The organism is Geovibrio ferrireducens, from assembly GCF_026226615.1.
Taxonomy (GTDB): Bacteria; Chrysiogenota; Deferribacteres; order Deferribacterales; family Geovibrionaceae; genus Geovibrio; species Geovibrio ferrireducens.
In genome coordinates, this window is the sequence record NZ_JAJAPB010000011.1 from 1 (window position 1) to 90,396 (window position 90,396).

79 protein-coding genes and 1 tRNA gene are annotated in these 90,396 nt (G+C 45.9%); 39 read left to right on the forward strand and 41 right to left on the reverse strand.

Annotated features, from left to right (window positions below; all coding sequences use genetic code 11):
- Positions 1 to 90: 90 nt before the first annotated feature.
- The 9 genes from OSQ85_RS10910 to OSQ85_RS10950 all read right to left on the reverse strand — a co-directional run bounded on the left by OSQ85_RS10910 (position 91) and on the right by OSQ85_RS10950 (position 11,070).
- Positions 91 to 2,469, reverse strand: coding sequence for an HD domain-containing phosphohydrolase (locus OSQ85_RS10910; RefSeq protein WP_265823064.1), 2,379 nt, complete (start codon positions 2,467 to 2,469; stop codon positions 91 to 93).
- 94 nt (positions 2,470 to 2,563) lie between these two features.
- Positions 2,564 to 3,715, reverse strand: coding sequence for a sensor histidine kinase (locus OSQ85_RS10915; RefSeq protein ID WP_265823065.1), 1,152 nt, complete (start codon positions 3,713 to 3,715; stop codon positions 2,564 to 2,566).
- A 48-nt stretch (positions 3,716 to 3,763) separates the two neighbouring features.
- The gene (locus OSQ85_RS10920; protein ID WP_265823067.1) at positions 3,764 to 4,762 is read right to left on the reverse strand and encodes an ATP-binding cassette domain-containing protein; all 999 of its coding nucleotides are present in this window, start codon (positions 4,760 to 4,762) and stop codon (positions 3,764 to 3,766) included.
- A 2-nt stretch (positions 4,763 to 4,764) separates the two neighbouring features.
- A complete protein-coding gene (locus OSQ85_RS10925; protein WP_407649361.1) occupies positions 4,765 to 5,454 on the reverse strand; it encodes a GTP-binding protein in 690 nt (229 codons plus the stop codon).
- Positions 5,455 to 5,462: 8 nt separating this feature from the next.
- On the reverse strand, positions 5,463 to 6,650 hold the full coding sequence (locus OSQ85_RS10930) for an ABC transporter substrate-binding protein (RefSeq protein WP_265823070.1): 1,188 nt from the start codon (positions 6,648 to 6,650) through the stop codon (positions 5,463 to 5,465).
- A gap of 141 nt (positions 6,651 to 6,791) precedes the next feature.
- On the reverse strand, positions 6,792 to 8,525 hold the full coding sequence (locus tag OSQ85_RS10935; RefSeq protein ID WP_265823071.1) for a TRAP transporter permease: 1,734 nt from the start codon (positions 8,523 to 8,525) through the stop codon (positions 6,792 to 6,794).
- Positions 8,526 to 8,653: 128 nt separating this feature from the next.
- Positions 8,654 to 9,616, reverse strand: coding sequence for a TAXI family TRAP transporter solute-binding subunit (locus OSQ85_RS10940; protein ID WP_265823073.1), 963 nt, complete (start codon positions 9,614 to 9,616; stop codon positions 8,654 to 8,656).
- A gap of 192 nt (positions 9,617 to 9,808) precedes the next feature.
- A complete protein-coding gene (locus tag OSQ85_RS10945; RefSeq protein WP_265823074.1) occupies positions 9,809 to 10,252 on the reverse strand; it encodes a universal stress protein in 444 nt (147 codons plus the stop codon).
- 71 nt (positions 10,253 to 10,323) lie between these two features.
- On the reverse strand, positions 10,324 to 11,070 hold the full coding sequence (locus OSQ85_RS10950) for a pseudouridine synthase (protein ID WP_265823076.1): 747 nt from the start codon (positions 11,068 to 11,070) through the stop codon (positions 10,324 to 10,326).
- 29 nt (positions 11,071 to 11,099) lie between these two features.
- Between OSQ85_RS10950 and OSQ85_RS10955 the strand changes: the two genes are divergently transcribed.
- From OSQ85_RS10955 to OSQ85_RS10970, 4 genes are read left to right on the forward strand one after another with little or no spacing between them, the layout of a single operon-like run.
- Positions 11,100 to 11,885 (forward strand): 50S ribosomal protein L11 methyltransferase, encoded by a 786-nt coding sequence (locus OSQ85_RS10955; RefSeq protein WP_265823078.1) that lies wholly within the window; start codon positions 11,100 to 11,102, stop codon positions 11,883 to 11,885.
- Positions 11,873 to 12,634 carry a metallophosphoesterase family protein gene (locus OSQ85_RS10960; protein ID WP_265823079.1) on the forward strand — a complete coding sequence of 254 codons (762 nt, stop codon included), beginning with the start codon at positions 11,873 to 11,875 and terminating at the stop codon, positions 12,632 to 12,634. The genes OSQ85_RS10955 and OSQ85_RS10960 overlap by 13 nt, the downstream gene beginning before the upstream one ends.
- A complete protein-coding gene (locus OSQ85_RS10965) occupies positions 12,634 to 13,317 on the forward strand; it encodes an RsmE family RNA methyltransferase (protein WP_265823081.1) in 684 nt (227 codons plus the stop codon). The genes OSQ85_RS10960 and OSQ85_RS10965 overlap by 1 nt, the downstream gene beginning before the upstream one ends.
- A complete protein-coding gene (locus OSQ85_RS10970) occupies positions 13,314 to 13,793 on the forward strand; it encodes a nucleoside deaminase (RefSeq protein ID WP_265823082.1) in 480 nt (159 codons plus the stop codon). The genes OSQ85_RS10965 and OSQ85_RS10970 overlap by 4 nt, the downstream gene beginning before the upstream one ends.
- A 2-nt stretch (positions 13,794 to 13,795) precedes the next feature.
- Here the strand turns inward: OSQ85_RS10970 and OSQ85_RS10975 are convergent, their stop codons facing one another.
- The 9 genes from OSQ85_RS10975 to OSQ85_RS11015 form a co-directional block, all read right to left on the reverse strand.
- Positions 13,796 to 14,683: a DMT family transporter gene (locus tag OSQ85_RS10975; protein ID WP_265823084.1), complete on the reverse strand. Its 888-nt coding sequence runs from the start codon at positions 14,681 to 14,683 to the stop codon at positions 13,796 to 13,798.
- A gap of 133 nt (positions 14,684 to 14,816) precedes the next feature.
- Positions 14,817 to 16,772, reverse strand: coding sequence for a replication restart helicase PriA (priA, locus tag OSQ85_RS10980; protein WP_265823086.1), 1,956 nt, complete (start codon positions 16,770 to 16,772; stop codon positions 14,817 to 14,819).
- A complete protein-coding gene (locus tag OSQ85_RS10985) occupies positions 16,769 to 18,334 on the reverse strand; it encodes a long-chain-fatty-acid--CoA ligase (protein ID WP_265823088.1) in 1,566 nt (521 codons plus the stop codon). The genes priA and OSQ85_RS10985 overlap by 4 nt, the downstream gene beginning before the upstream one ends.
- Entirely contained in the window at positions 18,324 to 18,917 is a 594-nt protein-coding gene (locus OSQ85_RS10990; RefSeq protein ID WP_265823089.1) for a Maf family protein, read from the reverse strand. The genes OSQ85_RS10985 and OSQ85_RS10990 overlap by 11 nt, the downstream gene beginning before the upstream one ends.
- Positions 18,914 to 19,387 (reverse strand): Gx transporter family protein, encoded by a 474-nt coding sequence (locus tag OSQ85_RS10995; RefSeq protein ID WP_265823090.1) that lies wholly within the window; start codon positions 19,385 to 19,387, stop codon positions 18,914 to 18,916. Before OSQ85_RS10995 ends, OSQ85_RS10990 begins: the two co-directional genes overlap by 4 nt.
- 28 nt (positions 19,388 to 19,415) lie before the next feature.
- A complete protein-coding gene (locus OSQ85_RS11000; RefSeq protein ID WP_265823091.1) occupies positions 19,416 to 19,778 on the reverse strand; it encodes a NusG domain II-containing protein in 363 nt (120 codons plus the stop codon).
- A complete protein-coding gene (locus tag OSQ85_RS11005; RefSeq protein WP_265823092.1) occupies positions 19,768 to 20,703 on the reverse strand; it encodes an FAD:protein FMN transferase in 936 nt (311 codons plus the stop codon). Before OSQ85_RS11005 ends, OSQ85_RS11000 begins: the two co-directional genes overlap by 11 nt.
- Complete coding sequence (gene amrS / locus OSQ85_RS11010; RefSeq protein ID WP_265823093.1) at positions 20,673 to 21,578, reverse strand: AmmeMemoRadiSam system radical SAM enzyme; 906 nt, start codon at positions 21,576 to 21,578, stop codon at positions 20,673 to 20,675. The genes OSQ85_RS11005 and amrS overlap by 31 nt, the downstream gene beginning before the upstream one ends.
- Before the next feature lie 75 nt (positions 21,579 to 21,653).
- Positions 21,654 to 22,604, reverse strand: coding sequence for a polyprenyl synthetase family protein (locus OSQ85_RS11015; protein WP_265823095.1), 951 nt, complete (start codon positions 22,602 to 22,604; stop codon positions 21,654 to 21,656).
- A gap of 182 nt (positions 22,605 to 22,786) precedes the next feature.
- On the opposite strand from OSQ85_RS11015, the gene OSQ85_RS11020 reads away from it, so the two are divergent.
- From OSQ85_RS11020 to OSQ85_RS11030, 3 genes are read left to right on the forward strand one after another with little or no spacing between them, the layout of a single operon-like run.
- Entirely contained in the window at positions 22,787 to 23,470 is a 684-nt protein-coding gene (locus tag OSQ85_RS11020; protein ID WP_265823096.1) for a hypothetical protein, read from the forward strand.
- A gap of 1 nt (position 23,471) precedes the next feature.
- On the forward strand, positions 23,472 to 23,849 hold the full coding sequence (locus OSQ85_RS11025) for a Rid family detoxifying hydrolase (RefSeq protein ID WP_265823097.1): 378 nt from the start codon (positions 23,472 to 23,474) through the stop codon (positions 23,847 to 23,849).
- Complete coding sequence (locus OSQ85_RS11030) at positions 23,827 to 24,627, forward strand: endo alpha-1,4 polygalactosaminidase (RefSeq protein WP_265823098.1); 801 nt, start codon at positions 23,827 to 23,829, stop codon at positions 24,625 to 24,627. The genes OSQ85_RS11025 and OSQ85_RS11030 overlap by 23 nt, the downstream gene beginning before the upstream one ends.
- Before the next feature lie 69 nt (positions 24,628 to 24,696).
- Here OSQ85_RS11030 and hflC read toward each other — a convergent pair whose 3' ends face one another.
- Both hflC and hflK read right to left on the reverse strand, forming a co-directional pair.
- Positions 24,697 to 25,554, reverse strand: coding sequence for a protease modulator HflC (hflC, locus tag OSQ85_RS11035; RefSeq protein WP_265823099.1), 858 nt, complete (start codon positions 25,552 to 25,554; stop codon positions 24,697 to 24,699).
- Entirely contained in the window at positions 25,551 to 26,549 is a 999-nt protein-coding gene (hflK, locus tag OSQ85_RS11040) for an FtsH protease activity modulator HflK (protein ID WP_265823101.1), read from the reverse strand. The genes hflC and hflK overlap by 4 nt, the downstream gene beginning before the upstream one ends.
- Positions 26,550 to 26,868: 319 nt before the next feature.
- Here hflK and fusA point away from each other — a divergent pair, with 319 nt between their 5' ends.
- From fusA to OSQ85_RS11060, 4 genes are read left to right on the forward strand one after another with little or no spacing between them, the layout of a single operon-like run.
- Complete coding sequence (gene fusA / locus OSQ85_RS11045; protein ID WP_265823103.1) at positions 26,869 to 28,932, forward strand: elongation factor G; 2,064 nt, start codon at positions 26,869 to 26,871, stop codon at positions 28,930 to 28,932.
- A 16-nt stretch (positions 28,933 to 28,948) separates the two neighbouring features.
- Positions 28,949 to 30,136 (forward strand): hypothetical protein, encoded by a 1,188-nt coding sequence (locus tag OSQ85_RS11050; protein WP_265823104.1) that lies wholly within the window; start codon positions 28,949 to 28,951, stop codon positions 30,134 to 30,136.
- Between the two features lie 46 nt (positions 30,137 to 30,182).
- Positions 30,183 to 30,458: an integration host factor subunit alpha gene (locus OSQ85_RS11055; protein WP_265823105.1), complete on the forward strand. Its 276-nt coding sequence runs from the start codon at positions 30,183 to 30,185 to the stop codon at positions 30,456 to 30,458.
- Entirely contained in the window at positions 30,451 to 30,789 is a 339-nt protein-coding gene (locus tag OSQ85_RS11060; protein ID WP_265823106.1) for a MerR family transcriptional regulator, read from the forward strand. The genes OSQ85_RS11055 and OSQ85_RS11060 overlap by 8 nt, the downstream gene beginning before the upstream one ends.
- Before the next feature lie 37 nt (positions 30,790 to 30,826).
- On the opposite strand, the gene OSQ85_RS11065 is transcribed toward OSQ85_RS11060, so the two are convergent.
- The gene (locus OSQ85_RS11065; protein ID WP_265823107.1) at positions 30,827 to 31,660 is read right to left on the reverse strand and encodes a FecR domain-containing protein; all 834 of its coding nucleotides are present in this window, start codon (positions 31,658 to 31,660) and stop codon (positions 30,827 to 30,829) included.
- A gap of 161 nt (positions 31,661 to 31,821) precedes the next feature.
- Between OSQ85_RS11065 and OSQ85_RS11070 the strand changes: the two genes are divergently transcribed.
- From OSQ85_RS11070 to OSQ85_RS11090, 5 genes are all read left to right on the forward strand, one after another.
- Positions 31,822 to 32,388, forward strand: coding sequence for an LPP20 family lipoprotein (locus OSQ85_RS11070; protein ID WP_265823108.1), 567 nt, complete (start codon positions 31,822 to 31,824; stop codon positions 32,386 to 32,388).
- A 140-nt stretch (positions 32,389 to 32,528) separates the two neighbouring features.
- A complete protein-coding gene (locus OSQ85_RS11075; protein ID WP_265823110.1) occupies positions 32,529 to 32,906 on the forward strand; it encodes a hypothetical protein in 378 nt (125 codons plus the stop codon).
- A complete protein-coding gene (locus OSQ85_RS11080; protein ID WP_265823111.1) occupies positions 32,906 to 34,114 on the forward strand; it encodes a transglycosylase SLT domain-containing protein in 1,209 nt (402 codons plus the stop codon). Before OSQ85_RS11075 ends, OSQ85_RS11080 begins: the two co-directional genes overlap by 1 nt.
- A 17-nt stretch (positions 34,115 to 34,131) precedes the next feature.
- Positions 34,132 to 34,782 carry an LPP20 family lipoprotein gene (locus tag OSQ85_RS11085; protein WP_265823112.1) on the forward strand — a complete coding sequence of 217 codons (651 nt, stop codon included), beginning with the start codon at positions 34,132 to 34,134 and terminating at the stop codon, positions 34,780 to 34,782.
- Positions 34,783 to 34,966: 184 nt separating this feature from the next.
- Positions 34,967 to 35,299 carry an STAS domain-containing protein gene (locus OSQ85_RS11090; protein ID WP_265823113.1) on the forward strand — a complete coding sequence of 111 codons (333 nt, stop codon included), beginning with the start codon at positions 34,967 to 34,969 and terminating at the stop codon, positions 35,297 to 35,299.
- A 100-nt stretch (positions 35,300 to 35,399) separates the two neighbouring features.
- Here the strand turns inward: OSQ85_RS11090 and cybH are convergent, their stop codons facing one another.
- Positions 35,400 to 36,098, reverse strand: coding sequence for a Ni/Fe-hydrogenase, b-type cytochrome subunit (gene cybH, locus OSQ85_RS11095; protein ID WP_265823114.1), 699 nt, complete (start codon positions 36,096 to 36,098; stop codon positions 35,400 to 35,402).
- A gap of 155 nt (positions 36,099 to 36,253) precedes the next feature.
- On the reverse strand, positions 36,254 to 36,829 hold the full coding sequence (locus OSQ85_RS11100) for an HD domain-containing protein (protein ID WP_265823115.1): 576 nt from the start codon (positions 36,827 to 36,829) through the stop codon (positions 36,254 to 36,256).
- 119 nt (positions 36,830 to 36,948) lie between these two features.
- On the opposite strand from OSQ85_RS11100, the gene OSQ85_RS11105 reads away from it, so the two are divergent.
- The 4 genes from OSQ85_RS11105 to OSQ85_RS11120 all read left to right on the forward strand — a co-directional run bounded on the left by OSQ85_RS11105 (position 36,949) and on the right by OSQ85_RS11120 (position 39,815).
- Positions 36,949 to 37,134 (forward strand): hypothetical protein, encoded by a 186-nt coding sequence (locus OSQ85_RS11105; protein WP_265823117.1) that lies wholly within the window; start codon positions 36,949 to 36,951, stop codon positions 37,132 to 37,134.
- 9 nt (positions 37,135 to 37,143) lie between these two features.
- Positions 37,144 to 38,481, forward strand: coding sequence for an NAD-dependent malic enzyme (locus tag OSQ85_RS11110; protein WP_265823118.1), 1,338 nt, complete (start codon positions 37,144 to 37,146; stop codon positions 38,479 to 38,481).
- A gap of 6 nt (positions 38,482 to 38,487) precedes the next feature.
- A complete protein-coding gene (locus OSQ85_RS11115; RefSeq protein ID WP_265823119.1) occupies positions 38,488 to 38,739 on the forward strand; it encodes a hypothetical protein in 252 nt (83 codons plus the stop codon).
- Positions 38,740 to 38,825: 86 nt separating this feature from the next.
- Entirely contained in the window at positions 38,826 to 39,815 is a 990-nt protein-coding gene (locus OSQ85_RS11120) for a glycosyltransferase family 9 protein (RefSeq protein ID WP_265823120.1), read from the forward strand.
- A 35-nt stretch (positions 39,816 to 39,850) separates the two neighbouring features.
- Here the strand turns inward: OSQ85_RS11120 and OSQ85_RS11125 are convergent, their stop codons facing one another.
- Positions 39,851 to 41,620 (reverse strand): methyl-accepting chemotaxis protein, encoded by a 1,770-nt coding sequence (locus OSQ85_RS11125; protein ID WP_265823121.1) that lies wholly within the window; start codon positions 41,618 to 41,620, stop codon positions 39,851 to 39,853.
- 601 nt (positions 41,621 to 42,221) lie between these two features.
- On the opposite strand from OSQ85_RS11125, the gene OSQ85_RS11130 reads away from it, so the two are divergent.
- The 6 genes from OSQ85_RS11130 to OSQ85_RS11155 are packed head-to-tail and all read left to right on the forward strand — an operon-like array spanning position 42,222 to position 50,808.
- A complete protein-coding gene (locus tag OSQ85_RS11130; protein WP_265823123.1) occupies positions 42,222 to 44,084 on the forward strand; it encodes a TolC family outer membrane protein in 1,863 nt (620 codons plus the stop codon).
- A 14-nt stretch (positions 44,085 to 44,098) separates the two neighbouring features.
- Entirely contained in the window at positions 44,099 to 44,761 is a 663-nt protein-coding gene (locus tag OSQ85_RS11135; protein WP_265823124.1) for a transglutaminase-like cysteine peptidase, read from the forward strand.
- Between the two features lie 5 nt (positions 44,762 to 44,766).
- Complete coding sequence (locus OSQ85_RS11140; protein ID WP_265823126.1) at positions 44,767 to 46,710, forward strand: bifunctional diguanylate cyclase/phosphodiesterase; 1,944 nt, start codon at positions 44,767 to 44,769, stop codon at positions 46,708 to 46,710.
- A complete protein-coding gene (locus OSQ85_RS11145) occupies positions 46,707 to 48,854 on the forward strand; it encodes a type I secretion system permease/ATPase (RefSeq protein ID WP_265823128.1) in 2,148 nt (715 codons plus the stop codon). Before OSQ85_RS11140 ends, OSQ85_RS11145 begins: the two co-directional genes overlap by 4 nt.
- Positions 48,851 to 50,218: an HlyD family type I secretion periplasmic adaptor subunit gene (locus OSQ85_RS11150; protein WP_265823129.1), complete on the forward strand. Its 1,368-nt coding sequence runs from the start codon at positions 48,851 to 48,853 to the stop codon at positions 50,216 to 50,218. Before OSQ85_RS11145 ends, OSQ85_RS11150 begins: the two co-directional genes overlap by 4 nt.
- A complete protein-coding gene (locus tag OSQ85_RS11155) occupies positions 50,215 to 50,808 on the forward strand; it encodes a response regulator transcription factor (RefSeq protein WP_265823131.1) in 594 nt (197 codons plus the stop codon). Before OSQ85_RS11150 ends, OSQ85_RS11155 begins: the two co-directional genes overlap by 4 nt.
- A 431-nt stretch (positions 50,809 to 51,239) precedes the next feature.
- Here the strand turns inward: OSQ85_RS11155 and OSQ85_RS11160 are convergent, their stop codons facing one another.
- The 5 genes from OSQ85_RS11160 to OSQ85_RS11180 all read right to left on the reverse strand — a co-directional run bounded on the left by OSQ85_RS11160 (position 51,240) and on the right by OSQ85_RS11180 (position 64,294).
- Positions 51,240 to 58,682, reverse strand: a complete 7,443-nt coding sequence (locus OSQ85_RS11160) for a retention module-containing protein (RefSeq protein WP_265823133.1) — start codon at positions 58,680 to 58,682, stop codon at positions 51,240 to 51,242.
- 228 nt (positions 58,683 to 58,910) lie between these two features.
- The gene (locus tag OSQ85_RS11165; RefSeq protein WP_265823135.1) at positions 58,911 to 60,521 is read right to left on the reverse strand and encodes a class I SAM-dependent methyltransferase; all 1,611 of its coding nucleotides are present in this window, start codon (positions 60,519 to 60,521) and stop codon (positions 58,911 to 58,913) included.
- On the reverse strand, positions 60,508 to 63,489 hold the full coding sequence (locus OSQ85_RS11170; protein ID WP_265823136.1) for an Eco57I restriction-modification methylase domain-containing protein: 2,982 nt from the start codon (positions 63,487 to 63,489) through the stop codon (positions 60,508 to 60,510). Before OSQ85_RS11170 ends, OSQ85_RS11165 begins: the two co-directional genes overlap by 14 nt.
- Before the next feature lie 195 nt (positions 63,490 to 63,684).
- Positions 63,685 to 63,758: transfer RNA gene (locus OSQ85_RS11175), tRNA-Arg, on the reverse strand.
- Positions 63,749 to 64,294 (reverse strand): 50S ribosomal protein L11 methyltransferase, encoded by a 546-nt coding sequence (locus OSQ85_RS11180; protein ID WP_265823137.1) that lies wholly within the window; start codon positions 64,292 to 64,294, stop codon positions 63,749 to 63,751. Before OSQ85_RS11180 ends, OSQ85_RS11175 begins: the two co-directional genes overlap by 10 nt.
- A gap of 169 nt (positions 64,295 to 64,463) precedes the next feature.
- On the opposite strand from OSQ85_RS11180, the gene OSQ85_RS11185 reads away from it, so the two are divergent.
- The 6 genes from OSQ85_RS11185 to bioB all read left to right on the forward strand — a co-directional run bounded on the left by OSQ85_RS11185 (position 64,464) and on the right by bioB (position 69,529).
- Entirely contained in the window at positions 64,464 to 65,483 is a 1,020-nt protein-coding gene (locus OSQ85_RS11185) for an aspartate-semialdehyde dehydrogenase (protein ID WP_265823138.1), read from the forward strand.
- A gap of 96 nt (positions 65,484 to 65,579) precedes the next feature.
- Positions 65,580 to 66,422 (forward strand): agmatinase, encoded by an 843-nt coding sequence (gene speB / locus OSQ85_RS11190; RefSeq protein WP_265823139.1) that lies wholly within the window; start codon positions 65,580 to 65,582, stop codon positions 66,420 to 66,422.
- A 97-nt stretch (positions 66,423 to 66,519) separates the two neighbouring features.
- Complete coding sequence (locus OSQ85_RS11195) at positions 66,520 to 66,792, forward strand: HU family DNA-binding protein (RefSeq protein ID WP_265823141.1); 273 nt, start codon at positions 66,520 to 66,522, stop codon at positions 66,790 to 66,792.
- 174 nt (positions 66,793 to 66,966) lie between these two features.
- The gene (locus OSQ85_RS11200; RefSeq protein WP_265823142.1) at positions 66,967 to 68,298 is read left to right on the forward strand and encodes an AAA family ATPase; all 1,332 of its coding nucleotides are present in this window, start codon (positions 66,967 to 66,969) and stop codon (positions 68,296 to 68,298) included.
- Positions 68,291 to 68,560 (forward strand): coiled-coil domain-containing protein, encoded by a 270-nt coding sequence (locus OSQ85_RS11205; protein WP_265823144.1) that lies wholly within the window; start codon positions 68,291 to 68,293, stop codon positions 68,558 to 68,560. Before OSQ85_RS11200 ends, OSQ85_RS11205 begins: the two co-directional genes overlap by 8 nt.
- Positions 68,561 to 68,566: 6 nt before the next feature.
- The gene (gene bioB, locus OSQ85_RS11210; RefSeq protein ID WP_265823145.1) at positions 68,567 to 69,529 is read left to right on the forward strand and encodes a biotin synthase BioB; all 963 of its coding nucleotides are present in this window, start codon (positions 68,567 to 68,569) and stop codon (positions 69,527 to 69,529) included.
- Here bioB and OSQ85_RS11215 read toward each other — a convergent pair.
- Positions 69,524 to 69,904 (reverse strand): gamma-glutamylcyclotransferase family protein, encoded by a 381-nt coding sequence (locus OSQ85_RS11215; RefSeq protein WP_265823147.1) that lies wholly within the window; start codon positions 69,902 to 69,904, stop codon positions 69,524 to 69,526. The two genes, bioB and OSQ85_RS11215, sit on opposite strands and share 6 nt — an antisense overlap.
- 137 nt (positions 69,905 to 70,041) lie before the next feature.
- Here OSQ85_RS11215 and OSQ85_RS11220 point away from each other — a divergent pair, with 137 nt between their 5' ends.
- From OSQ85_RS11220 to OSQ85_RS11230, 3 genes are all read left to right on the forward strand, one after another.
- Positions 70,042 to 71,457 (forward strand): PhoH family protein, encoded by a 1,416-nt coding sequence (locus OSQ85_RS11220; protein ID WP_265823148.1) that lies wholly within the window; start codon positions 70,042 to 70,044, stop codon positions 71,455 to 71,457.
- 307 nt (positions 71,458 to 71,764) lie between these two features.
- The gene (locus tag OSQ85_RS11225; RefSeq protein ID WP_265823149.1) at positions 71,765 to 72,349 is read left to right on the forward strand and encodes a toxin-antitoxin system YwqK family antitoxin; all 585 of its coding nucleotides are present in this window, start codon (positions 71,765 to 71,767) and stop codon (positions 72,347 to 72,349) included.
- Between the two features lie 457 nt (positions 72,350 to 72,806).
- Positions 72,807 to 73,259, forward strand: a complete 453-nt coding sequence (locus OSQ85_RS11230; protein ID WP_265823151.1) for a GNAT family N-acetyltransferase — start codon at positions 72,807 to 72,809, stop codon at positions 73,257 to 73,259.
- A 185-nt stretch (positions 73,260 to 73,444) separates the two neighbouring features.
- Here the strand turns inward: OSQ85_RS11230 and OSQ85_RS11235 are convergent, their stop codons facing one another.
- Positions 73,445 to 74,023 carry a nitroreductase family protein gene (locus OSQ85_RS11235; RefSeq protein ID WP_265823153.1) on the reverse strand — a complete coding sequence of 193 codons (579 nt, stop codon included), beginning with the start codon at positions 74,021 to 74,023 and terminating at the stop codon, positions 73,445 to 73,447.
- A 169-nt stretch (positions 74,024 to 74,192) separates the two neighbouring features.
- Complete coding sequence (gene mobB, locus OSQ85_RS11240; RefSeq protein ID WP_265823154.1) at positions 74,193 to 74,858, reverse strand: molybdopterin-guanine dinucleotide biosynthesis protein B; 666 nt, start codon at positions 74,856 to 74,858, stop codon at positions 74,193 to 74,195.
- Positions 74,859 to 74,978: 120 nt separating this feature from the next.
- On the opposite strand from mobB, the gene OSQ85_RS11245 reads away from it, so the two are divergent.
- Positions 74,979 to 76,841 carry an ABC-F family ATP-binding cassette domain-containing protein gene (locus OSQ85_RS11245; protein WP_265823156.1) on the forward strand — a complete coding sequence of 621 codons (1,863 nt, stop codon included), beginning with the start codon at positions 74,979 to 74,981 and terminating at the stop codon, positions 76,839 to 76,841.
- Between the two features lie 125 nt (positions 76,842 to 76,966).
- On the opposite strand, the gene abc-f is transcribed toward OSQ85_RS11245, so the two are convergent.
- The 9 genes from abc-f to pyrR form a co-directional block, all read right to left on the reverse strand.
- Entirely contained in the window at positions 76,967 to 78,805 is a 1,839-nt protein-coding gene (abc-f, locus tag OSQ85_RS11250) for a ribosomal protection-like ABC-F family protein (RefSeq protein ID WP_265823158.1), read from the reverse strand.
- A gap of 94 nt (positions 78,806 to 78,899) precedes the next feature.
- Positions 78,900 to 81,827, reverse strand: coding sequence for an alkaline phosphatase (locus OSQ85_RS11255; RefSeq protein WP_265823160.1), 2,928 nt, complete (start codon positions 81,825 to 81,827; stop codon positions 78,900 to 78,902).
- 326 nt (positions 81,828 to 82,153) lie between these two features.
- A complete protein-coding gene (locus tag OSQ85_RS11260; protein WP_265823162.1) occupies positions 82,154 to 83,251 on the reverse strand; it encodes an OmpA family protein in 1,098 nt (365 codons plus the stop codon).
- Positions 83,252 to 83,316: 65 nt separating this feature from the next.
- Positions 83,317 to 84,276 (reverse strand): nucleoside recognition domain-containing protein, encoded by a 960-nt coding sequence (locus tag OSQ85_RS11265; protein ID WP_265823163.1) that lies wholly within the window; start codon positions 84,274 to 84,276, stop codon positions 83,317 to 83,319.
- A gap of 49 nt (positions 84,277 to 84,325) precedes the next feature.
- Positions 84,326 to 84,490 carry a hypothetical protein gene (locus OSQ85_RS11270; RefSeq protein WP_265823165.1) on the reverse strand — a complete coding sequence of 55 codons (165 nt, stop codon included), beginning with the start codon at positions 84,488 to 84,490 and terminating at the stop codon, positions 84,326 to 84,328.
- A gap of 104 nt (positions 84,491 to 84,594) precedes the next feature.
- Positions 84,595 to 85,017, reverse strand: coding sequence for a cupin domain-containing protein (locus OSQ85_RS11275; RefSeq protein ID WP_265823167.1), 423 nt, complete (start codon positions 85,015 to 85,017; stop codon positions 84,595 to 84,597).
- Between the two features lie 51 nt (positions 85,018 to 85,068).
- Positions 85,069 to 86,340: a dihydroorotase gene (locus tag OSQ85_RS11280; protein WP_265823169.1), complete on the reverse strand. Its 1,272-nt coding sequence runs from the start codon at positions 86,338 to 86,340 to the stop codon at positions 85,069 to 85,071.
- On the reverse strand, positions 86,337 to 87,269 hold the full coding sequence (locus OSQ85_RS11285; protein WP_265823171.1) for an aspartate carbamoyltransferase catalytic subunit: 933 nt from the start codon (positions 87,267 to 87,269) through the stop codon (positions 86,337 to 86,339). Before OSQ85_RS11285 ends, OSQ85_RS11280 begins: the two co-directional genes overlap by 4 nt.
- Before the next feature lie 26 nt (positions 87,270 to 87,295).
- Positions 87,296 to 87,838 carry a bifunctional pyr operon transcriptional regulator/uracil phosphoribosyltransferase PyrR gene (pyrR, locus tag OSQ85_RS11290; protein ID WP_265823172.1) on the reverse strand — a complete coding sequence of 181 codons (543 nt, stop codon included), beginning with the start codon at positions 87,836 to 87,838 and terminating at the stop codon, positions 87,296 to 87,298.
- A 276-nt stretch (positions 87,839 to 88,114) separates the two neighbouring features.
- Between pyrR and OSQ85_RS11295 the strand changes: the two genes are divergently transcribed.
- From OSQ85_RS11295 to OSQ85_RS11305, 3 genes are read left to right on the forward strand one after another with little or no spacing between them, the layout of a single operon-like run.
- Complete coding sequence (locus tag OSQ85_RS11295; protein WP_265823174.1) at positions 88,115 to 88,504, forward strand: hypothetical protein; 390 nt, start codon at positions 88,115 to 88,117, stop codon at positions 88,502 to 88,504.
- The gene (locus OSQ85_RS11300) at positions 88,504 to 88,953 is read left to right on the forward strand and encodes an N-acetyltransferase (RefSeq protein WP_265823176.1); all 450 of its coding nucleotides are present in this window, start codon (positions 88,504 to 88,506) and stop codon (positions 88,951 to 88,953) included. The genes OSQ85_RS11295 and OSQ85_RS11300 overlap by 1 nt, the downstream gene beginning before the upstream one ends.
- Complete coding sequence (locus OSQ85_RS11305) at positions 88,953 to 90,260, forward strand: TldD/PmbA family protein (RefSeq protein ID WP_265823177.1); 1,308 nt, start codon at positions 88,953 to 88,955, stop codon at positions 90,258 to 90,260. The genes OSQ85_RS11300 and OSQ85_RS11305 overlap by 1 nt, the downstream gene beginning before the upstream one ends.
- The last annotated feature ends 136 nt before the right edge of the window (positions 90,261 to 90,396 follow it).

Below are 90,396 nucleotides of genomic sequence, written 5' to 3' on the forward strand. Positions count from 1 at the left end.
GAGGGCTTTTTTTATCAGGGACAATAAAACTGAGACTGCCGCGTCGCTTTGCTCCTCGCAGTGACGTAAGATACTGTCATTGCGGATGAATCAGGATTTTGCCTGCTGTATCAGTCTTTCTATGTCTATATTATCCATCTGGCTTTTCTGTAAATACTTCTCGGCATATTCCATATAAACGCCGCTTCTGAGAAAAAGCTCAAACAACTCTGAATCAATATGGCTGTCTTTCGCCATGAAGCTCATTATTTTCAGCGCCTCTGACAGAGGTTTGGCATTTTTGTAAGGTCTGTCACAGGCGGTGAGAGCCTCATAAATATCTGCTATCGCCATAATCCGGGCAGGTACTGACAGTTCTCCGCCTTTAAGCCTTCTGGGGTAGCCTGTGCCTTTGAGAGTTTCATGGTGAGTACCTGCGTATTCGGGAACACGCCTGAGATTCTCGGTGAACGGAATGCTCTCCAGCATTTTTATTGTCATTATGATATGCTCGTTGATCTTGAATCTTTCTTCGTTGTTCAGCGTTCCCCTGCTTATCAGCAGGTTATAAAGCTCACCGCTGTTATTGAAGTTTTCCGGGACATCCACCCTGAATTTCAGCCTTTCATACTCAGCCGCGTCAATGAGCCGCTCATGCCTGATTATATGCTCCGGTTTATCGGAAAGGAGCTTTTCCGTGCAGGGCAGGGCAGTCTCCGGTATTTCTTTTACACGGAGCTTCTCAGCATTGCTCAGTCCCTGTCTGTCGCTGAAATGCCTTATCCATGTTGTTTCAGCTATTGCCTTGAGTCTTTCCGATTTTGCTTCGTCCATAAATTCGCCGCCTATGTTGCATTCGGCCACAAAGGCGAAATCATCTCTAAGCTGCTGATGTTTTTCAATAAGCTCCGATTCCAGAACTGTTTTCATTTCAGAATTATTTGCGAGTTTCCCGTAATATTCTATGACCGCATCGCGGTAGAGGATTTCAAATCTGGCTCTGACTTCGTGTATTCTGTTGTATATGGTTTCCAGCTTAGTAGCTTTGTCCACCACATACTCCGGTGTTACGACCTTGCCGCAGTCGTGAAGCCATGCGGCGATCTTGAACTCCCTCCATTCCTCCTCGTTCTTGAGGGAAAAGGATTTCATGCTGCCTTCGCTGCTGTCATTCGCCGCTTTTATAAGCATTTCGGCAATTACGGGCACTCTTTCACAGTGACCTCCGGTATATGGCGACTTAGCATCTATTGCCCCGGCAATTATCTTTATGAACGAATCCGTGAGCTTTTTCTGGTCAGCTTCGTACTGCTTAATTGAGTTTGCCATGTTCAGGAGAGATATTGACAGCTTATAAAACTCCTCTATGCGGGTGTAGATTATTTCTGTGCTGCTGTAATTCTGCTCTGCAATGTCAGCGGTCATTTTTTTAAGCCTGTCAATCGGATTGATGAACATTCTTCTGATAATGTACGATACAGGGAAATAGATTATACCCATTATTATGACAGAAATGGCGATTGTTATAAGTAGCGTCTGATTGATGTTTTCGATTATGGACTCTTTGTTGACCATTGAGGCCAGAAACCATTTGTTCCCTATGCTTCCGGGAACCGGGGTTATGACATAAACATATTCTTTATCGTTTTTTTCAGCCGTTGTACCTGTTATTCTTCCATTTACCGCTGACTCAAACACAGCGGAAAGCCCCTCAGAGCCGAGGTCGCCAATCTTACGAAGGGTGTCATGTTTGTTTTTATAGTCAAACGAGGCCGCTATTATTTCCTGTTCGCTGCTGAAAAGAAACAGTCTTCCGTTTATCAGACCTGTTTTGGTTTTAAGCAGTTCAGACAGGGTGTCCAGTGTGTAGTCAGCTCCGCAGACGTATATTACATCTCCCTTTTCATCCAGCGCGGCAGCCGATATTGTTATGCCCGGTTTACCTGTGGATGCAAAGAAATAAGGTTCGGACCAGTGAATCTTTTTTGTTCCGGAAGCCCCTAGAAACCAGTTTCTGGTTCTGGGATCATAGTCTGCGGCTGAGGTTCTGAAAGAGGTGCTCAGGAAATCATTATTTTTATATTGGTAAGTATCTGCTCCTGCTTTTTTGTTCAGGATCCGCAGAGCAAGTTCAGGATCCCGTCTGATTTGAATAAAATTTCCTTCATGATCCGCAATATAAATACTGGAGAGGTTTTTATCGGCTCTGAGCTGCTCCCACATTATGCGGGTAAAAATATCCGTATTTTCAAGGATTTTGGGATTTTCTGTAATATTTGCCAGAACAGAAAGTTTGTCTCCCGTGTTGCGCAGGCTTCCGCTGAGTGAGTCTGTGATATTTTTATTGACTTCAATTATTTTTGATTCAGTGAGCTTATAGGCATGATCCATCCCTCTGAAATAGAAGTTACTGATAAGAAAGAAAGTTAGGACGAGGGTCATGGCGCTGAACAGGGATAGGATGCTTACCGTGAATGTATACTTCTTCATCTTCGCCGCCCCGAAATATTATTTGTTTATAATCCACAATACCATATTACGGTTTAAATAGCTTAACGGCGGGAAAATATTAGCTGTTTAAAGATCAGAAGGGTGAATAGGAGAGGGGCAGTTCCGCAAAAAAGGTAGTTCCGCTTTCTCTGCATGTTTCAAAGCGAACCTTTCCTTTGAGATAGTTTTCGGTAAGAAGTTTTATGCTGTAAGTGCCAAGACCGCGTCCTTTGCCTTTTGTGGAAAAGGAACGCTGGAAAACCTGAAGCTGAACATCCTTTGGCATGAAGCCGTTATTATGGACAAAGAAAACCGCTCTGCCGTCCTCTTTGTAGCAGCCGACAACAACCTGCTCACCTTCAAGGCTGGCCTCAAGGGCATTCTTAAGCATATTTCCCAGAACTCTGCGAAGAATGGTTTTATCTGATTCAAAAATTACGTGTCCTGCGTTTTCAGCCACAGCAACAGATTTATTAAAAGCCGCACTGTGGTTGGAGTATATCATCACTGCTTCGTTGACTATTGCCAGACTGTCAGCGCTTTCGATATTTGTCACCAGCTCTTTCGATTCAGCCAGGTTCAGAAGCCTGTGGGACTGAACCTCCTCCACAAGGGCTTTTGATGTGCCGTAGAGGATTTTATGGTACTCGGTGCAGTCAGCCGGGGGAGGTGAGTCCTTGAGAATATCGCTCATTGTGTGGATCACTCCTGCCAGGTTTGATATATCGTGGTAAAAGATTCTTTCCAGAATCACTTTGCGTTTTTCATCAGCAATATTCTTTGCTATGAAAAGGATATACTCAGAACCGTTAACAGATATGATTCTTGTGGTGATGAGAAGATCAAACGCGTCACCGTGTTCGGTGATTATTCTGCATTCCTTTATTTCATCAGCAAGCAGGTTCGCTCCGAGAATTGCACCCACGGCGCCGCATTGTGAGCAGTATTCAGTTGTTCCGCAGGAGGGGCATCCGTCAACAAAGGCGTGTCTGCATGCCAGAGCCTCTCCGGGGCGCATTCCGAGAAGTCTTTCCTGAACGGGAAGCCCCAGAAAACTCAGCAGGAGCTTATTTGCGAAGATAATCTGCCTGTTTTCGTCCAGAACCGCAACGGTATCCGGCAGGGAATCCAGTATCTGCGCTATGTAGGGAGCATTCCTGATCTCCCTTGACTTTCTGACTATTTCGTCATGGGGAGTCCTTTGCGCAGGTGCAAAAAAAGTATGCAGATTATCGTTTTCTTCCAAATAGTTCCTCATTTACAGACAATACTGAAAAGTTATATCATCTGCAATCTAAATTATTGTATCGTCAATATTATTCAGTCTTCCGCCTGTTCTGAGGATGTTTCTCATGGCCAGAAGCTTTTCATCCAGCTTTCGCAGTGCCTCAAGGCTGCTGCGCTCTTCCGTGGTGGTTTCTATTATTTCGTGAATGCCGCCGTTCTTGATCACTATCCTTTTTGAGCCCATGAGAGCAAGGATAGGGTCATGTGTGGCCATGAGGACAAGCTTTTCCTCTTTCACCAGCAGTTCCAGAGCTTTCTTTCTGTCTATCCCTGCGTTTTCTATCTCATCCACAAGGACAACGGGGGACTTGCTCAGAAAGGCAGTGTCCGCAATCATCAGCGCGCGTGACTGTCCGCCGCTGAGTGAGGTTACAGGAGTATCGGGCTTAAACTTTTCCCCCGCAAGCATATTGGCCTGCTCGATTATAAGCGCTGTTTTCTCAGCGGGGTTCTCCACAAGCCTGCTTTCAGCGTGCATCATAACAAACTCTTCCGCTGTTAAGTCCATTACAAAGTTCATGTTCTGCGAAAGCTGAGCAACAAGCTTATGCTCCAGAGAATAGCGCATTGACAGATCCGGTTTTTCACCGTTTATCAGAATACGCCTCCCGGTGGGTGTGTCTCCGTCCGCCAGCCATTCAATATCAGCAAGAAGGCGGCTTTTGCCCGAACCGGTAGGCCCGACTATGCAGATTATATCACCTTTGTGAATGGTTAGCTGAACATTTTCGAGGTTCCCGCTTTTGTCCTGCCCGCCGACTATGGTGAGGCTGTCTACATTCATCCCTTTATCGTTCATCATGGATTCAAAGTCTGCCGAGAACGCTTCCAGAGAGGCAAAAAAAGTTTCGGGGTCTATGCCCAGATCCTCAAGCTTTTCCTCCGGCACGTTTTTTATGTATTCCGCCGGAGTGGTGTCCATGTTCTCTATCTTAAGACCGAAGCTTTCGAAAAAGTCGGTCATGTATGTCTGTTCGGAAAATTTTCTGTCTGCGGCTTTCTTCATTTTTATTCCTCCATATCCATTTTACGCACATTGCCCATCTGATAGCTGTCGCCGATTCTCCTCTCGCCGAGGCAGTATGAGCAGAGGGCGGAAGGCATGGAGAACCTGAGCATGCGCCCTTTGAGTGTTTCTATCTCCTCACCGCCGCTGAAAAGGCGTGAGAGCTCGTAGGCTCCCTGTCCGGTGATTCCGTTTACGTTCATTATGGTTGCTGCGGGGTTCGCTATCTTTACCCTTGAGGCGAAGACCTCTCTTTCCGCCTGAGACACAATGTCCCCCTTGGTGATGATCACTATATCAGCCGATTTCAGCATGGGGCCTATCTTCTTTGGTGTGTTCACCCCGCTGAGGTTGTCAATGACGCACACGGCAGTGATGTCCTTTATGTGCGGGGAGCATCTGTTGCAGAGACCTGCGCTTTCGCTTATGAGTATGTCAAGCCCCTTGTCACTGCCCCAGCGGACGCACTCCTCAACATTGCTCACAAAAAAATGGTCAGGGCAAAGCGCGCCGGAGAGACCCTTTTTAACGGGCACTCCTTTCTTCTCATAAAGTTTGTCATCGTCAGTGGTGAGGCAGTCAAACTTCACCACGCCTGTTTTAAACCCTCTGGAGGCGAGGGCATCTATCGTTTTCAGAATTACCGATGTCTTGCCCGATGAAGGCGGGCCGGAAACTGTTATAAATCTCATCATCAACCTCAGGAATTTTTGAATACGTTCATTGTTTCTTCTATTACCTGATCAATATCATTATTTTCTATAAAATCCCAGCCGATCCACTTAAACGGAGCGTAATCGGGCAGAACATTCTGCACATCAGGATGTGTGGACGGGAAGAGCCCTTTCTGGGTGAGGATTTCACCGACAGCTTTGCCCGCAACAGCCTGAGCAAGCGGACGGACGCCTTCCTTATCCCTTGCCAGCATGAAAACAGGGCTCACAATTGCTCCGTCCTCCGGGAAGTACACCTTAACGGTTTTAAGTCCGGCGAGCATTTTTGTGAAGAAGTAGGGCATTATGGTGATGTACGGTTTGCCTGCTACTTTTTTCCCTGCGTTTTTAACCATCTCAGCCGGGTGCATGGACTTGATAAGGCATTTGCCAAGCTTCCGCACTCCCTCCATGCCGTGCTCCTTGTAAATGTTCAGGAGGATGGCGTTAAAGAGGTCGAAATCGCCTACAGGGAGCGCCACCTTGTTTTCGTATTCCGGACGGAGGAGATCAGCCCATGTTTTAGGCTCAGGCAGGTCTCCCTGCTCCTCAAGGTTCAGCATAAACACCGCAGGAACGAGAGACACTATGGAGAGTATATCTCTGGGGTCTTCCAGCTTAAGGTCTGTGAATCTGGGGTTTATTCCAGTTTCAACCAGGTTTCTGAAGCTGCCGTCTGCCTGAAGCTTATCGCGGAAGCTTCTGCTGAAAAAAAGCTCAAACCCTGCTGAGAGGTATATATCCGCCAGTGAGTCGGTTGATTCAGCGTTTCTGATTTCAGCGTTCATCCAGTCCGCACCCACAGAGGCTGCCTCCAGCTTGTAAGTAACGGAAACGCCTTCGCTCTCTGCGTATGCATCTATCTTTTCAAGTATGGGAAGGCGCACAGGGCAGGGGAGAAGCCCTTTCATGCTCACTGCTCCTTCTGTTTTTGTTTTTTTAAGGGTAACATCCGCAGCGGCTTCGTTGGAGTTCACCTTGTCCTCAAGGAGCGCCACGAAGGTATCTACATCGAATTTCTTGTTTTTCAGTGCGGTTTCCAGCTTGAGGAACTTGCCGAGCGTGTTGAGCTTGGCATCGTCCTTAAACTGCTCAAAACCGTTTGATATGAAAATGTCTCTGGTTTCAGGGTGGTTGTCGATAATCTCTTTAACTGTCATCTGTGAAAAGCTCATGTTTTACCTCTGCGATTTATATTTATAACCCGTTTATCCGTCTTTGTGAGTTTAAATATAAAGAATGGAGAGAAAAATGAATTGACAGATGTCAAATAAAACAAAAAAAGACCGGAGTTTTACCTCCGGTCATGAAAAATCTTATACTGCTTTAGCAGGTGCAAACCTGTTTCTGATTGAGTAGAACCATGCGAAGCTGAGGAAATATGAATACATCCATGTACCTATCGCAATCATTATAAAGGCTTTGATTATGTCCGCTGATGAACCGTTAAGGGTAAAGGCAGGTACATAACCGAACAGGAACGGCGCAAGGTAGAGGAATTTTGCGAACTTGAATGAGTTAAACGCAGTTTTCCACATATGCGCCTCCGCTATTGCTGCTCCTGCGAATGCGGCGATGCACACCGGCGGTGTTATGTTTGAGTCCTGGCTGAGCCAGTAAACAATCATGTGCGCCGCTATTGGGTTTACGCCGAGGTGGGTAAGCGCGGGTACTGCAACAACCGCTGTAATAAGGTATGCAGCCGTAACGGGTACGCCCATTCCGAGGATGAGTGATGCAAGTGCTATCAGGAGGATGGTGAGCCAGAGCTTTCCTTCCGCAAGACCGATAACTATGTCAGCGAAGGTGAGTATAAGCCCGCTGAATGTAAGCATGGCGATGATTATACCTATTACACCCACGGTAGCCCCGATCTTAAGGCTGCTTTCCGCCCCTTTTCTGGCTGCGTCAATCATTCCTGCAAGGTCTATCCTCGTCTCTTTCTTAAACCAGCTTATAACAAGGCAGGTGAGTATGCCCACAACGGCGGAAAGACCGGCGTCATAGCCTATAATCATCAGCACTGTAATAACAGCCAGAGGGAGTATATAGTACCAGCCTTCCTTGAAGATCTTCATTGCTGATTCTTCGGATTTTTCACCGCGGATGTTATGAATCTTCGCTTCATAATGCACCATAACGAAAACGCTGAAAAAGTACATCATAGCGGGGAAGATAGCTATAAGCATTATTTTGGAGTAGGGGATGCCCGTAAGTTCCGCCATGATGAAGCCGCCGGCGCCCATGATCGGGGGCATGAACATGCCGCCTATTGAGGCTGCGGGTTCAACTGCGCCTGCCACATGAGGTTTGAAGCCGACTTTCTTCATCAGAGGGATGGTAAAGGCTCCGGTTGACACTGTGTTTGCTATCGCACTACCTGATATAGAGCCGAAAAGCGCACTGGCGATAACAGCAACCTTTGCGGGGCCGCCTGTTCTGTGACCGACCAGAACAACGGGAAGATCTATGAAGAATTTCTGCGCACCGGATTTTTCAAGGAATGCTCCGAAGATAACGAACAGAAGCACGTATGTGGCAAGAACATCCGCCATAATTCCGAACACACCGTCATTTTTATAGAAACAGGTATTAGCTATTTCCATGAACGAACCGCCCGGATGCATGAGAAGCTCAGGTGCGTATGGTCCGAAAACACCATATGTAAGAAGGACAGCACCGATTATAACGAAAACTGTTCCCACCGCCCTGCGGGCAACCTCGATTCCTATGAGTACGCCTATCATGGCTATGATTCCGTCTGTCTGGGTTTCCGCGCCTGTTCTGTAGTTCAGGGCTTCAAAGTTAGCCATGAAATATATGACAGTAATAGCTGACAGAGCTAAAAGAATATAATCCACAATGCGGAAGAATATGCTTTTTGATTTGTAGACAAGGAAAACAAGTATGTATGTAACAAAGACATACACACCTTTATGATACTGGGTGGCTGCGGGCACTACAAGCGCCGAATATGAATAGAAAAGAACAAGGAAGAGCGCCATCCCGTCAAAGATATATTTTTCAATTTTTGAAAGCTTATCGTACACTTAAGTCCTCCGACAAAACCAGATTAACCCTAATAAAAGCGGCAGGTATGCCCTGCCGCATATTGATTTCTGCTGTTTTAATAAGGGTGCTGCCGGAAGAAAAAACTTCCGGGCAGCGGTTTTTCTTCTTACTTAAGAACGCCTTTTTCTTTCCAGTATTTAGCTGCGCCGGGGTGAACAGGAGTGGCTATACCTGTAAGGCCGCCTTCTATGCTCATTTCCTGAGCTGATTTGTGGATTTCTATAAGGTGTTTGAAGCCTTCGGGGCTGTAAACTGCCTTAGTCATTTCATAGACCACGTCAGCGGGTACGTCTTTGTTAACTACCCATATAGCGCCGTCCTGAATTGTTTCCACAGGCTGAGTCTGGCCTTTGTAAGTGTTTGCAGGTATAACAACTTTGGAGTAGAAGGGATATTCTGCTATGAGGCCGCCTTTCTGAGCATCGCTCCAGAGGCTCATTATTTTAACATCTGTCTGGAGAGCAGCTTCTATAACTGAAGAGTTGGGGAAGCCGGCGAATACCCAGAAGCCGTCAAGCTGGTTGTTGCCGAAGGCTGATGCTGCGTTTCTGTAGCCGATGAACTGAGGCTTCATTTTGTCCCATACCTTAAGCTGAGTGAAGTAACGCTCAGCGTTGGAAGCCGCGCCTGAACCGGCATCGCCCACGCCCACTCTTTTACCTGCGAGGTCAGCAGTTGAGTTAATTTTGGCATCTGCTCTGACTATCATGTGTGCGGGTGCGCCGTAGAAATAGCCAATGGCCATTACGTTTTCATACTTTCTGGTATCGCCTGTGAGTTCTCCTTTTCTTGCAAGGAAAACATCACCGGCATAAGCAACGCCCATGCTCGCTCTGCCGGAGTCAACAAGCCTAACGTTCTCAACTGAACCGTTGGACGCACTGGCAAGTATTCTGATGTCCGGTGTTTTGATAAGCTGTGCTATACCGTTGGCATAGTACATGAATGTTCCGCCTGAGGGGCCGCCTGAAAATTTGTACATTGCTGCGGACGCAGCAGCGGGAAGAGCTATCAGCGCCGTGCAGAGCGCAGCAATAGCAAAAGCTGTTTTGAAAAGTCCTGACTTCATAAAACTTCCTCCATCTTTAATTATGAAAAAATACCATTAAAAGGTACTAATTACAACGGTTTTGTTCTTTTTATAATCGGGTTTCTTTTTGTAACTTATTTAAATATTGAGTCTTTTTTTGCTTTCAATGCAAATTCACTGTCACTGTTATTGCAGAAATTGTTAAACAAATATTAAGTCAGAGAAACTGTATCAGCGGGAAATTAGCACGGAGCAGTGGGCTCTTCTTGCAACTTTTTCAGTGATGCTGCCGAAGAAGAAGCCGTCCAAAGCACTCTTGCCTTTGGAAGATATTACTATCAGATCGCAAGCCATGGAGTCGGCTGTTTTGATGATTTCATCATAAGGGTTGCCGTGGCAGATACGCACGGTCGGTTTAACTATGCTTCCTTTGAAAACATCATTTTTTATTTTTTCTATTTCATGATCAATATGTTCGTCAAGGTGCTTGTTAATTTCATCTATCTTGGAGTCATCAAGGAAAAAGAGGGGGAGGTTTTCTGCTTCTTTGGCTTTGACATGGATTATGACAAGTTCGGAGTTGCACAGCTCTGCGATTTCCTTAGCCTGATTAACAGCAACTCTGGATGCGGAGGAAAAATCTGTCGGAACCAGTATTCTCTTCGGCTTAAACATAAAATATCTCCTGTCAGCTTTATTGTATTCAGAATATTATTCTATTTTGATTCTTTTGAGGTGAAGAGATTTTAAATATGGTTTGAAAAATAATCAAGAAAATTGTCTGACCTTTTGGAAGTTTCTTCAATTTTGTTAACCGATGTGTATTCACAGTGAAGCATCAGGCGCGGAAATTCTGCACCTCCGTAAAGCTTGTCGCCAATAATCGGGAAACCGGAATGCGCCAGATAAGCTCTTAGCTGGTGTCTGTTAGCCTGCTTAAGTTCAGCCTGAACAACAGAGCAGTCTCGCATCAGCATTCTTCTGGAAAAACGTGCAGGATTAAGACCTTTATTATCAAGCACTTTAACCTTCTTTCTCTTTGCCGCATCAATGGCATTATCCATGTAAAGCTTCTCAGGAAACACTCCCTGAACCACTGCAATATACACCTTTTTCAGTTCTGTGATTTCCGTTTCTTTCTCCACGGCGGCAATGATTCCGTCTGTTTCAAAGTCCAGTCTGGATATGAGCCTGTGTGTTTCAGGGACAAGATCGCTTATTGCAGTCTCATCATCCGGCGTATGACGTTCACTATGAATAAAAGGCGGTTTATAATAGAAAATAACGCCGTTCTTTACTGATATAATAAAAGAATCTGCATCAATAATGCGCCCGGTGTTTTTTACCTCAAGAAGCGGATTTTCATCTCCGTTTAATTCAATATCTTTACGGAGAGTTTTCCCGTTCAGAACAACCCTGCCTTCGGTTATATATTTCTTTGCGTTTCTGCGTGAAATACCGTATATCTCACTTAATCTTGCGGACAGTCTCATGGGCTGTATTTTATCATAACGGAGCAGAAATGAAAGAATATAGATATTTTATACGCAGCGAGGAGCTTGAAGAAGCTCTTCTTGATATGGAACTTACTGTTATAGAAGATGATTTTAAGAATGAGGAAGTTGTTTTCATAGTATATTCACAGGATGATCTCAGCAGTGTTTTCAATGACTTCGGTATGGAGTTCACCGTAAAGGATGTCAGTGAAACAGGCTGGGAGGATAAATGGAAGGAATTTTTACAGCCCGGCTGGCTCACAGATAATGTTTACTACTGCTTTGATACCGAAACATCAGCGCCGCACGGCAGGGTAGTACGCATTATTCCCGCTCTCGCCTTCGGAACCGGAACACACGCCACGACACAGGCTGCGGCAAGGCTTCTGGAAGGTGTGGCAGAAGGCAGGAGAGTCGCAGATGTGGGCTGCGGAAGTGCGATACTCGCCATAACTGCCTCAGTCTGCGGTGCGGAGAAAGTATATGCGTTTGATATTGATGACCTTGCCATGGGCAATGCCCGTGAAAACATTGAGCTTAACCGCTGCACAAATATCAGCGCATGGACCGGCGGCATAGAAAGCCTGAAAGAGCATGCGGATGTGATCGTGGCAAACATAATCACAAAGGTGCTCAAAAGCATACATGCGGATGTGGCGGCCCGAAAACCGGAGTATATAGTTTACTCAGGTATACTACAGGAAGAGTATGACGAATTTATGAACAGTATAGATACTGATGGCTATGAAATTGATGCAGCTTGTGAGGTTAAGGAATGGAAAGGAGTGCGTCTTAAAAGATGCTCGGTGTAATAGGAGATATTCACGGCTGCGTAAGAACCCTTGATGCGCTTCTGGAAAGGCTTTTCGGTGAGTACGACATACACAGGCTTATTTTCCTCGGCGACATAGTGGACAGGGGCAGATACTCAAAAGAGGTCTGCGATCTTATCATCGACCTGAAAAAACATTATGATGTCACTCTCCTTCTGGGCAACCACGAGGATGTTATGCTGGATTACTTCCGCTCCTCACTGCGTTACGGCCCTAAGCAGTTTATGAAGCTGGGCGGGGATAAAACCATAAGCTCCTTCACGGGCGGAAGGTTTGATAAGGAGCTGGCGCAGGGTAAGGACGTTTCCCTTGCCGCATACAGGTATTTTGAGCCTTACATGGACTTTTTCAGTTCCGCACAGATATGCGACAGCATGGATTACGGCTTCTTTAAGCTCCACTTCTCCCACGCCGGTATCGGCGACGGCTCCGGCAACGGGGATGACGAGTCATTCAGCCCTCAGTTCAGGTTCGCCTGGTCAAGGAATACAGACAGGCGCAAAACCACATACTTCGGCTACTCCATGGTGCACGGGCACACCCCCGTGGTTAAGATAGACCCGCAGATTAACCCTAATAGGCCTTACGTCAACCGTAACAAAAAAGGGGAGATCTGCTCCGTTAACCTTGATACCGGCTGTGTGTACGGTTATTTTCTCAGTTCAATGATTATAGACGACAACGGGGATTTCGAGTTTGAATCCATGAAGTATAAGGATAAAGGCTGATGAAAAGGATCTGGCTTGACGAGGTTTCAGGCTCATCCTGCGAACTGCGGGACGATGCGCATCATTATATAAAAACCGTTCTGAGAAGCAGGGAAGGGGATGAGTTCGGCATCCTCACTCCGGAAAGGCTCTGCACTGCCAGAGTTGCGCAGATAAACAATAAATTCACCCTGCTGGACATCCTCACGGAGCGCCCAGTGGTCAGGCCGGATTACAGGCTTTCTGTTTATCAGTGCGTACTCAAGCGGGAATATATGGATTTTGCCGTTGAGAAATACGCAGAACTTGGCGTTACGGAGATTATACCCGTAATCAGCGCCCGCAGTATGAAGGATGTGAAAGATAAATCCTTCGGCAGGTATCACGACATAGCGGTTAAGGCGGTTCTCCAGAGCGAAAACGAGCATGTGCCTGTGATTCACCCTCCTGTTCATCTGGAGGATATTTCGGCTGACAATACGGAAAAGCTCCTCTTTTATGAGCGCAAAGAAGGTAAGGAACCGTTGAAGGTGCAGTCCCGCGATGTCGCCATGATAATAGGCTGTGAAGGCGGCTTTGAGGATGAAGAGGTCGAAACACTGACAACAAAGGGTTTCCGTGTTGTTTCACCGTTTACTCCGGTACTCAAGGCTGAAACGGCAGCGGTTGTCTTCACAGGGTTAGTCAGGATGGAGCTTGAATGACGGAGTTTCAGTTTACTGATGACGACATAAGGTTCATGCGGCTTGCCATGGAACAGGCTGAGGAAGCCCGCGCGGAAGGAGAGGTTCCCATCGGCGCGGTGGTGGTTAAAGACGGTGAGGTAATAGGCAGGGGCAGAAACGCCAAGGCCGTTGCCAAAACTGCCACAAGCCATGCGGAGATAATCGCCATAGAGGATGCGTCAAGAAACACGGGTGACTGGCGGCTGGATGAATGCAGCCTGTACGTAACCGTTGAACCTTGCCTCATGTGCGCGGGGACAATCATCCACTCCCGCATACGCAATGTTGTTTTCGGCGTACCTGAACCCAAGTTCGGCGGAGTGATCAGCCTTGCAAACACCTTTGATATTCAGGGGCTTAACCACAGGGTAAGCTACAAACACGGGCTGTTTCAGGACGAGATACGGGAAATGCTGAAAAGCTTTTTCAGGGAACTCAGAAGCAGACAGCAGTAGTTTCAGAACTGAGTTACCGCCTTTCTTTTTATAAACAAACTGCTCCACATTGGCAGAATAATCCCCAGCATTATCATAATCATACCTATTATCTGCATGGCGGCTGTCTTCTCTCCGAGGAAAATATGCGCGAGAACCACAGTGAGTGCGGGTTCTATGGATGAGGCTATGGAGGTCATGGACGAGCCTATCTCTTTTAATGCTTTATATAAAAATATGGTTGCCAGAAACGAAGGGATTATTCCCAGCATAAGCGCAAGGCTGAGTTTGTAGGGTGTGAGGCTGAATGAACCCTCCGGAAGACCGAATGATAGGATGACGGATGCTGTTGCCATCAGGTAAAAGCTCAGGGCAAAAGGGTCTGTTTTTTCCAGAATATTATGTGTGATCAGCATGTATGAGGAAAATGTCAGCATAGCCATCATAGCCAGAAGAAGTCCGGTGAGGCTCATGTTTGAGCTGAAAGCTTCGAACAGTATCAGTGCCGAGCCCGCAAAGGCCACGGCAGCCGCTATGAGATGCAGGCGGTTGAGGGATTTTTTCAGCACCAGCCATGATATAAGCACCACGGCAGTGGGGTAGAAATAAAGCACAAGCTCAGCCGTAACAACAGGTATATATTTGATGGACAAGATAAAGAAGAAGCTCTGCGGCAGAAACATGGTTCCGCCTATGAGGACTATTTTAACCAGTGTCCGCCGCTCAATGATGAAAGCGTTTTTTCTTCCGGTGGAAATGAGGAAAGCCGCTGTGGTAAGCGCGCCGAAAGCAAAGCGGTAAAAGAGCATCTGCGCGGAGGACATGCCCGAATCGAAGCCGAATTTGGCTATGATAACAAGCGTGGAGAAGCACAGAGCCGATAACAGGGAATAAACAATGCCCCTAAGCACGGGAGTTCCCGCTTGCTGAATGTAATACTGACCGTTTCAAAATAATCCTTCTTGATATGTGAAAATATGTTCCGCATTTGCGGAGTAGAATCAATTAGTATATTTGCAAGTCTTTGTCAACGGGGAAGAAGGGCTACATAAAGAAGTATGGATCGCGGTCAACCTTCATTATGACTGCTGTTTTGCCGAGTTTATTGAACGCTGACACGGCGGTATGGATTGCCCGCTTGAGCAGGGCGGTGTCACTGCTTTTCATAAGGATGGAATACCTGTACTTATTGCGTATTTTATAAACCGGAGCCTGTGTGGGCTTTTTGATGTCTATCCCCGCCGGGAGGGAGCTCAGAGCCTGTTTCACGCTGTGGGCGGCATCATAGACAGTTTCCTCTCTGGAGTGGCTGAAAATAAGCCTGCAAAGCTTGCCCGCAGGGGGATAGCCGAAGGGCTCACGGCGCGTCATCTCAAATTCGTAGAAATCATCCGGCCTGTTTATTGCCATGTCAAATATATCCATCTCCGGCGAATAGGTCTGGATAATTACCTTGCCGGGCTTTTCGCATCTTCCCGAACGGCCGGAAAGCTGCACCAGAAGCTGAAAAGCACGCTCATGCGCCCTGAAATCGGGCAGGGAAAACATGTTGTCCAGATTCAGCACGGCGGATAAGGTTACATCGGGGAAATGGAGCCCCTTGGCGACAAGCTGTGTGCCCACAAGCACCTTGAATTTGCCGTCACGGAAATCGTCCAGCATTTTGCTGAGTTTTCCCTGAGATGTCACACTGTCGGTGTCAAGCTTGAGAACAGGGATTCCCAGAAGCTGTTCCAGAACCTCTGCCACACGCTCTGTTCCTGCGCCGTAGTCTCTGGTCTGTGTACTGCCGCAGTGTGTGCAGTGAGGAACTTTGTATTCCGATGCGCAGTAGTGGCATTTGGTTACGTTTCTTGATTTGTACCATGTGAGTGCAACGGAGCAGTTGGGGCAGTGGACAGTTTTGCCGCATTTTTCGCAGTAAAGTGTATGGGAATAGCCCTTGCGGTTTATGAGCAGTATCGCCTGTTCTCCACGCTGAACAGTGGCGGAAAGCTCGTCATAGAGCCTTTCGGATATTATGTGGTCTATTGGGTCGCAGGCTTTCATATCAACTATCTGCATCAGCGGCATACAGGCGGCATGGCGTGTTGTGAGTCTGTGGAGCTTATACTTGCCTGTTTTTGCATTATACATGCTCTCAAGAGAAGGGGTTGCGCTGCCGAGAATAACAGTTGCGCCCAGAATGCTTCCGTAAAGCACTGCCATATCCCGAAGCTGATAGGCCGGTGCTTCCTCCTGCTTGTAGCTCTGCTCATGCTCTTCATCCACGATGATCAGCCCGATATTCTCCGCAGGAACAAACAGGGCGCTTCTTGCACCTATGAGCACAGGCGCCTCGCCCTTTGCGAAGCTCCAGAATGCCTCCCTGCGTTTTTTCGGCGTGTGTCTGCTGTGGTATGAGGGAACCTCAAAACCAAGCCTTTTTGATATGCGCTCCACCATCTGCGGAGTCAGTGAGATTTCAGGAACAAGATAAAGCACCTTTTGTCCGGCGGCTATGACATCCTTTGCGAGCTCAACATATATCTCGGTTTTTCCGCTCCCTGTGACACCGTGTATGAGATGAACCGAGAACTTCCCGCGGTCAGCGGATATGCTTTCATAAATGCCTTGCTGATCTGCATTGAGCTTAAGGTCTTCTGCTGTGTTCAGTTTTTTAACGGGAACGGGGCAGGGCTCTGACTCCACAACTGTTTTCGATATGGTGCCTGCCAGAGTGAGGCCGGGCGGATTCACGTAGTAGTCCGCCATGGCATCTATCAGTCTGAGAAAATGGTCGGTAAAAACGGATGATTCCTCAAAGGTTTCAGCTACTTCACGATATTTTACACCTTCTCTGAGTTCCTTCGCCTCACCCAGAACAATTCCGGGGAGCACTCTGGAGGCCAGAGGAACTCTGACCCTTTGTCCCCGTATGAGCGGCGTATGGGATATGTAAGTATAAACGCCGCCTGCGGGAACCGGCAGAAGAATATCGTAATATGTCAAAGCTTTCAATCCTCCGGGTGATGCCCCGTGTGGAAGTGGCCGGAAAGAACCTCTCTCTTAAGCTCACGCTTGAGAACCTTGCCGGTGGCAGTCAGAGGGAGATCCTGCCTTATGTAGATATGACGGGGTATTTTATAGTTTGCGAGTTTTTCGCGGAGATACTTTTTAATATCTTTAATATCCAGATTAGCGCCTTCCTTCGGTTTGATGTAGGCATCAGGCACTTCGCCGCTGGCTTCATCAGGCAGACCTATAACGGCAGCCGCTTCCACGCCTTCGTATTTGTGAAGAACTTCCTCAATCTCTCTGGGGTAAACGTTCATGCCTTTGACGAGGATAAGATCCTTTTTGCGGTCAACAATATAGATAAACCCTTCCTTGTCAACTTTAGCAAGATCCCCTGTGAAGAGCCATCCGTTGCGGATAGTGGTTTCTGTGAGGCCGGGCATATTCCAGTAACCCTTCATTACGTTGGGGCCTTTTACAATGAGCTCGCCCACTGTGCCGACAGGAACTTCCATCTCGCTTTCATCAACTACCTTCACCTGCACGCCGTCAAGGGCGGGGCCGACTGAAAGGGGTTTCTGTTTATTAAGCAGGTTAACGGAAACAACGGGCGATGCCTCTGAAAGGCCGTAGCCCTCAACAATTGTTTTGCCGAACTTGTTTTTGAACTGCCTGAGTGTTTCCTCCGGCAGGGGCGCGCCTCCGCTTACATGGAGCCTGATGGGGTATATAAACTTAATGAACCATGCGGGCATTTTTGACTTAAGCAGAGCGGTATAAACCTGCGGAACGCCGAGGAAGAAGGTGGGGCGTTTGAAAACAAGTATATTCTTGAAGCTTTTCTTTTTAAGGTCGTTGACTCCTTCCAGAATGATGACGGAGGAACCGCTGAATGTAGGCAGTATAAGACACGTCATCATAGCATATGAATGGAAGGAGGGGAGGAAAAGCAGGAACTTCTCTTTAGAGCGCACATCAAATCTGGAAGCGCATGCCGCAGCGTTCGCTATAAGGTTTCTGTGGGTGAGCTCAGCCCCCTTGGGGTGGCCTGTTGTGCCGGAGGAGTAAATGAGAAGGGCTGAGTCCATCTCTGTGACATCAGGCTTAACATCCTTATCCGAAAGGTTTTCTGAAACAATATAAAGGTTTTCCGAACGGAACGCAGTCTGCTGGTATGCCATAACTGCTTTGAGGTTTTTAACCTCTTTTTCTATCTTGTTTGCAACTTCGTGAAATTCAGATGATGTGACAAATATTTTTGCGCCGCTGTCCTTGAGGATATAGGCTACTTCGTCTCTCTTGAGGAATGTGTTAACGGGAACAACCATGGCTCCGCATTTGAATGCGGCAAACAAAGTGAAGACGAACTCAGGGGAGTTCTCAAGCATTATAGCTACTCTGTCCCCTTTTTCTATCCCTTTAAGCTGTAAGGCGGAGGCAATCTTGTTTGTAAGCCTGTTTGCTTCGCCGTAGGTTATTTTTGCTTCCTGAAAATGAATATAAACTTTTTTCGGCTGGATTTTTGCCCTGTCAATAAGCATCTGGGCAAGATTGTTAAAATTCATGCAGTCCCCCCGGTTTTATGCCTGATTTAATTAAATGCTGAAAGAGTCTGCTTACGGGCAGACCGACAACGTTGTCATAGTCCCCGTCTATTTTTTCAGTCATCAGGCAGCCCTTTCCCTGAATCGCGTATGAGCCTGCCTTGTCAAAAGGTTCCTCTGTTTCTATATACCAGTTGATGAACTCATCACCGTATTTGCGGAAGTAAACGTCTGTTGTTTCATAAAATCTTTCGCACAGGCTTTCGCGCTTGTTCACGAGGGCAACGCCTGTGATAACCTGATGCTTTTTGCCGCTGAGCGCGCGGAGAGTGTTTCTTGCATCGTCAGCGTCTTTCGGTTTGCCGTATATCACGCCGTCCAGCACAACTATTGTGTCAGCGCCGATGATGTAGGCTTCGTCATAGATATTTGCCACGTTGTAGGCTTTCATAGCGGCAAGGCGCATTGCCTGATGACCGAAGTCGGGGTCATCCGTGAAGTCTTCTTTGATGTCTGACGTTACATACTGAAAATTAAAGCCGATGCGGGTCATAAGCTCTCTTCGCCTTGGTGAGCCGCTGGCAAGTATTATTTTCTGAATCATATTTTTCTGCTCCGTTCCTGCGATTTTTTCAGGTATCCGTCTATCATAAGCGCCGCATAACCTGTGAAAACTCCGCATGCAACGGAGATCGCGGCGAAATAGGGGAGAAGCCCGTAAATCGCAGGGCTCTGAATGTAGAATGTATTAGCCATAAAGAACTGAACGGCGATATGCACCAGCCCGCCCAGCGCTCCCATACTGACCGAAGTTATGAATCTACCGCATAATTTAAAATATGTCAGCATGAAAAATGTTGACGCTAAAGTTGCTGGTAATCCTATGGAAATCTTGACAATAAAGTTGCCTGTTACCAGCGGAACTATGATTGCTTTGAGAAATGCCACGGCAAAAGCAGCCTTGAAATCAAGCATGGTTATGGCCAGCATAATCCCTATATTGGCAAGACCCAGTCTGAGCCCCGGCAGAGGAAGGCCGATGAAGTTTTCCGCTATGCCGAAAACAATGGACAAAGCGGTGAACACCCCTATAAGGGCTGTTCTATCTTGATATGGCGTCAAGTCCGGTATTATCGTTTTCGCATCTGACATAAACAGCAACCTTGTTGGGAATACATACGGCAGCCTCTCCGCAGGAGGAAACCCAGCCTGTGAGCACACATATCTGGTTTGGGCAGTCCGATTCCTTTATTCTCGCTTTTCCGTCTTTGACTTCCACAACCATCTCATGCCCTGTTTCCTCCTTGAGATCATAAAGCTGATCTCGGAAGGAGAGCTCCTTTTCACCTTTTGCAGTAACCAGAATCAGTGCAGGAACTCCGGACGGGACAAACAGATTTTTTATGAAAAATACAGAGCAGAACAGTAAGGCAATTACAACTATATCCGCAGCTTTAATTTTCAAAGCTTTCCCATCCGCAGAGTTTTACAACACGGTCATCGTGAGTGTATATAAGAACAGGGGTTCCGGTGCGTTTGCAGGCTTCCGCCGCATCAGCTTCCGGCAGCAGGAAAAACACTGTGGAAAGTCCGTCTGCGGTTTCGCAGTTGTCGGCTATTACGCTTACGCTTCTGTACAGGCTTGCGGGCTCCATGGTGACCATATCAAATATATGGTTGTAGCGTATGCCGTTTTTCATGAAAAAACGTTCATAGTCGCCGCTGGTGGCTACAGCCTTGTCAGAGATTGATATGGTGGAGATAACCTTATTGGAATCATCAGGGTGGCGGATTCCCACTCTCCAGCGGGATTTGTTCTTTTTGCCGAATGCGTAAAGATCCCCCCCGGCGTTTATTATGCCTGACAGGGCTCCGTTCTGCTTCATCACTTCCACAGCCTTATCAACTATCATCCCTTTTGAGAAGGCTCCGGTGGAAATCCTGAGCCTTTCATCCTCTTTAACCAGCTTGCCGTCCACAAAAAGCAGAGGCATGTTTTTAATAGCGTCTGTTGCGGCTGCGTATCTTTCGGGGGACGGAAGGTCATACGGCCCTTCGGGGAAACCGTAAAGCCCTGTGAGGCTGAGTGCTCTTATATCGAACCTATCTTTGGAAATAGCTTTGTAATCGTATGATTTTTTGAAGAGTATTTCCCACAGCGGGCTTATTTCAAAGGCGGAGCCTGCGGGGGCGCTGTTGTATTTTTCCTCGAAGGATTTAACCTGCTCCTCATACTCGTTTATGGTGCGTATGACCTGTTTCAGGCTCGAATCCTTTTTGTGGGTAATCTCCACAAGGGTTCCCATTGCATAAAACTGCCTTTTTTCAAACTTGTCTGTGCAGGCAGCCGTAAAAAGTATCACACACAAAAATAAAGCTGTTTTCCGCATCCGGGACACCTGTTAGTTTTAAGGAAAGATTTTACTTCGTAACCGCTTCGTCTTACAAGAACAGTTTTGCAGTGCGGGCATAAGCTGCTGTTATTTTCATTTTTTATGTTTCCCGCATAAACGTATCTCAGGTGCTTTTCTGCTGTTTTCTTCATTCTGATAACAGTTTCGGGCTCCGTAGGGCGGATTGTGGATTTATAGGCCGGGAAGTAGGCCGAAATATGCAGCGGAATATCCGGGCTTACTGAGGCAAGCCAGCGGCACATGGACTCAAAGTCCTGCTCATCATCATTTTTACCGGGGATTAAAAGGTTGGTGACTTCAACAGAAACGCCGGATTCATAAAGAGCGGTGATCGTTCTTTTCACGGGTTCAAGGCTGCCCAGTGTTTCTTTATAGAACTTCTCAGTGAAGCCTTTCAGGTCGATGTTGGCGGCATCAATGAGAGGTATAAGCTCCGCGAGGGGGGCTTCGTTTATATAACCGTTGGAAACAATCACGTTTTTCAGTCCTTGTTTTTTGAACTCGGCAGCGCAGTCGTAAACAAATTCATACCATATGGTTGGTTCATTGTAAGTAAAGGCAATGCCTGTGCTGCCTGTCTGCACCGCTTCAGCGGCCAGTTCTGCCGGTGTGGTCTGTTTTCTTGGGGTTTCAGCGGTGCTTATGTGCCAGTTCTGGCAGAAATCACACCGGAAATTACACCCGTTTGTACCAATGCTCAATATAGAGCTTCCGGGATGAAAGTGGTACAGAGGTTTTTTTTCAACAGGGTCAACGCCTAATGCGGCCAGCTCGCCGTATGCCGTCTGAAAAAGTCTGCCGTTTATGTTTTTGCGTATGAGGCATATGCCGCTTTTACCGTTGCTTATCAAACACTCATGCGGGCAGAGAACGCACCTGACTGAACTGTTCTCCCGCGGCTCGTAAAAACGCGCCTCTTTCAGCATCTATTTTTCCCGTTTGATCATATAGTCCGCAAGGCTTTCAAGGGCTTCTCTGTATTTGTTTTCAGGGAAAAGTTTCAGGCTCTCCTTGGCTTTTGCGGAATAGCTGTCCAGTATTTCCTCTGACTTTCTTTTAACATCGTACTTTTTCATAAGTTCTATAATATAGGCGAGATTTTCATCATCCGAGTTTTCATTAACAATTATTTCACGTACCTTAACTTTCTCATCCTCTGATGCGTTTTCCAGAAGAACGATCACGGGCAGGGTTATTTTCCCCTCCTTAAGGTCTGTGCCGGGTTTTTTGCCTGTTTTGGCTTCATCACCCAGATAGTCTAGTATATCATCGCTCATCTGGAAGGCTATTCCCAGATTTTTGCCGAAGTCACGCAGGGCTGTGCGTTTGTCCTTATCCTGCCCGCCGAGGAGGGCGCCTATTTCACAGCATGAGGAGAAGAGAACGGCAGTTTTGCTGTTTATGATCTTGAGGTAGTCGTCTATGGTGATTCTGATGTCGGCAGTTTTGATAAGCTGGAAGACTTCCCCCTCGCTCATGGTTCTGGCAGCCACGGCAAGAGTCATCTGTATTTCGGGGTTTCCGTCCTTCACCAGATTCATGAACGCTCTGGAATAGAGAAAGTCACCGCAGAGAACTGTTATGTCGTTTCCGAAGACGGTATTTGCGCTTTTGCGGCCCCTTCTGTACATTGCGCCGTCTATAACATCGTCATGGAGCAGGGTTGCGGTGTGTATATACTCCACAACACCGCTGAGTGCCGCTGTTCTGGGGCCGTCATACCCGCAGAGGAGCGAAGAGAGGATTAAAAAAACCGGGCGAAGTCTTTTGCCGCCGCTTTCAAAAACATATGCCGCAACTTCGTTCACCATCTGGACGTCTGAATCAAGATTCAAAAGCAGTTCTTTCTCAACTTCTTCCCTTTGTTTTTCAATCATTGATAATATATCGTTAACATGCATCAGACGTGTATATCCTCTCTATTGATATTTTTGCTAATAAAAGATATTTTAACCGGAAGAAACCCGCCGCGCACAAAGCGGGAGCAGGGGTTTCAACGGGTTAAGGATATACGAAACATACGGCGGTGTAAAGAAAAAAGGTTTTTGGAGATAGTCATTTGAGTTATGCAGGGATGGAAGATATTCACCTTACTTATTATAAACTTCTGGACGGAATAGACACCTCGGTCAATCTAGGGGTGTCCGGTGTTGTGGATCTTTCGTTCAATGATTTTGTAACAGCCCGTTACCTTGTTGATAACAAAGGTTTCAGAAGCGTTTCCGCTCTCACTGATCTGAAGATGATAAACTACGAAGGCATAAATCCTGTACGCATTGACAGGAACCTTTCGTTTACCTTAAGAAAACTTAAAACGGATCTGGTTATTTCACTCGGCGGCACATTCCGCTTTCAGCCGGTGCACGATGCGGCATACGCTGTCCACGGCTGCCTGAACGTTGGCGGTTCTGTGATTCTTGCTGTTTACCCAACTGTTTACGACAGACAGGGAAGGGATATGCTGGCCGCTTTCAGTGCGGCAACGGGAATCCCCGTGCGTGACAAGCTGGGGAGATGGTACTCCACGCTGTTCAACACAATGAGCAATCTGTTTGTGAATATCCGCACGGAAGAGGTTCTTTCAGACACCACCAGTGCGGAGGTTATGTCTGTTTTCTCCACAGACAGCTTCTACAGGTATCTTTTCAGGGATAATACTGAGTATGACAAGTTTTTTTCCCTTGCAGGTGACGGGGAAGGATATATTCTTTCATGGAAAATAATAAAAGGATTAAAGGTGTAGCATGAAAACAGTTACCACAGACAACGCGCCCGCTGCCATCGGCCCCTACTCTCAGGCCACCTCCGCCGGGAATATGCTTTTTGTATCCGGCCAGATTCCCCTAGATCCGAAAACCGGGGCTGTAGTTGGCGAAACAGTTGAGGCTCAGGCGGAAAAAGCTATTCACAACCTTATTGCAATAGTGCGTGATGCGGGTTTCCTCGTCACTGATATTGCCAAGGTTACGGTATATATAAGGGATATGGGCAAATTTGCTGAGTTTAATGAAGTTTACGCCCGCGAGCTCTCCGGTCACAGACCTGCAAGGGCAGTTGTAGAGGTTTCAGCGTTGCCTAAAGGGGTTTTGGTGGAGCTTGATGCGATTTGTGTTAAGGAATAGTTTTCTTATTTTTCTGGCTGTTCTGCTCTCCTACTGCTTCTGGAAGAAAGATGCAAAAGAGTCTATGCCTGAGCGCTGGCAGCCTTCACCCGGCCAAAGCTGGCATATCCAGCTTCAGGGTGAGCTTGTTAAATATGACGATGCGGCGGTCTACGAGATAGATTTGTTCAACACGGATGCTTCAATGATTCAGCTTCTGCATTCGGAGGGCAAAAAGGTTATATGCTATTTCAGTGCGGGAACGGTTGAGGACTGGCGGCCTGATGCGGCGGCTTTCCCTCCTGAACTCACAGGAAATCCCCTGCCTGACTGGGAAGGGCAGAGATGGCTTGATGTGCGGAGCGTTAAGAAGCTTGCACCGCTGATGGAAGCGCGCCTTGATCTGGCAGTGACGAAAGGCTGTGATGCTGTGGATGCTGACAGAGTGGGCGGATACAGAGAGAACACCGGCTTTGAAATAACTTATGACGACCAGCTTGTGTTTAACCGTTTTCTGGCCGAAGCCGCACACAGGCGTGGGCTTGCAATCGGATTGCGGAACAATTTTGTTCAGGTTGCCGATCTTGCGGATATTTTTGATTTTGCTGTTTCTGAGCAATGCTTTGAAACAAATGAGTGCGATCTGCTCTATCCGTTCATACAGAAAGGCAAACCTGTATTCGGCGTTGAGTATGTCTTTCCTGTTGAAGTCTTCTGCGATGCGGCAAACAATGTGGGTTACGACTTTGTACTTTCAAATAAAGAACTGGACGGAACATTCCGCGTTCCGTGCAGATAATTAAAAAGCCCTTCGTCCGTTATAGGGAGCGAAGGGCTCTGATTCTTCACATCATCTGCTTTTAATCGGTTATTCGCCTTTCTGGAGCAGCCTCAGCATTTTATTATTTGTTGTGAGGAAAAATCCTGTGCTGTTGTCATTAAGGACATTCCTGTACACTTCAAGAGACTTATAAAACTCATAGAACTGCGGGTCCTTGTTATACGCGCTTGCATAGATGTTAATGACCTCAGCATCGGTTTTACCTTTTATCTCCTCAACCTTGCGGTAAGCTTCTGCGATTATTATTGCTCTTTCCTTCTCAGTGGTAGCCTTAATAATCTGTGACTCCTCCATACCCTCTGAGCGGTACTGTTTGGCTATCCTGTTACGCTCAGCCTTCATACGCTCATATACTGCCTTTTCGTTCTGCGTGGGCAGATCAGCGCGCTTGATGCGGACATCATGGATGTCTATTCCGTATTCAAGGGCTTTTTCTCTGGAAAGAGTGGTGACATTAGCCATTATGACGCCTCTGTTGGTTTTTATAACGTCAATGAGGTCATGCTTGCCGAGTTCATTTCTCATTTCGGAGTAAATGATGTCATCCAGCCTGTGAAAAGCGCTCCTGTAGTCCCTTACCGTGAGGTAGAACTTAAGCGGGTCTGCTATTCTCCAGCGGCAGTAATTGTCTATCACAAGGGCTTTCTTGTCCTTTGTCAGTATTTCGGATGAGCTTGCGTCATACTCAATAAGCTTTTTGGACATAAAAATGGCCTTCTGTATGAAGGGCATTTTGAAATAGAGCCCCGGTGTGGAGTGGCTGTTTACAGGCTTTCCAAGCTGGGTTATGACAACATGCTCGGTCACATCCACAATGATGAACAGAGACTTAAACGCGACAAAAGCCGCTATTAAAATTACCGGTATCAGAAGTTCCTTTTTCATTTCGCCAGACCTCCTTTGATAGCGTCAAGCCCAAGGAGGGGCGATATGTTCTCTATGCTGTCATCGAATATATATTTCTGGTTGCCCTTAAAGACTTCCGCCATGGTATCAAAATACATCCTCTTTTTTGTGACAGAGGGCGACTTGGAGTAGCTGGCAAGAATCTGGTTAAACCTTGAGGTATCACCGAGAGCCTGTTCAACTTTTTCCTTTCTGTAGGCTTCTGCTTCCTGAATCATTGATTCCGCCTGACCTCTGGCTCTGGGGATAAGCTCATTTCTGTAGGCTTCCGCCTCGTTTATGAACCTGTTTTTATCCTCTCTCGCGCTTGCAACATCCTTGAATGAATCCACAACCTCAACCGGGGGCTCAACATCCTGAAGCTGAACAGCAACAATGGTTACGCCTGTTTTGTAGTAATCAAGCATGTCCTGAAGAATCTTCTGTGTTTCGTTCTGGATTCTGCCTTTGCCTACTGTGAGGATGTCGTCTATCATCTCTCTGCCCGCAACCTCTCTGATTGCTGATTCGGCAGCGTCTTTGATAGTTATCTCAACATTGTTCACGTTGTACAGATAGCTTTCAATATCAGTTATCCTGTACTGGAGGCTGAGTGCGATGCTGACAATGTTCTCATCCCCCGTGAGCATAAGTGATTCCTTGGGAATCTCCTGATACCCGCCGCGCGTACCTGTCTTGAAACCGATCTCAATTCTGTGAACCTGAGTGACCACTGCCTTGTCAACAGTTTCAAAGGGATACGGCATGTGATAATGGGGACCAGCACTGACTATGCGGTTAATAACACCGAAGCGTTTGATAACCGCCTGCTCATCCGCAGCGACAATGAAAAAACCGCTGGCGAAATAGACCGCCACAATAATGAGGCCGATAAACGACGCTCCGGGCAGCTTGATGTCGGGCTTTTTGATCTTGAAGTCAAACTTCTCGTCGCCCCAGGGGCTCCCGCCCGTGCCGTTGCCTTGTGAGTTCATTAATATCTCCTTTTGTTTAATACACTACTAAATGATTTTGAAAGTTTCAGCGATGAAATGTTCTCAAAAATAAGCCTGATAATTACCTGAAATGCAATTTATCTATGATTGCATAATATAACAAACAGATAAATAAAAAAAATCCGCTTCAAAGCATTGAATTTCCCTCAAACTCTGATAAACTTAGTCAGGATAGGGATTAATTGCCTGTCCCTGCTGTTTTATTGAGTTTTTGACAGCCTCTTTGCTCATAAGTTAATTTTACCCGCAGGCGGCGTCTGCGGTTTTAATCTTATAAACAAGCAGTTCGGAGGTAGAAATGGAGATTGGCAGAATAAGAAATGTGGCATTCATCTCCCACGGAGGTGCGGGCAAAACCAGTCTGGCGGAAGCTATTCTCTTCAATGCGGGCGCAGTAAACCGTATCGGCAGTGTCGAAAACGGAACCAGCTTTATGGACTTTGATCCTGTTGAGATAAAGAGAAAATTGTCAATCCACTCCAAAGTATCCTCCATAGAATGGAACAAGCACCTTATAAACATTGTGGACACTCCCGGTTACTCAAACTTCCTTCATGAAACCAAGGCGGCAGTGACTGCCGTCGGCGGTGCTGTGGTTATCGCAAGTGCTATTACCGGCGTTAAAGCGGAAACCCAGAGAGTCTGGCAGTATGCTGATGACAACGATCTGGCTAAAATTGTCTTCGTAAATAAAATGGATAAGGACAGGGCGGACTTTTTCCGTGCTCTGGGCGATATAGAAAAATCTTTCAATGTTGTTCCTCTCCCCATTTTCATACCCATAGGCAAAGAGAATGATTTTAAAGGTATTATCGACCTTGTAAAAATGAAAGCATACATTTATCCGGCGGAACCCACCGCACAGTACAAGGTGGAGGATATTCCCGCCGAGTACGCGGCAGAGGCTGAAAAATACAGAGGCAAGCTCCTTGAGGCTGTCAGCGAAACTGACGATGAACTCATCGAGAAATTCCTTGAAGGTGAAGAACTTACGGAAGAAGAAATAGAAAAGGGGCTGCGCGAAGGCACAATCCGCAAGCAGTTTATCCCGGTGCTCTGCGGCTCTGCCGTTAAGAACATAGGCAGCAAGCTCCTTCTGGAAGCCATAATAAAATATCTTCCCTCACCCCTTGAGAGGGAGTATAAAATAGCTAAAAATATTGAGAGCGGCGAAGATTTTATAGCGGTTCCGGATGAGGCGGAGTTATCAGCGTTCGTATTTAAAACTTTCATCGATCCTTTCGCAGGAAAGCTCTCTCTCATAAGGATTTTCTCCGGCGAGATGAAGAGCGATTCCGAGGTCTTCAACACCAATAAGGAGGAGAAGGAGCGCATAGCCCAGCTTTATCTTCTTCAGGGCAAAAACCACATTAAGATTGACAAAGCCGTTGCAGGTCAGATAGTTATGGTGAATAAACTTAAATACACCGACACTTTTGACACCCTTTGCGGCGGCAAAAAGAAAGTGGTCTTCCCCAAACCGGAGCTCAATGAGCCTGTGCTGGCTTATTCCATTGTTCCCAAGTCCAAAGATGATGAAGACAAGGTTTCATCCGGTCTTCACCGTCTGATGGAAGAGGATATGGGAATCCGTGTGGAGCGCAGTGAACAGACAGGGCAGCAGCTTCTTAAGGGAATGGGGCAGATGCACATAGAAGTTGTAGCCGAAAGGCTCCAGAACAAGTTCGGCGTTCAGGTTGAACTTAAAACACCGAAGGTTCCCTATATGGAAACCATACGCGGCAAAGCCAAAGGTCAGGGCAAGTATAAAAAACAGAGCGGCGGCAGAGGCCAGTACGGCGATGTCTGGATAGAGATAGAGCCTATGCCCAGAGGCAGCGGTTTTGAGTTTGCAAACAACATAGTCGGCGGTGCTGTTCCGAGAAACTATATACCCGCAGTTGAAAAAGGTATATATGAAGCATCCAGAGAAGGGATTCTTGCCGATTTCCCGCTGGTTGATTTCAGGGTCAGTCTGTATGACGGATCATACCATTCGGTGGATTCATCAGAGATGGCGTTTAAGATAGCAGGCTCAATGGCATTTAAAAAAGTTGCTGCCGAATGCAAACCAGTTCTTCTGGAACCGATTATGAACCTTGACGTTTTCGTTCCAGATGATACAACAGGTACTGTGATCGGCGACCTTAACTCCAGAAGAGGGCGCATAGCAAACGTTGAACCTCAGGCAAACGGACAGCATATCCGCGCCGAAGTGCCTATGGCTGAGGTTCTGGCATATGCGCCGGATCTCAGAAGCATGACAGGCGGACACGGCATGTTCACCATGGAGTTCTGCCGTTATGAAGAGGTTCCCACTCACCTGATGGAGAAAATTATCGAGGAGCAGAAAGGGGCATAAGCTCCGCAAATATTTGATGAGCGGAATTAATTTACTTAAATATCATGATAAAAGCTTTTCAGACATTCACCGTCTGATGCACGGAGAGATAGAGGACGAGCTGTTCACGCAGCTTGTCCTTGTTCCCGCGCAGAATAAAACAAGGCCGAAGCCCCGCCGGCTGTTAAGTCCGGTATATGCGGCCGCCCTCCTGCTCACTCTGAGTGCCGGAGCTGTTTCTTATTTTTATTACAATACAGGCACAGCACCTGCCGACCTCATAAGGCCTGCTGCGGAGAAACCCACCGCAGACGGGGCAGTTCCTCCTCCAAAAACCAGACTTGAAAGGGAAGGATATACTAAAATAGGCGAAATAGTCTTTCTGGACGAAAATGCCGAGGAAACCACTGTTGTCATAGAATCCGAGTATGTTCCGGAACCTGAGCCGGAACAGGGCGCAGTATCTGAACCGCCTGCTGTTGCGGTAAAATCTCTTGATGTTACCACCGAACCCCTGCCGAGAAAGACAGCTATCGCAAGGGGAACCTATGTAGCAGTGGGCAGAGAGGAAAGCCGTGCTGTCGGTGCTGGCCCCATTGCGGAAACTAAAAAGGAAGAACCCAAACCCGCCGCGGCTCCTGCTCCGAAACCTGAGCCGGTGAAGACTCAGCCTGCTCCAAAACCGGCAGAGCAGCCCAAACCTGCGGAAGTGAGGAAGGCTCCTGAACCTCAGAAACCTGCGGCAGCTCAGAAAGAACCCGCCGGACAGCCGGAAGCGCCTAAACCTGCACCTGCAAAGATTGCCGCTTTGCAGGTGTCTATCCCTGAAAAAATATACAGCATCGAATTTGAAAATGTTAATTCTGCAAAAAGATACACTATCCTTGCCAATGCGGAGAGAGCCGGTCTTAAGGGTACGGAAAAGCTTGTTTCATCCTCGGAAACCACCGCATGGAGAGTTTACAGGCTTGTGCCCGGTTCAAAAACTCAGATCGCAGGACGCGGTGTGGAGTTTGTTGCCGATTTGTCAGATAAAGAGCAGGCTATTGAGTTTGTGCAAAAAAATAATATTCCCGCTGCAATTAAACAGGTAAAAATTGAAAATAGTGTATATAATATAACAGTTTGCTGTACGACTGCCGAAAAAGCACGCAATTTCGTTTCCTATAATAAGGCAAATGCGGAAAATACGCGGCTCGTACCTTCGACAGATAAAAGTAATTGACTGTAAATAAAAGGCTATTATAATTTTGTCTATAAGGGAGGCTGTTATGACAAAAGCTGACATCGTCGAAACCGTACACGAAAAGCTTGGACTTACCAAGAAGGACATTTCCAAAGTAGTGGATGAAGTTTTTGATGCAATCAGGGGCAATATCCTTGATAAGAACAACGTCAAAATTTCCGGCTTCGGCAACTTTGAAGTAAAAAAGAGAGGCAGAAGAATCGGCAGAAACCCTAAAACAGGCGTGGAAACTGTTATCGAACCCCGCACTGTTGTGGTTTTCAGACCCAGCCAGATATTCAAAGACGAGGTAAATGACTGATAAGCTTTACTACAAAATAGGCGAAGTCTGCGAGATAACGGAGCTCAAATCCTCCGTGCTGCGTTTTTGGGAGAAGGAATTTAAACAGCTCCGTCCTGTTAAATCAGGAGGCGGACAGCGTTTTTATACCAAAAAACACCTTGACCTGATCTTTTCCCTGAAACGTATGCTTTATGAAGAAAAGCTTACCATTGAAGGTGTGCGCAGAAAGCTTAATAAGGTTTTGAACGAACCGATGAAGGCACAGGCGCAGGTTTCACAGACTCCTGTTTCCCCGGAAGATATTAAAAAAGAGCTTTTGGATATCCTTGATATCCTTAAAGATAAGTAGCGGCAGCCTTTACCCGATTAGGCTGCCGTATTCATTTTCACTGTCCGGCTTTGTTATTCTGTCTGTCCGGTTTAGGCTGCGGTCTGGGCGGCGCAGGGGGTCTGACAGCTTCTTTCTTCTGTGTCTGTCCCTGAACATTTATGCGTGAGGAAAAGAGGTCAAGCTCTCTGAAAGCGCTGTTCACATCATCACCGAATTCTATGTTCCTTACTTCATTTCCGTCTATTGATACGGCTGTTCCGCCTTTTATGCTGAACTCTTTTACGTATTCCACGAACTCCTCATTCTGCTCTCTCAGGTATTTCTCGTAGTCGCTCATGGTTTCATTGACGAAGTTGTTATATTCCTCCTGAACCTGCTCCACATACCTTTTGAACTCGCCTTCCACAGAAGTGAATTCAAGCTCGCCTTCTTTGAGGTAAACCTTGGCAGGCGCGGTTCCTATTCCGTCTGCATTAGGCTCAACCTCAACAAGAAAAGTCGTGCCCTTAACACCGATTACCGTGGTCTGAAGGCCTATCTGAACCCCTTGGGCCTCGTTTGTTTTGGTTATTTTGAAAACAACCTTACCCTCAGCGGGGGAGTATTTCTTAAAATCGTCTATAGTCAGCATTGATTTTTCCAGCACAACCACCTTTGACTGGTCTCTGAAATTTATAAATGCCTTGCTTTTGCCGGAGGTTTTTATTCTGTCACCTTTGAAAAGTTTGTGGTTATTCTTTCTGAACGTTTCTCCGCGTACTTCGTTCTCTTTGTAGATATTGACTTTTCCTTCGGCTGAGGCTATCTCTCCCAGAGAGACTTTATCAACTGAAAAAGCTGTGGCTGTGATCACGGTAAAAACTGCTGCAAGGAATAGGATCTTTTTCATGATATTTCTCCGCATATATATGAATCGCTGATAATTTATATTACCTTATATTTTGGTTATCCAGTGAATTTTCCCTTTTTTCATACGGAGAGGGAATGTATTATTTTTTAAAAGTGGTACAATGATACAGAAAGAACGTTAATAACCCTATAGGAGGATTTATGAAAAGAATAATTTTGGCGGTTATGTTTGTTGCTCTTGTTACTGTCGGCTGCGGAGGAAAAAGTGCTGAAGCGCCGAAAGTTATCGATCCCTGCTTTAACGGTGCTCCCGCGTGGGTTCTCAGCCCTGAGCTTGAGGGCGGTCTTGCCGCTTCCGGTTCAGCTAAGGTCGGCCCCGCCGGAATGCAGTTCGCTAAAACTGAGGCTATGGCCTCAGGCAGAGACGAGCTTGCGAGAATCATAAGCCTTAAAGTGCAGAACATGGTTAAGAACTTCACTCAGGTAACAGGTGTGGGCGATGCTCAGACAGTTGACAAAGTTTCTTCTCAGGTTTCCAAACAGGTTGCCAACGAAACTCTCAACGGCTCCAGACAGAAAAACATCTGGCAGTCTCCTTGCGGAGATCTCTGGATACTTGTTGTCCTTGACCCTGCTGTAGTTAAGGAACAGGCTAAACAGGCTGTTCAGTCAAGCTACAAAAACGATCAGGCTCTGTGGCAGCAGTTCCAGGCTAAAAAAGCCTACGAAGAGCTTGATAAAGAAATTGCAAAAGAATTCGGCCAGTAAAATATCAGGGGGCGTTTTTACGCCCCCATTGTTTTAAACCCTGTATCATGCCCGCTCTTTAAGATCTTTAAAGAGGGAATCCCCGCTGTAAGGACACTTTTATGAAACAAACCTCTAAATTCATTGTCTTAATCATATTAATGAGCTTTATATACGCCTGTGCACCGCAGACAGCTACCGCGCCTGTTCTGGTGCAGAAGCCTGAATGGCTGTGGAAACCGTCTGACGGCGGCAGGATAGGAGGCGTTGGTATAGCCAAAGAGCATATCCGCGGCCTTGATGCACAGCGCAAGCTGGCAGTTTCCAGAGCCATAGACTCCATAGCGGCACAGCTTGGCGTTCAGGTGCAGAATATTACTGTGCTGGAATCACATGCGTCTTCTTCCGGCGCTGCCTCAACAACAATCGATTCCTACAGCATACACACTGTGCAGGGAAATACGGTTAAGGCTGCCGTGAGGGAGTTCTGGACAGACCCTCAGACCAGCGAACTTTATGTATGGATGGTGCTTGAATAATGAAAAAACTTTTTTACCTCGCCGCTGTTATGCTTTTTGCCTCCTTTGCCTTTGCAGAAGGGTTTGATGACTTTAAAGAGAGTATGGACAGTGGTTTCAGTGACGAGAAAAAAAGCTTTGACACTTATAAGGAAGAGCTTGAGAAAGAATTTGCAGAATACAAACGCATAATTAATGAAGAGTATGCAGCCTACAGGAAAGACATTCTCACTCAGTGGAACGAAGCCGAGATGAGCACGCCCACAAAATGGGTGGAATACACTGACGGGCTGAAAAAAAAGAAGGTGGTTGACTTTGAAAACGGAACATACCGTCTTGAGGTGATAGGCAGGGATTACTCTGCCGTGGAAAAAGAGCTTGATGCCCTCATGAAGGATATGCTTGGAGTGGATAAGGCAACGGCGTTTCAGCGGGATGTTCCTGCAAAAAAAACCGATGAAAAAGCCCGCGAAAAGCTGAAAAATATAGCTACCGGAAATGTGGGGAATGAAAGTGTGATCGGCAGCGCTATCACCGGCAAGGAAAACCCCGCAAAAAAAGATATAGATCTGGCGGCAGAAAAACTTAAAGAGAATGCGGAGGTGAAGACAGAACCTTCAAAGACGGGTGAAACTGTTTTTATAATGCAGGGCAAGCTTCCTCCTGAAACATACAGAAATAAGGCGGAGCAGCTTAATCCTTCCGTCCAGAAATACTCAAAGGAGTTTAAAATACAGCCTTCGCTGGTTTTCTCCGTGATACAGACTGAAAGCGCATTTAACCCGGTTGCTCAGTCACATATTCCTGCATACGGACTTATGCAGATTGTGCCGACATCCGCCGGAAAAGATGTGGCACAGCTTCTCATGGGCAAACCGCTGATACTTACTCCTTCATATCTTTTTAATACCGACAATAATATAAGAGCAGGCACAGCATATCTGCACATACTGTATTACAGATACCTTAAGGCGGTGAACCACCCGGAAAGCAGATTCTACTGCTCAATTGCGGCTTATAATACAGGCGCAGGGAACGTTGCTTCCGCTTTTAACGGGCGTAATGCAGGGAAAAACAGGTACAATGTTACAACGGCAGCAGGAATTATAAACGGCATGGCTCCTGCCGCTGTTTATGACTATCTCAGGGCTAAGCTGGAATATGACGAAGCCAGAAGATACATTGTAAAGGTTACGGACGTATTGCCTTCGTACAGATACTTTGACTGAAAAATCAGGGGGTTGTAATGCTTAAAACCATAGCCGCTGTTGCGGTTTCACTGACATTTGCCGGATGCATGGCTTCCAAGACCGAAGCTCCGAAGCCGGCCGTGCATAATACAAAACAGGTTCAGCAGAATAGGGCTGATGATGCTTTTAAAGAGCTTGATAAAGAGGTCAGCGGTCAGGGTACAGGGCTTGAAGGCATGGAAAAACCGCCTGTTCCTGCTCCCGCACCTGCGACTGAAAAGGCTCCGGAGATGCCCAAACCGGAATATGCAAACAGACCTGTGGACAAGGATAATCTGGGCCCCGTGACGAAATACCCGGTGCAGAACGGCTTTCCAGTATGGTTTGCAACGCCTAATATGGACGGTTACATAGGCGCTGTCGGTATAGCAAAGCAGCAGGCCAGAGGCGGTATAGCAGCTCAGCGCAGAGTGGCAAAAGCACTTGCGCAGAATGACCTTGCCAGAAGCATAAAAGTTATTGTCAGTTCCGAAGTGAATATAGAAAAGCTGAATGTGGATACACAGACGCTTAAATATTATCAGAGTAAAGTTTCCACCCTTTCCCGTCATCAGGCAGAGGAAGTATTAAGCGATTTTGAAATACGCGATGAATGGCTTGACCCGAAAACAAAAGAACTCTACGTCTGGCTTGTGTTAAGAAAATAAGTTGTTCTCAGGCAAATAATGGTGTAATCATACTCTGTTATTTGCCTTTTTTATATTTTGCTGTTAATGTTTTCAGCTCCGTTTACGATAATAAAGGAGGGGCAGGTGTTAACCTGTTCCGTTATTGCATGTTTAATGATATTATATTTACAGAAGTATGCTTTCAGTTTCACGAGGGGGTATGATGAAGATACACACTGAAGATTACGGCCAGTTTAAAGTTCTGAAAGTCGCCGGAAAGGTCGACATACTCACTTCATCTGAGATCAGGGCTAAGCTTGCCGAAGTTGCCAGAGCAAAGATAAATGTGCTTGTGGTGGATCTTGATAAAGTTGTGTACATGGATTCATCCGGGCTTGCCACTTTCCTTGAAGGGCTTAAAAGCATGAAGGAGTACGGCGGCGTTCTGCGTCTGGTAAATGTTCCCGAAAGAATAGACAAGGTTCTCAAGCTCATGAAGCTTGATCAGGTTTTTGAAGTTTACGAATCTGTTGACGAAGCTGCCAGAGGAAAATAATAACCTGCTTCTTGATAAAACGTTTAAACAGTTTGCTTATAAAAAAAGCCGCTCCGTAAGAAGCGGCTTTTGTTTTTTGTTATGAGTGACTGAGGTTGTTTTAGTCGTCTGAAACGTCTGTTTTCCATCCGGAGAAGATAGAGCTTATATCCCCTGCACGGGTTCTGAAATCCACAAGAGCGGCGGCATACAGATGCACCACAAGGAAAGTTGCTATAAGAAACACTACAAAGTAGTGCATCATTCTGATGTACTGAACGTTGCCTATGAGGCTGAACCAGCTAAGCATGCCGTGGAGGGTTCCGTTCGGGTCATTGAGAGACCAGAGGTAGAAACCGCTGAGTATCTGGAAGAAGAATACAAGGAAAATCGCCAGATATGCATACTGTGCCATAGGGTTGTGGGTTATTATGTGTTTCGGGTGTTTTTCCAGAAAGGTATAGTATTTCAGGTACTGGATTATAAGTTCCCTGTCCTTTTTGTTAAAAGGATTGTAGAAGGTGCGCCAGTTGGCGTATTGATTGCCTACTATTACATAAGCCACCCTGAGCAGGACGCTGAAAGTGAACACCATGCCGGCAACATAATGGATAAACCGCATCTGTCCCATGACGTATGGTTCGGTAAGTGAGTTGTCATAGGTGAAGAATGGGAAATGGATGTAAAGCCCTGTGCTGATGAGGATCGTTATACAGATTACATTAAGCCAGTGACTGAACCTGACAGGCATCTGCCAGACGTAGATGAAACCTTTTGCCGGGCACAGATGCCGCATTTCTGCGGTGAGTTTGGGAGTCATAGCAACCTCCGGGAAAGTCTTATGAACTAATGATACAACTCTTCATCATCCGTGTCCAGTCGAATAAGTGTTTTATTATGAAAATCAGCTCATTTATCAGTTGCTTTTTATGCCGCTGGCTCACTGATGCGGGTGAAAAGCAGAGTCTGTTTTATTTATGCGCGTTTTTCAAGATCAGGCAGAATATCCCTCAGAAAAATCTTAACGCTTATAAGGTCAGAGCCTTCAAGTTTGCGGAGTATTTCATAGTATTTTTCCTCAAACGGTGATTTGTTGCCGAGGTTTTTTTCATAAAGGCATTCAAGAACAGCGTCTATATTATCTGCGTATTTCAGGATTCTGCCTTCGATTGAGGAGTCCTTACCGTCAAAGAGTATATCCCTGAAAACACCTCTGTACGGCTCACTGAAAGAGCTCAGAAGCATGTCCTCAGCGATGAGAACCTCTATCTCCTCCACCATGTGCTTCATCTTTTCTGTTCTGTGTTTCACATGGCTGAGAATATCCCCTGTAAAAGCTTCGGAAACGTCGTGGTTAAGGGCTTTTTTGTAAAGTCTGCCCCAGTCTATCCTGTTTCCGGCGTTCTCCTCCATGATACCGAGAAGCTGCGCTATCTGCGCCACAGAGAAGGAATGCTCCGCCACGGAAGCCCGTCTGTGCATGAAGTCACTGGCCCAGCGGCCTATATTGTTCAGTTTTTTGACTGATAAAAGATAATCTGCTATGCTCATTATTCACCCTGAAATTCTCTCGGCGCTATCATACCTGTACAGGTATGATCATGCAATCAATTCTCTTTACAGAGGATATGACATGGCATATCCTTTATTAAAAATTGATGCGGAAGATAATGAGTGAAAAAGAGATAAAGTGCCTTACCTGCGTTCATCTGAGAAAAATTAAGATGGCCGAACTGAAAGGCTCATGGAAAATGCGCTGTGCTGTCACCGGGCGTTTCATGAAGGACGCTAAAACAAGGTGCAGGGATTATGAATCGGAAACGTGGGAACGTTTTGTCGATGAGGAAACCAAATAGGAGGAACCAATGCTTTTTGAATATTCGAACAAAACCATAAAATCGATCAGAGTGAAAATAAGCGATAAACCCGGCTATCTCGGCAGACTGACCTCCCTTGTGGGCAGTATGGACGGTATGTTCGGCGAGATAAAGTCTGTCCACATAGGTAAAGGCTACAAAATACGCGATCTGGATGTCTATACCGACGGTGAGGAGCAGCTTAAGGCAATCCTCAAAGAGGTGGAAAAACTTGAAGGCATAGAGATAATAGCAGTTAAGGATATAGTTGAAGAATACCATCAGGGGGGCAAGGTGAAGGTTGTGCCCACTGTTTCTGTGGAGACCATCGACGACCTTAAAATAGTCTATACACCGGGCGTTGCATCCATATGCAAACAGATAGCCGCCGATAAGTCGCTGGCTGACAGGTTCACAACCATCCCCAATAATGTGGCCATTGTCACCAACGGAACGGCTATCCTCGGTCTCGGCGATATTGGCGCTGTTGCGGGAATGCCTGTTATGGAAGGCAAGGCGCTTCTTTTCAGCCGTCTTGCGGATATAAACGGAGTGCCGATTCTTATCGAATCTCATGATTCGGAAGTTATTATAGAAACAGTAAAAAACATTGCGCCCACTTTCGGGGCGATCAAACTTGAGGATATAAAGGCGCCGGAGTGCTTCGAAATCGAGGAAAGGCTCCAGAATATGCTTAATATTCCTGTTATGCATGACGACCAGCACGGAACGGCGGTTGTTGTTCTGGCGGCTCTTCTGAATATTGCCAAGTACACCTTCCTTAACCTTCATCAGTCCAGTGTCGGCTTCATAGGCCTCGGCGCGGCCGGAACTGGTATCTTCAAGCTGCTTAAGGCTTACGGGGTGACCAAGCTTATAGGAACGGATCTCAATGCACAGGCAAAAGAACTGTTCAGGGAGCTTGGCGGCACGCCTACGGATCTTGCGGGGGTAATGAAAAACTCTAAAATCGTAATAGCTACCACCGGCTGCCCTGATCTCATTAAGCCTGAGATGATACAGCCAGGACAGGTGGTTCTGGCGCTTTCTAACCCTAATCCTGAGATAGACCCGGAGCTTGCTGTTAAATCCGGCGCGATATTCGCTGCCGACGGAAAGTCGGTTAATAATGCGCTGGCATTTCCCGGCCTGTTCAAAGGGGCGCTCTCATCCAAAGCAAAAACCATCAATGACCGGATGAAGATTGCCGCTGCAAAGACCATTGCCTCTTTTGCTCTGGACGGTGACCTTGTGCCCAACATTCTGGACAGAAAAGTGCATGATGCCGTGGCTCTTGCCGTTGAGCAGGAAGCATTCAAATCCGGAGCCGCAGTAAACCCGGAGTAGGGGAATATGAAAAAGAACATAACAGCCGTCATTGCGGCTGCTTTTCTCCTCTCAGGGTGTTCCATGACCCGTGAGTTCGGGGACAGCTTTAAGCGGGAATATAATAAAGCCAAACCCGAAGCAAAGCAGCAATGGAAAGAAACAAAAGAGGGGGCTAAGGAACTGCCCTCCGAGGCTAAGGACGCTGCTGTCAAATTCAAGGACGGAACAGTGGATGTCTATGAAGGAGTAAAGGAAGACCTTAAGAAAATTCATTGAGCAGAAAGGTTCCTTTAATCTTGAGTTTCCGCTGATTAGTGTTTATTATTTTTTCGGTTCATTACGTTTTTTTATAGGGTGAGGGGATGCCTGAGAATATTTTATTGGTATGGATAGGTAAAATAGGGGATTTTGTTGTTTCCACAGCTTTTATAAGAGCTTTGCGCAAAAAATATCCGGATGCTCATATAACCATTGTTCTGAGTGACTTTGTTGCGGAACTGGCGGGTACAGTACCGGAGCTTGATAAAATAATTGTCTTTCCCAAAAAGAAAATAGCAAGAAATCTCCTCCCTTTCATAAGAACATATTTCGGAAGAAAGTGGGATCTTTGTATAGACCTCAATCCCAGCCGCTCCACCTCTGCCGGCTGGCTCACACGGCTTTCCGGAGCACAGAGACGGGTTTCATCATACAATGAAAACTGTGAGAAATTTTATACAGAAATGATAAATGTGGGTGTAAATAAGGACCATATGCTCGATATTTACAGGCAGTTTGCCGAATATTTTGATGCAGGTGCAGAGTTTGACTACAAGCTTTCCATAGCCTTTTCTGATGCGGATATGAAAGCAGCAGAAGAGATAATGGCGAAAATGGGAATAAACAAGGACGATAAATTTGCCGTTGTTCATCCGGGCAACTTCACAAAACCCCGCTCATGCTGGGCTGCGGATAAATTTGCCGCACTCACGGCTTATATTGCAGAACATTCTGAATTCAGACCTGTTTTCATATCAGGCCCCGGTGAGAATGAAAAAGTAGAGGCAATAATCTCTGCATCTGGTGTTATCTGTCCTATGGCTCCGAATATGCCTCTGTCTGTTCTTGCTGCGTTTTTGAGCCATGCTTCCATGTTCATAGGCAACTCGACAGGAACGCTGCATATTGCTGAGGCAGTGGGAGTGCCCACACTGAGCTTTAACAGGGCTTATTCCTATGATGTCTGGCGCCCGATTTCCCCCGGATCCGTTGCAATAAGAGGACCTGAAAAAGAGATAGGCAGCCTCCCTTACGAAACGGGTCTGGAAGGGCTTAAGAAACTTTTTGAGCTTAACGGTTTCAGCTTCAGATAAAAAAAGGGCGGAGAACCTCCGCCCGATTAAACAGTCTATTTCTTGATTTCTTCCGGCATTATACCGCTTATAAGCGCTCCCCAGTGTTTGCCTTTAATGTAAATAGGCATGGAGATGTCGTTAAATACTTCGCCAGTGTCCCTTATAACAGTCTGGAGAAGTATGGGCTTCTGGTTTTGTGCCCGCTTTTTCTCAGCCAGTGAACCGAAGTAAATTTTCATATGGCGGCTGAATTTCAGGTCAGTATCTTTGTTTCCCGTAAGTTCCCTTGAAAACTCCGAATGGTGCACAGGAAGATAGCCTTTTCTGGTTACAGGCACAGAGTAGATAAGCTGGGGCATCCTGCGGAGGATGCTGTCGAGCTTGCTCTGAATCTCGCTTTTAAAGGCGTTTCTGTATGAAATATCGTATTTCTGCGGGAAAGTGTTCTTGATGGCTGAACAGTTTTCATCAAATACATTGATGCCTTTTTCAGCAAGCTTTTCAAGGCTTGTCTGAATCTCATTCCTGAAAACCGAAAGCTCAGCGGCAATTTTTTCAAACTCGCCCCTTCCGGTCTTGAATGTGGCCATGATTTCCTGAAGCTCTTCCGCTTCATCGCGCAGAGTATTTGTGCTGCTTCTGGTTTCTGTCATCATATGTGCAACCTGATTGCTCAGTTCCCTTATGCTGACTATATTTTCATGCACTTCGCTGTTTGTTACGGAAAGTTCCTCAATGGCGGATGCGATGGTCATAAGCTGTGCGTTGTTTCTTTCGAAGTCATTTACCATTGTAACAAATTTAGTGGCTGATTCGGTAACAACATTCTTAGTGTTTTCAGTGTAACTGACAATAACCTCTGTTTCTTTTTCGGTGTTCTTGACCAGAGTGATCATGTCACTGACATTATGCTCAATTTCATCGGTGGCATCTTTGACCCTTTCCGCGAGCTTGCGCACCTCATCAGCAACCACGGCAAAGCCTCTGCCGTGTTCACCTGCTCTGGCGGCTTCTATAGCGGCGTTAAGGGCAAGCAGGTTTGTCTGTTCCGATATATCCTTAATCAGTGAGATGATTTGCTTAATATTTGCCGAGTTGTTGGAAAGGGCATCAACTGTATTTCCGAAGGTTCCCAGCATGGAGCCGACCTGCGATATTTCACCGCTGGCTTCCTCAAGCCGCACAGAAATATCCTTTGCGCTTTCAAGGTTTGTGGTTGTGGATGATGATATTTCCTGTGAGTTTATGGCGATCTCGTTAATTGCTGTTGTGGACTGTTCGCTTGCTGTGTAGATAAGCTCTGCCATTTCGTTCTGTTTGTTAATGCTGCCTGTGGCAAAGTCAACAGCCTTACTGACCCTTTCACCGCCTATTGCGACCTCAATGCCTATGTTCCTCGAAATACATATGTTTCTGCGAAGGTGATCCATAAAGGAGTCATAGCTTTCAGCCATTTGTCTGAATTCGTCATAACTCATTTTCGGCAGTGAGCAGGAAATGTCGCTGGAGTTTGTATCTGTACTTTCAAAAACATGGATCATGGCTTTTACCGGTCGGATAAACAGGTGGCGCATGAATAATATAATGAACGTACCTGCTCCGATGCTGAGACAGAGCATTACAGCTATAATAAGCAGTGAGCCGTTAAGAAAGGATTCCATTTCCGGTATGCCTGCATGGGCTGAGAATGACTTTTCCCTCATATATAAAGTTGTTACGGTAATTAAATTCAGAAGAATCAGAAAGCCGACATTACCGATAATTTTTTTGGATATTGAATCAAAGAAGTGTTTCTCAAGATATTCATAGATCTTCATAAACATAAAAAACCACCTGACAATAAATCTTACAGACATTAAAGGTTATACAAGGTTGTGCTGTCAAGATATTCTTTTAAATATCACGACTTTACATCTTTTACATATGCTCACTCATTTATTAAACGTCATCAGATCTATTAATGATTTAAAGCAGCATTACCGATAGTCATTTTCGTAAATTTAATCGGCAGCACTGATAATTTAATTAATTCTTATGCTGCAATACAGTGTTAAATATAATTACATAGTTCTCTTTTTCCGAAAACAATTATTTTTAGCCATTGTCAGAAAATTATTTTAGGGCGCAAAAAAATTGTACAAAAGTACAATATAGCTTTAGTTTCTTATAAACAAGAAGAAAACACATGTTTACACACTTTGTTCTATCTTATTGATATTAATTTCTGTTTGATTCCTTGCGCAAGAGTGGTATTATCTAATTGTCATTATTGCGTACACCAATAACAGGAGTGTTAGTATGTGCTTATTGAATAGCTTAAGGAGAAAACTTCTCTTAGTTACGGCTCTGTTTTCTCTGTTATGCACGGCAGGATTTGTATCCTCTGCATACGCGGATGAAAACCTGTCACCCATGCAGTCCGACATGGCTCAGACTGCTCAGTTCATGCCTCTTCAGGAGGTACTGAAAGATATTGTTAAAACAAACCCGGAAGTTCTTGAAGCTCTGAAAAGGTACCAGACGGTCAAATCAGAACTCGGAATGGCCAAAAGCGGCTACAGACCTAACATAAGCGCTGAAGCCAGCATCGGGCCGGAAGTCACAAAAGGCTACGACACCAATTATGAAAGTGAAGACCTTATCGCAAGAAGAGCAGGAATATATGCGCGCCAGAACCTCTTTAACGGAATGCACACTTCAAATTATGTTAAAGAGACTGAATCACGCGTAAAAGCAGCAGCTTATGATGTCCTCAATACTGCGAACAGGGTTTTTCTGGAAGCAGCGGAAGCTTATCTGGAAGTTCTGAAAACTGCAGAACTGGTTGAACTGGCCAGACAGAATGTTATTACGCAGGCTCAGATACTTAAACAGATAAAAGAAAAAACTGATTCCGGCTTCGGAAGGGCATCTGATCTTTCCAACTCAGAATCACGCTTCGCACTCTCCAGAAGCAACTTCATCTCTCAGCAGCAGGATCTTAATCAGGCAATAGTGAAATTCCACAGGCAGTTCGGCCGCATCCTCAGACCGGAAGTGTTCATAGTGCCCGAACCTGAGGGAACCCTTCCTTCCACAAAAGAAGAAGCTGTTGATATGGCTCTTCATGTGCATCCTGCCCTCCGTGTTGCAAACTATAACATAGAGGTAAGGAAGTACACTCTCTCCAAAGACAAATCAGCCTATTGGCCTTCACTTGACCTCGAACTTCAGGCTGAACACAGCAACGATGTCGGCGGTGATGACGGCTGGACAAACAACGCAGGAGCTTTCCTGAAACTCAGCTACACTTTATATGACGGCGGCATAAGAAAAGCACGCAAAGCCGGCAACTATGAATCAATGCTTAAAGAGTATCAGAGAAGCTACATCGAACGCAGAAATGTCAATGAGACAGTCGGCCTTGCATGGAACATTTTTATCGCTGAGCAGACAAAGAAACTGTTCCTCACCGAACACGTTGACATGAGCGAAAAAACCCTTGTTGAGTTTAAAGAGGAATATCACCTCGGCAGAAGAACTCTTCTTGAGCTGCTTGATATTGAAACAGAATATTTCACTGCGCAGAACTCATTTGTTCAGTCAAAATTCTCTTTCCTGACATCATACTACAGGCTTGCTCAGGCAACAGGCATGCTTCTCAACGAGTTTGAAACCGGTCTCTTCGAAAAAGTGGATCTCAAAGACTACAAAGACGAATTTGACTACGCTCTTTACAAAAAACTCGGCGAAGACAGAGATAAGGATACAGTGAAGGACACTGCTGACCAGTGCGACAACTCACTGCTTAATTCTGACACTCTGCCTTGGGGCTGCTTTGATAAGAGAGGTCTTGAAGTAGGCTATAATGTTCCTGAAAAAATAGAGCCTTATATCCTCCCGAAAGAGCAAAGACCCGCAGTCAAAGAACAGAGAGTTCTTGCCATAGACGAATCGAAAAAGGAACAGTCCTTCCATCTGGACATAATCAATTTCAACTTCGACTCAGCAGAACTCACACCTGAAGCGCGCGAGTATCTTAAAACCATAGCCGGACAGCTTAAAGCGCTTAAAGACTACAAACTTGAAATAGTCGGCCACACCGATATTTCCGGTACAAGAAGATATAACCAGCAACTTTCCGAAAAAAGGGCAGAAACAGTGGTGAATGAACTTGCGGCTCTGGGTGTTGATAAAAATATCATGACATCCTACGGCAAAGGAAGCGCATCACCTATCGTCAGCAACCAGACCCTTGAAGGAAGACAGAAAAACAGACGTATAGAGTTTAAGCTTATCAGAAACTGATGTTATACTGAGTAATGATAAACTTTAAACGAATAATGCTTATAGTATCCGCAGCAGTGACAGTTTATGTCGCTGCTGCGGTTTCATCTGAGATGTTTTATGTTCCGGAGGATGTCCGAAGCACCTTTAAAAGCCGTTATGGTGATCAGGCTGATAAAAGGCTTGCCGGGCTTCTCAGTCTTATGAATGAGATTGCGTCCGCCGACGAGGAAACAAAAATTATTGAGGTCAATAAGTTTTTCAATCAGGTTGAATACCGTTCTGACGCGCTGGTGTGGGGTAAGAGCGATTATTGGGCAAGCAGGCTGGAGTTTATAGGGAAGGGGATGGGTGACTGTGAGGATTATGCCGTGGCAAAGTTCCTTACTCTCATTCAACTTGGTGTTCCTCAGGAGAAACTTTTTCTCACGTACGTTAAAGCCATAGGTTATGCCGAGGTTGCTCACATGGTTGTATCATATTACCCGCAAAAAGGCGCTGTTCCGCTTGTTCTTGATAATTACAACAAGCAGATTCTGCCCGCAACTAAAAGAAACGATCTGGTTCCCGTTTACAGCTTCACTGCTAATGATCTCTACATACAGAAACAGCAGGGGCTCGGAAAAAGGGTTAATCCCTCCTCGTCCAAAAACCTGCAAAAGCTGAAAGAAATCGACCTTGAAATATATAAGAGGTAACTAAAATGACTCTATTCCGACAGTTACAGATTTTTGTGACAGTAATGCTGCTGGCGGTTCTGGGTATTGTTCTGCAAATTAATTTCAGCGATACCAAGGAATACGTGCGCAATCAGTTATACACAAATGCAAAAAACACGGCTAACTCCCTTTCTCTCTCAATGAGCCCTTTTATGGATGATCTTTCCATAATGGAGACAATGATAAACGCCATGTTCGACGGCGGTTACTACGAGGAGATAACCCTGATAAAACAGGACGGAACCGTGGCTTATTCAAAGAGTGAGAACATAGCTGTGGAGGGTGTTCCGCAGGCTTTTATAAATATGGTCAGGCTTGAGGCTCCTGTGGCTGAGGCCGCAGTATCAGGCGGCTGGAGCATATACGGAACGCTTAAGGTCAAAGTGCATCTGGGGCATTCATACTTGCGCCTGTGGGAAACATTCAAACAGCTTTGCCTGTGGTTTGTTGTTCTGGGCGGTCTTGCCTCGCTCGTAAGTTATTTCATTCTTAAACTTATTCTCGCTTCTCTCAATGCCATAAAAGCTCAGGCAGAGGCAGTGGGGAACAATGAATTCATAATAAACGAGCGTGTGCCTAAAACCCCTGAGCTCAGGCAGGTTGTTCTTGCCATAAATGCAATGGTTCAGAAGGTGCAGGGTATTTACAACCGTGAGGTTGAAACACTCCAGAAATATCAGGAACTGCAATACAAAGATGCCCAGACAGGTCTTTATAACCGTAAATATTTCATAAAACAGTTCAGCAACTTCGTTTCATCCAATGATGAGCGTTCAAAAGGTGAGGTCATACTCTTCTCATTTGAAGGGCTTGAAAAAGTGCATCAGATGTCAGGATTTCAGGTTGTTCAGCAGCTTTACGACTTTGCCTCTGCCACAATGAAGGAGTGCACGGTAAACAAGCTTTACTCCTTTGTCTCCTGCCTCAATTCAAATGACTTCGTGATAACACTGCCTTCGTCCGATGTTGAGGAGAGTACTCTCTGCACTAAAATAATCTATTCCAAAATAAAAGATTTTGTTGATGCAAACAAAGAGTTCAGCGGGCATACGGACTTTGCCGCAGGCATAGTCAGCTACAACGAAACAGACAGTATAAGCAGTGTTCTCACTAAGGCCGACTATGCGCTTTCTGCCGCAAAAAATGCCGCAGAACCGCATCTGGATCATTTCCGGGATGACGGAACAAAGCTGATTCTCGGTAAACTGGAATGGAAGAAGATGATAGAATCCGCCCTCAGCGAACAGAGGTTTATGCTCACATCACAGCCTGTTGTCTCTGAAATAGGGGAGCTCCACAGGGAGATATTCATCAATATGATCGACCTTCAGGGGCAGATACAGAGGGCAGGGTATTTTATGCCTATGGTTATCAAGCTCTCTCTTGCCAATGATGTGGATCAGTACGTGCTGAGGCACGCCACCGATTTTCTTGATAAAAATCAGGGAATTACCCTCGCTGTCAATGTTTCCAACGACTTCCTCAAGGACAGGGAATCCTTCACGTGGTTCAGAAAGTTCCTTTCCTCCGTCAGACACCTTAACAGCAGACTTGTGTTTGAAATACCGGATGAGGCGATAGGCAAAAGCTTTGACATATGCCTTGATTTCTCCGGTCTGCTGAAAGGTACAGGGTTCAAATTCGGCATAGACAGGTTCGTTATGAATGAAACCTCAGTCAAATATCTTCATCTGCTTAAACCGGACTATATCAAGGTTGAGCAGGACTATCTGCTTGATATTGAAAATAACGGTGATGCGGGTATCGCGCTCAATGCTTTCCTCACGATTACCGAAAGTCTGGGTATAAAACTCATTGCAACCAAAATAGAAAACGAGGAACAGAAAGCAGTGCTTGAAGCAAGACAGATAAAATACTTTCAAGGAAGGGGAATTGCGGATATTTCCCCATTGGGCGATAAGAAATGAGCAGGAAAATATCATCCGATTCACTGATGAACTGCCTGGTTCTGCTGACCAAGCTGAACAACAGGCCTGCCACTATGGAAGCCCTGGCTTACGGCTTGCCTTTTGACCCGAAGAAGGAGAAGCAGTCTCTTTTTGATGTTGAGAAATCGAAGGCAAATTTTTCCCGTGCGGCTGCCAACGCAGGCTTTAAATCCACTCTTGTGAAAAGACGGATTGAAGATCTGCCTGCGGTTGTTCTCCCTGCCATTCTTCTGCTTGAGAACGGGAACGCATGTGTTATCACGGCTATTGATCATACAGGGAAAAGAGCGGAGATCGTCATCCCTGATATTGATGAAACGCCTATGGAAACAGATTTTGAGAAGCTCAATGACGAATATCTCGGTTTTGCCTTTCTCCTGAAAAAGAATTATGAAGGCTACAGGCCGGAGGACTCCGCCTCATCCGAAGGGGATCGGGATAACTGGTTTTTCGGTACACTCTGGAAATTCAGGGATATATACTGGAATGTTCTGCTGGCAACCCTTCTGATAAACATATTTGTCATAGCGGGCCCCATGTTCACAATGAACGTGTACGACAGAATTATCCCCCATAACGCTGTGGATACTCTGTGGGTTCTGGCCATCGGCATATCAACAGTCTATATCTTCGATCTTATTCTTAAATATCTCAGAACCCAGTTTCTGGAAGTGGCTGCCAAAAAGAGCGATGTAATTCTCTCTTCCATACTTTTTGAGCAGTCCCTCAACCTGAAAATGAAGAACAAACCCAGAACCGTAGGTTCTTTTGCCAACAACCTCAGAGAGTTTGACGGAATCAGAGGATTTTTTACATCCGGCGCTGTAGTGGCGTTCATCGAGCTTCCGTTTGTTGTTATCTTTCTCTTGGTTATCTATTACATAAGCCAGCTTTTGGTTCTTGTTCCCCTTACAACCATACTGCTGATACTTCTCTACAGTTTTTTTATGCGCAATCCCATCAAACGCCTCGCCGACAGCACACACGAAGCATCAGCCCGCAAAAGCGGTATTCTGGTGGAGGCTCTGTCCAATCTGGAGACAATCAAAGCGTTTAACGCCAACAGTTCAATCCAGTGGCACTGGGAGGAGAGCACGGGGGATATAGCCGCCAAAGGGCTCAAATCCAGAGTGCTTTCAAGCTCGCTGAGCACAGTTGCCGCATTCCTGACGCAGCTGAGCAGTGTTGCGGTGGTTATTGCCGGGGTTTATCTCATTAAAGAGGGTGAACTCACCATGGGCGGGCTTATCGCAACGGTTATACTCTCCTCCAGAACCATAGCGCCCATGTCTCAGGTGGCTTCGCTGCTCACCGGTTATGAGCAGATGAAAACAGGCTTAAGCGCGCTTAATGACCTTATGAAAAAAGAGATAGAGCGCCCGGACAGAAAGCTTTTCCTCAGACGTCCGGTGTTTAAGGGAGCTATCGAGTTCAAAGATGTGACTTTCCGCTATCCTGATGAAACAAAGAATGCCCTCACTGGGGTCAGCTTCAAGATCAACCCCATGGAAAGAGTGGGGATAATAGGGCAGGTAGGTTCGGGGAAATCCACATTGGCAAAAATACTCATGGGGTTTTATGACCCGGATGAGGGCAGTGTTTTTGTGGACGGTATAGACATTAAACAGATAGACCCGGCGGATCTGCGGCATAATTTCAGCTATGTTCCGCAGGATGTGTCTCTTCTTTCCGGCTCAGTGAGAGAGAACATCACATTTAAGGCTCCTCATTCGGAGGATTCTGAAATTATACGCGCAGCAAATATAGGCTGCGTGACTAATTTTACTGACCGCCACCCCATGGGGCTTGATGTAAATGTGGGTGAAAGAGGGGGAAACCTCTCCGGCGGACAGAGACAGTCTGTTGCAGTGGCGCGCGCTTTCCTTGTGAACAGCCCCATAATCCTCATGGATGAGCCTACCAACTCAATGGACTACACGACCGAAATGAGGGTCATTGCCAACCTTAAAGAGGCGACAAAGGATAAAACCACAATAGTCATCACCCATAAACCCAGCATTCTGGAAATTGTTGACCGGATTATTGTTTTCGATAACGGAAGCATAGTCATTGACGGTAAGAAAGAAGACGTGCTGGCAAAACTCGGAGGCAACCGAAAATGATAAACGGCAAAAATTCCTCCGGCCATAAAAACGGAAACGGTAAAAAAAGCGTTCTTAACAGTGACATTGAGTTTATGAACAGCCTTAATGCCGCTGTGCTCCAGAAAAGCCCTATAAAAATGTCGCTGATACTTTACGTAATCACCGCACTTATAATAGTGCTTTTCACATGGGCATATTTCACAGAGCTTGATGAGCTCACAAGAGGCATAGGCAAGGTTATTCCTTCCCGGCAGGTTCAGGTGATTCAGAACCTTGAAGGCGGGATAGTAAAGGAACTCAGAGTTAAGGAAGGCCAGTTTGTTAAAACCGGAGAGGTACTTGTTGTTATAGATGACACAGGTGCCGGAAGCTCATATCAGGAAGGACGGGCAAAACTCGGCGAGCTTAAGGCAAGAGCAGTAAGGCTCAAAGCCGAAGCCGGCATAGCCGGGTTTGTAATAGATGAGGAAGCCAAAACAAACTACCCGCAGCTTATCATGGAGGAGCAGAGGCTCTATGAAACGAACACAGCCCGCAGGAACAGCGAGAAGGAAGTGTTTGTCCAGAGGTTTAAGCAGCGGCAGGTGGAATTGGCGAATGCGCGCCAGAGGCTTAAAAACCTCCATACCAGCAAAGGTATGATACAGAGGGAAATAGAGCTGATGGACCCGCTTTTCAAAAAAGGTCTGGTTTCGGAGCTTGAGTTTATTCAGCTCAGGCAGAAAGAGCTTGATAACCGCAAGGAGATTGACGAGACAGTGAAAAACATCGAATCCCTTGAACATCAGGTTATTGAGGCGAGAAACGCCATAGGCGAAATTGAAGGACGGCAGAAAAGTGAGGCGCAGACTGAGCTTAACAAGGTCATAGCTGAAATTGAGCAGATCTCAAACTCTCAGGTGGCTATTGAGGACAGAGTGAGGCGTACCATGGTGCGCTCCCCTGTGGACGGTACTGTGAAACAGCTTTTCATCAACACTGTGGGTGGTATTGCCAAACCGGGTATGGACATTATAGAGATAGTGCCCAATGACGACAAACTGCTTGTGGAAGCGAAAATCAAGCCTTCCGACATAGCATTTGTTTACCCCGGACAGAATGCAGTTATCAAGCTCACAGCGTATGATTTTGCGATTTACGGCGGTCTGGAAGGGAAGGTTATACACGTCAGTGCGGACACTATCACCGATGAAAAGGATGAGGAATACTACCTTGTCAGAATCGAAACGGACACTAACTACCTCGGAACGGAGGACAACAAAAAAGACATAATGGTCGGCATGACAGTTCAGGCGGACATAATTACGGGCAAAAAGACAATTATTCAGTACATCATGAAGCCGATTTTAAGGGCGAAGTACAACGCGCTAAGGGAAAGATGATGAAAATAACTGTTGTAACTGATGATAACCGCTTTTTTGAATATGTTGAGTCAGCCGTCAGAATGAACGGCTGCAGTTTTATGAGATATAACCGTGATAAGGCAGAGGAATCTGTAAAGAATGCGGACTTGCTGGTGGTGGATCTTCTTTCCTCAGACAAACAGATTCCTGTCGGAGTCTGCCCTGTGGCTGTTTTCTCCGCTGTTCCGGGGTACAATGAGGCAGTACGCTTCCTTCATAAGGGAGTAAAGGGTTACGGTAACAGGTTCATGAACCCGGAAAACCTTAACCAGATGCTTCATACTGTGATTTCTGGACAGGTATGGCTTCCTCCTTCAATACTCAGCAGGCTGATAGCCTCAGTGCCGCAAAACGGCACTTCACGGCTTGAGGCGGGCTTTTTTGATGACCTCAGCGAGAGGGAGCAACAGGTGGCTGAACTGATAGGGCGGGGTATGAGCAATAAGGAAATTGCCGATTCCATGGGGATCACCGTGCGCACTGTCAAGGCGCATCTCTCATCGGTTTTTGTAAAAACCGGATGCCGGGACAGGCTGGAGGTTGCCCTCAAGCTGAAAGGAAGTGTATGACCTGGTAGTATCAAGGCTGAATGTTTGGTTCTAATTCGATGCGTTGGCTTGCTGCCTGCAGTATAGTCATTGCGAACCCTGCGGGGTGAAGCAATCTTTCGTATATTCAGAGACTGCGTCGTCGCTGCGCTCCTCGCAGTGACGCAAACCGCGGTCATTACCAACGAATGTGACGCAATCTCAAAGCCTTAAGCCGCTAAAATAAAAAAATCCCCCTCTGTTCCCCTTTAATAAAGGGGGAAGTTATTGCAGATAAAGCAAAACACCATCCTTTAGCAAAGGAAGGTCGGGGAGGATTTACTTGGATATTTATTTAATATACCTTATAAAAAATCCCCCGTAAGCTTTCACAGCCTGCGGGGGATTTTTTTGTGCTTATTGCAACACTGCGCCGGACTGGCCGGACGCAGTGTCTGTTGTGATTTTGATTACTATCCGCCTATTTCTGTACCATCATCAGTGAAAGTGACTTTGATGTGAGTGTCTGTCACTTCAAAGGTTACTCCGCCTTCGAAACTGATGTTTGCGCTGCCGTCGTTGACAACAAGGTGACCGTTATCCACAGAGAATGCTCCGTCGGAGTTGTCTATGGTTACGAAGTCGCCCTCATTACCTCTGATAACGAGTTCGTTATCAGCATCAGTAATCGCCAGAACATCATGAAGGGTCAGGTTGTTCAGCGTGTTGTCGCCGCTGGTAAGGTCTATCTCTTCGATGTTCCTTACAACATCAGCTATGTTGCTGAAATCAAGCTCGCCGCCGCCTATTACGAGTGTATCGTAACCTGCGCCTGCGTCTATGAGGTCAGCAGTCGGGTCGAATGTGATAGTATCCGCACCGTCAGTTCCGTGAACTACATGAAGCGGAGCATCGCCTATGCTTATCACGAGGTGAGCAGTGTCACTGTCGCCGTCAGGCTGAGTAAGTTTGTACTCAAAAGTTTCAGTCTGACCTATGCTGTCTGCATTCGCAACAGGAGTGTAGGTGTACGAACCGTCAGCTTTTATTACCAGTGTGCCGTATTCGCCGATGATTGTTGTTCCTGCCGCATCGGGTGAAACGTAGTCTGTTCCGTTGAATACGGTGAATGCTGCGCCTTCTGAGCCCATATCATCCACAGCGCCCCACTGGTCGTCACTGCCGAGGTAGTTGTTGGCATCCGTAAGCACGTTGCCTGAAACCATTGCAGCCACAAGATACTCATAGCTTTCGGTTACAGTAGTGATATTGATGTTGGAGTAGTTTACAGTAAATGTTCTGGGGTTCTTCCCGCCAGTCTGATCATTTGCTGTGAGTTGGAGTCTGTATGTGCCTTGTTCCAGACTGCCTGTTGTTACAGAACCGTTTGCACCATTTGTCACAGAACCGCTTTCAACGTTAACCCATGTTCCGTTAACAAGTTTCTGAACAGCCCATGTGAAAGTATCACCGTTGTTAAAATTACTTATTGAGTAGCTGAAACTCAGTGAAGATGATTCTCCGCTTGCAACATCAAATGAGCCTGTCGTTTTCTGACCGTAAGTACCGACTGCTGTTCCGCTGTTTGTATCGTATATACTGCCGGAATCCAGAAGCTTGCTTGTCTCAGTGACAGAAGGTGCCTCAACTGTGCTTATTACCGCATGGTTAGCGTTGTCAGCCGCAAATACTTCGCTGCTGTCTGTTGTTGTGAGCGTAAGTGTAGCTTCGGAAGTTTCACCGTCAGCATCCTGTATTACATACTTGATTTCGGCTGTCACATCGTCAGCAACATCTGTTCCGGAGGTGTATTCATACCTTCCGTCACTGTAGATTGTTACCTTGCCTGCTTCGCCGAGGTCAAAGGTATGCTCTGTTGTTGAGGAATCGAACTCCACTGTCACTCCGTTGTACTCAACAGATACAAGCTGGGGTGAACCTGCACCGTCATCACCGAAGTCATCGTTGTCAAGCAGATTGCCTTCAACAGTGTTCAGGTTCACTGTGCCCTCAAGTATGGCGGAGAGCTGGTTATCGTTTGTAACCATTATTACGTTGCCGCTGTGGTTGTTGTCAGCATCACTCGTCCATGCAACCATTCCAAGCTGCTGAGTATTGCTTATTCCTGAACCCACTCCGATTGCGAAAACTTCATCAATACCTGAAGTGCTGAGGAAGTTAGTCCACGTTGTGCGTTCTCCACTGCTTATAGAGTTATCGTTTCCTCCGTCGCTGCCCATGGGCTCACCGTCTGAGAGGAAATAAACATAAGTTTTATCCGCATCAGGAGCGTCGGTGTAAGAGGTTCTCACAACCTCTATAGCGTGGTCATAGTCGGTATAGTTTTTAGTGGTGAGACCTTCAATGGCGGTTTTAGCCTGTTCAGCAGTGAGCCATTTCTCTCCGTCTATTGTGTAAAGCTTAGCGCTGTCATTAAAATCGACAAGCATTACACTTCCGAGAGAATCACCGTACTTATCGATAAGGTTTTGCAGAGCCGCTTTGGCAATCTGGAGTCTTGTGAGGCTGCCGACCTTATCATTCATACTTGTTGATGTGTCGATCACAAGGACAAGGTTGACAGTCTGAGTCGTTGAGCTGCCTTCAACAACACTCACATAGTCGTTCTGAGCAACGGGGACATCATTGGTGTTTGCTACTTCAACAGTTACTGTCGCAGTGTCAAATCCGCCGTTTCCGTCAGTCACGGTGTATGTGAATGTATCTGTTCCGCTGAATCCCTGTACAGGTGTGTAGCTGAACGTGCCGTCCTGATTAAGGGTTACTGTTCCGCCGTTTTCAGATGTTCCGTCATATGTGTGAATGCTGAGGCTGTCGCCGTCAACATCAGTGTCATTATCCAGAACATTGATAATAACGCTTTCGTTTTCATTTGTTTCAGCGAAATCATTTTCTGCAACCGGAGCATCGTTAACGGGTGAAACCACAAGGTAAACCGTTGCTGTGTCCTCTCCGCCGTTGCCGTCTGAAATGGTGTATTCAAACTGAGCAGGGCCGTTGTAGTCAGCGTCAGGTGTGAACGTCACGCTTCCGTCATCATTAAGAACAACCTCTCCGTTAACCGCGTTGCCCACGCCTATTATGGTGAGTTCATCGCCGTCTATGTCAAAGTCGTTATCAAGAAGATCCGCAGCAGTAAAGTCTATTGCTGTGTCTTCAGCGGTAGTGTATGTGCCTTCGTTGGTCAGAAGGGTGTATGTGAGTCCGCCGTCATCACTTATCATAGGCTGGAACACATATTCGCCGCCCTGATCCCACCAGTACATATCAATGTCGTACCATCCGCTTTCTTCAATTGTGAAGGAATCGTGTACGTGCGTTGCGGGTGACTGGTTGTTAACAAACTTCGCCACGCTTTCGCCGTCTATGAGTATGTCATAGCCATCGTCAGCGTATACTTTGAAGTTGTAAGTGCCTGCTTCGATCCAGATTTTGCCGCTTATATGGAAGCCGCCTTCCGGTGTATCTGTCTGTCCGTTGACATATTCAAGCGAAGCGCCGTCATGGTTGAGGAACTCTGCCAGACTGTTGCCTGTGGACACGCCGTTGTTATTGCCGTAGCCGTACCAGATTTTTGTGGCTTCAAAAGTAGCCGCGGGATCTGTTGTATCGACTATGTGCTTGAACTCAGTCAGGTTATCTATCAGGTAACCGTTGTCATTATTATACGTGCTGCCTGAGAGCCCGTTGAACTCTGTGCTTACAGCATAGTAGTTGCCTGAAAGTCCTGAGAAGCTGAAATTAGGTCTTCCGTCATCAACAGCCACAGGAGCGTCATTCACCGGGTTAACGGTAATGTTTACAGTAGCAGTGCTTGTTTCGCCGCTGGGGTCTGTTATTGTGTAAGTGAAGCTGTCATCACCGTTGTAGTTCTCATTGGGAACATAAGTGAATGTTCCGTCCTGATTAAGCGTAACAGTACCGTTTTCAGGCTGAGTGAAGTCATCAATGGATATGTCATCGCCGTCAACATCATAGTCGTTGTCGAGAACACCGAAGGTCACTGAGCCGTCTTCATCCACTTCAACTTCATCGTTAACAGCCACGGGCGCATCGTTTGTACCTTTAACTTTGATTGTGATGAACCCTTCTTCTGATTCGGCATTAGCCGCGCCGGAGTTGTCTGTGGCAGTGAAGGGGATCTTAAGAGTTAATATCTCGCCTTTTGCCAGACTGTCATAAGCGGGGTCAGCCGGGTCGAATGACCATGTACCGTCTGAATTGAATGTGAAGCCTGCGGGTGCATCATCAACCAGTGCGAATGTATGGGTATCGCCGTTATCAATGTCGTAGGCCTTAACCTGTCCGCTGATTTCGTCTCCGCCTTCGTAGACTGTTTTAGATACGTTTTTAACCCAGGGCTGGTCGTTTGTGCCTGTTACTGTAATTGTGATTGTCCCTGTCTCGGAGATTGAGTTGAGGGAGAATGAATCATCAACAGCAACATATTTCACGGTGAGAATTATCTCCTGACCTTCTCTCAGGCTTTCATACGCCGGGTTAGAAGGGTTGAAGCTGTACTCGCCGTTGGGCAGCAGTATAAAGCCTGCGGGCAGTTTTCCTGCGGGGAGGAATATATGGTTGTCGCCTTCGTCCACATCTGTCACATCAAGCTGACCGGTGTATTTTGCGCCGTTTTCATATACGCCGAACTCAACGTCTTCAACTTCCGGTCTGTCGTTTGTGCCTATAACCTTGATGGTTATCATGCCTTCTTCTGATTCGGCATTAAAAGCACCTGAACTGTCTGTGGCAGTGTAGGGGATCTTAAGCACAAGCACATCGCCTTTTGCGAGGCTGTCGTAAGCATCGTTGTCAGGGTCAAATGACCATGAGCCGTCGGGGTTCAGTGTGAAACCTGCGGGAGCGTCATCAACCAGAGCGAAAGTATGGGTATCGCCGGTATCTACATCCGTTACCTCAAGCTGTCCGTCAATAACTCTTCCGTCCTCGAATACGACTTTGGAAACGTCTTTGACTTCGGGCTGGTCGTTTGTGCCTGTTATTGTGACGGTTACGGTTTTCGTAACTGTACCGTCAAAAGAGGTTACTTCAAACGTGTCGGTAACTTTAGCGCCTTTGGGAAGCGACTGAACGATTATATTATCGTTATCAAGTTCATATGTCCATTTGCCGTCCGCATCTATGGTGAATTTACCATAAGTGCCTTCTGCATCTTCAACGGGTCTGACAGAGCTTTCTCCTGTGTCAACATCCAGAACAAATATTCTGCCGGAAGTGCCGAGTTTGACATCCTCAACAACTGCGCCTTTAAAATCGCCTATCATAAGCGGAACATCATTTGTTCCCACTATGGTGACAGTTACAGTTTCTGTGGCAGTACCGTCAAAGGATTCAACAGTGAATTCTTCTGTCAGTGTTGCTCCTGCGGGGAGGCTCTGTATAGAGGGGTGCAGGTTGAGCGCTGTATATTTCCAGTTTCCGTCCTCGTCCATTACGAATGCGCCGTATTTACCGATCTGTGCGGAGGGTTTAAAGGAGCTTTCGCCGGTATCAACATCAACTATATCAAGCTTTCCGTTGGTGCTGAGGAGCAGGAAGTTGCTGTCTTCCGTAACAGAACCGCTGTCCTGACCGCTTATAACGGGTACATCGTTAGTGCCTGTTATAGTTACGGTAATTTCATGGGTAGCGGAACCGTCAATGGAGGTTACAGTGAATTTCTCAGTCAGAGTCGCGCCTTCGGGGAGTGACTGAATGGCTGAGCTGCCGTTTGTTGCTGTGTATGTCCATACGCCGAGCGGCCCCATAGTAAATGTGCCGTATTCGCCTTTGACTATTTCAGGTTTAAAGAAATCCTGAAGAAGGTCAGCATCGTCAATGGTAAGGATTCCGCCAGTTACCAGTTTGCCGAAGATAACATTCTGATCTTCCGTAACGAAGCCTTCATCCTTGCCGCTTATAACGGGTACATCATTAGTGCCCACTATTGTGACTGTTACTTTCTGGGTAGCTGTGCCGTCCAGAGAAACGACAGTGAAGGATTCTTTCAGTATTGCTCCCTGGGGGAGGAACTGAACAGCATCATTATTGAGGTCATAGACCCAGTTGCCTTCCTCATCAATGCTGAATGTGCCGTATTTACCTGCTGTGGTTTCCTGAACACGGAAATAGCTTTCGTTTTCGTCTATATCGGCTATATCAAGCTTACCGGAAGTGAAAAGCACTTCACCGTCTTCGTAAACAGTGCCTTTTTTATCGCCGGAAATTTCGGGAACATCATTTGTGCCTGTGATAGTTATTGTGACAGTTTCAGAGGCTGTACCGTCCACAGAGTAAACAACGAATGACTCGGTGAGTGTGGCTTCTGCGGGCAGAGCCTGAACATCGCCGTTTTCGTTGTTAAGCTGGTATGTCCAGTTGCCGTCAGCATCCATTACGAATGAGCCGTAAATACCCGTCTGTTCGGAAGGCTCAAAGAAGCTTTCGCCGGTGTCAACGTCAGCTATGTCAAGCTTGCCGGAAGTGAAAAGCGCTTCGCCGTCTTCATAAACGCTGCCTTCAGCTTCGCCTGTTATAACGGGTACATCGTTTGTACCTGTAATAGTTATGGTTACTGTCTCTGTTGCAGTACCGTCAAGGGAGATAACTTCGAAAGTTTCAGTGAGGGTCACTCCGGCGGGCAGAGCCTGAACTGCAGGGTTCTCATTATTGAGGCTGTATGTCCAGTTGCCGTTTTCATCCATTACGAATGAGCCGTATTCACCTTCCTGTTCAGCGGGCTGGAAGAAGCTTTCGTCGGTGTCAACATCAGCTATGTCAAGCTTGCCGGAAGTGAAGAGAGCTTCGCCGTCCTCAATAACATCGCCTGATGCTTCACCGGTTATAACGGGTACATCGTTTGTACCTGTAATAGTTATGGTTACAGTCTCTGTTGCTGTACCGTCCAGAGAAACAACTTCAAAGCTTTCTGTGAGAGTAGCTCCTGCGGGCAGAGCCTGAACAGCGGGATTACCGTTATTGAGGCTGTATGTCCAGTTGCCGTTTGCATCAAGTGTGAACGAGCCGTATTCTCCTGTAAGTTCGGAGGGGCGGAAGAAGCTTTCGCCTTCGTCTATGTCATCTATAGTCACCTGACCGTTTACGGAGGTTACTACATCTTCAATGACATTGCCTTCATCCCCGGTGAGCACAGGAACATCGTTAACGGGGTTAACAGTTATTTCCACTGTGTAAGTGGCTGTGCCGCCGTTTCCGTCGTTTATTACATAGGTGAAGCTGTCCGGACCGTTATAGTTGGAGTTGGGGGTGTATGTGTAGGAACCGTCGGGGTTGATAACGAGAATACCGTTAACCGGGGGTGTTCCTACAGAGTAGGTTACGTTATCGCCGTCTAAGTCAGTCGCAGCGGGAAGCTGGCCTGAGAAAACGCCGTCTTCGTCCATAATGATGGCATCATCAGCCGCCACAGGGTCAGTATTACCTGCTCCCTCTTCATCCGCAGCGTCAAGTCCGCCTTCATCCTCAGCCGCATCAAGGAGGTAACTGCCTACCTGACCTGCTGTGTCGTCACCGCCGTAGTAAGATGCGAGGAATTCGAACTGGTCTCCTTCGCCTGCGGCTGTTTCTTCTTCGATGTCATCAATGTTTTCACCTGCTTCAAGTGCAGCCTGAAGGGCATCAACATCGGAAACAGAAGCATCTCCGCTTTCCACTGAGGCTATTACAGTTTCATCGAGCATCATCTCAGCATTTTCGCCGAGAGATATTTCCTTGTTGTCAGCGAGCGTGATAACCACTGAACCGCCGATTCCGGTCTGGATGATTTCGTTTTCAAAAACTATATCACCGACTCCGAGTGTGCGAACCTGACCGTCAGCACCGAGTGCCGTTACCGTTCCGCTGATTGATTTGATTGTTCCTGCCTGAGCCATAAAATACCTCTTAGGTTTTTATTGATAATCAATGTTAAATCAGGAAAACAACAGGAACATCGTACCATGGTACAGGTACGCATATTTTTTTGAAAAAAGTTTTCATGAAGCAGATAAACTGCTGATGTGAGAGGCAAATAAAAAAAGATAAAAATTGAGTTATTTGGAGGGGAGATTTGGGGGAAGTACAGGGAATTTTGATATTAGCCAAACGTAATGAGTATGGTTTTATTTTTTCCCTCTGTTTAATCTCTTAACTGATAGTTTTTTCCAAATACTATCAGCTAAACAAATTTCCTTGTCCGTAAACCCATAGCCTTGTTTCAAAATATGTTGATTAGTGATTTTTAAAATTTCCATAATATTCTTTTGTTCTCTCATAACTCTATCAATGGTAGAAAGTAATTCTGCGTTTTTTTCTTGATAAGGCAATAAAATTTGTTCTGTTTCGCTTGGCATTAATTCCAACACACCGCCGCCATAGCTACGACCTACAATTTCAGAAAATGCCAATGAAAGCGAATTATAAAAACTTGCAATAAACGCCTTTTTATTAGTTGTATTTTTAATGAAAACACGGTGCATCGTATCTGTGGTATATGCATTAGCTTCATTCAGTATTAGACGAGGAAATAAATTATTTCTGCGTACGAATAATGCATCTGAAAGTTTGATAGATGGAATAACAAACCAATCATCACGAATGCCTGTTTTATAACCGTGATGGATACCAAGTGATTCTCCATACCTTAAATAATTGTTTACCTCTACATGTCCGTTGAGTTTTTCTTTAGGAGGGAAAATCAATAGGTTTGCCTTGACTTCTGCATGCAGATTAGTAAGCCAATCATTTTCAGTGAAAATAACACCATTCACTTGAACGCTTCTACCGACCATCGGTTTTGCAAATTCTTCTAAACAATAACGAGCAACTGTCGAAGCAGGAACGGTGAAATAATTATTTGCTCCTGTTGTTATTCCGACTTCTACACTTGCGTAGTTCCCAATTGTCGGAATTTTTCTTTTTACAGTAATATTTTCTAAAAAATCAATTTCGTCTTGTTCCAAAAAATAATAAGTCCATTTATTGGATTTAAAATCTATTCTTTTGGCAGGGCATTTCAACCTATTTATATCCAAAGTTGAAAGGTCAGAAGCATCTCGCAATTCTAAGTGTTCAATTAAATGTGAATCATTCCCATTTTTTTCGCATAAAAGTAAAACCACCTCTTGTTGAATATCTGTAAATACAAGCTTCTCAAATGAGATAATATTGATCTTGTTATAGTAATGAGCTAAAAATTCACGCAATTGCTTTGCATATGAAACTTGCAATAATTCAGCAGGAATGACAAAACCTATCTTCCCTTTTTCCTTTAACAATAAGCTTGAACCAACTACAAAAGAAACCCAAGCGTTAGTAAGTTTTGAATATTTTAATCCCGCTCTTCTGAATATTACATCTGCTTCCTGTTGCTGATCTTTATTGAAATATTGATAGCGGATATAAGGAGGATTACCAACAACTAAATCAAATTTTTCTATTGTCTTATTACAATACGAATGGAAGTCAGTATTAATAATGGTTTTATTTCTAAGTTTGATTTTGTTAGTCTTCCTTGCTTCAATTTCATCAAGTTCAATAGCAGTTACTGATTTAAACTTGTGATTATCTTTTTTTAGTTGTTCTAAAAAAATTCCATCTCCACAGCTCGGTTCTAATATTTCATAATCAGAGCTTCCGTTAATAGCCCATTTTAATATAAATGAAACTATTGCTGCTGGAGTGTAAAAACCACCACGAAGTTTTTCAGTTGTTATATTATCAATTAGCTTCATACAATTCTTTGATTAAAGGGATCAATAAATCATCATTACCTAAATTATATAATTTGGCTAACAGTTTATCTAAGTTCGTTCTTTCTTTCGAAAAACATCTTTCAAGTGATGTTAAAGTTCTCTTATCTCCTGTATTAGCATCTATTATATCATGAATTTTAATTAACTCTTTTTGAGTTTTAACTATATTATCATGAAGCATTTTTTCATTTGAGTTATTAAAATCAATTTTGCGAATTGGTAAATTTTTTAAAACTTTTGTACCTCTTGCAATGTAGCCACCTCTGAAAACTTCACCATATAAGACACTAAACCACTCTAAATATTTTGAATTGAGAATAGCCTGAATATAGTAAATGGAGTACTTCAGAGTTTCAGGAATGGCAACTACACAATAACCAGCTGTGCCTCCAGATGAAATCAATGTCCCATGCGTGTCAATTGCATATTTGTCGCCAACGGAAAGAACACCAACAATAATTTTTTGTGGTAACCCGCAACTATCCAAACTTTGATGCCTGCCGTATCTATGCCATTCGTCCTGAGTTTGAGGAATAGGTTTAATATCTCTTTTTGAATTACTTAAAATTGTTTTTTTTGATTGTAAATACTTATAAGCCAAAGGGAATTGCTTTTGAATGGTCGCAAGAGGAATTATACTAACACCAGTCTGTGTTGGATAATATGGATATATAACCCTCGCGTTTGGTTTAAAAGTTCTGTAGGTGTATAAATTATCTTCGCCAGAAGAAGTTTTGAAATATGGTTTTGTAATTTCTTTTTCTATTTGATAGTTAACACCACTTTTAGAAAAGTAATAATAGTTATTATCCTCACTAGTTGGTATGAAAATGTAAACATCATTTGCACTTGTCTGAATGCCGTTAAAAATATTCTCATCACCAGTTAAATCAACTAATTTTACACTTTTGGAAACAATTTTATGATACACATCAGTTAGTTCAGATGGAACTAATACCCAAGTTTCATTGTTTAAATCTTCAAATCTTTTGAAAGCAAAATTCAGTGCTTCAGGTTTACGTACTTTCCAACTCTTAAGGTTTTTTACTTCTGTGTATTGAAAAAATTCTTGTGCTCTCTTGTTCAAAATGAGCAAGCAGGTGTATGTTGTTTTGTCTGCAAAAACCTGATTTGCACCAAACGAAACGATTGAATGCAAATGCTTATTATCTGCAAGTAACTTGCGGAGTTTTTGCCCTGAACCAACTTTAGTGAACTTATTTGGAACAATATAACCCAGAATCCCGTCATCAGTTAATAAATCTAAACCTTGCTCAATAAATAAGAAATATTTATCAAATTGTTTATAAGCTGTCTTATAATACCTTTTATAAACAGGTAATTCAAGTGGTGTGATATTTTTCATATCTTCAGACTTCATATAAGGTGGATTACCAACAATAGCATCAAAACGAAGTTTTGAGAAATCAAACGGATTTATCTCTGTTGGATTTTCAGTTTGAGATGGATTCAATAAACTGTTTCCAAAAAATATATTTTCTGAAAGATCAGGTAAGACAGGTTTTGTATCATTGGTTGAATTCATATCTTCACTTTCCAATAATTTCAGCAATAAACCAAATTTCGTTGCTTCAACGGCGTTGTAATCTTTATCAACCCCGAAAACACAATTCAATAAAACTTGTCGTTTAATTTCAAATGGTAATTTGTAAGTATTAACATCTGTTTGAATGAGTTTTGATTGGCTATTGTTTTTTAAGTAATAGTCAACCAAAGTGTCGTGTAGCAGTTGAAAAAGTTCTAACAAAAATGCTCCTGAACCGCACGCGATGTCAGCAAACTTCAATTTAAAAATTTCTTTGTCTGTTTTATCTTTAATTTTTGGTAAAATAGTATTTCTCAAAATGTCGTTGATGATAAATACTGGAGTGGTAACAATATCTCTGTCACTATTTTCTTCTTTCTTCACTAATTCGACGATTTTATTTTGAATTATTAATTTTTCAGAAAGAAAAATTTCATAAATACTTCCCAAAATATCAGAAGAAAAAACACTGAAAGAGTATGGGCTTTCAGGGTAATAAAGTTGTTTTATAATTTCCCAAAAAACAGAGCTAATATCTTTTACGATTTTATTTCCTAATCGCTGGTCAAATAGTCCTGAATTATAGCGTTTGTCTGATTTATGAAATTTATTGATTAAGGCTTCGAAGTCATCAGCGTTAGCAAACGACAAAAGTGTTTGGTAATTCTCCAAATTTCTATCTTCACAAACACGCAGAAATAATATACGATTTAGATAATTTTGAACAATATCGTTTAATAATTGTTCATTAATTTCTTGGTCATGTTTATAAATTTCAAAACCTAATAATTTTCGCCATTCATTGATTTGTTTAAGGAAGAGATTATCAACAGAATATTGAACGATCTTATTTTCAATATATCTCCACTCGTTATCAAAAGAACCTGTATAAACAGCTTCTTTTCCTAATAATCGTTTAATTTCATCAAACTTATTTTCATATTCAGTGTAATGGTATTTTTTTACAAGTGATGTTTGAAATGTATCTTCTTTCTCAACTTTTGTAGATGTATCGTAAATGATGAGGTATTCAAAATTAGAAAGGATGGAAATTTTTAATTTAGCTGTAAAACCATAACGTCTTACTTGCTTGGCAGCGTTATTGTCAGTTTCGATTTTTATAAACGGTTTCTTTGCTTCTACAAAGAATTTCCTTTCAGAAAATAGACGAAAGGTATAGTCGGGTTTCTTTGAGTTTTCAAAAGCATTTGTTCTTAATGTCTCTTCCAGAATTACTTCTCTTTCGTTTGTAAATTTTCCTGCACTGTTCTTAATATCCCAGCCTAATAATTCGAAAAAAGGGTTTAAAAAATCATTGCGAAGCTGTGTTTCATTATACACATCAGTGAGATAGGAATCTCTGTTTAAGTGATACTTTTCTACGAGTTGTTTTATGTTCATTTTTTTGCTCGCTTTTAGCACATTGGATTCATTTTTTGTACCGTTTTATAGTTTTCCAGCTTAAATTGCATCTTGAATTCCATATTTATCTTATCATTACTAGAGAGTAATAACAACTCATAAGGATTACGCTTATGGGTGTCTGTAAATGAGGCAACATTTTTTAGATTCACTTGTAAATAAAGGAAAATATAACGGGCGGTATGGGAGTCGAACCCATCACCTCAGGCTTCGGAGGCCTGCACTCTATCCTGATGAGCTAACCGCCCTTTTTCAAAAGAATCGTACTATATTCATCATGCAGATTCAAGTCAAGGACTTTGAACCTCTGCCTTTCGTAGCAAACCCTTACATCGTAATTATATTCCAGCGGAATGCCGGAGAGCAGGGCGATTCCTTCGTCAGTTAAAATATCAGTTATATAAGGACAGAGCGCAATAAGAATATCCTGATATATATTCGCCGCCACAACGTCAAACCTGCCGCGCACGGCATCGTTATACCCGCATATAACATAATTGTTCGTCACGCCGTTAAGCTCATTGCAGAAGAGGGCGGTTTCGCATGCGGCGAAGCTGGGGTCAAACCCGATGCACATTTCAGCGCCGAGCATACAGGCGGCAATACCCAATATTCCCGTGCCGCAGCCCACGTCCAGAACCTTTTTCCCCGCCAAGTCCATTTTTTGCAGATGTTTCAGGCAGGCGAGGGTGGTTTCGTGCTCTCCGCTGCCGAATGCTCCCTGACGGATTCGCATGGTTTTTCCGCCTTTCAGCGGGATTTCGTATATCTTCCTTTCGTACATGGATTATTTTCCTGTTAAGTTTAACTTTATTCAGTGATAGCACGATCAAACAACGAACACAAGCTCAGATAAATAATAGTGTTCTAAAGTCCGGATTAGCTCTTTAACTGTTGACAAAAGGGAGTTCTGATAATATTTCATTTACTACCATATTCCTTGAGGTGCAATAATGGCGCAATTACAGAAAAAAGAAGCTTACAACGTGGCCATTGCCGGAGCGACCGGCGCCGTCGGAGAAACCTTTCTCCAGATTCTCGAAGAGAGAAACTTCCCCATAGCAGAACTCAGACTTCTTGCTTCCAAACGCTCAGTAGGAAAGACGCTTAAGTTCAAGGGTAAGGATTACACGGTGCAGGAACTCACGCACGACAGCTTCAAGGATATAGACATAGCCCTGTTCTCCGCAGGCGGCGGCAGAAGCCTTGAATTTGCCCCCTCCGCAGTTAAAGCAGGCGCGGTTGTTGTGGATAACAGCTCAGCGTACAGAATGGATGACGAAGTGCCTCTTGTAGTGCCCGAAGTCAACCCGCAGGACGCTTTCAAGCATAAAGGCATCATCGCCAACCCCAACTGCACCACAATCATTATGGTTGTTGCGCTCCAGCCTCTTCACGCCTACTCCAGAATCAAGAGAGTGGTGGTTTCATCCTACCAGTCTTCCTCCGGTGCGGGCGCACAGGCAATGCAGGAGCTTATGGATCAGACCAAATCATGGTCGGAAGGAAAAGAGATCAAGGTTGAGAAGTTTGTCAATCAGCTTCTCTTCAACGTTTTTCCTCATATAGACAGCTTCACAGCCAACGGCTACACCAAAGAAGAGATGAAGATGTTCAACGAAACAAGAAAGATCATGGGCGATAAAGACATTAAGGTCAGCGCCACATGCGTTCGTGTTCCTGTTCTCTCCGCTCACTCCGAGGCTGTTACTGTTGAAACAGAAAAAGAGATTACCCCTGAGCTTGCCCGTGAGCTTTTCAGTAAAGCACCCGGACTGATAGTTAAGGATAATCCCGAAAAGAACGAATATCCCATGCCCCTTTACGTTGCCGGTCAGGATCACTGCTACGTGGGCAGAATAAGGAAAGATATATCCGCGGACAATACACTCAGCTTCTGGGTAGTCGGCGATCAGCTCAGAAAAGGTGCTGCCACAAACGCAGTACAGATTGCAGAACTCTTAATAAAGTAGTATAGTAACTTTTACGGCGGGAAGCCGTGCATACGGCTTCCCCTCTATTTATTCGAAAGCTTAGAATTTATTTTGAACGGAGAAACCACTGAGCATATGAAATTTGAACCGATCAGCAACTGCTTTATTTCCTGTGACGAACCCTTTGACACAGCAGAAAACATAATCATGGGCGTGCCCTATGACGGAACATGCAGTTTCAGGCCGGGTTCAAGATTCGCACCCGACGCAGTACGCTCTTCTTCATACGGTATAGAAACCTACAGCCCCATGCTGGACGCTGATCTCGGAGATATGAAAATCTGCGATATAGGCGATCTGGAGCTCTCCTTCGGAAACAAAAAAAACATACTCGGTGTTATAGAGGCCGCAGCGCTTGAGGTTTTCAACTCAGGGAAGAGACTTATCTCCATCGGCGGTGAACATCTGGTTACGCTTCCGCTTTTCCATGCGCTCTCCGTAAGCCTCAAAACAAAGGATATATGCGTTGTTCATCTGGATGCACACGCCGATCTCCGTGATGACTACATGGGCGAAAGGCTTTCCCATGCTACGGTTATCAGAAGAATTTCAGAAATAACTGGTATATCAAATATTTTTCAATACGGAATCCGTTCCGGAACAAAAGAAGAGTTTGATCTTATAAAAAAAGAAGGTACAATGGTAACACCTTTCGCCGATTTGCCCAAGGTTATCGGAAACAGGCCTGTTTATCTCACGATAGACCTTGACGTGCTTGATCCATCAGCCTTTCCGGGCACAGGGACTCCTGAACCCGGCGGATGGCAGTTTATTGAGATTTATAATATTCTCAGTGTTATCAGTAAATTGAACATAAAAGCTGCTGATGTGGTTGAACTTTCGCCGCATTATGATCACAGCGGAGTGTCAACCGTAACAGCCTCAAAGGTAGTCAGAGAGCTACTTCTGAGCCTTTGAAAATTGCTGTTTTTGCGGTTGAAGAATGAATAATATCTTGATTTTATAGGTACCACTGTGTATAACCTATAGAAACTTCTTGAGTGAGGAGGTTGTAGTGAATAAGAAGGAACTTATTGAGAAGATTGCCGAGAAGTCAGGGCTGAAAAAGTCTGACGCAGAAAAAGCGCTTAAAGCTTTTGAAGAGGCAACTGTTGAAGCTCTTAAAGCAGATGACAAAGTTACACTTGTAGGCTTTGGAACATTCTCTGTTTCCGCAAGGAAAGAGCGCAAGGGCAGAAATCCCCAGACTGGTGCAGAGATGACTATCCCCTCCAAAAGGGTGCCCAAATTTGTTGCCGGCAAACTTTTCAAAGACAGCGTAGATTAAGCTGTCTCTTGTTTTACTGAGACAACAATTCCAAGGAATAAAAAGCTCTCTTCATATGAAGGGAGCTTTTTAATTTCCCTTCTTCCGCGGTTTTCTTTTCTTTCTCCTATATTATTGAAAATAATTTGTAATTCATATATCATGTCTTAAGCTATTAAGATGATAAGGACAGCTATGTATATCGATTTCTTCGGTTTCAGGGACAAACCTTTCCGGCTTACCCCGGAACCTGCGGCTTTTTTCTGTTCAGCGCCCCATGACAGAGCCATGACAATGCTTGAATACGGCATAAACAGCCGTAAGGGATTTATGCTGCTCTACGGTCTGCCCGGAACAGGAAGAACAACTCTTTGCTCTCTGCTTCGTGAAACACTTGTCAATTGCAATGTTTCTTATGTTCCCAAAACTTCTGACGCTGATCTGCTCCACAAAATATGCAACGGCTTCGGCATAGAGGCGATGTTTAAGTCCACTGAAAACGAATATTTCGGTGTAATGATGGACTACTTCGTGGGGGAGTATAAGAAAGGAAAAAACAACCTGATCATCATAGATGATGCTGATGAATACTCCATAGATACCTTCCGTACGCTGGAAAAGCTTTCTGAGGTGGAAATAGAGCAGTGCAAGCTTGTTCAGGTGCTTATGGTCGGCACTCAGGAGCTTTGCAGCAAGCTTATGTACGGCAATGTCAAAACACTGAGCGAGCGTGTTCTCTCCGTTACGGAACTTAATCTTCTCGGCCTCAGCGATACGGCAAATTATCTCCAGCATCGTATAAAACTCTCAAAAGGGACAGACCCGGAAGTGCTGAAAAGCACTGCTGTAGTCGAAATTTTCCGCTATTCGCACGGTCTCCCGCTTGAGGTAAACCTTGTTGCAGATAAGGCCTTTCAGGTAGCGGCAGATGCAAGGGACAAAAAAGTCGGGCCTAAGCATGTCAGGGAAGCTATCAAGCATATTTCCGGCATCAGGCAGCCGCTCCGTGTGTTTACGGTGGCGCAGTATCTTACCCCTGTGCTGATTCTTCTGGTGCTTCTCCTTGGCGGATTACAGATAAAAACTTTCTTTGATATGAAAGATATAGAAGAGCAATACGCAGGAGTAAAACCCGCAGCGGAAGAGCCTGCGGCAGAAACGGAAGCCGCTCAGACCCCTGAACCTGCCCCCGTTATAGAGGATGCTGTGACTGAACCTGAGCCCGCACCCGCTGCCAAACCGGAACCTGTTAAGGATGAGCCGCCTGCGGTGGTTCAGCCTGTTCAGGCTCCTGCTGTTCCGGTCAGTCCGGAAGTAAAATACGGCTGTATAACCGCCAGAAGCGGCCTCAAACTCAGAAACCGGCCTTCACCTAACGGAGATGTTGTCGGTGTCGCTGTTTACAGCAGCAAGGTAATGCTTATTGAGCGTGAGGGTGAGTGGTGGCGCTCCAAAATCAACGGCAGGGAAGGCTATCTCTTCGCCGAATATGTAAATGAAGTCAACCGGCAGGATAAATGTGAATAAGTCTCTGTTGGTTATTATATTTTCCTCCCTTTTTATCTCCGCCTGTGCCGGAAAGCAAAACCCCACGCTGGACGCGCTTAATGGCATGGAAACCGAAATGCGGAAAATGCGCGAGGAAACAACGGCGCTGAAAAACCGCATAAAAGACCTTGAAATCAAGCTGGACGGCCTTTCTGATGAAATAGAAGGGCAGACGGCTGAGATTCAGAAAACGGAGAAAAGCCTCAGACACGCAGAAGAGGAAATAGAAGCATTAAGGTGATTTTTGATGATTGAGAACCTGTACGCCAAATCCCTGAAAGGTCAGGAGATTAGTGATTCTGATATAGAAATAATTATTAAAACCCCTCTGGAAGAGCTTCTGGAGTATTCATACAGACTGAAAAGGCATTTCTTCGCGGATGAAATAAACACCTGCGGCATAATAAACGCCAAAAGCGGCCTTTGCAGCGAGGACTGCACTTTCTGTGCCCAGTCCGCCCACCACAGAACCGGCACGCCGGTTTACCCATACATCGACCTGGAGCAGATACGCACACACGCTGCCCGCATGGCAGAGGCGGGTGTGAAGCGGTATGCGGCAGTGATCAGCGGAAAATCTCCGAATGAGCAGGAATTTGAGCTTCTCAGGCAATCGGTGGAGATAATAACCTCCCTAGGTCTGGATGCCGATATTTCCGTCGGCGTATTATCCAAAGAGCAGCTTCTCATCCTTAAAAACAGCGGGCTGAAAGGCTACCACCACAATCTTGAGACATCCCGCAGCTTCTTCCCTAATATATGCACCACACACGAATACGATGAGGATGTCAACGCAGTCAAAGCCGCTGTGGAAGCGGGGCTTTATGTCTGTTCCGGCGGAATATTCGGCATAGGCGAAAGCTGGGAGCACAGAGTGGAGCTCGCCCGTGAACTGAAAGGAATCGGTGTTCAGTCCGTGCCCATTAACTTTCTGAATCCCATAACAGGTACGCCTCTGGAAGGCTCAAGGCCGCTTCCGCAGGAAGAGGCGCTCAGAATTGTGGCTCTGTTCCGTTTTCTCCTGCCTGAAAAACACATACGGGTATGCGGCGGGCGCACACTTATCTTCCCCGGTGCGGAAAAGGAAAAACTCTTCAAATCAGGCATTTCAGGCCTTATGGTCGGGGATTATCTGGTGGTGAAGGGTGAAGGGCTCATTAGTGATATGGACGCCATAAACAGCCATATAAGAGCGGAAAAAGGGTTATAAGCCTCCGCTCCATCTGCCGGACGGAACATGGACACCGGAGGCTCCGGCATGCTCCTCAAAGGTCTTTGAAGCGAAGAACACCGCAGCGCAGATCACGCCCTTGTCTGTATATACATCTGCCGTTCTTTCCTCATAAATGGGCTCTGCTTCAAAAACGTCTTCGTATTCACGTATTCGGTGCATGGTTTCTTCATCTATATCATATACTTCGCCGTAAATCCTGAAGCCGGGCGTGAATATTGCTGTCGGGTATCCTTCCGGCAGATGGTACATTTTCCCGTGGATATATCCCTCAGCCTCCGGCTCTTTTCCTGCCAGATAAGCCACATGTCCCGCATATCCTTTCATCAGTGTTCCGTAAACAAAAATCCTCATCCCTGTTTTTAAGAATTAAAAGGGCATGTGTCAATCTTCGTTAAATTTTTGTGCGGACAAAGGTTAACCTAAAACTGTCCTTGACTTTAAAGGTTACTCGGTTGAAAATTACAACATAGAAAAGGTTGGAGTTGTTAATGCCTAAAGCGGTAAAAAAATCCTCAAAGATCAAGAACTTCGTAATAGACACAAACGTAATTCTGTACTCGCCGAAAGCTCTGGAAACCTTCGATGACAACAACATCTATATACCCGCAATCGTTCTGGAAGAGCTGGATTCCTTTAAAAAAGGCGTGGATCTCAACGGCTACAACGCCCGTGAATTCATCCGCAAAATTGAGGACTACAGAACAGGCGGTGATCTCCTGAAAGGCGTGAAAATGGAGAGCGGGGCGACACTTTTCATCTCGTTCCATGACAGGGAATCAAAAGAGAGCGTCCCTGAGGAGTTTTCCGGCAGAAGAAACGATAACCTCATACTGGGGATAGCAAAAAAGCTCCAGAACGAGTCGAAGAACGAAACAATAATAATCTCCAAAGATGTAAACCTGCGTGTTAAGGCAAACGCCCTCGGCATAAAAGCGGAGGACTACTACCACGAGCGCATGGGAAGCTTCACGGAGAGCAAGGACGACACTCTTTACGTGCCGGACTCGTACATAAACATGATGTATCAGGAGAGCGAGCTCCCCATGCCGGACTACATCTACGGCATAAACATGGAGGAATTCAGCCCCAGAATTAACGAATATTTCGTGATGAAAAGCGAAGTGGACGAAAAGAAGGGCGTTCTTGTGAAATATTTCGAGGATGAGGGCGAGGTTAAAGGCTTCAAAAGGGTTACGGAGTACGAAAATATCTTCGGTATATCACCCGCCAACAGAAAACAGAAATACCTCATGGAAGCACTCCTAGACCCTGATATTGACGTTGTTTTCGCCATAGGTATAGCCGGAACAGGTAAAACACTGCTTGCTCTCTGTGCGGGCATGTATTCCGTGCTTAATGAAGGCACATATAAAAAGATGCTTGTTACCCGCTCGCCTATCCCTATGGGGCGCGATCTGGGCTATCTGCCCGGCAGCATCTCCGAAAAACTCGACCCATGGCTCAAGCCGATTTACGATAATCTGGATTTCATCATCGGCAACAGCAACAAGGAGATAAGGGACGGCAAGGACGGCATATACTACAAAAGCCAGATGAACAACATAACAATAGACTACCTCAAGGCCTCAAACATACTTGAAATCGAAGCACTGACCTACATAAGGGGCAGAACACTTATCGATACCTACGTCGTCATAGACGAGGCGCAGAACCTCAGCCCCCATGAGATGAAAACAATCATCACAAGGGCAGGGCACAACACAAAAATAGTTTTCACGGGCGATTTAAAGCAGATCGACAACCCATACCTCAACGAATGGGACAACGGGCTCATCAACGCTTCTGAGAAGTTCACTCAGGCGCGCTTCCGCCACTGCACAACAGTTTTCCTAGACAAAGGGGAAAGAAGCAGGCTGGCCACCGAAGCGGCAAGGGTGCTGTAAGGTAGATTTGCTAAGCGGAGCTTTCGGGCTCCGCTTTTTTGCTGCCTGAAAAGTAAGTTGTGTTGCGCATATAGAAAATCATGTTATCATCAGGTTAATCCTTAAACCGTAACTCTTCAGAAGTTCTTGTTTTTTCTAAGTGGTAATTTTTATGAAACTTTCTTTAATATTATTGTTTTTCTTAGCTGTAAACACTTATGCAGCGGAGTGGTTTTGTGACAGCGAACGGGCATCTTTTATAAACGGCATATTCATTCTTCAGAACAATAAATCAGCAAACGGTGTTTGTGAGAAAAAAGACGGGGGTATGACTGAAGTCACAGCAGAAATAAAAAACGGTAAGCCGGACGGGATTCTTACTGCATTCGACATCAGAGGCAGAAAAACCCATGAAATAGAATACAGAAACGGGTTAAAAACCGGAAATATAAAAGTTTACTATGACAACGGACAGCTTAAATCCGAACAGACACCTGAATACGGTAAAATATTTTACAGATCAGGACAAATATACCTAGAATCAAAATTGGAAAACGGAGCCTTTGAGGGAAAAATCAAAGAATACTATGAAGGCGGCAATATCCGTTCTGAAACTGATTATGTTCTGGGACGCAAGAACGGTTTATCTGTTTATTTCTTTGAAAACGGTAAGACAGCATATGAGTTCAGCTTTTCAGATGACAAATATTCAGGACTTATCAAAGCCTATCTGGAAAGCGGCAGACAGGTTTTTGAAATTATTTATAATAATGACAAACCTGTCAGCGGTTATTGCTTCGGTAATGAAAAAATAGCTCTTAAGGAAAGCGAAATAGACAACTGGCAGGATATTGTATGCTGGAGCGATGAGGCAGGGCTTTTATCTATGGAATCAGTGATTTCTATCAAATAAAAACACTACTGTTTGTTTTATTTAAATAAACCCGAATAATAATTTCACAAATAATAAAGGCACGGTTCATGTCTCCGTGCCTTTTCTATGTCATAACATATTCATAATTTTGGAAACCCTGCCCGACTATCGGCACATTGCGTTTTTTTACCTTGCCGGGCAGGGGATTTTAAAGTGACTCAACGGGTAACACCTCCGTATTTGTCTCCAGCGATGCTTCTGCGGCTCTTGTTCTTCTTTAGAGTTCCGAACAACTCAGGGGAATGTCGCTTCCCGTGCGTTCCGTGCATCTGCTATATGTCATAAGATATAAACCTTTATCTATTTCGCAATAGTTTTTTGACAAATTTAATAAACCCCTCTGTTAACACGTTTCAGAGCCGCTTTATAAAGAGTATTTGCTTTTAAGGATCAAAAATATTATAGAGATTTTATCACTATTTATAACGGAGCACACATGACAGACACTATTACCCTCCGCCCTGCGGAAAAGAGCGATATAAGCGGCATGATAGAGGTTTTGAGCGAGCTTCTCGCCCTCGAAAACGAAACAGTGGACGAAGCAGCAATGAGAAAAGGGTTTGAAATGCTTATGAACGACCCTGAGCGTTATTGTATTTTCATTGCGGAGCAGGACGGAGAGATAGTCGGCATGTGCCAGGCTCAGTCACTTATTTCCGTGGATGAAGGCGCTAAGGTGGCTTATGTCGAAAACATGGTGGTCAGAGGCAGCCTGCGAAGCTCAGGGGTAGGGGCGAAGCTCCTTGCAGCCGTTGAGGACTGCTGCCGGGAAAGCGGACATATCCGCATACATCTGCTTGTTCTGGAAAAAAACCACAAGGGTATACAGTTCTACTCCCGCAACGGCTGGAAGAAAGACACTCATGTATATATGGACAAGGAACTCTGATTGGTAACACAAACCGCACGTCCTGTCAGTTTGATGCAGAGGCTCACGCCGTTTTAAATACGGTTTTTCAGCAGGCTTGATACAGAAACTGCCGAAATCAAAACGGCGGTTTTGCTTTGCACGGCGCAGCTGCATCCCCGGAGCTGTCTGTCATTGCGAACTCCGCAGGAGTGAAGCAATCTCCCCTACAGTTCCTTAATAAGCAGGTCGTCTATACATCTCTTAGGGACATAATGATTCCCTTTTTCATCTCTGAAATATTTGTGATCGGGCGCTTCTCTTATGCTGATAACCTGAACATTCTCAACCGGATAGCCGAGAGCTATCACATACAGTATCGTCAGGTCGTCCTCAAGCTCCAGAATCTGCGCCAGACGCTCCTTTTTGATGTTGCCGAGTATGCATGAGCCCACACCGGCGGCAATAGCCGTGAGGCACATATTCTGCATGGCAAGCCCTGCATCCACCTGAGCATACGAAGAATCCTTAGTGCTGAGAACAACAATATAAGCCACCGGCTGTTCATCCGGATCCGGACCGTCCCACTCCTTAAGATACCCTGCCCAGCCAAGGGTTGAGAAAACCTGCTCAGCCTTTTCCTCATCAGTAACTGTGATGTAGCGGAGAGGCTGGAGATTGGCCGCACTCTGAGACATTCTTGCTGAATAGATAAGATCTTCCAGAAAGCCCATATCAAGCTTTTTTGAGTTGTCAAACCTGCGGTAAGAACGGTTGATTTGTATAAGCTCTTTGATTCTTTCCATTTTCTGCCCCCATCTGAATATCAATTTTATATCAAAGACAGCAGGTGTCAAGCATGGCGGGAAATTACGACGCATACTAAAATAAACACACCGGAGCGGGCGCCCTGATTCCCCTGCGTTTTTCGCTCAGGGATTTTAGCAGACATCCCGCCCCGTGGCCTTTTGGATTCTATTTTTTCATACTGACTTTTATCTCAAATTCCACAGCATCTTCCGCGCCTTTCAACGATTTCAGATAGCCTTTCAGTGTGTTTGCCAGTGAGAAGGAGGCAAAACGGTTGAGGTCGATCTTTTTGCCGTCCGCCACAAGGCTGACAAAGGGAAAAGGTTTCTCCTCACAGAGTATGCGCTCTTCAATGAAGCGGACTACCGCCTGCGGGTCGTTTATATCAAGCAGCATGGGCGCACTCTTAAGCTGTTCGCTGTCCGGTGTGTCCGTTGCTACGGCAAGCAGGCTTGCATGACCTGTACACACAGGCTTTTTGCCGTTTGCTTCCCTGAAAACCTCGATCTTGGGCAGTGAGGACGACTTATAGCCTTCAATAACTATAAGGTCAATATCACCGTCACCCGCCATATAGAGCATATCGCCCAAATCGGCCTCTCCGTCAGCAATCATTGCGTATTTAGCGGGGGATGATATAAGCACCCGCACGGCTCCGGCTTTTTTGTGCCGCCATGTGTCTTTGCCCTCATGGTCTATCTCGAACCCATGGGCATCGTGCTTGATAAGGGATATGCGGATTCCCTTATCCGAAAGTATTTTGATTACCTGCTCAACTAGCGTTGTTTTGCCGCTGTTGCTGCTTCCTACAAATGAAATGACCGGAATCATGTCTGATACTCCTGTTAATAAAGTTTGAATCGGCGCATTATCCTTCACTTTTGCAAAGATTTCCAGTAGATTATACCCGCCCTCAGACTGGAGCGGTGTAAATTTTGTGGAGTACATACGATGGTAAACGTTGAAAACATAAGTAAAAGCTACGGCGGGCAGGTTCTCCTTGAGGATGCCTCATTCCGTTTAAATAAAGGCGAAAGGGCTGGGCTGGTCGGCAGAAACGGACACGGAAAAACAACTATTTTCCGCATGATGATAGGAGAGGAAACGCCTGATTCCGGTCAGGTGAGTTTCCCGAAAAGATATGTGATAGGACACCTTAAGCAGCACCTTGACTTCACGGAGAACACAGTGATTGAGGAAGGCTGCAAAGGGCTTCGGGAAGAGGACGAGGGACAGGTCTGGAAGGTGGAGAAAATACTTTTCGGCCTTGGATTTACTGAGGATGACATGTATCGCCATCCGTCCGAGTTTTCCGGGGGTTATCAGGTGCGTCTGGATCTGGCTAAGGTTCTGGTTTCTGAGCCTAACATGCTGCTGCTGGATGAACCGACAAACTATCTGGACATCACCTCCGTCCGCTGGCTGGAGAACTTTCTGAGAAGCTGGAAGAGTGAGCTGATGCTGATCACTCACGACAGAAGCTTTATGGATGCCGTTGTTACCCACACAGTTGCGATCCACCGTAAAAAGATCCGCAAAATAGAAGGGGACACAGGCAAGCTCTATGAGCAGATAGCCATGGAAGAGGAGATCTACGAGAAAACCCGCCTGAACGAGGAACAGAAACGCAAAGAGGTTGAGGCGTTCATCACCCGCTTCAAATCGAAGGCATCTCTTGCAAGCCGTGCCCAATCAAGGGTGAAGATGCTTGAGAAGATGGGCTCAAGGGCAAAGCTTGAGGATATAAAAGATCTGGACTTCGGCTTCCGCTATAAGCCCTATGAGGGCAAAACAGGCCTGAACGCTAAGGGAATAACCTTCGGCTATGATAAAAACGATCCGCTTATTAATGATTTCAGCATAAATATCACCACAGGTGAGCGTGTCTGCATTATCGGTAAAAACGGCAAAGGTAAAACAACCCTCCTCAAGCTTCTGGCAGGCGAGATGAAGCCGGACGCGGGAGAGGTTTACTACGGACCCGGTATAGAAAAAGGCTTTTACGAACAAACAAATATAAAAACTCTGGACGACAGGCGGACAATAGAGGAGGAACTCCTCCAGACTGCGCCGGATGTGGACAGGCAGAGAGCCAGAAATATCGCCGGGATAATGATGTTTGAAGGGGACTCGGCGCTTAAGAAGATAGGCGTTCTTTCCGGCGGCGAGAAAAGCAGGGTGATGCTCGGCAAGCTCCTTGCCCAGCATCTTAACTTCCTCATGCTGGATGAACCTACGAACCACCTTGACATGCAGTCCTGCGACTCGCTCCTTGAGGCTCTGGACGACTTTCCGGGAACTCTGCTGCTTATCACCCACAATGAGATGTTTCTCCACGCTCTGGCGGACAGGCTTATAGTCTTCAAAAATAACAGCATAAGCGTTTTTGACGGCACATACGCCGAATTTCTTGAGAAAGAGGGCTGGGACGAAGAGGAGGAAACCACAAAACCGAAAAAGAAAGTCACTTCTCAGGGCAAGCTGACAAAAAAAGAGCTGAGAAAGCGCCGCTCCGATCTCCTGAGCGAGAAGAGCAGGGTTGTTGCTCCGCTTGAAAAAAGAGTCCGTGACACTGAAACAGCCATAGAAACCGCCGAGAAAAGAATGGCGGATATAAACAGCCTCCTCGTAGCCGCTTCCGAGAGCGGCGACACCGCCAAAATAAGCTCACTCTCAAAGGAGCTTAACGAATGGGAATCGGAAATAGAGAAGCTTTTTACTCAACTTGAAAAATCCACAGAGGATTTCGAGTTTGAATCAGCAAAATACGAAACGCTTTTAAAAGAACTTGGGGATGATGACAGCGATAGTTAAATTAGGCGGGTTATTCCAACCCGCTTATGTTTTTGATAAAAAAACTGAGACTACCACTCTTCCTGCGGAAGCTCGTAGTGACCCTGGCTTACAGTCTTTGCGAGGAACAACGTGACGAAGCAATCTCACTCCAACCCGCTTAAATACTCCCAATGCTCCATTTTTTCGAGGAGCTCGGTTTCAGCGGCATCTATCTTCTGTTGCAGTTCCGCAAGGCGGGAGTAGTCGCTTCCGCCTTTTCCAAGCTCCGCCGTCATGTCCGCCAGTTCACCTTCAAGGCGGCTTATTTCTGCCTCTATGCCTTCGTATTCCTTCTTTTCGGCGTAAGTGAGCTTACGCTTCTTCTCCTGCGCAGGTTTTGGGGCTTCCTTCTTCTCTGCGGGCTTATCTTTTACCTTGGTTCTGGATTCCAGCCAGTTGGAATAACTGCCGGGAAAATGCTCAAACACTCCGTCACCCTTGAAGATAAACATAGTGTCGCAGACTCTGTCCATGAAGTATCTGTCGTGGGAAACCACAACGGCACAGCCGCCGAAGTCCTCAAGGAAATCCTCAAGCACGCTTAGGGTCTGTATATCAAGGTCGTTGGTAGGTTCATCCAGAATGATAAAGTTAGGGTTTTTGATAAGCTCGTTCACAAGATGCAGCCTTCGTTTTTCACCGCCTGAAAGCTTGCTGATCGGGCGGTAGTGGCTGTCTTTCGGGAAAAGGAAACGCTCAAGCATCAGTGTGGCGGACAGGGTCAGTCCGTTGTCAAGTTTGATATTTTTCGCTGTTTCCTCAATGTACTGAATAACCTTCATCTCAGGGTCAAGCTCTTTGCTGTGCTGGTCGAACACTCCGAAAAATGTGTTTACCCCTATGTCCGCAACTCCGCTGTCCGGTGCTTCCTCTCCTGTGAGGATGCGCAGGAAGGTTGATTTCCCGCTTCCGTTTGCCCCTGCGATCCCCAGCTTTTCTCCTTTTTTGAAGGAGTAGCTGAAATCACGGAACAGAACCTTATCCCCGTAAGCTTTGGAAACATCTTTGAGGTCAAGTATTTTGCCGCCAAGTCTCCGTCCGAGGGTTTTGAGTTCAAGCTCCTTTTCCGTTTTACGGACAATGCTGTCCTGAATAACCGCGGCACGGTCTATCCTTGCCTTCTGCTTGGTGGTGCGTGCCTTGGGGCTTCTGCGCAGCCATACAAGCTCATTGCGGAGAATATTAGTCAGCCTGTCCTGTCTGCGTTGCTCGTGGGCTTCGGCTTCTGCTTTTTTCTCCAGATAAAATGAGTAGTTGCCGTCGTAGCGGGTGAATCTGCCTTCGTCTATCTCAAAAATAACGTTACAGACATTATCAAGAAAGTATCTGTCGTGCGTGACAAGCAGAACAGTCTTTTTAGTGGTTTCCAGATGGTTCTGGAGCCATTCCACAGTGTCTATGTCAAGATGGTTGGTCGGTTCGTCCAGTATGAGCAGACTCCCTTCGTCAATGAGCGCCTGAGCGAGTGAGACCTTTTTAGCCATGCCGCCGGAGAGTTCACCCATTTTCATGTTGTAATCATGTATTCCCAGCTCGCCCAGAACAGATTTTACGCTGTATTCATATCCCCATGCGTTTTTTGCATCCAGTTCTGCCATGAGTTTATGCAGTTCCGGGCTGTCGGTATGACAAAGCTGTTCGTAGCGCTTTATAAGGCGCATTGTCGGCGTGTCGGACTTGAAGATATAGTCGATCACACTGACATGAGGCAATACATCAGGTAACTGCGATAAATAATTTATGGAGCATGATTTATTGATAGCGATATTTCCGCCGTCAGCCTCTTCAATCCCTGCGATAATCTTAAGCAGGGTTGATTTGCCGCTGCCGTTTATGCCGATTATGGCGGCTTTGTCACCCTCATTCAGCCCGAAGGTTACGTTCTCGAATATTGTCCTGTCGCCATAGTTTTTCTTAAGTTTTTCGATTGATAAAAGATTCATAGGAGAGAATTATTATATATCTTCCCATGATTTGGCAATAAAAAAGCCCGTGAGAAACGAATCTCACGGGCTTTTGCGGGCGTTATTGAGGAGGTTACTGGCTTACTGTCACTCCGAGGAAGTTTGCCATAGCCTTGAATATGAATGTGTTGTCAATGATTTTGGTTACACCTTCGTCATACATCTTACCGTTGTATTTGCTGAAGGTTTCACCTGCAAAATCACCTTTTGCGTACACAGAGACAAGCTCGTTGGTGTGTCCGCCTGTTCCGTAGAATACTTCTCCGTCAGGGTAAATATTGCTGCCGCACCATGTACCGGGGCAGGGAGCAACATAGCTCTGCTGAGCGGGAAGGTCGCCGAGGCCGGGTTTCAGCGTATTGTTCAGCCTGAGGAAGCTGTTTCCGTGGTCGGATGTGACTATGAGAAGTGTGTTGGACCAGTCGATGTTGTCGCCGGGCTGATCAACGAACTCCATAGCTTTCTTAACTGCGTATTCAAGGTCGATTACGCCGCCCACCATGCCTTTGTAATCGTTTGCATGGTTTGTCCAGTCTATGTCTCCCTGTTCAACCATAAGGAAGAATCCGTTGGAGTTCTGCGCAAGAACCCTGAGAGCCGCTTCGGTTGAATCAGCCAGAAGGGGGCTTTCGGAATCAGTAGCTGCGAATGTGGGTGCTCCGGGAGTGTCTGTGACTGTGGGGGTGGCAACCTGTCCGCCTGTACCGCCGAAGAGACCGAAGAGTTTTTTCTTAGCCGTTACCGCACTGTCAGCAGCGCTGAGAAGTGAAGTTCCGCCTGTCACACCGTTTGTTCTCTCCACAAAAATGTAACCTTTATCTGCCTTTATAGCGTTGTAGGAAGCCTGAGTGATGTACTGATAGTTCGGTGCGGAAGGAGTGCCTACATATGAGGGGTGTCCTGCGCCGATTACTACATCGGGTCTTGTTGTTGTGATTATTTCCGCGGCTATTTCACCATAGTTGTTTCTGCTAACATTATGGGATACGAAAGCGGCAGGAGTGGCGTGTGAGAAGGGAACAGTGGTGACCACGCCAATTGCTCCTTTTCTCTGAGATTTGACTTTTTCAGCTATGGTTTTAAGGTTTCCGCCAGCCAGATCACCGGGGAGCCATGCGATGTTGCCGTCAACCGTTTTGTTGCCTGTGGCAAGGGCAGTGCCTGCGGATGCGGAGTCTGTCGCCGCATATCTGCGGATGTACTCTTCCTCAAGCTGGGGGTAAGAGTAGCTTCCTGCAACTGCTACATCGTAGCCGACTATGCCGTACTCGATCCTGTTGTTCATCTTAGCAACAGAGTAGAGGTCTTTGCCTTTTGCTGCTGCGTATGAGTTGTAAGTGTCAATATCCCATGTTGTGCAGTTTGCTTTGAAATCGAAAGAATGGAAAGAGAGCGCTTCGGGGTTATTTATGCCAAACATATAACGTGAAGCGGCTATTTCGTGAGCCTTCTGCATACCGTCACCGATAAAGAGGATTACGTTGCGGTTTGCATCAGCAATCGATTTCATTACTCTGAAAAGGTCTGTATTGTCTATGAGTGCCGTTCCGTGGTAGAGAACGCCCTGACGCGCAGTGAGCTTGCTGATGTCCGCGCCTTTTGCATAAACAGATACAAGCTCGTTAGTGTGTCCGCCTGTTCCGTAGAATACTTCGCCGTCAGGATAAACATAGCTGCCGCAATAGTTTCCGGCAGGGCAGTTGGAGACTGTCTTAACTTCCTGCAGGGGAAGATCGCCGAGACCATTGGTTTTGCCTCTGTTGAATCTCAGGTAGCTGTTGCCGTGGTCGGAAGTGACTATGATTGTGGTGTTTGCCCAGCTCATGCCGTTAACGCCGTTATCAATCATCTCTTCCGCTTTTTCCACTGCGTAGTGAAGGTCAAGCACACCGCCCACCATTCCTTTGTAATCGTTGGAGTGGTTTGTCCAGTCAATGTCACCCTGTTCAAGCATGACAAAGAAACCGCCTGCGCCGCCGCCTGAACTGAGAACAGTAAGCGCCGCCTCAGTGGATTCGGCAAGAACGGGGCTCTCATTCTCTGTCTTTGTGAAAGAGGGTGTGCCGGGAGTATCAGTAACTGTGGGAGTGGCTATCTGCCCGCCTGCGCTGCCGAACACTCCGAAAAGTCCTGTTCCGTTTGTCACGGCGTTAGCAGTTGCTGCTGCAAGGGCTGTTGCGCCGTCAGTGCCTGTGTTCCTCGCAACATATTCATAGGAAGCATCGCCCTGAACAGTGGTAAGCTGAGCGGTTGTAAGGTAGGTTTCGTTATAAACCTGAGGATGACCTCCGCCTATTACCACGTCTGGTTTTGTTACAGTGCTGATTTCAGTGAATATCGCGTGATAGTTGTTTCTGTATACGTTGTGGCTCACAAATGCAGCGGGCGTGGCGTGCGAGATAGGCACTGTTGTAACAACGCCTATTTTGCCGGGTGTTGTCTTAGCCTTGTAGTACTCGGCTATTGTCTGAATCTCGCCGTTAGCAGGGTCGCCTGATTCCCATGCTATGTTGCCTGCATCAGTTTTGACACCTGTTGCTATAGCCGTTCCTGCGGATGCGGAGTCTGTGGCAGCCGCGCCCATTGAGGAATCGAGAAAGTATTTGTCTTTAGTAATTGATGAAAGCCCCATCTGAAGGACATCGAAGCCTGTTCTGCCGCTGAAAGTATCTGCTGCGTAGCTTGCTTCGCTTCTTTCTGATGCGAGGGTGTTATAAGCGGTTACATCCCATGTGGTTGCGTAGTTGGAGTAGGGGAATACTGATGAATCCTTCCATACAAGGCTGGTTTCATCGCCGTAGTAATAGCGGCTTGCGGCTGCTTCGTGCTCTTCGTGCATACCGTCGCCTATAAAAAGGATTACATGTTTGGGAAGCGCCCATGCGTCTTCGCCGTCCTGTCCGTCTTTTCCTGTGCTTCCGTCATTTCCGTCCGAACCGCAGGCGGCAAGAACACTGAGAGTAAGAACGAGAAGCAGTAACTTAAAAAGTTTCGTTTTCAATTTAAGTCCTCCGTAAGTTTTTTGGTGTAACAACCAAGCAGGAGGATAAGTGAAAAATGTTAGACATGTGTTATGTGATTATCGTATTTATTAAATGTTGCTAATTATAAATTAACTCTTTAATCACATGTACTTAATCATAATCTACAGATACAGAGTCTCAGTGTCATAACTTCGTCAGAATACGTAATAAGAAAGTTTTTTAATTAGCAAATGATTACATTTTGGTGTTAAGTCTGTGATAAAATAAATGTCAGAAATGGAGAGAAAAAAGAAAGGGGGCTTAACAATAGCCCCCTTGTTTGATTATATGTTTCTTAATTCGTTTATTCAGGCTTCTGAGATTTGACTTTGTCACCGTCAGCGTCAACGGCAACAGCTTCTATGCGTCTGTTTTCCGCTCTGCCTTCAACAGTATCGTTTGAAGCAACAGGTTTTGTCTCTCCGTAGCCTTTTGAAGTGATTCTTCCGGATTCAACACCTTGTTTAACGAGGGCAGCCGCAACGGCTTTCGCTCTTTTTTCAGAGAGTTTCTGGTTATAGGCATCGCTGCCTTTGCTGTCTGTATGCCCCTGAATTTCCACATTAAGAACGGGAGTAGCCTTCATGAAATCGGCAAATTCCTGAATTTTTGCCATACCGGCCGCATCTATCACATCACTGTTATTTGCGAAGTTGATGAGGAGTTTCATGCTTTTGAAGCAGCCTTTTTCATTCACACTGTAGCCCATAGGAGTGCCGGGGCACTGGTCCTCATCATCGTAAACGCCGTCTCCGTCTGAATCAACCGGAGCAGCAACAACAGCGGCAGCTTCTTTTTTCTCATCAGCAACAGCAGCGGCCATAGGAGCGGGCTCCTCAACAGGTGCAGCAGCAACCGCAGCAGGAGCGGGTTCAGCAGCTTTTACAGCGGCTTTCTCTTTTACGCCGAAGAAGTATGCTAAAGACACAGCCATAAGCTGGTCGTGTTTGCCTTCGCCGAAGTAGATGTTTTTGAAGGAAACATCACCGCCGAAATTTTTGGTGAAGAGGTATTTAAGACCGCCGCCAACGGCAAGTCCTGTATCAGTATCATCTGCTATGCGCGCTTCGATACCGGCCTGAAGGAAGGGAAGAAGCGCCCTGTCCATAGCGGGTCTGAAATGATAAACGGCGTGAAGTCCGGGAGTGAACACATCCTCAGAGCCGCTTTTAGAGTCATACTCAGCATCAGCATAGCCGCCGGAAAGTTCCGCAGCCCAATGTTCAGTGATGAAGTATCCGAGTTTAAGTCCGGCTTCTACATCATTTTTCAGATCAGATTTGTCGTCAAATGCTTTGTAGCCGGAATAGGGGCCGAAATAGTAAGCGCCTTTCATTTCATATGCGGCGGCGCTTACGACCGTTACCGCACATACAAGCAGTGCTGCGAGAAGTTTTTTCATCTTTCACCTCGGATAAACATTATCTTAATTATAACAAATATTAAACGGGTGTAAAGTAAATTACGCTATGAATTTTTTGAAGGTAAAAATAACATTTTATGAAAAAATTCAGGCTTCATTGCTCTTATTATCCTCTGAATAAGGATTACAATAATCAGTGAGAAAATTATTCTGCCCCAGAATATGCCTGACAGGTGTCCGCCAACCACCATCAGAAGAAGGGTATCCTCTATGAGGCTGTGGCAGAGACCCAGAAGTGAGATGGAGAAAAATATATCCTCCTCACTGAGCTTACCGCTCTTTGCCTCATTTATTATCATCCCGCCGGCGTAGGAAAGGCCTATGGTGAGCCCGAATATGGTGAGGGTGGACGCGCGGGCGCTCACTCCCAGAAAGCGGAGCACAGGCCCCAGAAGGTTTTCCATCAGCTTCATAAGCCCCAGAGCATGGAGAATCCGCATGACGACAACAAGTGTGAATATAATGCAGGTTATCCAGAAGAGGTTTTTCACCTCTCCCATAGCCCACGCGCTGAGTGTATTATCACGCACAGGGGGAGCCCAGAGGATTTTAAGAGGCTCCTGAAGCGTACCGGTTGCGGAGTATATAACATTGAGCAGCCAACCGTAAACAACAGCACCCCCCATTCGCAGAACCAGCATTGCACGGAGTCTGGGGCCAGATTTGCGCATAATCTGGAGTTCAACAGGCATGGAATGAGCTATAAGAACAATTGATGCGAATATCGTTGCCTGAGCAACTGTAAGGTTCAGACCGTCTGACAGGCTTACGAAAACTATGATTCCGCCGTATATGTTTGTAAAAAGGGCAGTTGCCCATGCCAAGCCCAGTTCACCCGGCAGACCGATAAACTTCATAAAAGGGTTGAGAACCGCGGAGAGGATTTTAATGATCCCCAGTTCAGAGAGAACTTTTACAGCAATTATGACCGGAATCATAATCCTGAAAAGTGTTTTGCAGATGTTGTAAGTTTCTTTGAGTAATTCTGAAACCAGTTTTATCATCAGTTACTTTAACACACCCGCATTAAACGGGCAAGACGCTAAAACGGATTTAACCGATGGAAATTGTCAGCATTTTCTCTTCTATTTCGTCTTTTCTTTCCTGAGCAGCTTTCACACTGTCAAACCCTATATGACCTTCAACAGCGCAAAATGCATCATCATCAAATATATCAAAGCAGTTTTCAGTTTTTTCGGAATTGTTTTCAGAGGACACAAACTCACCTCACAGGTTTGATAGTAAATACTATACAACTGTGAAATAAAAAGAAAAGAGAAAATAAACAAAACATGTTTTATTGTTTTATTTTTAAATTACGTCTATTTGCTGCTCTCCGGAAAAAGGCTTAACGGCGTTTCAGGGGTTCCCGCATAAAAGACAATTATTTCCGCAGGAGTATCTCCTGTATTTTCCCCTTTGTGCCACGTGTTTACGACTTCAACTATCGCTTCTCCGGCTTTAAGATGCAGGATGTCGCCGTTTTCGGCGGTAACTTTCAGTTCCCCGGAAACAAGCACCCCGACATTGATAACCGGATGCTTATGCAGCGGAAGGACAGCTCCGGCCGGAATAGTTATCTTAAGAACAGTGACTTCCGGCTGTCCGTCAGGATAGCGGGGGAGGGGTTTGCCGTCCCAGCTTGAGCCTGTTGCGGCAAGAGTTACAGCTTTAACGGATGGGGATTCTGCTCCGAAAGCTGAGGTACAGAATGCAAAAAGAAATATAATGATGAGTTTTTTCATACAGTTGCCTCAAAATGAAAAGCGGGCAGGATACCCCCGCCCGCGCTATAGTTAAATATCTGCTTTATAAACCTCTTTTCCGTTCTTGAAGGTAAGAACGCAGAGCCCCTTCAGGGTTTTGTTCATGTACGGCGTGTTTGTTGATTTTGATTTATTCAGTTTGCTGTCAAAAACATATTCCCTGTCGGGGTCTATAACCGCTATATCCGCAAGCGCTCCTTCTTCTATGATTCCTCTGCCTTTCAGGCGGAGAAGGCGCGCCGGAGCATAGCTGCAAAGCCTTGAAAAGTCGTTTTCGTTTATGATCCCTTCGCGGACAAGGTTCAGCGTGAGCGGAACCAGAGTCTGGAGCCCTGTTATACCGAACGGGGCGAGGTCAAACTCCTGAAACTTCTCATCCCTGCTGTGGGGTGCGTGATCCGTGGCTATGCAGTCTATTGTTCCGTCCATGAGGCCTTCCTTCATGGCTTTAACATCATCGGCACTGCGCAGGGGAGGGTTCATCTTGCAGTTTGTGTCGTAAGAGAGAAGCTCTTTATCGGTGAGTGAGAAGTGGTGCGGCGTAACCTCGCAGGTTACGTTCAGACCCTTCGATTTGCCCCATCTCACAAGCTCAACGCCGTATCTGGTGCTGATGTGGCATATGTGCACATGCCCGCCTGTGAGCTTGGCGAGGAGAATGTCACGGGCTATCATAATCTCTTCCGTTTCCGAAGGTATTCCGCGCAGACCGGTTATGGCAGATACCTCTCCCTCGTGTATAACACCTTCGCCCGCAAGCTGTTTGTCCTCGCTGTGGCTGAGTATCATTCCGCCGAAGCCGGAGACATATTCCAGAGCCCTGCGCATAACATCCGAGCCGAGAACAGGCTTGCCGTCATCGGAAAAGGCGCATGCGCCCGCGCTGAACATATCGCCCATCTCCGTGAGCTCTTCACCGTGCATTCCTTTGGTAACGGCGCCTACAGGGAGAATATCGCATATACCCAGTTCTTTGCCTTTGTCCACCATATATTTTGTAATAAAGGCATTATCGTTTACCGGCTTGGTGTTTGCCATGGGGCATACTGCTGTCACACCGCCAGCTGCTGCCGCATATGAGCCGGAAATGATGTCCTCTTTATATTCCAGGCCGGGATCACGGAAATGAACATGCATATCTATAAGACCGGGAAGAACCATTTTCCCTTTGAGGTCATAGGTTTTATCAGCCGCCGGGGTGTCGTCGGTGAGCGATTTTATTATGCCGTCCTCAATGAGGATATTTTTGGTAAGCGTTCTGTCGTGGTTGATTATCTTACAGTTTGTAAGGAGTGTTTTCATTGTTCGATACCTCTCTGACCTGTTCCCAGCGTGTAAAGCACAGCCATTCTCACCGCCACGCCGCTTTCCACCTGCGGGAGGATTACAGACTGGCCGCAGTCCGCTATTTCACTTGATATTTCAACCCCGCGGTTAATGGGTCCGGGGTGCATTACTATGGCATTGTTGGAGAGTTTAAGTCTCGCGGCGTTCAGCCCGAAGTATCTGGCGTATTCCTTCACAGAAGGCAGAAGCAGCTTGCCCTGACGCTCTCTCTGGATGCGGAGGGTCATTATAACATCCGCCCCTTCAACAGCTTCCTCCATATTACTGCATATTTTAGCACCGAAAGGGTCAGTGCAGCGTGGTAGCATGGTTTTCGGCCCGAAGAGGCGGAGATTTATGCCGACTTTGGGCATAGCCCATATGTTTGAGCGGGCAACCCTGCTGTGGGTTATGTCGCCGATGATGGCCACATTAAGCCCCTCAAGCCTGCCTTTGTGCTGTTTTATGGTAAGCATGTCCAGAAGCGACTGGGTAGGGTGTTCGTTAAGGCCGTCTCCGGCGTTCACGACAGATGCCTTCGTATTTTCCGCTATGAACTTAACCGCGCCGCTGTAGGCATGGCGGACAACGAAAATGTCCGTGCTCATGGCTTCAATATTGTGCACAGTGTCTATCAGGGTTTCGCCTTTGGCTGTGCTGCTGGCTGATGCGGAAAAGTTTACGGTATCAGCGGAGAGCCTCTTGCCCGCTATCTCAAAGGAGGTTCTCGTGCGGGTGGAGTTCTCAAAGAAAAGGTTCACAACTGTTTTCCCTTTGAGAGTAGGGACTTTTTTCACATCTCTGTGGTTTATCTCCCTGAAATTTTCCGCAGTGTCCAGAAGATGAAGAATCTCTTCTTTTGAGAGGTCTATCATCCCTAAAAGGTCTTTTCTGCTGTATGACATTTGCCTGCTCCTAATAAATTAGAGAATTATTTTTTTATTATGCAAACAGAGTCCGCTCCGGCGGTTTCTCTGAAATTTACCTGAACACTTTCGCTCAGCGCGGTGGGAACGGACTTCCCCGTGAAATCCGGCTGAATAGGCAGCTCCCTGTGGCCTCTGTCTATGAGGGCGGCCAGGCTGATTTTCGAGGGTCTGCCGAAATCCGTGAGGGCATCAAGGGCTGCTCTCACCGTTCTTCCGGTGAAAACAACATCATCAACAAGGATGATGTATCTGCCTGTCACGCTGAAAGAGATCTCTGTTCCTCTGATAACAGGGAAGTCTGCAATCTGCGTCTGTGAGAGGTCATCACGGTAGAGAGTGATGTCCAGATACCCTACATCCGGCTTTTTCCCGCTGTGTTTTGCGATTTCATCCGCAATTCTGCGGGCGAGCACATCGCCGCCGCTCTTAATACCTACGATTCCGAAATTGTCCGAAGAGCGGGCTGACTCAAGGATCTGGAAAACCATTCTGGTTATCATCCCTGCCATTTCCCCGCTGCTTAGAATCTCTTTCCCGTGACTCATCAACGACCCTCCGCAGTCTGTATTTTTTCAAAAAAAAAGCCTTCCGTCCCGAAATGGGCGGAAGGCCTTAGAGCTCTCTGTAAGAATTTGTGAACTTTCTGCGTTTTTTCATCTCAAGCCTCATATTAGATCTCCCTAATTTCGCTGTCAATAAATATCGTTGATAAAAACGTAATTATTTCGTAATATTATACGATCAGTAAAATGGAGGGAGTATTTCTTCCGGCGTATGCGCAAGTTTATGATGATAAAAACCAATCGATAAAAGAGGTAAAAATGAAGTTAAGAACTGTACTTTTCGCTGCCGTGGTCTCACTGTTCATGTACGGATGTCTTCCGGCGGTTCTTGTTGTCGGCGCGGGGGCTGCCGGTGCAACCTACAGCGTAACAACCGACGGCGTATCAGATACCATAACCGCAAGCCCGGAAACAGCCTTTGAAACCATGCTTGACGTGCTCAAGGCAGAACGCGGCGTTATCCGCACATCAAGCATAGCGGAAGGCAAGATTGAGGCTGTTCTGCCCAACGCTGATGTATTTGTGTTCATAGAAGATCATGGGCTTGGCAAAGTCAAAGTCACCATTAAGGCCAGAAAAGGGCTGAACCTTCTTCCTGACAAAGAAACGGCTGTGTACATATACAAACAGTTTATCAGGAACTTTTAATGCTCAGAAAGGCCACTCTGGCTGATACCAGAAAAATACAGAAGCTGGTCAACGCTTACGCCTCCAAAGGCGAAATGCTCTCCTTAAGCATAAGCGAGATATGCGAAAGAATACTCGAATTTATAGTATGGGAGGAGGACGGCGAGCTCCTCGGATGCTGCGCCATGCACCCTTCATGGGAAGATCTGGTGGAACTCCGCTCCATAGCTGTCGCTGAACATGCCTCCAGACACGGCATAGGCAAAGTTATGGTGGAGAAAGTTCTGGAAATGTCCAGGGAAATCGGCGCGAAAAAAATATTTCTGCTCACCTACAAGGCGGATTTCTTCACGAAATTCGGCTTTAAAGAGGTTGAAAAGGACACTCTGCCGAAAAAAATCTGGTCGGACTGCCTGAAATGCGCCAAGTTTCCCGACTGTGACGAAACAGCAATGGCAATGGAGCTTTGATGGACTTCGCCGGGCGGCTTATTGATAAATATACAAAGAACTTTGACAGCATAGAGATACAGTTTTCAGAAGGCAGCGCAAAGACTGTGGACGTCAGGGACGGAGCGGTGGAGGATGTGGCTGTAAATTCATCCTCAGGCCTCAAGGTCAGAGTCATTAAAGACGGCAGAATCCTCTACTACACATCCGGCGGAGTAAACGAAGAAAGGCTTGAATCCTTCTTCCGTGAGGCTCAGGATGTGATAATGCTCACCGAAGAGGATAAAAATGTTTTCCTTCCATCCTCTCCCGAAGTTTATGAGGAACTTAACAGAACAGAAGAACCTTCCGTTGAAACTCTGAAAGAATATGCGCTGCTGGCAGAAAGCGGAGCAAAAGGGTTTGACGGCAGGGTAAAATCGGTTAAGTCAGCTTCATGTTCATATGTTAACCAGAAAACTTTAATCACAGGAACACATATAGCGCGTAAGCTCTGGAACAGACAGATTATTTCATCATTCTGCCAGTGTCTTGCGGAAGAAAACGGTGACATTCAGGAAGGGTACGAGGGGGAAACGGTTTACCTTGGCAAGCCCTTTGAACCGATGCTTACCGGGAAAAAAGCCGCTGAAACCGCAGTGAGCCTCCTCGGAGGGACACCGCTGAAAACAGGTCAATACGGCATTCTTTTCGATTCAGGCACAGCGGCGCAGTTTTTCGAGCTTATCTCTGAAATGTGCGATGCGGAGAACGTGCTGAAACACATGAGCCTTTTTGAAGGCAGGCTGGGGCAGACGGTTGCGTCCCCCGTGCTCAGCATATGGGACGATCCTTTCCACCTTGATGCCATAGGTTCATACAGGTTTGATGATGAAGGAACCCCCGCTGTAAAGACACATCTTGTTACAAAAGGAACTCTTGAATCCTACCTTCATAACGGCTACACTGCCGGATTAATGAAGACTGCCAATACCGCCAACGCTGTACGCACCGGTTCAGGCAAAATCGGCATAGGCGCTTCAAATCTGGTTGTATCATCCACGGAAAAAGCATCTGCAATTGCCTCTGTTCAGGGCGATGTGGTGAAGGTTCTGGATGTTATGGGGCTGCACATGGCAGATACCGTAAGCGGGGACTTTTCGCTGGGTATATCAGGTGTAGTGCTGCGCTGCGGCGAACCGGTTTCGGCGTTCAGGGAATCTGTGCTTACGGGCAACCTGAAAGACCTGCTGAAGGCTGTGACGGCAGTATATGATAATACCCGCATCCACGGAAACGTTGTTACCGGGGATGTATTATTTGATAAACTTACAGTAAGCGGCAGTTAGAAACGTATCCACACAGCGCGAGCGTGTGAGAAAACGGATAGGACGTACCGTTTGCGAACTATGGCAGACAGTTAGTATATTACAACCCCATGGAAGGGGTTGCGCCGTGCGGAGCGAAGCCTTGCTCTGCAAGGCG

Excerpts from the sequence above, each read along its gene's own strand:
- OSQ85_RS11070 (WP_265823108.1), top strand. The coding sequence starts at position 31,822 with ATGAAAAGAATAATTTTGGCGGTTATGTTTGTTGCTCTTGTTACTGTC.
- OSQ85_RS11180 (WP_265823137.1), bottom strand. The coding sequence starts at position 64,294 with ATGTACGAAAGGAAGATATACGAAATCCCGCTGAAAGGCGGAAAAACC.
- OSQ85_RS11105 (WP_265823117.1), top strand. The coding sequence starts at position 36,949 with ATGAGTGAAAAAGAGATAAAGTGCCTTACCTGCGTTCATCTGAGAAAA.
- OSQ85_RS11185 (WP_265823138.1), top strand. The coding sequence starts at position 64,464 with ATGGCGCAATTACAGAAAAAAGAAGCTTACAACGTGGCCATTGCCGGA.
- OSQ85_RS11295 (WP_265823174.1), top strand. The coding sequence starts at position 88,115 with ATGAAGTTAAGAACTGTACTTTTCGCTGCCGTGGTCTCACTGTTCATG.
- OSQ85_RS11110 (WP_265823118.1), top strand. The coding sequence starts at position 37,144 with ATGCTTTTTGAATATTCGAACAAAACCATAAAATCGATCAGAGTGAAA.
- fusA (WP_265823103.1), top strand. The coding sequence starts at position 26,869 with ATGGAGATTGGCAGAATAAGAAATGTGGCATTCATCTCCCACGGAGGT.
- mobB (WP_265823154.1), bottom strand. The coding sequence starts at position 74,858 with ATGATTCCGGTCATTTCATTTGTAGGAAGCAGCAACAGCGGCAAAACA.
- OSQ85_RS11100 (WP_265823115.1), bottom strand. The coding sequence starts at position 36,829 with ATGAGCATAGCAGATTATCTTTTATCAGTCAAAAAACTGAACAATATA.
- OSQ85_RS11200 (WP_265823142.1), top strand. The coding sequence starts at position 66,967 with ATGTATATCGATTTCTTCGGTTTCAGGGACAAACCTTTCCGGCTTACC.
- OSQ85_RS11075 (WP_265823110.1), top strand. The coding sequence starts at position 32,529 with ATGAGCTTTATATACGCCTGTGCACCGCAGACAGCTACCGCGCCTGTT.
- hflC (WP_265823099.1), bottom strand. The coding sequence starts at position 25,554 with ATGAAAAAGGAACTTCTGATACCGGTAATTTTAATAGCGGCTTTTGTC.
- abc-f (WP_265823158.1), bottom strand. The coding sequence starts at position 78,805 with ATGAATCTTTTATCAATCGAAAAACTTAAGAAAAACTATGGCGACAGG.
- OSQ85_RS11235 (WP_265823153.1), bottom strand. The coding sequence starts at position 74,023 with ATGGAAAGAATCAAAGAGCTTATACAAATCAACCGTTCTTACCGCAGG.
- OSQ85_RS11120 (WP_265823120.1), top strand. The coding sequence starts at position 38,826 with ATGCCTGAGAATATTTTATTGGTATGGATAGGTAAAATAGGGGATTTT.
- cybH (WP_265823114.1), bottom strand. The coding sequence starts at position 36,098 with ATGACTCCCAAACTCACCGCAGAAATGCGGCATCTGTGCCCGGCAAAA.
- OSQ85_RS10950 (WP_265823076.1), bottom strand. The coding sequence starts at position 11,070 with ATGAGACTGTCCGCAAGATTAAGTGAGATATACGGTATTTCACGCAGA.
- bioB (WP_265823145.1), top strand. The coding sequence starts at position 68,567 with ATGATTGAGAACCTGTACGCCAAATCCCTGAAAGGTCAGGAGATTAGT.
- OSQ85_RS11065 (WP_265823107.1), bottom strand. The coding sequence starts at position 31,660 with ATGAAAAAGATCCTATTCCTTGCAGCAGTTTTTACCGTGATCACAGCC.
- OSQ85_RS11305 (WP_265823177.1), top strand. The coding sequence starts at position 88,953 with ATGGACTTCGCCGGGCGGCTTATTGATAAATATACAAAGAACTTTGAC.
- OSQ85_RS11005 (WP_265823092.1), bottom strand. The coding sequence starts at position 20,703 with ATGCGGAAAACAGCTTTATTTTTGTGTGTGATACTTTTTACGGCTGCC.
- OSQ85_RS10920 (WP_265823067.1), bottom strand. The coding sequence starts at position 4,762 with ATGAAGAAAGCCGCAGACAGAAAATTTTCCGAACAGACATACATGACC.
- OSQ85_RS11140 (WP_265823126.1), top strand. The coding sequence starts at position 44,767 with ATGACTCTATTCCGACAGTTACAGATTTTTGTGACAGTAATGCTGCTG.
- OSQ85_RS11145 (WP_265823128.1), top strand. The coding sequence starts at position 46,707 with ATGAGCAGGAAAATATCATCCGATTCACTGATGAACTGCCTGGTTCTG.
- OSQ85_RS10960 (WP_265823079.1), top strand. The coding sequence starts at position 11,873 with ATGCTCGGTGTAATAGGAGATATTCACGGCTGCGTAAGAACCCTTGAT.
- OSQ85_RS11055 (WP_265823105.1), top strand. The coding sequence starts at position 30,183 with ATGACAAAAGCTGACATCGTCGAAACCGTACACGAAAAGCTTGGACTT.
- OSQ85_RS10930 (WP_265823070.1), bottom strand. The coding sequence starts at position 6,650 with ATGAGCTTTTCACAGATGACAGTTAAAGAGATTATCGACAACCACCCT.
- OSQ85_RS11050 (WP_265823104.1), top strand. The coding sequence starts at position 28,949 with ATGAGCGGAATTAATTTACTTAAATATCATGATAAAAGCTTTTCAGAC.
- OSQ85_RS11260 (WP_265823162.1), bottom strand. The coding sequence starts at position 83,251 with ATGAAAAAACTTCTCGCAGCACTGCTTGTATGTGCGGTAACGGTCGTA.
- OSQ85_RS11155 (WP_265823131.1), top strand. The coding sequence starts at position 50,215 with ATGATGAAAATAACTGTTGTAACTGATGATAACCGCTTTTTTGAATAT.
- OSQ85_RS11285 (WP_265823171.1), bottom strand. The coding sequence starts at position 87,269 with ATGTCATACAGCAGAAAAGACCTTTTAGGGATGATAGACCTCTCAAAA.
- OSQ85_RS11015 (WP_265823095.1), bottom strand. The coding sequence starts at position 22,604 with ATGATTGAAAAACAAAGGGAAGAAGTTGAGAAAGAACTGCTTTTGAAT.
- OSQ85_RS11150 (WP_265823129.1), top strand. The coding sequence starts at position 48,851 with ATGATAAACGGCAAAAATTCCTCCGGCCATAAAAACGGAAACGGTAAA.
- OSQ85_RS10985 (WP_265823088.1), bottom strand. The coding sequence starts at position 18,334 with ATGAATTTTAACAATCTTGCCCAGATGCTTATTGACAGGGCAAAAATC.
- OSQ85_RS10910 (WP_265823064.1), bottom strand. The coding sequence starts at position 2,469 with ATGAAGAAGTATACATTCACGGTAAGCATCCTATCCCTGTTCAGCGCC.
- OSQ85_RS11130 (WP_265823123.1), top strand. The coding sequence starts at position 42,222 with ATGGCTCAGACTGCTCAGTTCATGCCTCTTCAGGAGGTACTGAAAGAT.
- OSQ85_RS11090 (WP_265823113.1), top strand. The coding sequence starts at position 34,967 with ATGAAGATACACACTGAAGATTACGGCCAGTTTAAAGTTCTGAAAGTC.
- OSQ85_RS10955 (WP_265823078.1), top strand. The coding sequence starts at position 11,100 with ATGAAAGAATATAGATATTTTATACGCAGCGAGGAGCTTGAAGAAGCT.
- OSQ85_RS11215 (WP_265823147.1), bottom strand. The coding sequence starts at position 69,904 with ATGAGGATTTTTGTTTACGGAACACTGATGAAAGGATATGCGGGACAT.
- OSQ85_RS11160 (WP_265823133.1), bottom strand. The coding sequence starts at position 58,682 with ATGGCTCAGGCAGGAACAATCAAATCAATCAGCGGAACGGTAACGGCA.
- OSQ85_RS11265 (WP_265823163.1), bottom strand. The coding sequence starts at position 84,276 with ATGATAAAACTGGTTTCAGAATTACTCAAAGAAACTTACAACATCTGC.
- OSQ85_RS10925 (WP_407649361.1), bottom strand. The coding sequence starts at position 5,454 with ATGAGATTTATAACAGTTTCCGGCCCGCCTTCATCGGGCAAGACATCG.
- OSQ85_RS11135 (WP_265823124.1), top strand. The coding sequence starts at position 44,099 with ATGATAAACTTTAAACGAATAATGCTTATAGTATCCGCAGCAGTGACA.
- OSQ85_RS11115 (WP_265823119.1), top strand. The coding sequence starts at position 38,488 with ATGAAAAAGAACATAACAGCCGTCATTGCGGCTGCTTTTCTCCTCTCA.
- OSQ85_RS11230 (WP_265823151.1), top strand. The coding sequence starts at position 72,807 with ATGACAGACACTATTACCCTCCGCCCTGCGGAAAAGAGCGATATAAGC.
- OSQ85_RS11225 (WP_265823149.1), top strand. The coding sequence starts at position 71,765 with ATGACTGAAGTCACAGCAGAAATAAAAAACGGTAAGCCGGACGGGATT.
- OSQ85_RS10945 (WP_265823074.1), bottom strand. The coding sequence starts at position 10,252 with ATGTTTAAGCCGAAGAGAATACTGGTTCCGACAGATTTTTCCTCCGCA.
- OSQ85_RS11060 (WP_265823106.1), top strand. The coding sequence starts at position 30,451 with ATGACTGATAAGCTTTACTACAAAATAGGCGAAGTCTGCGAGATAACG.
- OSQ85_RS10970 (WP_265823082.1), top strand. The coding sequence starts at position 13,314 with ATGACGGAGTTTCAGTTTACTGATGACGACATAAGGTTCATGCGGCTT.
- OSQ85_RS11085 (WP_265823112.1), top strand. The coding sequence starts at position 34,132 with ATGCTTAAAACCATAGCCGCTGTTGCGGTTTCACTGACATTTGCCGGA.
- OSQ85_RS11165 (WP_265823135.1), bottom strand. The coding sequence starts at position 60,521 with ATGAAGCTAATTGATAATATAACAACTGAAAAACTTCGTGGTGGTTTT.
- OSQ85_RS11245 (WP_265823156.1), top strand. The coding sequence starts at position 74,979 with ATGGTAAACGTTGAAAACATAAGTAAAAGCTACGGCGGGCAGGTTCTC.
- OSQ85_RS11220 (WP_265823148.1), top strand. The coding sequence starts at position 70,042 with ATGCCTAAAGCGGTAAAAAAATCCTCAAAGATCAAGAACTTCGTAATA.
- OSQ85_RS10940 (WP_265823073.1), bottom strand. The coding sequence starts at position 9,616 with ATGAAGTCAGGACTTTTCAAAACAGCTTTTGCTATTGCTGCGCTCTGC.
- OSQ85_RS11030 (WP_265823098.1), top strand. The coding sequence starts at position 23,827 with ATGCGATTTGTGTTAAGGAATAGTTTTCTTATTTTTCTGGCTGTTCTG.
- OSQ85_RS10965 (WP_265823081.1), top strand. The coding sequence starts at position 12,634 with ATGAAAAGGATCTGGCTTGACGAGGTTTCAGGCTCATCCTGCGAACTG.
- OSQ85_RS11170 (WP_265823136.1), bottom strand. The coding sequence starts at position 63,489 with ATGAACATAAAACAACTCGTAGAAAAGTATCACTTAAACAGAGATTCC.
- OSQ85_RS11025 (WP_265823097.1), top strand. The coding sequence starts at position 23,472 with ATGAAAACAGTTACCACAGACAACGCGCCCGCTGCCATCGGCCCCTAC.
- OSQ85_RS11280 (WP_265823169.1), bottom strand. The coding sequence starts at position 86,340 with ATGAAAACACTCCTTACAAACTGTAAGATAATCAACCACGACAGAACG.
- speB (WP_265823139.1), top strand. The coding sequence starts at position 65,580 with ATGAAATTTGAACCGATCAGCAACTGCTTTATTTCCTGTGACGAACCC.
- OSQ85_RS11080 (WP_265823111.1), top strand. The coding sequence starts at position 32,906 with ATGAAAAAACTTTTTTACCTCGCCGCTGTTATGCTTTTTGCCTCCTTT.
- OSQ85_RS11125 (WP_265823121.1), bottom strand. The coding sequence starts at position 41,620 with ATGTTTATGAAGATCTATGAATATCTTGAGAAACACTTCTTTGATTCA.
- OSQ85_RS11300 (WP_265823176.1), top strand. The coding sequence starts at position 88,504 with ATGCTCAGAAAGGCCACTCTGGCTGATACCAGAAAAATACAGAAGCTG.
- pyrR (WP_265823172.1), bottom strand. The coding sequence starts at position 87,838 with ATGAGTCACGGGAAAGAGATTCTAAGCAGCGGGGAAATGGCAGGGATG.
- OSQ85_RS11275 (WP_265823167.1), bottom strand. The coding sequence starts at position 85,017 with ATGAAAAAACTCATCATTATATTTCTTTTTGCATTCTGTACCTCAGCT.
- hflK (WP_265823101.1), bottom strand. The coding sequence starts at position 26,549 with ATGAACTCACAAGGCAACGGCACGGGCGGGAGCCCCTGGGGCGACGAG.
- OSQ85_RS10990 (WP_265823089.1), bottom strand. The coding sequence starts at position 18,917 with ATGATTCAGAAAATAATACTTGCCAGCGGCTCACCAAGGCGAAGAGAG.